Genomic DNA, 115343 nt, shown 5'->3' on the forward strand with positions numbered 1-115343 from the left:
CGCAGCCGCTCCTGCGGGTACAGCGGAGTGAGCTTGTAGAACTCCGGCCGGCGCTTCGCCTCATCCGGCTCCATCCCGTTGATGGTGTCCAGCCGGACCAGCGGGTTGTACTTGTCGCGCCGCTGCTCGCCGTCCCGCGCGGCCCGCACGGCGCCGGTGATGGCGTCACCGCGGCGCAGGCCGTACTTCTTGATCTGGGACATCGAGACGTACACGTCGTTCGGGCCGGCCAGGTAGCCGGTGGTCCGGACGAAGGCGTAGTTGTCGAGCACGTCGATGATGCCGGCGACCGGGACGAGCACGTCGTCCTCGCCGACCTGCGGCTCGCGGCCGCCGCCCTCGCCGCCCTCGGCCCGCTCACCGCGGCCCCGCCGGCGGTCACGGAACCGGCTGCGCCGGCCGCGCCGGCCGCCCTCGCCGTCCTCGTCGCCGTCGTTGTCGCGCTCGGCGCGCTGGCCACGGTCGTTGCGCTCGCCACGCTCGGCCCGCTCGCCACGCTCGGCCCGCTCGCCACGCTCGGCCCGCTCGCCACGCTCGGCCCGCTCGCCACGCTCAGGGCGCTCGGCCCGCTCGCCACGCTCAGGGCGCTCGGCCCGCTCGCCACGCTCAGGGCGCTCGGCCCGCTCGGCGCGCTCGCCACGCTCGGCGCGCTCGCCACGCTCAGGGCGCTCGGCCCGCTCGGCGCCACGCTCCCGGCCGCGGCCCTCGCCGCGCTCGGCGCGCTCACCGGTCTCGGCCGGGGCCTCCTCGGCACGCGGCTCGGCCGGACGCGCCTCGGCGGTCGCGGCGGCCCGGCCACGCCGGGTCCGGGTACGACCCTCGGTCACCTCGGCGGCCGGCGCCTGCTCGGCCGGGCGGCGCTCGGTCTCGGCCCGCTCCTCACGGACCTCGGCGTGCACCTCTTCCCGGGCCGGAGCGGCTGCGGCCGCGACCTCGGCCCGCGGTCGAGGGGTGCCGGCGGCGGCGCCGCCCTGCCGCTCGGTGATCGCGCTGATCAGCTCGCCCTTGCGCATGCGAGCCGTACCGGAGATGCCGAGCGACGCGGCCAGGCTCTGAAGCTCAGGCAGCAGCATCGCCGACAGGCCGGTTCCGCTGCGCCGACGGCGAGTGGGAGCGGCGGCGGTGGCATCGCCAGCGACGTTGGAAACATCCGACGTCACGTCGGTGGTGTCGCTCAATGGATTCCTTCCCTCGATAGGCCGGGGCTGCCCGGAGTCGAAACCAGGTGGCCGGGCGGCCTCGGTGCACCCGCCTCGCATGGACGCGTCGCGGGAGTCTGTGACACAGCAGCCGGTCGGTTTCCCGACTCACCAGCGTCGGTGAGCAGGTCTCGCCGTCTGCGGCGACCTGTGGAAACTGCGGTGCGGCGTAGGCCTTTGGCAGGGGTGACGGGCTGACCGCCGAGAGCTTCGGGGGTGCGCCGCCCCGCAGGAGATCGCGTGCTTCGCGGCTGTGCTGAGTCTAGAGCGTAATCAACTCTTCCGACCTGCGGCAACAGGGTCCCGCTCGGCGTGTCCAAGTCTACCCCGGGTGACCCGGGCACCGCTGACATCTATCGGCAACTCCCAGCGCTGCCAATCTGTTCCCGCGTCGAACCCCGCCGGCACCTCGGTCAACGCCAGGACGGTCGGGCCCGCCCCACTGACCACAGCTGCCACATCCGCCTCACGCAGGGCGGCGACCAGGGCTGCCGTCCCCGGCATCCCCTCGGCGCGGTAGTCCTGGTGCAGCCGGTCGACCGTGGCCGGCAGCAGCAGCGCCGGATCGGTGGTCAGCGCGTGCACCAGCAGGGCCGCGCGTCCGGCGGTCAGGGCCGCGTCGGCGTGCGGCACGGTGGCCGGCAGCGCGGCCCGGGCGACGGCGGTCAGGCCGCGCTCGCCGGGCACGAAGACGGTCGGGCGGACGCCCTCCGCCACGGGCAGCGACACCGCCCGGGCACCGGCCGGCTCGGTCCAGGCGACGGTGAAGCCACCGAGCAGGCAGGGCGCGACGTTGTCGGGGTGGCCCTCGATCTCGGCGGCCAGCCGGAGCGCGGCGACGTCGTCCAGCAGCGCCGCGCCGTCATCGGCCAGCGCCCGGGCCAGCAGCACCCCGGCGACGATGGCCGCCGAGGACGAACCGAGGCCCCGGGCCTGCGGGATCCGGTTGACGCACTCCAGGGCCAGCCCCGGCGGCTGCGTGCCCAGCACGTCGCAGGTGGCCCGCATGGCCACCACCACCAGGTGCTGGTCGCCGTCCGGCAGCTCGCCGGCACCCTCTCCGGTCACCGCCACCCGGACCCCACCGGCGGTCACCTCGGCCGCCACGTCGTCGTACAGCCCCAGGGCCAGCCCGAGCGAGTCGAAGCCCGGCCCCAGGTTCGCGCTGGTCGCGGGCACCCGGACCCGCACGGGACCGGAGGCGAGAGTCATCGGCACCGGCTCATGCTAGGACCCGACACCGACAGCCCGCCGATTCGCCCGGACCGTGGGATGCGTCCCACGCTCGGCGAAGCCGGCGTCGGTCGTGGGCGGCTAGCAGCCCGGATGGCGCGTGGGCGACGCCGCCGCGCGCACGGTGCGGGCCGGCGCGGGTCAGGACGCGCGGCTGGCACAGGGCTCCTCCGCCGGATCGGTGAGCGAGAGCCGCCGGGTGGCCAGCCGCCAGCCCAGCGCGTAGACCACGGTGACCAGACCGCAGCCGGCCAGCACGGTCCGCTCGCTCACCGTGTCGACCACCAGGGCGACGGCCAGCTGGCTGACCGAGATGGCCAGCGTCGCCAGCATCATGTCGGTGGCGAAGACCCGCCCCCGCAGGTGGTCCGGCACCTCACCCTGGAGGGCGTAGTTGGACAGCACCCAGTTGCTGCCGCCGCCGAGGTGGGCCAGGAAGACCAGCACCAGCACCAGCGGGAACCAGGCGACCACCGACACCCCGAGGTAGGCCAGGCCGTAGAGGGACATGGACAGCGCCAGGCCGGTGAGCAGCCAGGCCCGGTTGGCGAGCACCCGGCGCATCAGGATCGGGCCGACCAGGGCCCCGGCGCCCCGGGCGGCGAAGAGCAGTCCGGTGCCGACCGCCCCGACCCCGTACACCCCGGCGAGCAGCGGGAAGACGGTCAGCACGCCGTTGCCCAGGCCGACCGCCGACTTGACGGTGACCAGGCCGAGCACGCGCGGCCGGTGCGCGATGTAGCGCAGCGCCTCGCGGATCGCCGCCCAGGTGCGGGTGGGTGCCAGCGCCGGGTCGCGGGGGGTCTGCAACGGCCGGCGGATCAGCGCGGCCAGGCCCGCCGCCACCACCAGGCTCCCCGCCGCCACCCAGAAGCTGACGTACGCGCCGGCGGCCGCGCTGAGCATGCCGCCGAGCGAGGCGCCGACGACCGTCATGGTGCCCCAGGCGGAGCCGGCCACGGCGTTGCCGGCGGCCAGATCCGCCGGGTCGAGCACGTTGGGCAGGGCGGCCTGGGCGGCCGGCGAGTAGAACGCCTTCGCCACCGCCACGGCCGCGATCGCCACCAGGGCCAGCCAGGCCGTCCGGGGGCTGCGGACGCCGAGCAGCAGCAGGACGCCGGCCAGCGCGGCGAGGTTAGCCGCGATCATGGTCTTCCGCCGGTCGAACCGGTCGGCGATGGTGCCGGTGTACGGCAGCAGCAGCGCCAGCGTGCCGGTGTCCACGGCGAGCACCAGCGCCCCCCACACTCCGCTGCCGGTCAGCTTCGGCAGAAGCACCAGCAGCGGCACCATGACGAACCAGTCGGCGCCGAACACCACCAGCTCGGCGAGGAAGAGGTTGCGGAAGTCGCGATTGCGGACCAGGACCGAGACGGTGGGTGACACGCCGGCACACTACCGGGCCGGTCAGACCACGGCGGCGTGGCGGAGCAGCTGGGAGACGGTCACGAAGGTGTAGCCGCGGGCCCGCAGCCCGGTGATCATGTCGGGCAGGCCGCGCAGCGCGACCAGCCGCCGCTCCGTGCCCACGTCATGGCCGAGCAGGATGGTGCCGGGCTGCACGTCGGCGACGATTCGCCGGGCGTGCCCGGCCGGGTCGTCGGGAAACTCCCCCTCGACCATCTGCAACGTCCACAGCACCAGCCGGTAGTCCAGCCGGGCGGCGGCGTGCAGCACCGCCCCACCCAGGTGCCCCCAGGGCGGGCGGATCAGGCGGGGCGCGACCCCGGTGGCCTCGGTGATGGCCTCGTGGCTGCGCCGGAGGTCGTCGTACGCGGCGTGGGCGTCCATCCGGGCCAGGTCGTGGTGGGCCCAGCTGTGATTGCCCACCTCGTGCCGCCCCAGCCGGCCCCGGACCAGGGCGGCGTGCTCCCGGGCCCGGACACCGACCAGGAAGAAGGTGGCCGGGACGGCGTACTTCTCCAGGGTGTCCAGCACCATCGGCGTCCACTGTGGCAGCGGCCCGTCGTCGAAGGTGAGGGCGAGCAGGCGCTCGGTGGTGCGTACGCCCCAGGCGACCTCGACCGTGCCCGAGCCGACCTCCTGGTGGCGGCTGCCCACGGTGGCGCTGGCCGGCCCGCCGGCGATCGGGAGCCGGCGGTCGGCGATCCAGGTGGTCTGCGAGGTCGCGGCGGCGCCCAGCGCGGCGCCCCCGGCCAGCAGCGCGGTGCGACGCAGCACCGCCCGCCTGTCCCACCGGCCCACGCCGTCCGCCATGGCCCCGCCCTCGCTCCGGCCGGCCATCCGCGACAGCGAGCCGACGACGCGCAGTAGGTGTCAACTCACCCACGGTACAACCTGGCGTCGCCGCCCACGGTGCCCTCGCGCCGCCGTCCGCCACGAAGCGCCCGCTTCCCCGAAAAGAGTGGTCCCTCCTCCCTTCGCGGGGGCGTTGGAGGGGCCCTTTCGCGGAAAGAGTGGCCAGCCGAGGCGGAAAGGCCACTCTTTCCGGGAATTTGCCCGCAACCCGCCGGGGCGGGGGTGGCGGGTGGGGTCAGTCGGCGGGTGGGAGGGGGGAACGCCGGCTCTTCGGGAGCCGGAGCACCTCGAACTGGTCCGTACCGTCGAGCAGCGCGGCCGACGGGGCCGGCCGGGCCGGCGCCGGTGCGGCGGGCTCGGCCGGCGGCTCGCCACCGCCGACGGTCGCCAGGACCGGCGCCCGCACCGGCTCCGGTGCGCCCCGGCGGCGGGCCCGAAGTGCACGCAGCGACTCCTTGGCGCGTTCCACCATGGTGTAGAGGGCCGGCACCAGGATCAGCGTCAGCAGCGTCGAGCTGATCAGGCCGCCGATCACCACGACCGCCAGCGGCCGGGAGATGAAGCCACCCTCGCCGGTGAGACCGAAGGCCATCGGGAGCAGCGCGAACACCGTGGCGACCGCGGTCATCAGGATCGGGCGCAGCCGTCGGCGGCCGCCCTCGACCACCGCCTCGGTCACGCCCATCCCCCGGGCCCGGTACTGGTTGATCAGGTCGAGCAGCACGATCGCGTTGGTCACCACGATGCCGACCAGCATGAGCACGCCGATCAGCGCCGGTACGCCCAGCGGCGTCCCGGTGGCCAGCAGCAGCGCGATCGCCCCGGTGGCCGCGAACGGGACGGAGACCAGCAGGATCAGCGCCTGGGTCAGGCTGCGGAACGTACCGACCATGATCAGGAAGACGATCGCGATCGCGGCCAGGACGGCCAGCCCCAGGTCGGCGAAGGCGTCCTTCTGGTCGGCGCTCACCCCGCCGATGGCGAACGTCGCCCCCGGCACGTCCAGCGCGTCCAGCCGCTTCTGCAACTCCTGGGTGGTGGCGCCGAGGTCGGAGCCGGTTGCCGTGCCGGTGACCGAGACGCTCCGCTCGCCGTCGATCCGGGTCACCTGCTGCGGGCCCTCGACCTGGTTGACGTCGGCGATGTCGTCCAGCTTGACCGGGCCCACCGGCAGCGCCCGCAGGTCGGCCACGCTCAGCGGCGGCCGGGCCCCGGTGCTGAGCACCACGTTCAGCGGCCGGCCGTCCAGCGTGACCTGGCCCAGCGGGGCACCCCGGTACGCCTGTGCGACGAGCTGCCCGACGGCCGCCTCGGTGAGCCCGGCCCGCGCCGCGGCGACCCGGTCCACGGTCACCTCGACCCGGGTCACCCGGGCGGCGAGGCCGGTGGCGACGTCGTCGACACCCGGCGTACCGGCCATCGAGTCCCGGACGGCCTCGGCGGCCCGGGTCAGGGCCTCCTGATCGGCGGCCTGCACGACCACCTCGAGCTGGCTGGCGGAGGCGCCGCTCTGTCCGGCGCCGAAGCTCAGCTCACCCACCTCCGGGCCGAGGGCGTCGAACTCCTCGCGGAGGGTGCGCCGGACCTTCGCGGCGTCGGTGTCCTCGGTGAGCGCCACCGAGTAGGAGGCGGTGTTGTTGCCACCGCCACCCGCCCACGGACTGTCCGTGCCGCCCGCGCTGACCTGGTACGTCTTCACCCCCGGCGTACCCCGGAGCACCTCCTCGACCCGCGCGGCGGCCTGGTCGGTGCCGGTCAGCCCGGTGCCCGCCGGCAGCTCCTGCCGGATGGCCAGGGTGTCCTGGCCGGAATCGTCCAGGAAGTTGGTCTCCAGCTTCTGGGCCAGGCCGAACGTGCCGAGCAGCACCAGCAGGCCCAGCCCCACGGTGGCCCAGCGGGTGCCCCAGGAGCGGGTGGCAAACCCGATGGCCGGCAGGTACGCCCGCTGCAGCGGGCTGCGCAGCTCCTTCTCCTCGGCCGCCCGCCGGGCTGCGGCGTCGTCCGCCCCGCCGCGGCCCGGCTTCAGGAACCAGTACGCCAGCACCGGGATCACGGTCAGCGAGACCAGCAGCGAGGCGAGCAGGGCCACCGTCACGGTGATCGCGAACGGTGCGAAGAGCTGCCCGACGAAGCCGCCCACCAGCGCGATCGGCGCGAAGACGGCGACCGTGGTGAGCGTCGAGGCGGTCACCGCGCCGGCCACCTCGCGGACCGCGCCGAGGATGGCGTCCCGCTTCGGCTCGCCGTACTCCAGGTGCCGCTTGATGTTCTCGAGCACCACGATGGAGTCGTCGACGACCCGACCGACGGCGATGGTCAGCGCGCCGAGGGTGAGCAGGTTGAGCGAGTGGTCGCCGGCCCAGAGCACGATCAGCGCGACCAGCACCGACAGCGGGATGGAGACCGCGGTGACCGCGGTGGAGCGGATCGAGAGCAGGAAGACCAGGATCACCACCACCGCCATCAGCAGCCCGAGCAGGCCCTCGGTGGTGAGGCTCTCGATGGACCGCTCGACGAACGGGGCCTGGTCGAAGACCACGGTGAGCGCGGCGCCGGAGGCGGCCGAGAGCGCGTCGAGCCGGTCCCGGATCTCGTGCGAGATCCGGACCGCGTTGCCGTCCGGGGTGGCGGTGACGGCGATGCCGAGGCTGGGCTTGCCGTTGGTCCGGGTGAACCCGGTGGCCGGGGCGAGCTGCTGCTCCACCCGGGCCACGTCGCCGAGGCGTACCGGGGCGGCGGGGGCGGTGGTGAGCACGATGCCACGCAGGTCGTCCACGGTCCGGATCGGGGTGCCGACCTGGACCGGCAGCGATCGGCTGCCGTCGGCCACCGCGCCGGCCGGCACCGCGACGCCGTTGGTCTTGAGCGCCTGGCCGATCGCGGTGGGGGCCAGCCGCGCCGCGGCCAGCTTCACCGGGTCGGGGGTGACCAGCACGACCGGGTCGCGGGTGCCGGTCACCGCGACCGTCCGGACCCCGTCCAGTCCCTCCAGCTCGGGTACGACGGTGCGGCGCAGCTGCTCCGCCAGCGCCTGCTCGTCGTCGCCGCCGGTCGCGGCCACCACCACGGCGGGCAGATCGTCGGTGCTGCCGGCGATGACCTGCGGATCCACCCCCTGGGGCAGCTGCCCGTCGATGCGGTTCAACGCGGTCTGCATCTTGTTGACCACGTCGTCCAGATCGGTGCCGAACGCGTACTGCACCTGGACGGTGGTGGAGCCCTCGCGGGAGGTCGAGGTGACCTTCTCCAGCCCCGGGATGCCCTGCAGGCTGTTCTCGATCGGCTCGGTGACCTGGGACTCGACGATCTCCGGCGCGGCGCCCGGGTACGCCGCCACGATGAACGCGGCGGGGAACTCCAGCGACGGCAGGAGCTGCTGCTTCAGCGATGGTACGGCGAACGCCCCGAACGCCGCGGTCACCAGCGCGATGAGGGCGATCAGCCCTCGGTTGGCGAGGCTGAATCTGGCGAGCAGCGACATCGGCGTGGCTCACTCCTGGAATGGGGTCTGCGGGTGCCCAAAGTCTGCCCCACCCCCTCCGTCCACTCCGCACCCACCCACCCCGTCCGACACCCTGTTGATCAAGAAGTTTTGGCCAGGAACCGGGGCGATCCTGACGCAAACCTCTTGGTCAACGCCGGCGGCCGCGCGCACGGCGCACGGCGGAGGGGGGTGGTGGGGCGGGGTGGGTCAGGCCAGGTCTAGGGAACGGGCGGCGGCCAGGGGGTCGTTGGCGATGGTCACCGGGGCGGGGGCGGTGGAGATGGCCCACTCCGGGTCCTTGAGGCCGTGGCCGGTGACCGTGCAGACCACGGTGGACCCGGCCGGCACCCGGCCCGCGGCGCCCTGCTGGAGCAGACCGGCCACGCTGGCCGCGCTGCCCAGCTCGACGAACACGCCCACCTCGCGGGCCAGCAGCCGGTACGCCGACAGGATCTCCCGGTCGGTGACCGCCGAGATCAGGCCGCCGGAGGCGTCCCGGGCGTCGACCGCCTTGGTCCAGCTCGCCGGGTTGCCGATCCGGATGGCGGTGGCGATGGTCGACGGCTCCGGCACCACCTGCCCGGTGACGATGGGGGCCGCACCGGCCGCCTGGAAGCCGTACATCTTCGGCGCCTTCGTGGCGTTGCCGGCCGCCACGTCCTCCGAGTAGCCCATCCAGTAGGCGGAGATGTTGCCGGCGTTGCCGACCGGCAGGCAGTGGATGTCCGGCGCGTCGCCCAGCGCCTCGACGATCTCGAACGCGGCGGTCTTCTGCCCATGCAGCCGGTCGATGTTGACCGAGTTGACCAGGGCGACCGGGTAGTCCTGGGCGAGCTTGCCGGCCAGCGCCAGGCAGTCGTCGAAGTTGCCCTGCACCTGGAGCAGCCTGGTGCCGTGCACCAGCGCCTGGGCCAGCTTGCCCAGCGCGATCTTGCCCTGTGGCACCAGCACCGCGCAGGTGATCCCCGCGCGGGCCGCGTACGCCGCGGCGGAGGCGCTGGTGTTGCCGGTGGAGGCGCAGATGATCGCCTTGTCACCGGCCTCGACGGCCTTGGAGACGGCGACCGTCATGCCCCGGTCCTTGAAGGAGCCGGTGGGGTTGGCCCCCTCCACCTTCAGCCAGACGTCGGCGCCGATCCGAGCGGAGAGCACCGGCGCCGGCAGCAGCGGGGTGTTCCCCTCGTGCAGGGTGACGACCGGGGTGGCGTCGGTGACCGGCAGCCGGTCCCGGTACGTCTCGATCAGACCCCGCCACATGTCGCTCTCCTCGCCTCGACCGCCCCGCCACATCAGGGCTTCTACCAGCGTGAACCAGCCTTTCGGACCGGCCGCCGGCACACCTGGGGTTAACCATCAGGCGGGACGGGAGCTACGCCCCGCCCTCGACCCGCAGCACGCTGGTCACCGAGCGGACGATCGCCAGCCCACGCAACTCCCGGACAGTGGCCGCGAGCGCGGCGTCCGGCGCGACGTGGGTGACGATGACCAGTTCGGCGTCCGCGCCTCCGCCGGCCGCGCCGCCACCCGCCGGGCCCTGCCGGACGGTGGCGATGGAGACCTCGTGCCGGGCGAACACCCCGGCCACGGCCGCCAGCACACCCGGCCGGTCGGTCACGTCGAGGCTGATGTGGTAGCGGGTGAGCGCCTCCCCCATCGGCCGCACCGACAGGTCCGCGTACGCCGACTCGCTGGGCGCGTGCACCCCGGCGAGGCGGTTGCGGGCCACCGCCACCAGGTCGCCGAGCACCGCGCTGGCGGTCGGCGCGCCGCCGGCGCCCCGGCCGTAGAACATCAGCTGCCCGGCCGCCTCCGCCTCGACGAAGACCGCGTTGAACGCGTCGCCGACGCTGGCCAGGGGGTGGGTCAGCGGGATCATCGCCGGGTGCACCCGGACGCTGACCGTCTCGCGACCCTGCGCGTCGGAGCCCCGGGCGGCGATGCAGAGCAGCTTGATGGTGCAGCCCATCGCCTTGGCGCTGGCCACGTCGGCGGCGGTCACCTCGGTGATGCCTTCCCGGTGCACGTCGGCCGCGGTGACCCGGGTGTGGAACGCCAGGGAGGCGAGGATGGCGGCCTTGGCGGCGGCGTCGAAGCCCTCCACGTCGGCCGTCGGGTCCGCCTCCGCGTACCCCAGCTCGGTGGCCTCCTCCAGCGCCTCGGCGAAACCGGCGCCGGTGGCGTCCATGGCGGAGAGGATGAAGTTGGTGGTGCCGTTGACGATGCCGGTGACCCGGTTGATCCGGTCCCCGTGCAGCGACTCGCGCAGCGGGCGCAGCAGCGGGATGGCCCCGGCGACGCTCGCCTCGTAGTAGAGGTCGGCGCCGCCCTCGGCGGCGGCGTCGTGCAGCGCGGCGCCGTCCTCGGCGAGCAGCGCCTTGTTGGCCGTGACCACGCTCTTGCCCGCGCGCAGTGCCTCGACGAGCCAGCTCCGGGCCGGCTCGATGCCGCCGACGACCTCCACCACGACATCCACGTCGTCCCGCTTGATCAGCCCGAGCGGGTCCGTGGTGAACAGGGCGGGGTCGACCGGCAGGTCGCCGCGGTCCCGGCCGAGCCGGCGTACGGCGATGCCGGCGATCTCCAGCGGGGCACCGATCCGGGCGGCGAGGTCGGCCGACTGCTCGTGCAGCAGCCGCACCACGTCGCTGCCGACCGTGCCGCAGCCGAGCAGCGCCAAGCGAACGGGTGAGGTCATCCGACATCCAATGCGAGCAGGTCCGCTTCGGTCTCCCGGCGGACGATCAGCCGGGCCCGACCGCCGCGGACGGCGACGACCGGGGGCCGCGGGACATGGTTGTAGTTGCTGGCCATGCTCCGGCAGTACGCCCCGGTGCCGGGCACCGCGACAAGATCTCCGGGCTGCACGTCAGCGGGCAGGAATTCATCCTTCACCACGATGTCCCCGGACTCACAATGCTTTCCCACCACGCGGGCGAGCAGCGGTTCCGCCGCCGAGGCCCGGTTCGCCACCGTCGCCGAGTAGGACGCGTCGTAGAGCGCGGTGCGGATGTTGTCGCTCATCCCGCCGTCCACGCTCACGTAGGCACGATGACCGTCGCCGCCAGTGCCCAGCGGCACGGACTTGACCGTGCCGACCTCGTAGAGGGTGAACACGGCGGGACCGACGATGGCCCGGCCCGGCTCGATGGACAGGTGCGGCACCCGCAGCTTCTCGGCGAAGCACTCGGCGTCGACGATCTTGCGCAGCCGCTTGGCCAGGTCGCTCGGCGCGGCCGGGTCGTCCTGCGTGGTGTACGCGATGCCGAACCCGCCGCCCAGGTCCAGCTCGGGCAGCTCCACCCCGCGGGCGTCGCGGATCTGCGCCTGCAGGCCGAGCACCCGACGGGCGGATACCTCGAAGCCGCTGGCGTCGAAGATCTGCGACCCGATGTGCGAGTGCAGCCCGCGCAGCTCCAGCACGCCCTCGTCGAGGATCTTGAAGGCGGCCGCCGCAGCCGCCCCGCCGGCGAGCGAGAAGCCGAACTTCTGGTCCTCGTGCGCGGTGGCGATGAACTCGTGGGTGTGCGCCTCCACGCCGACGGTGACCCGGACCAGCACCTTGGGGCGTACCCCACGCTCGCGGGCGAGCGCGGTGAGCCGGTCGATCTCGGCGAACGAGTCGACGATGATCCGGCCCACCCCGGCGTCCACCGCCCGGGTCAGCTCGGCCACCGACTTGTTGTTGCCGTGGAAGCCGATCCGCTCCGCCGGCATCCCCGCCGACAGCGCGGTGGCCAGCTCGCCGCCGGTGCAGACGTCGAGGAAGAGGCCCTCCTCGGCGATCATGCGGACCACCGCGCGGCAGAGGAAGGCCTTGCCGGCGTAGTAGACGTCGGCGTCCGGGAAGGCGTCCCGGAACTCGCGGCAGCGGGAGCGCAGGTCGTCCTCGTCCAGCACGTACACCGCGGTGCCGAACTCGGCGGCCAGGTCGCGGACGTCCAGGCCGGCGACCTCCAGCGCGCCGCCCGCCCCGCGCGCCACGTGGCGCGGCCACAGCTGCGGCACCAGGGCGTTGACGTCGACCGGGGTACGCAGCCAGGCCGGCCCGCGGTTGCCGATGTCGCCGTGCAGGGCACCGGCCTCGTGCGCGCGCATGGGGCTACATCCTTTCCGGGGCGGAGACGCCGAGCAGCTGCAGGCCGTTGGCGATGACCACGCGGGTGGCGTCGTTGAGCCAGAGCCGGGCCCGGTGGGTGTCGGTGATCTCCTCGTCGCCCTGCGGGGTGACCCGGCACTGGTCGTAGAACCGGTGGAACGCCGGGGCCACCTCGCGCTCCAGGTAGTGCGCGAGCCGGTGCGGCTGGCGCAGTTCCGCGGCGGTGGCCACCACGGCCGGGAACCCGGCGAGGGCCTTGAGCAGCTCGTGCTCCTTCTCGTGGCTGAGCAGTTCGGGGCGGAAGTCCGCCGCCGCGCCCCGGGTCAGCCCCGCCTCGGCGGCCTGCCGGGAGATGCCGGCGGTCCGCGCGCCCACGTACTGCACGTAGTAGACCGGGTTGTCGTTCTTGGCCCGGGTCCACAGCTCCACGTCGATGTCGATGGGCGAGTCGGCCGAGTAGCGGGCCAGCGCGTACCGGGCGGCGTCCACGCCGATCGCGTCGACCAGGTCCTCCAGGGTGACAACCGTGCCGGCCCGCTTGCTCATCCGCACCGGCTGCCCGTCGCGGACCAGGTTGACCAGCTGGCCGATGAGGATCTCCAGGTTGCGGTCCGGGTCGTCGCCGAAACAGGCGGCCATGGCCTTCATCCGGCCGATGTAACCGTGGTGGTCGGCGCCCAGCATGATCACGACGCGCTCGAAGCCGCGCTCACGCTTGTCCAGGTAGTAGGCGCAGTCGGCGGCGAAGTAGGTCCACTCGCCGTTGGACTTGCGCAGCACCCGGTCCTTGTCGTCGCCGAAGTCGGTGGTGCGCAGCCAGGTGGCGCCCTCGGCCTCGTAGACGTGCCCCTGCTCGCGCAGCCGGGCCAGTGCCTTGTCCAGCTCGCCCCGGTCGTGCAGGTCCTTCTCGTTGAAGTAGGTGTCGAACTCGACGCCGAAGTCGCGCAGCGACGCCTTGATCTCCTCGAACATCAGCTGGACGCCCTCGACCCGGAACACCTCCTGGGCGGCGGCGTCGTCCAGCTCCCGGGCCTCCGGCCGACGCCGGCACACCTCGTCCGCGATCTCGGCGAGGTACGCGCCGCCGTAGCCGTCCTCCGGCGTCGGCTCGCCCTTGGCGGCGGCGAGCAGCGAGCGGGCGAACCGGTCGATTTGGGAGCCGGCGTCGTTGAAGTAGTACTCGGTGCCGACGTCGGCACCGGTGGCGCGGAGCAGCCGGCTCAACGCGTCGCCGACGGCCGCCCAGCGGACCCCGCCGATGTGCACCGGGCCGGTCGGGTTCGCCGAGACGAACTCCAGGTTGATCTTCTGGCCGGCGAGGGTCTCACTGCGGCCGTACTCGGGGCCGGCCTCGACGATGGCCTTGGCCAGCTGGCCGGCGGCGGCCGAGTCGAGCCGGATGTTCAGGAAGCCCGGGCCGGCGATCTCCACCGACTTGATCCCCGGCGCCCGACCGAGCTGCTCGGCCAGGGCGGCGGCCAGCTCCCGTGGGGGTACGCCGACCTTCTTGCTGAGCTGCAGCGCCAGCGTCGAGGCGTAGTCGCCGTGCTCGGGGTTTCGGGGTCGCTCGACGGTGGTCTGCGCGAGCAGCGCGGAGCCGTCCAGGCCCCGGTCCTCGAAGACGGCGCGGGCTGCGGCAAGGACTACGTCGGCGAGTTCTGCGGGAGTCACCGAACCATGTTATCGGGGGTAGACTCGGGCACCGCGGCGGCGACCAGCATGTGAACCGACCCGCCGGCTCCCCTGACCGACCGACCTGACGAGGCACGATGAGCATCAGCACCCCGGGCGGCCCGGAACGCCGTCCGACCGTGGTCAGCACCGGCAAGAAGCCGGCCGCCGGCCGGCCGGCCGCTGCCGACAAGCCCGCCGGCGGCAAGGCCGGGTCCGGCAAGGGCAACCCGCGGCCGACCGGCGGCGGCAAGGGTCGCAAGCCGGTGACCCCGGTGAAGGTCAGTCAGGGTCGGTCCTGGGGCCCGATCGCGCTCTTCGTCGCGGTCGGCGTGCTCGCCGCCGGCATCATCGGGGTGGGTGCCTGGGCGGTTTACCACGGCTCCCAGCCGTGGCAGAAGCGGGCCGACGCCATCAAGGGCGTCGTCGACTACCGCAAGAAGGACCCGGACCTGGTCAAGGGTGGCAACCACCAGCCGGGCCCGATCAAGTACGACGTCCTTCCGCCGGTCGCCGGCCCGCACAACCAGGCCTGGCAGAACTGCATGGGCGACGTCTACGACGCCCCGATCGCCAACGAGCACGCGGTGCACAGCCTGGAGCACGGCACGGTCTGGATCACCTACCGCCCGGACCTGCCGGCCGACCAGGTGGCCAAGCTCAAGGCCAAGGTCGAGGGCAAGGAGAAGCTGATGCTCAGCCCGTTCGAGGGGCTGGACAAGCCGATCTCGCTGCAGGCCTGGGGCTTCCAGCTCAAGGTCGACAACGCCGACGACAGCCGGATCGACGAGTTCATCAAGACGCTGAAGGTCAACGCCTCCATCGAGGGGCCGACCGCGCTCTGCGACCAGGGCGTCACCGCCACCGGCACCACGCCCCGGGACAACCTGAACAACCAGATGCCCGAGCAGCCGACCCAGTGAGGACGCCGCGATGACCGCCGCCATGACGACGGACGCCGACCTCGACGAGGCCCCGGTCACCGATGACGGTGCCCGGGGGGCCGCGCGTCGCTTCGGCGTGCTGGCGCTGGCCGCCGCCGTCGTGGTCGGTCTCCTGCTCGGGTACGCGGGCGGCCTGCTCACCCCGACCTTCACCCGTCCGGGTGACAACTCCGCCGAGGCGGGCTTCGCCCGGGACATGACCACCCACCACGCGCAGGCGGTGGCGATGGGGCTGCTGGCCTTCCAGCAGGGCCAGGACCCGGAGGTACGGCAGCTCGGCGTCGACATCGCCACCGGCCAGCAGGGCGAGATCGGCACCATGCAGACCTGGCTGCGCTCGTGGCACCTGGACCCGACCGGCGGCCAGCCGCCGATGGCCTGGATGCCGGACGGCGCCGGTCTGGTCAAGAACGGCCTGATGCCGGGCATGGCCACGCCGGAGGAGATGGCGAAGCTGCGGGCCGCCAAGGGCCGCGAGTTCGACCTGCTCTTCCTCACCATGATGCGGCAGCACCACCTGGGCGGGATCCACATGATCCAGGGGATCCTCGACCAGGGGCACGACGAGGACGTGCTGGCGGTCGCGCAGACCATGAAGAACACCCAGCAGACGGATCTGACCAACATCCAGGCCGCGCTCAAGCGGCTCGGTGGCTGAGCCACCGGCACGCCTGCTCCGGAAGGGCCCGCGCGTTCGCGACGCGGGCCCTTCCGCGTACCCGCCTCCCTACCAGCCCGTTATGCCCGTTTATAACTTTTTGATGGAGTTCAACCCATAGTGCTCCTTGGAGACTTTTCTCCCCACATATCGTGACCAGTTGCGATTCGGGCTCGTTGCGCAAGACGTGGGGGTTGCACTCAGAGACGCAGGCAGGTCGGTGACCAGTTGGTGCCGACGCCACACCATCGGCGGTGACGGGGCGGTGGCAGCCGTCCGTCGCGGACAGCGGCCGGGCGAGTCGGGAACGCTCAGCCGCGAACAGGAACTCGAACTGATCGACGTGCTGCGGGGCGTCCACCCCGACGGGTTCGGCCTGGACGAGGAGCTCTGGACGCGACAGAGCCTGACCACCCTCATCCAGCGCCGGTTCGACCTGGCGATGGACCCCGGCACGGTCGGGGCGTACCTGCGGGCCTGGGGGTTGGGTCCGCGGGAGCCCCGGGAGCGGGCCTGCGGGCTCTGCGTGGGCGCGGTCGAGCGCTGGGTGCGCAGCGAGTACCCGGCGATCACCGGGGCCGCCCAGGAGCACGCCGCGGAGGTCTACTGGATCGGCCGGATACGCCTGCGCGGCACCATGCCGGCGGCCGACGTGATCTCCGCGGTCTCCTCCCGGGGCCGGGTCCGCTTCATGATCACCACACCATCGGTCGACCCGCCGCTCCCGCGCGACTTCGTGCTGCGGCTCAGCGGCGCCGAGGAGCGCACCGTGCATCTGATCGTCGACGGCTCGTGGCCCCGCAACGAGTGGCCGCGCCGCCTGCCGCGCCGCATCGTCCTGCACCCGCTCCCCAGCTGCGGCCGCCCCCTGGCCGCCGCCTAACCCTGGCCGCCTCTCCGGTGATCATGAGGTGGCCGGCGACAATGATCTCCACGGCTGCCGCCAACCTCATGATCAGGGCAATTGCGGAGACGGGCGGCGCGCGGGGATACCGATTGGGTGATCCGGAGGCGGGTTTGCTACGCTTCTCGGGTCGCTGAGCCCCCGTAGCTCAGGGGATAGAGCACCGCCCTCCGGAGGCGGGGGCGCAGGTTCGAATCCTGCCGGGGGCACCAGAGTTGACCAGCACGAAAAGGCCCCTGACCAGGCAAAACCCGGTCAGGGGCCTTCATCATGTGTCCGGCCTTGTCCGGCCGTCAGCGGTCCGTGGCGGGCGTCTGTGCCACATGCGTGCGGCAAGTTTCGGGCGGGTCAGCCGTGGCCTAGTGCTCGCTCAATGCGCTGCCTGAGAGCTGCGTCACCCAGGTCGACACGGCCGCGTGCCGCAGGTCGTACGGGGTCCGCGCCAGGGGTGAGGCTTGCACCTCGGGCGTGAACACGTCGGCCCGCGCCCACCGCCACACGCGGGTGATCGTGCCCTTGGGTAGCAGCTGCGCATCAGAATGCACGTTCGTCACGGCATGTTTTGAAGGAAATCGCCGTAGAACAAGCCCAGGCCGATTGCGACACTCACCGCCGCAACAATCCAGAAACGCACAACGACGTTAACTTCACTCCAGCCGCTAAGTTCGAAGTGATAGTGAATTGGCGACATCCGGAAAACTCGTTTGCCGGTCGTGCGGAAGGAGATGACCTGGATGACCACCGACATCAAGCTGATCACGAACAAGAACGCGATGATTGGCAGCAACAGGGTGGTACGGGTGGCCATGGCCAAGGTGGCTATCAGCCCGCCGAGGCCCAGCGCGCCAGCATCTCCCATAAAGATCCGTGCCGGTGAGGCGTTCGACCACAGAAAACCCAGGCATGCCGCGGCGACGGCGGCGGCTATCATTGCCACTTCGAGCGGATCGCGGACAGAGTAGCAGTATGCGTTCGGGTTGGCCGCGTAGCCGGTGGTGTCAGCACACCAGTGCTGGTACTGCCAGTAGCCGATGATCGCGTACGCGCCGACGACCAATACCGACGCGCCGGTGGCCAAACCGTCCATCCCGTCGGCCAGGTTGACCGCATTACTCATGAACATCACCATCAATACGAACAGAATGACCGCACCGATCTTGGTGATGTCCAGCCATGAAATGTCTTTGACGAACGATACCTTGGTGGAGCCGACCGTCTCGCCGTTGGACGACGGATAGTGCGTCGCAATCACACCGAAGACGGTGCCTACCAGCAGTTGGCCGAGCAGCTTGCCCTTTGCGCTCAGCCCTGCACTGCTTTTTCCGACCACCTTCATGTAGTCGTCGACAAAACCGATCGCGCCGCAAAAGACGAACACGCCCAGCAGGACCAGGCCAGTGACGGTCGGGCTTACCTGACCCATTTGCCCCTGCGGTAGTCCGCGTAGCGCGATGTGCCCTGCCACGTATGCGATGACCGTGGCCAGGATGAACGCCAATCCACCCATCGTCGGCGTACCGCGCTTGCCCTCATTGGACTTGAGGGCCAACTCGTCTCTGATGGGCTGGCCAGCCTTTAGCCGGTTCAGAACCTTAATGAGTAGCGGTGTGCCAAGCAACGACAATACGAAAGCCACCGCCGCCGCGACGATCACGGCTCTCACTGATGCACACCACCATGCGCGGCGACTGAGCCAGGACGCCGGGGTGGGCCGGCGGCCTGCCGTGCCCGGTATCGCGAGCCCTTCACCAGCGCCACCCCATCCGCATGCAGCCCGAGTCCTCAAATCCGCCGAGCGGGCAGAATAGCCCAGGTACTTACGGGCATCAAAACAGCGGGGACTGCACCCGGTTTGGTTGACCCCTGATGCGGGGTTATGAGAGGAGAGCCCAACGGTGACGGATGCCCTGCGGCAGTTGACCGCTCTCGCCTGCCTCAACTGGCGTTCGCCCAGCTCAACGGCAGGATGCGACCGGCCGCTGACTAGGGCAAACTCGGTCAGCGGCCGTTGTCGTGTGTCCGGCTGTGCGTCCACGATTCGCGGGTGGTCGCGCGCTCTGCTCACACCCGCTGAATCGTGCATCATGTCCAGATGCTCACACCCACCCCTCTGATGCGCCTGGTGACCGGTTTCTGGAGTTTCAAGACGCTCGCCGTCGCTGTTGATCTGGAGCTGTTCACCCGGCTGGCTGGCGGACGAGTCGTCACGGTGAAAGAGGCCGCTGCCGAGTTCGGCCTCGCGGAACGACCGGCCGATATGCTGCTCGCGGCTTGCGCGTCGCTCGGCCTGCTCGAAAAGGCCGGGGACGGCTACCGCAACTCAGCCCTGGCTGAGGAGTTCTTGGTCGTAGGACAGCGGTACTACTTCGGCGGCCAGGTGCGCTACTGCGACGAGCGGACCTATCTGCCCTGGCATCGCATCGGCGACGCGCTGCGCACCGACAGGCCATTGACCTGGGACCCCGACACCGAGCGTTCCCTCTTCGAAACCGGCGATCCGCAGATGCTGATCCATTTCTGGGAGGCCATGTACTCCACCTCCATCTTCACCGCGCGGGCCCTCGCGGAAGCGTATAACTTCGGCGCGCACGCTCGCCTGTTGGACGTCGGCGGCGGATCCGGGGCCTTTCCGATCGAGTTGTGCCGGCGCTACCCGCAGCTACGGGCCACTGTCTACGACCTGGCACATGTGTGCCCGATCGCCGACGGCAAGATCCGCGCAGCTGGCCTGGACGACCGGATCAGTACCGCCGTAGGCGACTTCCTGACCGAGCCGGCGCTGCCAACCGGATTCGACGTGATCCTGCTCAGCATGATCCTGCACGACTGGGACGAGACGACGAACCGGGCTCTACTTGGCAAGTGCTACGCGGCCTTGCCTTCCGGCGGGGCGATCGTGGTGTCCGAGTTGTTGCTCAACAGCGACCGTACGGGCCCGCCGGAGGCGGCGCTGATGGGAATGAACATGATTGTCGAGACGGTCGGCGGCCGGAACTACTCCGGCAGCGAGTACGCCACCTGGCTGGCCGACACCGGGTTTACCGACGTGCGGGTCATCGCCTTTGATGCACCAGGGGCTAACGGCGCGGTGGTCGCACGTAAGCCATAACCAACTGACCGGGTGCCGGGGCCTACACCGCCCGGCACCCACCGGGGTGGCCCGGGCCACCCCGATCGGTCAACCGGCCTCGCGGCGGGCCTTCGCACGGCGCTTGCCCTCGTGCATGGCCTGCACCCGGGCCACCGGGATGGTCCGCCCCTCGGCGACCAGGTCGGCCGGGAGCCGCTGCGGGGCCGGCAGCGCCGCCGCCCACGGGTCCCGCTCGGCGACCAGCGCCGGCACGGTCCGCACGGTGAAGTCGGCGGGCGTCGCCGACTCCAGGTCGTCCCAGCCGACCGGGTACGACACCGGCGTGCCCGGCCGCACCCGGGGGCTGTACGCCGCCACCACCGTCGCCCCGTACGCCCGGGTCGAGTCGACGAACACCCGGCCGCCCCGGTCCTCGACGATGAACGCGGTGGTGGCCAGTGCCGGGTCGAGGCGTTCGGCGCGGGCGGCGACGGCCCGGGTCGCGGCGGCCGCCTCCTCGGCCGTGGTCTCGGCGGTCACCGGCACGATCACGTGCACGCCCTTGGCGCCGCTGGTCTTCACCGCGCCGGCCAGCCCGACGTCGGTCAGCGCCTGCCGGACCAGCAGCGCCGCCCGGACGGCCATGCCGAACGAGTCGCCCGGGGGCGGGTCGAGGTCGAGCACCAGCTGGGTGGGGTGCTCCGGCCGGCCCGCCAGGCCCAGTGTCGGGTGGTACTCCACCGCCCGCTGGTTGGCGAACCAGAGCAGCGTCCGCCGGTCGTCGCAGAGGGCGTACGAGATCCGCCGGCGGGACGCCTCCGCCCAGACCGAGGTGCGGCGCACCCAGTCGGGGGTGTACTTCGGCAGGTTCTTCTGCATGAACGGCTCCTGCCCGGGCCGCACCCGGACCACCGAGAGCGGTCGGTCGCGCAACTCCGGCAGGATCCGCTCGTGGACGGCGTCCAGGTAGTCGACCAGATCGCGCTTGGTCGCCCCGGCCCCGTCGAACAGCGGCTGGTCCAGATTGGTCAGCGACACCCCGTCCCGGGTCTCGTCAGCGGCACCCATCCGCTCACCTTCCCGGGCCGGGGCCGTGCCGGCAACCCCGACACGGCCGCCGAGGGACTCAGACCCAGAACGTGTCGTGCCGCAGGAAGAACTCCGTCCGCTCCTCCTCGGTCCGGCCGGCCAGGTCCAGCAGGCCCTCGAAGTAGCCCTCCCGGGGCGCGCCGGGGGCGAAGTGCAGCAGCATCGAGGCGGGCTCGCCGGACTCGTTGCGGAACGCGTGGACGCCACCCTCCGGGACGTGCACGAAGTCGCCGGGCACGGTGTCGATCCACCGCCGACCGTCGTAGATGCGGACCGTCCCGGACAGGATGTAGAACGACTCCGAGATGGATCGGTGGAAGTGCGGATCCGGGCCGCTCGGCTGCGGGCCCATCTCCCACCGGTAGAGCCCGAACTGCCCGTTGGTCGACGCGCCGGTGGCCAGGTAGTGCGCCGTGCCGCCGCTGGGGTAGACCAGTTCGGGCGGCTGGTCGGCCGGGCGGTAGGTGGCGGTCGGCTCGCCCAAGTCTCCTGAGTAACGCGGCGGTGGGTAGGTCACCGTGCCTCCTCTCCGGTCGGGAACACCTCGTCGCCCGCCCGGATCGCGGCGAGCATCTCGACGGTACGGGCGCGGGCGGCCGCGTACAGCCCCTCACCGAAGGTGACCCGGGCCACGCCGAGCCCGGCCAGCTCGGCCACGGCCGGGGCGCCGGGGCGGGCCAGCACGTTGACCGGGGCGTCCACCTCGGCCACCAGGGTCCGGATGTCGGCCGGGTCGGCGAGGACGATCGGGTAGACGCAGTCCACCCCGGCGGCCCGGTAGCGGCGGGCCCGGCGGACCGCCTCGGCGAGCCGCCCCTCCGCCGGCCCGTACGCCCGCAGGTGGACGTCCACTCGGGCGTTGAGCACCAGGTCCACCCCGGCCTCCCGGGCCGCCGCGCGGACCCCGGCGAGCAGGTCGGCCTGCTCCGCTACGTCGCGCAGCTCCCGGGTACGCGGGTCGGAGTCCCTGCCGGGGCCGTCGGGAGGGATTCTTGGCGACGGGGCCGCCGGGCGGTGCGGAGGGCGACCAGCAGGGCGGCGGCGACCAGCGCGGCGGCCACGGCGAAGGCGTACCGGTAGCCGGCGGCGAGGGCGGCCACCTGGTCCGCGCCGGCGGCACGCGCCGCGTCGGTGCGGGCCGCGGCCAGGGTGGCGAGGGTGGCCAGTCCGAGCGCCCCGCCCACCTGCTGGGTGGTGTTGGCCAGCCCGGAGGCGAGCCCGGCGTCGTCGGGCGCGGCACCGGCCATGGCGAGGGTGGTGACCGCCGGCAGGGTCAGCCCGCCCGCGACGCCGAAGACCAGCATGGCCGGGAGCAGGTCCCGCGCGTAGCCGGCGTCCACCGGGAGGCGGGCCAGCAGCAGGAAGCCCACCACGGCGAGCGCCAGCCCGCCGACCAGCACCGTGCGGGCGCCGTACCGGGCCAGCAGCCGGCCGGCCAGGCCCAGCGAGACCGCCGCGATCACCAGCGGGGTGGGCAGGAAGGCGAAGCCGGTGGCCGCCGGGTCCAGCCCGAGGACGAGTTGCAGGTGCAGCGCGAGCAGGAACTGGAAGCCGAAGTACGCGGCCACCATGAGGAACTGCACAGCGTTGGCGGCGACCAAGCCGGGCGCCCGCAGCACCCGGGGTGGCAGCAGCGGGGTCGGGGCGATCCGCTGCCGGGCCGCGAAGCCGGCCAGGAGCGCGATGGCCAGCCCGGCGGCGGTGAGGGTGCGCGCCGAGGTCCAGCCGTGTTCGCCGGCACTGACGATGGCCAGCACGGCGACCATCAGGCCGGCGGTGGCCAGCACCGCGCCGAGCAGGTCCAGACCGGCCCGCAGGCCGACGCCGGGGTCCGGCGCGATCAGCCGTACGGCGGCGGCCAGGATCAGCGCGCCGATCGGCAGGTTGATCAGGAAGATCGACCGCCAGCCCGCCAGGTCGGTGAGCACTCCCCCGACCAGCAGGCCGATCGAGGCGCCGGCCGCGCCGGTGAAGCTGAACACGGCGATCGCCCGGGCCCGCTCGGCCGGCTCGGGGAAGAGCCGGACGATCATGCCGAGGCTGACCGCGGTGGTGAGCGCGCCCCCGACGCCCTGCGCGAAGCGGGCGGCGACCAGGATCGCCGGGCCGGCGGCCACGGCGCAGAGCAGCGAGGCGAGGGTGAACAGGGCCACCCCGGCCAGGAAGACCTGGCGCCGGCCGAGCAGGTCGCCGAGCCGCCCGGCCAGCAGGAGCAGGCCGCCGAACGCGACCAGGTAGGCGTTCACCACCCAGGCCAGCCCGGCGCCGTGGAAGCCCAGGTCGGCCTGGATGGCCGGGAGCGCCACGGCGACGATGCTGCCGTCCAGGATGATGATCAGGCTGCCGGCGCAGAGCACGAGCAGCGCCGGCCAGCGGTTGGTCCCCGTCATCGGGTACGACCTCCTTGGTGCATGGTTTGTTACCGAGGCCATCGTCTGTGACCATCAGACCGAACGGAAGGAGGCACTTTCGTGTCCCAGGGGAACAGCTGTGTGTCCGTGACCGCCCAGCAGGCACGGGCCTGCACCGTCCGGGAGGCGCTGGATCGGGTCGGCGGCAAGTGGAGCATCGGCATCCTGATCGCCGCGTCACAGGGGCCGATCCGGTTCACCGAGTTGGAGCGGCAGGTCGAAGGCATCAGCCGGCGGATGCTCACGCTGACCCTGCGCAACCTGGAGCGGGACGGCCTGCTGCACCGGCACGTCTTCCCGACCGTCCCGCCGAAGGTGGAGTACACCGCCACCCCGATGGCCCTGGAGCTCTACGAATCACTGGTCGCGTTGACCGCGTGGGCGGAGCGGCACCGGACCGCGATCACGACGGCCCGGGCGGCGTACGACCAGGAGCACGGCGCTCCGATCGGCTGAGGCTGTGGCGAAGACCACGCAATCCGTCTGACCGATCGGTCAGGTGCTGACCGATCGGTCAGGCATCCTGGAGGACATGGCACGGGCGGTACCGGAGACCCACGACGAGATCCTCGCCGCGGCGGCGCGACGCTTCGCCGTCACCGGCTACAAGGGCACCTCGCTGCAGGACATCGCCCGCGAGGTGGGCTGTTCCAAGGCCACCGTGCTCTACCACTTCGCCAACAAGGAAGCCCTGCTCAGCGAGCTGATGGCACCCGCCATCGCGGTGCTGGAGGCGCTCGACGCGCGGATCGCCGCACACACCGGCGCGGACGCCCAGCGGGTCGCCGGCGAGGGCTTCGTCGACCTCGCGGTCCGCTTCCGGCGGGAGATCGCGCTGCTCCGCGGTGAGTTTCCCGACCTGCTCCAGCAGCCCGCCTTCGCGCACGTCCAGCAGATCTCCGAACGGCTGATCGACGCGTTCGCCGGCCGGTCCGACCGCCCGTCCGCGCGGATCGCCGCGCTGGTCGTGCTCGCCGGGATCGCGGAGACGTGCGCCGAGTTCATCGCCATCCCCGACGAGGAACTGCGGCCCGCGCTGCTGGCCGTCGTCCGGCGGGCCCTCGAGCCCGCCACCTGATCCCAGTTCACGACCCCGAGGACAAGGAAACCTCATGGCGACCCTGCTCTACCGGCTCGGCCGGGCATCCTTGCGCCGCCGGCGACTCGTCGCCGTCGTCTGGCTCGTCGTGCTCGTCGGCCTCGGTGCCGCCGCGCTGACCCTCAAGGGCTCGACGGCGAGCAACTTCAGCATGCCGGGCACCGAGTCGCAGCGCGCGATCGACCTGCTCGCCGAGCGGTTCCCGGCAGCCAGCGGGGCCACCGGCACCATCGCCGTCAAGGCACCCCAGGCCGGCCAACTCGGCACGCCCGACGGGCAGGCCGTGGTCAAGCAGGTCACCGAGGAGGCGGCCGCCCTGCCCGGCGTGGTCGGCGCGGTCGACCCGTACCAGGTGCAGGCGCTGAGCCCGGACGGCCGGTACGCGCTGATCCAGGTGCAGTTCAAGGGCCGGGCGGACGAGGTGACCGACGGCCAGCGCACCGCGTACGAGCAGGTCGGCGCGCAGGCCGAGGCGCAAGGGTGGCAGATCGCCCCGGGCGGTGAGGTGCTCAACGCCGAGCCGGAGGTCGGCTCGACCGAGGCACTCGGTGTGCTGGTAGCGGCAATCGTCCTGATCGTCACCTTCGGCTCGCTGGTGGCGGCCGGCATGACCATGCTGAACGCGCTGATCGGCGTCGGCGTCGGCATGGCCGGCCTGTACGCGCTCAGCGGCGCGGTCGAGCTGACCAGCACCGCGCCGATCCTGGCGCTGATGCTCGGCCTCGCGGTCGGCATCGACTACTCACTGTTCATCACCTCCCGACACCGGCAGAACCTGCTCGACGGGCTCTCCCCCGAGGAGGCGGTCGGTCGGGCCGTCGGCACCGCCGGCTCCGCCGTGGTCTTCGCGGGCGCCACCGTCGTCATCGCGCTCGCCGGCCTGGCGGTGGTGAACATCCCGTTCCTCACCGTGATGGGTCTGGCCGCCGCCGGCACGGTCACGGTGGCCGTCCTGGTCGCGATCACCCTGGCCCCGGCGCTGCTCGGCTTCGCCGGCCGCAAGGTGCTGCCGCGCAAGCTGCGCAACCGCGAGGTGGTCGCCTCAAGTGCCGGCGAGAACCGCTCGGGCTTCGGGTTCCGCTGGGCGCGCTGGGTGACGAAGCTGCGGATCCCGGTCATCCTGGTCGGCCTGATCGGCCTCGGCCTGCTCGCGCTCCCCGCCCAGCACATGCGCCTGTCCCTGCCGGACGCCGCCACCGCGGCCGAGGGCACCCCGGCCCGGGTCAACAACGACCTGATCCAGGAGGGCTTCGGCCCCGGCTTCACCGGGCGCCTCGCGGTGGTGGTCACCGGCGACTCGCCGCAGGCCACCCAGGCCGCCGTGCCGCAGGTCACCGCGCTGGTCCAGAAGACGCGCGGCGTCGTGGCCGTGACCCCGCCGCAGCTCGACCCGACCGGCCGGACCGCGTTGCTCGGCGTCATCCCGAAGACCGGCCCGACCGACGAGGCCACTGAGACCCTGGTGCACGACATCCGCGACCAGGTCAGCGGCATCCGGAACGCGGACGTGCTGCTGACCGGCGCGACCGCGATCGGCATCGACGTGTCCGAGAAGCTCTCCGCCGCGCTCCCGATCTATCTGCTGCTGGTCGTCGGGCTGTCGGTGCTGCTGCTGATGCTGGTGTTCCGCTCGGTCCTGGTGCCGGTGAAGGCGGCGCTCGGCTTCCTGCTCACCGTGGCGGCCACCTTCGGCATCACGGTCGCGGTGTTCCAGCAGGGCCACCTGGCCGGCCTGCTCGGGCTGGACAACCCCGGTCCGCTGGTCAGCTTCCTGCCGATCCTGCTCATCGGCATCCTGTTCGGCCTGGCCATGGACTACGAGGTCTTCCTGGTCTCCCGGATGCGGGAGGACTTCGTGCACGGCGACAGCGCCCGGCAGGCGACCATCAACGGGATGGGCCACGGCGCGCGGGTGGTCACCGCCGCCGCGCTGATCATGATCTCGGTGTTCGGCGGCTTCGTCTTCCTCGACGACCCGGTGATCAAGTCGATGGGCTTCGCGCTCGCGATCGGGGTCGCGATCGACGCGTTCGTGGTCCGGATGGCCGTCGTCCCGGCGGTGATGTCGCTGCTCGACACCGCCGCCTGGTGGATCCCCCGCTGGCTGGACCGGATCCTGCCGAACGTGGACGTCGAGGGCGAGGGCCTGCGCGCCCACCTCGCCGAGCGCGAGCCCGCCGGCGTGTGAGGAACGGGCCGTTGTCGCCCCGGCGACAACGAGGGGCCCTCCTACCTACCCGGCCGGTCAGACCCCGGCCGGGTAGGTCTCCATCTCGCCCGGTGCGCTCAGCGCCGGCAGCGGGTGCACGGCGGTGGCCTCGTCGCACCAGACGAACGCGTCGTAACGCTCGCCGAGCCGGGTGGGCACGTAGTTGCCCCAGGACTCGAAGCTCGGGTCGTAGACCACCCCGATGGCCCGGTGGTCCGCCGTCTCGGTCACCCATTCCGGCTGGTCGGGGCCGCCGAAGACCAGCACCGCCCGCTCCGGCATCAGCTCGTGCAGCCGCCGCTCCACCGAACCCTCCCGGGCCGGCGGCACCACCATCGCCTCCGCCGGTGAACCCCAGCGCGGCGCGGCGATCACCGTGCCCCGGTAGCTGCCGAAGCCGACCAGCGTCACCGCGTCACCGCCGTGCCGCTCGCGGGCGAGTTGGCCGATGTTGACCATCCCGTCCGTCGCCATGTCGGTGGCCCGGGCGTCGCCGATGTGGGTGTTGTGCGCCCAGACGATGCCCCGGGAGCCCGGGCCGTAGTGGTCGAGCAGCCGGTCGAGGGTGTCGGCCATGTGGATGTCGCGGACGTTCCACGACTCCGGGCCGCCGCCGACCATCGCCCGGTAGTAACGCTCCGCGCCGGCCACCACCTCCGCGTTCTGCCAGGCCGAGAAGCGGTCCGCGCCGTCCGCGGCGGCGTGTTCCCGGGTACGCGCCAGCAGCCGGACGACCTCCTCCTCGCAGCGGGCGGAGACGAACCGGCTGGCCGTGCCGTACTCCTCGACCCGCTTGCCGTACGGCTCGAAGCAGCGGTACGCCTCCTGCGCCGCCTCCAGCGAGGTCGGTTCCTCCTCGCCCAGGTAGTCGAAGATCGCCTGCATCGACTCCCACAGGCTGTAGACGTCCAGCCCGTGGAAGCCGGCCCGGTCCCCCTCGGCGCGCTCCAGGTTCCAGGCCCGCAGCCAGCGGCAGAAGCGGGCCACCTCGGCATTGACCCACATCCAGGTGGGCCAGCGTTCGAAGCGCTCCAGCGCGGTCTGCGGATCGGCCAGCCCGCCCGGGGCGGCCACCACCGAGCGGTGCACCCGGTCGCAGTCGGGCCAGTCCCCCTCCACCGCGACGAAGTCGAAGCCCTGCTCGGCGATGAGCCGCCGGGTCAGTTGCTCACGCAGCCGGTAGTAGTCGTAGCTGCCGTGCGTCGCCTCCCCGATCATGACGATCCGGGCGTCCCGGACGCTGTCCAGCAGCGGGTCGAAGTCGCTCGGCGCGCCGAGTCGCTGTACCAGCATGCCCGCGGCTACCCGGGGACCCGGTCGGGCAAACCGGAATGCCTGCCGGCGGAGCGGGTAGCCGCGGGCATGACCGCGACCGGGGTGCAGTTGCAGGAGTTCCTGGCCGGGCTCGACTACCCGGTTTCCCGGGAGGACCTGGTCCGCTGGTGCCAGGAGAACGGCGCCAGCACCGAGACGTTGCAGCTGATCAAGGCCCTGCCGGCGGAGGAGTTCGACTCCCCCGCCGAGCTGGCCGACGCGCTGAAAACGCTCACCTGAGCCGGGTCAGACCCGCAGCAGCCGGAACAGGGTGAGCCACTGCTCCGGCCAGACCGCCCCGACCAGCGTCTCGGGCGGCAGCCGGAGGGCACGCAGCGCGCCGTCCACCCGGGTCCGGGGGTGGTGCCGGCGCAGCGAGGCGGCCAGCGAGCCGCCCACCCCGCCAAAACCGACCTCCACCAGCCGCCGATAGGCCGGCAGTTCGGCGGGGGACAGCAGCGGCTCCGGTCGCCGCTCGATCCGCAGGATGCCGGCGTCGACCCGCGGCACCGGGCGGAACGCCGTCCGGGGCACCGTGCCGACCGACCGCCAGGCGTACTCGGGCCAGGTCAGGATGGTCAGCCGGGTCCACCGGCCGCCGTGGCCGGTGCGCCGGCGGGCGTACTCCCGCTGGGTGAGCAGGGTGGCCGCGCGGAGCCGGTCGGCGGCCAGACACCAGCGGACCACCGCGGCGGTCAGCGACCACGGGATGTTGCCGACCAGGTCGAAGGGCTCGGCGGGCGGCGCGGCGGCGAGGAAGTCGGCCCGGCGCAGCGTCACCCCGGGCAGGCCGGCGCAGGCCGCCGCCAGGTCCGCGGCGGCCACCGGGTCGATCTCGTACGCGACCAGCCGCCCGCACCGGGCGGCCAGCGGCACGGTCAGCCGGCCCCGGCCGGCGCCCACCTCGACGAGGAGGACGTCCGGGTCGGGCCGGGCCGCCCGGACGATCCGCGCGACGGCGGCCGGGTCGGCGAGGAAGTTCTGGGAGAGCACGCGACGGGACCGGTCGCGTTCGGTGGGTCGGGGCGCCATGGCGTCGTCGTCCTGTCTGTCGCCGATCGGCGACGGGACGGACAGGCGGCCGGCGGGCAGCCGGCGATCGGGCCTGTCCGAGCGGATGGGGACTCGGAGGGCCCACGGCACGGGCGGTACGCGGTCAGCACCCACCTCCCGACCGGCGGTTCCCGGCGCCGGGCACGGCGCGGGGCGGATCGGTAGGGCGGGTGAGGTCATCGCCGGGCGGCCCTCGAAGGGGTCGCCGGCGAGCGGTCAGCAGCGGATCGCGTTCCGGCCGGCCGGGGCCGGACGCCGGATCCGCGGGCGGGCCACCAGCATCGGGGCCCACGCGGCCGGCGTGCCGGCCACGTCGATCAGGGCGTGCGCCATGCGGGCGAGGGTAGCCAGGGCGAGGGCGCCCGTCGACCGATTTCGCCCGACGGCCGGGACGGTGGCGGCGGTCAGACGGGCAGGTCGACGGTGCGCCCCTCGGTGCGGGCCCGCTCGGCGGCCGCCAGCACCGCCACCACCTCGCGGCCGAACCGGACGTCACAGCGGTGGTCCCGGGTGCCCGCGTCGACCTCCTCCAGCAGCTGGTCGATCGCCGTGCCGTACGCCTGCAGCGCGCTCCCGTCGCCGGGCGGGACGGTCTCGGTGCCGTTCTCGCCGAAGAAGACGAAATCCCGGGTCACCGCCTCGGCCGGCGCCTCCAGGGTGAGCGAGAGTGAGCTGGTGGCGCCGCCGTCGTGGGTGAGCAGCAGGTGCACCAGGCCGCTCGGGCCGTCCATCGCGGCGACCCGGGTGACCCGGCCGAGCACCGGCAGGATCAGCGACAAAGCGTGCGGCCCGATGTCCCACAGCGCGCCCCGGTCCCGCCGCCACTGCGAGTTCCCGTACGGGTTCCCCGGCTGGTAGATGGACGCGAACATGGTGGCCCGGGCGTGCTGCCAGCCGCCGGCCGCCGCGGTGGCGGCGAGGAAGCCGGTGACGTTCGGGTGGAACCGCTGGGTGAAGAAGACCACCGAGGCCACTCCGGACGCCTGCGCGGCGGCGACCACCCGGTCTGCCTCCGCGAGGCTCAGCGCCAGCGGCTTGTCCAGCAGCAGGTGCCGCCCGACGGTGGCGGCCCGGACGGCGATCTCGGCCTGGACGTCCGGCGGCAGCGCGACGGCGATCGCGTCGCAGGCGCCGAGCAGCGCGTCCACGTCGTCGAAGGCCGGTACGCCGTGCCGATCGGCCAGCGCCGCGACCTTCGCCGGGTCCCGGCCCCAGATCCCGGCCAGCTCGGCCCGCGGGTGCGCGTCGATGGCCGCGGCGTGCGTCTCCGCCGCCCAGTGACCGGTGCCGAACAAGCCGAACCGCACCACGGGTCCCCCTGCCCTCGTCGTCCGCCACGGCGTACCCCCGTGGCCGTGATCCACGCTAGTCGTCCGGCGGAGTCGGCGGGCCCCCGACCGGATGGGAGAGCCGGGCGACGGTGGTTACTACGACGCTTAGTAGTCTGTGCCGGTGACTCGGACTGCGCCGGGAGGGCGCCGATGACCAGCGCCGCGGCGGCCGGCTCGCCGGTGGACGGGATCCTCGCGACGGCCGCGATCGTGCTGTCGCTCGTTGTCGCGGCCTGGGCGCTGGTGGCCGCGCTGCGCCACCGGGCGCCGGACCGGCTCCAGTTCGTCGGCCTGGCCGTGCTGGAGGTGGCGCTGCTCGCGCTCGCCGTGCTGGCGCTGGTGGCGCTCGGCGGCGGTGAGCGGCCGGGCGAGCCGGGCGCGTTCTTCGGCTACCTGGTGACGCTGGTCTGCCTGCCGCCGCTGGCCTGGGTGCTGGCCCGGATGGAGCCGACCCGCTGGGGCTCGGCGATCGTCTGCGCGGTCTGCCTGGTCACCCCGGTGGTCGTGGTCCGGTTGCAGCAGACCTGGGAGGTCGTCGGTGGCTGAGACCCAGGTGCCCGAGCGCACCACCAACCGGGGGCCGGGGCGGCTGCTGATCGCCGTCTACATCCTCTTCGCCATCGCCGCGACCTCGCGGGCGGGCCTGCAGATCGCCACCAAGTTCGACCAGGCGCCGGTGGCGTACCTGCTCTCCGCGGTGGCCGCGCTGATCTACATCGTGGCCGCGGTCGGGCTGGCCCGGGCCGGGCACGCCGGCCGCCGGGTCGCGCTGGCCTGCTGCTCGGTGGAGCTGGTCGGGGTGGTCGCGGTCGGCGTCCTCAGCCTGGCCGACCGGGCACTCTTCCCGGACGAGACGGTCTGGTCGGGGTTCGGCAGCGGCTACGGCTACATCCCGCTGGTCCTGCCGATCCTCGGCCTGTACTGGCTCTGGCGCACCCGCCCCGACGCGTCCCGCCCCTGATCGGGCGGGACGCCTCGGAGGGTCAGTCCTTGGGACCGCCGGCGACGTAGATGACCTGGCCGGAGACGAACGACGCGCCCTCGCTGACCAGGAACGAGATGGTGTGCGCGACGTCCTCCGGCCGGCCGGTGCGGCGGACCGGGATCTCGGCGGCGGCATGCTGCTGCAGCGCCGCGAAGTCGACCCTCATCCGGGCCGCGGTGGCCGCGGTCATGTCGGTGACGATGAAACCGGGCGCGACCGCGTTGACGGTCACCCCGAACGGGCCCAGCTCGATGGCGAGGGTCTTGGTGAAGCCCTGCAGGCCCGCCTTGGCCGCGGCGTAGTTCGCCTGGCCCCGGTTGCCCAGGGCCGAGGTGCTGGAGAGGTTGACGATCCGGCCCCACTTCCGCTCGACCATGTGCTTCTGGGCCGCCTGACTGAACAGGAACGCCCCCCGCAGGTGCACGCCCAGCACCGTGTCCCAGTCGGCGTCGGTCATCTTGAACAGCAGGTTGTCCCGAAGCACCCCGGCGTTGTTGACCAGTACGGTCGGCGCCCCCAGCTCGGCGGCGACCCGCTCGACGGCGGCCTCCACCTGGGCCCGGTCGGAGACGTCGGCGCCCACCCCCAGCGCCCGGCCGCCGGCGGCGACGATGGCGTCCACCGTCTCCTTGGTCGCCGACTCCTCGATGTCGACCACGGCGACGGTCATGCCGTCGGCGGCCAGCCGACGGGCGGTGGCCGCGCCGATGCCGCGCGCGGCTCCGGTCACGATGGCGACGCGGGGCTCCTCCGACATGATTACCTCCCGGTAACTTGGGCTCGATCGAAGGAGCCTAACCCAGGGGTACGCGGCGCGGTCCGGCCGTCACAGGCCCCTGCCGCGGCAGATCCGGATCCACCGGTAGCCGTAGCCGGCGAGCTTGAGCCGGTCCAGCTTGCCGACCTCCTCGTAGTTGCGGTCGGCGAGCACGTCGATCGGCAGGTCCGCCTCGGGGGCGAGCATGCTCAGGTCGACCTCGACGTCCTCGGTGCCGAGGTTGTGCAGGAACACCATGGTCCCGGTCGAACCGTCGGCGCGGTGCGCGAGCACCCCGGGTGGCATCGGCACGTCGATGTGCGTGGTGCTGCCCGAGCCGATCTCGGGAGCCTCCCGGAGGGTGCGGATCATCCGCTCGAACCAGCCCAGCAGCGACCTCGGATCCCTGCGCTGGGCGGTCACGTTGACCTTCTGGTAGCCGTACTCGCCCTTGTCGACCACCGGGCGGACCAGCTTCTCCGGGTCGGCCGTGGAGAAGCCGGCGTTCTCCTTGTACGACCACTGCATCGGGGTACGGATCGCCTCCCGGCCGGGCAGCGACAGGTCCTCGCCCATGCCGATCTCCTCGCCGTAGCGCAGCACCGGCGTGCCGCGCAGCGAGAACTGGAGCGCGTACGCCAACTCGATGCGCCGCCGGTCGTTGCCGAGCATCGGGGCGAGGCGGCGGCGGATGCCTCGGCCGTAGAGGCGCATGTCCTCGTCGGGGCCGAACTGCTCGTACACCTGGTTGCGCTGCTCGGCGGTGAGTCGGGACAGGTCGATCTCGTCGTGGTTGCGCAGGAAGGTCGCCCACTGCCCGCCCTCGGGCAGCGCCGGGGTGTCCCGCAGCGCCTCGATAACCGGCTCCGGGTCCTGCCGGGCCAGGGCGAGCATCAGCCGACCGTTGAGCATGAAGTCGAAGAGCATGTGGATCCGGTTGGCCGAGCCGCCGCTGTCCCCGAAGTACGTCGGCAGCTGGTCGGGCTCGACGTTCGCCTCGGCCAGCAGGATCGCGTCGCCCCGCCGCCACTGCACGTGCTGGCGCAGCTCGGTGAGGAAGTCCATGTCCTTGGGCGAGTCCGGGTTGCCCGGCTCGGTCAGCTCGATGATGAACGGGACGGCGTCCATCCGGAACCCGGAGACGCCGAGCTGGAGCCAGAACGACACGATCTTCTTGATCTCGGCGCGGACCTCCGGGTTGGCGATGTTGAGGTCCGGCTGGAACTTGTAGAACCGGTGGTAGTACCAGGCCTTGGCGGTCCGGTCGTAGCTCCACGTCTCGTTCTGCTCACCCGGGAAGACCATGCCCTGGTAGCGGTCCGGCGGCTCCTTGTCGGACCAGACGTACCAGTCCCGGTACGGCGAGTCGGGCGACGAGCGCGCGGACTGGAACCAGGGATGTTCGTCCGAGGTGTGGTTGACCACCAGGTCGATGATCACCTGGATGCCCCGGTTCTGCGCCTGGTGCAGCAGTTCGGCGAAGTCGCCCAGGGTGCCCAGGCCCGGGTCCACGTTGTAGAAGTCGGTGACGTCGTAGCCGCCGTCCCGGCGCGGGGACGGGTGGATCGGGTGCAGCCAGAGGCAGGTCACGCCGAGCCGGGCCAGGTAGTCCAGGCGGCCGAGGAGGCCCCGGATGTCGCCCACCCCGTCGCCGTTGGAGTCCGCGAACGTGTCGATGTCGAGGCAGTAGACGACCGCCTCCTGATACCACCTGTCGCCCATGCCCGGCTTACTTCTCCGCTCCGCCGGTCCGGCAAACCCGGGTCCCGCCGGGCTCGCCCCGCCGGTACGGTGCCGGCATGAGCGCCGACACCCACCCCGTCGACTGGTCCGCCGGCACCTGGCTGAATCCGCCCGTCCGGACCGCGGAGTCGGCCGACGGGCTGCTGGTCGAGCCACGCGCGGGCAGCGACTTCTGGCGGCGGACCAGCTACGGATTCGTGCACGACGACGGCCCGGCGCTGCTCGCACCGTTCCCGGTGGACAGTGCGGTGGAGGTGAGCTTCCGGCTCGACTACGCCGCGCAGTTCGACCAGGCGGGGGTGCTGGTCCGGGTGGACGAGCGGCGGTGGACCAAGGCGGGAGTGGAGGTCAGCGACGGCCAGCCGCAGGTCGGCGCGGTGGTCACCGACGAGCGGTCGGACTGGTCCGTCGCCCCGGTGCCGGAGTGGTCGGGGCGGGAGGTGACGGTCCGGGTCAGCCGGGCCGGGGACGCGCTGACCGTACGGGCCCGGGTCGCGCGGGAGCCGTGGCGGCTGGTCCGGGTGGCCCCGCTGGACCCGGTGGCCGAGGCATCGGCCGGGCCGTACTGCTGCTCGCCGAGCCGGGGCGGCCTGGTGGTCCGCTTCACCGGATGGCGGCGGGGCCCGGCGGACGTCGCCCTACACCCGGCGGGCTGAGCCCGGCCGCCGGTGGGGCGGGTCACCGGCAGGTGTGACGGGCGGCCGCCGGGGTACCAACCTCGGATCCCCCGGCACCCGGCGAAAGGACGGCGATGGCTCTCGCCCGGAACGTCGACCCGAACCAGTTCACCGGGCTGACCGGGTGGGTGGCGGGCGTGCTCGACGCGATGGGCGCGCTGGGGGTGGCGCTGCTGGTCGCCCTGGAGAACGTCGTCCCGCCGATCCCGAGCGAGATCGTGCTGGCGATGGCCGGTTACCTCTGCGCCGAGGGCCGGTTCAACGTGGTGCTGATCGTGCTCGCCGCGACCGCCGGTTCGCTGCTCGGCGCGGTGCTGCTGTACTGGCTCGGCGCGGCGCTCGGCGAGGAACGGCTGAAGCGCTGGTTGGACCACGTCCCGCTGGTGGACCGGGCCGACCTGGAGAAGGCCGACCGCTGGTTCGAGCGGTACGGCAGGTGGGCGGTGCTGGTCGGCCGGCTGGTGCCGGTGGTGCGCAGCCTGGTGTCCGTGCCGGCCGGGGCCAACCGGCTGCCGCTGGGCGAGTTCCTGCTGCTCACCACGCTGGGCAGCGGGGTCTGGAACGCCTTGATCGTCGGGCTCGGCTTCGCCCTCGGCTCCCGCTGGGAGCAGGTCGACCGGTACAGCGGCTGGTTCAACTACGCGATCTCCGCGATCTTCTGCATCATGATCGCGAGCTGGGCGACGAAGCGGATCCGTCGTCGCCGCCGCCGCGCGCGGCGCGGCCGGCAGTCGGTGACCGCCGGCCGCTGACCGCGGCTCAGTACCTCGCGGTGATCGAGGTGAACTCCCAGGTGTTCTGGGCGATGCCGGAGCAGTTGGAGACCACGCCGCCGCCCGGGCAGGCCCGGTCGCGGTTCACCGACCAGAAGGTGAACCGGGACAGCCCGCGGGCCTTGGCCCAGTCCCGGATCTGCGTCCAGGTGGCCGGGGAGGTCAGCTCCTGCTGGTCGGAGAGGCCGTTCATGCCGGAGATGCCCATGTGGGCGTACGCGGTGGCGTCGGACCAGCCGAACGCCGTCTTCAGCGTGTTCTTCAGCCCCTCGGCCGCGTTGACCGTGTTCTGGTACATGTTCGCCCCGCCGCCGAAGTCGAACGGCATGATCGTGAAGGTGTCGATGTTGGCACCGAGCGCGGCGGCCTGGTTGATCAGGCGGGTGCCCCACCAGGACGGCCCGGAGGTGGTGGTGCCGAAGGTGACGATCGTCTTGATGCCGGGGTTGTTCTGCTTGACGATCTTCAGGGCGCCGAGGATCCGGTCCTGCACCACCTCGTTCTCGAACTCGTCGCTGTTCTCGATGTCGATGTCGATCGCCTTCAGCCCGTACGCGTTGATCACCTGCTGGTACGCGCCGGCCAGCGCGCTGGCCGAGGAGCAGTTCGGGCCGAGCTTGTTGCCGCTCCACCCGCCGAAGGACGGGATGACGTCACCGCCGGCCGCCCGGATCGCGGCGATGGTGCTGGCGTGCGTGCCGCCGGTGAGCGGGCCGTTGCCGTCCCAGGCCGGTGTGCAGCCGCCCCCGGAGAGCACGAACGCGATGGTGAACCACTTGATCCCGGTCGCGCCCATCACCGTCGATGGGGCGGGCGGGTCACCCCAGCCCGGGTAGAGGTAGGGCGCGGCGGCCATCGCGCCGCCCCCGCCGGTGCATCCGGTGGTGCTGGCCGACACGGCCGCCGACTTCGCCGACTCCCCGTTGGCGTTGTAGGCGGTCACCGTGTAGCTGTGCGCCGAGCAGGCGGCCAGGCCGGAGACGGTGGCCGAGGTGCCGGTGACGGTGGCCTTCACGCTGGTGCCCTCGTACACCCGGTAGCCGGTGACCGTGCCGGAGACAGCGTTCCAGGCCAGCGAGACCGACGTGTTGGTGGTGCCGGTGACCCGCAGGCCGCCCGGTGTGGCCGGGGCTCCCGGGTTGCCGCCGCCACCGGTGCACGGACCGCCGTTGACGGTGCAGTTGGTCGGGTCGCCGTTGCCGTTGACGTTGAAGCCGAAGGTGGTGCTGGCCCCCGGGGCGAGGGTGCCGTTCCAGGACTGGTTGACGGCGGTGACGTGCTGGCCGGAGGTGGTCAGCAGGGCGTCCCAGAACGCGCCGACGGTGCTGCCGGCGGGCAGGTCGAACTGGACGTTCCACGAGGAGATGCTGGCCGAACTGTCGTTCTTGACGGTGAACTTCGCCTCGTACCCGCTGCCCCAGCTGGTGACGCGGACGAAGGCGGCGGTGGCGGCGGAGGCGGGTGGCGCGGCCACGATGGTGGCCGCTACCAGAGCGGCGGCGAGCGCGGCGGCGAACGTCGCCGCCCGGGCGGAACGGAGTCTCACGGCGTCCTCCAGGGACCGTTGTGGTGGAGGGTGGCCGGCCTGCGCGGACCGGCGTGGAGGGTATCCATGACCGTCGACGTCTGCGCTCATTATTAAGACTGTTAACTGTTTCTGTCCAGAGGAAATCCAGGGCGTCCGGAGGGGCCCCGTCCGATGCGTGCGGCGCGCGGACGGGGCCCCCGCTTCCGATCAGCGGCGGAAGGTGAACCAGTTGACGTTGACGAAGTCGGCGGGCTGGCCGCTGCTGAACGTCAGGTAGACGGTGTGCCGGCCGGTCACCGCGCCGACGTTGCCCGGCACCGAGCGCCAGCTCTGCCAGCCGCCGGTGTTGGCGACCGCGAAGCTGCCGATCGGCGCGCTGGTCGGGCTGTCCACCCGGACCTCGACGAGTCCGCTGACCCCGGCCGGCGCGCCGGAGGCGACCCGGGCCACGAAGTCCCGCGGCGGCGTGGCGCCGAAGTCCACGTTGTCGTAGCGAGCCCAGTCACCGTTGCTCAGCCAGCCGATGTCCTGACCGCCCTCGGCGCACGCCTCCACCTGCACCCCGTTCTGGGCGTTGAACGCCTCGGCCTGGATGGTCGAGTACGCGTCCACCGTGCCGCCCGGCGGCGGGGTGGTCGGTGGCGGGTTGCCACCGCCCCGGGTGTAGACGGCCACGTAGTCGACCAGCATCGGCCGGCCGGAGACGGTGGCCGAGGTGGGCGTGGCGTAGCCCGCCACCCCGTTCGGGAAGCCGCCCCCCATCGCCACGTTGAGCAGCAGGAAGTAGCCGCCGTGGTTGGTCATCTGCCCCCAGTACGGTTCGCCGACCTGGGCCTGGGTGACGGTGTGGAAGAGTTGGCCGTCGACGTACCAGCGGAGCTGCTGGGGGCTGGCCGAGGCGTCCCACTCGAAGCGGTACGTGTGGAACGCCGACTGGCAGGTGCTGCCCGGGCAGGCCCGGGAGCCGCCGATGCCGTTGAACTCGTTGCACGGCCCGCCGGGGGCGACGCCGCAGTGCAGCACCCCCCAGACCGAGTTGATCCCGTTGACGTTCTCCATCACGTCGAACTCGCCGACACCCGGCCAGTTCTGGTAGTTGCCCCGGTAGGGCGAGCCGAGGGCCCAGAACGCGGGCCAGTAGCCGGCCGCCTCCGCGCCGGTGACGTTCGGCATCTGGATCCGCCCCTCCAGGGCGAGGACTCCCCCGGCCGGCGGCTTGAAGTTGGTCCGGACCGTCTCGATCCGGGCCGAGGTCCACCGGCCGGCGCCGTCCCTGAGCGGGGTGATCCGCAGGTTGCCGGCGCCGTCCTGGCTGAGGTTGGCGGTGTTCGAGGTGTAGGTCTGGATCTCGCCGGTGCCCCAGTTGGCCGGACCGCCGGGGTAGCTGGTGCCGGTGTCGATGATCCAGTTGGCGGAGGAGGGCAGGGTGCCGGCCGCACCGGTGAAGTCGTCGCTCCACACCAGGCTCCAGCCGGACGGGGGCGGCGGGACGGCGGCCTGGGCGGTCAGCGAGACGGTGGCCAGCGCGGTGGTGGTGGTGAGCACGGCCGCCGCCAGGGCGAGCCGTCGGCGCGACGGGCGCACGGCGGAGGGGGCGGCGGACGCCGCCGGGACTGGGTTCATCGGGGTGCCTCTCTGCGGGGACGGGTGCCAGAGAGCGCTCTCTGAGTGCGATTTCTACGCGCCCGTCCCCGCATTTGTCAATGCATGTCGATGCCTACCGGCTAATGCACGTCGATGCCTGCCGGCTGCGGCCGGCGCAGCACGGCCTGCTCCAGGGCGGTCCAGCCGGTGGTGGTGACCAGGTAGAGCACCGCAGCCAGTGGCACCACCAGCGCCACCAGCACCGTCGTGTAGGGCAGCAACGGCAGCAACCGACCCAGCACGGCGGCACCGGGCCCCTCGGTGGGCGTACCGGCGACCGTGGCCGCCCGCCGGGCCCGCCGCGAGGACCACCAGGCCAGCGCGAGCAGCGCCGCCAGCAGCACCCCGAAGACCGCCACCACCGGAGCGGAGAGCCCGTCCCCGAGGTGCCAGCCCAGGGGTACGCCGGCCAGTCGCTCGTGGAGCAACGTGGTGCTGCCGTCGCCGGTGGCGAAGAGGCGGTACATCACCAGGAAGAACGGCGCCTGCAACAGCGCCGGGAGGCAGCCCGCGACCGGGCTGGCCCCGGCCTGCCGGTAGAGCGCGAAGAGTTCGCTCTGCAGGCGGGCGGGGTCGTCGGCGTACCGCCGCTGGAGGTCACGGACCTCGGGGGCGAGCGCCGCGCGGCGCCGCTCCCCGCGGACCTGCGCCACGGTGAGCGGCGAGATCAACAGCCGGACCCCGATGGTGAACAGGACGATCGCGGCGGCCGTGGCGGCCCCGCCGGTCAGCGGGACCAGCGTGTCGGCGAGCCAGGTGACGACGGTGGCGGCGGCGGACGCCGCGGTGTGCAGTGGTGCGAAGGCGAGCATGGGGAACCCCTCGGTCCGATTCCGGATGCCCCGACGGGACGACGCGTCCCGGCGGGACGGATGACGACGGAACCGGCCGCGTGGCGGATTTCGTGGCCCGCGCCGGTGTCCCGACGCGGTGACGCGCTACGCGGCCGAGGGGCGCAGGCCGGGCGCGCGGGGTCGGGGCCGCCCGGGAGCGTCCGGGTCGACCTGGCGGGGCACCCGGCGGTGCCGGGCGCGGGCCCGCAGGGCGGTGGCGTGCCGTCCGCCGAGCCGGTCGGGCAGCACCCCGACCCGCGCGGCGAGCAGAACGGCCAGCAGCAGCGCGGCGGCCACCGCCGCACCGGCGAGCAACGCCGCCGGCCGGTCCGCGAGCACGGTGAGCTGGGCGAGCGCGTACGCCCACGCCCCCGTCACCGCCACCAGAATCCCCCGCACGCCGACCACCCTAGAACCCGGTGTCACGCCCCCCGGCCGAGCCGCCGGCCACCCGGCGCGACCCACGCCCCGGCAGGTCGGCGAAATGGCGGCATCCCACCGGCCCGACCCCACCATGTCGGCGAAGTGGTGGAGCGGTCCCGGCATGCCCCGGCGGGTCAGGAGGATTCGCGGACCAGGGGGAAGGGGAGGGTCTCCCGGATGGAGCGGCCGGTCAGCAGCATGACCAGCCGGTCCACGCCGAGGCCGAGCCCGCCGGTGGGCGGCATGGCGTACTCCAGCGCGGTGAGGAAGTCCTCGTCCAGCTCCATCGCCTCCGGGTCGCCGCCCGCCGCCTTCAGCGACTGCTCGGTGAGCCGGCGGCGCTGCTCGGTCGGGTCCACCAGCTCGGTGTACGCCGTACCCAGCTCCAGCCCGAACGCCACCAGATCCCACCGCTCGGCCAGCCGCGGGTCGTGCCGGTGCTGCCGGGTCAGCGGGGACACCTCGGTCGGGAAGTCCAGGTAGAACGTGGGCCGCTCGGTGCGCGCCTCGACCAGCCGCTCGTAGAGCTCCAGCAGCACCGCGCCGCGCCCCCAGCGCGGGTCGTACGACACCCCGGCGGAGTCGCAGAGCTTGCGCAGGCCGGCCAGGTCGGTGTCGGCGGTGACCTCCTCGCCCAGCGCGGCGGAGATCGCCTCGTTGACCGTCCGCACCGGCCACTCGCCGCCGATGTCCACCGGTTCGCCGCTGCCGGGCGGGCGGACCACCGGCGTGCCGTGCACCGCCACCGCCGCCGCCACGATCAACTCCCGGGCCAGCTCCCGCATCACGTGGTAGTCGGCGTACGCCTGATACGCCTCCAGCACGGTGAACTCCGGGTTGTGGCTGTGGTCGACGCCCTCGTTGCGGAACGCCCGACCCAGCTCGTACACCCGCTCGACGCCGCCCACGGCCAGCCGCTTCAGGTACAGCTCGGGCGCGATCCGCAGGCTCAGCCGCAGGTCGTACGCGTTGCTGTGAGTGACGAACGGGCGGGCGTTGGCCCCGCCGTGCACCCGCTGGAGGATCGGCGTCTCCACCTCCAGGAAGCCCCGCCCGGCCAGTGTGGAACGCAGGGCGTGCAGGGTGGTGCCGCGGGCCCGCAGCAGGCCCCTCGCCTCGGGGTTGATGGCGAGGTCGAGGTAGCGCTGCCGGACCCGGGCCTCCGGGTCGGCCAGCCCGTGGTGCTTGTCCGGCAGCGGCCGCAGGCACTTGGCGGTGAGCCGCCAGTCGGCGACCCGCACCGACACCTCGCCGTGCCGGGTGGCGTACACCTCGCCGGTGGCCCCGACGTGGTCGCCGATGTCGACGGTGTCCCGCCACCGGTCCAGGTCGTGCTCGAGCATGAGCTGGAGGTCGCCGCTGCCGTCCCGGACCGTGGCGAAGAGCACCCCGCCGTGGTCGCGGACCAGCATCACCCGGCCGGCCACCGCCACCGTCTCCCCGGTCCCGGTGTCCGGCGCCAGCCCGGCGTGCCGCTCCCGCACCGCCGCGCAGCTCACTGTGCGGGGATAGCCCACCGGGTACGGGTCGATCCCCTCGGCACGCAGCCGGTCGAGCTTGGCCACGCGTACCCGGACCTGCTCCGGCTGCTGCACCGGGGTCGGCTCCGGCGGGACGGCCCGGACCGTCGCGGCGGCCGGCGGCACGAAGCGGACGGCGCCACCGGCCGCCGGCACCCCGTACAGCGGGGTGGGCCGGCCGCCGGGCAGGGCGAGGAAGCCCTCGGCGGCCACCGCGGCGAGACCCACCCGGGCCAGTTCCCGGCGCTCCCCGAAGCAGAGGTAGCGGGGCGTCCAGTGCGGCTGGTACTTGGCGTTCGACAGGTAGAGCGACTCCAGCTGCCACCAGCGGGAGAAGAAGAGCAACGTACGCCGCCAGAGCTGGATGACCGGGCCGGCGCCGATCCGCGCGCCCTGCTCGAACGCCGACCGGAACGCCGCGAAGTTCAGCGACACCCGCTCGACGCCGAGGCGCGGGCCCGCCTCCAGCAGCGCGGCCACCATGAACTCGATGACCCCGTTCTCGGCGGTGCGGTCCCGGCGCATCAGGTCCAGCGACAGCCCGTGCGCGCCCCACGGGCTCAGCGACAGCAGCGCTCGCACCCGGCCGCTGCCGTCCCGGGCCTCGGCCAGCACGGAGTCGCCGTCCGCCGGGTCGCCGAGCCGGCCCAGCGCCATCGAGAAGCCCCGCTCGTGCTCGGTGTGCCGCCAGGTGGTGGCCAGGCGCGCCAGCCGGGCCAGCTCCTCCGGAGGGATCTCCGCGTGCCGGCGTACCTGGGCGGTGTAGCCGGCCCGCTCCACCCGGTGCACCGCCTGGCGGACCGGGCGCATGTCGCGCCCGTTGAGGTCGAACTCGCGGGTCAGCAGGATCGCCTCGTCGCCCAGCTGCAGCACCTTGAGGCCGTGCCGCTGGTACGCCCGCGCCCCGGCCTCGCTGGCGCCGATCACCGCCGGGGTCCAGGCGTACTCACGGGCCTGGCCGAGCCACGCCTCGATGACCGGGCCCCACGCCTCCGGATCGCCGACCGGGTCCGCGCTGGCCAGGCTGACCCCGTTGACCACCCGGTAGGTGATCGCCGCCTTGCCGCTGGGCGAGAAGAGCGCCGCCTTGTCCCGCCGGGTGGCGAAGTAGCCGAGCGAGTCCCGCTCGCCGTACCGGGCGAGCAGCTCGCGGATCCGCTCCTCCTCGTCGGGGTGCAGCACCGCGTTCGCCCGCTGGGAGCGGACCAGGGTGAACAGGCCGGCGACGAAGGAGATCGCGCCGAACCCGCCGAGCAGCAGGTTGACCCAGCCGGGGGCCTGGCCCTTCCGGGTCACGTCGACCATGACCGCGCCACCGAAGACCTTCTCGACCGCGTACCCGAGCCGGTCCGACCAGGTGTGCAGGCTGCCCGGCTCGAGCAGGAGCAGCAGGTAGCCGAGCCCGACGGAGACCGCCGCCAGGCCGAGGAGGACGCCGAGGGCCCGCCAGACGCTGCCGCTGCGCACCTTGGCGTAGAACTCCCGCCGGGCGGCGAGCAGCAGGGCGAGCGCGCTGGCGGCGAAGGCCAGGCCGACCCACACCCCGAACGTCTCCAGGGCGCCGAAGATCCGCTCACCCGCGTCGTTGGTGAGGTCGTTGCTGCCCACGGTCAGCAGCAGCCTCCCGGCCACCAGGCTGAACGTCAGGGTGAGGCTGAAGTACGCGACCAGCACCCAGTACGCGAGCCGCTTGCGGCGCAGCACCGCGGAGGCCAGGGTGCCGAGGAAGACGGCGTACGCCAGGTTGGCCGGCGCGGGCACCAGCAGGGCGTCGATCGCGGTGCGGACCGGCTGGATGCCGGTGCGGAAGGCACTGCTCACCGCGGCGAGCGCGCAGACCACCGCGACCACCCAGAGCAAGGTGGCGAAGCCCCGCGGCACCTGGCCGCGCCAGTCCCGGCCGGCGTGCCGGGCGTCGGTCACCGTCCGCGACGTGCTGCTCGGGGTCAACGTGGCCTCCCTCGCTGCCGGCGATGGGCGTCGAGCGGCCTCATCGTAGGCCCCCGAACCCGTTCTCCCGCGCCGCCCACGGCGGCCAGCCAGGCCGGGGATGCGCGCAGATTCCCGAAAACAGCGCCCATTCCGCCGGTCAAGGCCACGCTTCCGGGGAGAGCGGCCGCACCCGCCGACGCGCACCCCGCGACACGCCGGAGGGTGCGTTTCCGGCCGCCGACACGCTGGGTAACAGGGCGTCGACGGCGCGGCGCCAGGCCGCGGCCGGACGGATGGGCGGTGGTGGCGATGGGTGGGTCGGTGGCGGAACGGGAACGGAGCACCGCCCCGGGCGGGACCGACCTGCTGACGGTCGGCGTCGAGGAGGAATTCCTGCTCGTCGACCCGCACACCGGCGCTGCCGTGCCCGCCGTCGACCTGGTCATGGAGCAGGTGCCGCCGGAGCTGCGCGGCCAGGTGGAACGGGAGTTCCAGACCAGCCAGATCGAGATCGGCAGCCCGCCCGGGCTGGAGCTGTCCTCCGTCCGGCACTCCCTCGGAGTGCTCCGCGCAGAACTGGCCGACGCCGCCGAGCGGGCCGGCGTACGGCTGCTCGCCATCGGCACCGGGCCGGTGGACGGGCCGGTGCCGCCGGTGGTGGACAAGCCCCGCTTCGACCGGATGGTCGAGCGGTTCCAGCTGCTGGTGCCCGGCCCCGGCAACAACGGCATGCACGTGCACGTCGGCATCCCCGACCCGGAGGCCGGGGTGCAGGTGCTCAACCACGTCCGCCCCTGGCTGCCGATCCTGCACGCGGTGACCGCCAACTCCCCGTTCGCCAGGGGCGCGGACACCGGGTACGCGAGCTGGCGCTCGGTCGAGTGGGAACGCTGGCCGTCGGTGGCGCCCACCCCGTACCTGGACTCGCACGAGCACTACGAGCGGCTGATCCGGCAGCTCATCGCCAGTGGCGTGATGCTGGACGAGGGGATGCTCTACTGGTACGCCCGGCTGTCCGCGAAGTATCCGACGGTGGAGCTGCGGATCGGCGACGTCTGCCCGTCGGTGGACGACGCGGTGCTGGTCGCCGCCCTGGTGCGGGCCCTGGTGGCGACCGCGCTGGCGGCGGTCGCCGAAGGACGGCCGGCCATCCGCACCGACCACCACCTGCTGGTCGCCGCGCACTGGCGGGCTGCCCACGACGGGCTGGAGGGCGACGGCGTCGACCTGACCGACGGCGAGCTGCGCCCGGCCTGGGAACTGCTGGACCGGCTCGTCGACCGGGTCCGCCCGGAGCTGGCGCGGCACGGGGACCTCGACCAGGTGACCGAACTGCTGGGCGGGCTGCGCCGGCGCGGCAGCGGCGCGGCGCGGCAGCGGGCGGTGTTCGCGCGTACCGGTCAGTTGGTCGACGTGGTGGCGGACGTGGCCCGGCAGACCCGGGGCTGACCGGCCCCGCCTCGGATCTTCGCGTGACAGGATTGGCCCGTGGCGGAACGGCTGATCGTCGTCGGCGGGGACGCGGCCGGGATGGCGGCCGCCTCCCAGGCCCGACGCCGTCGCGACGGGGCCGACCTGGAGATCGTCGCCTTCGAGCGCGGCCACTTCACCTCATACTCCGCCTGCGGCATCCCGTACTGGATCAGCGGGCTGGTGCCGGACCGGGACGCGCTCATCGCCCGCGATGCGGTCACCTTCCGCGAGCAGTTCGACATCGACGTGCGGCTACGGCACGAGGTCACCGCCATCGACCTGGACCGCCGCGAGGTGGTCGCCCGCGACCTGGACGGCGGCGGCGAGGTCCGCGCGGGTTTCGACAGCCTGGTGTACGCCACCGGCGCAGTTCCGGTGCAGCCCGAATGGGCGCGCGGCGGCATCGCCGGGGTCTTCGGCGTGCAGACCCTCGACGACAGCGCGGCCCTGCTGGACTGGCTGGACCGCGAGCCGCGGCCCCGGCGCGCGGTGGTGGTCGGCGGCGGCTACATCGGCGTGGAGATGGCCGAGGCGCTGCTCCAGCACGGGCTCTCGGTCGACCTGGTCGAGCAGGGCGCCCAGCCGATGTCCACGGTGGACCCCGACATGGGCGAGCTGGTCGTCGCCGCCCTGCGCAAGGTGGGCATCGGCATCCGTAGCGGCCTGACGGTCACCGGCCTGCAGGAGCGGGACGGGCGGATCGCCGCGGTGGTCACCGCCGAGGGGCCGATCCCGGCCGACGTCGTCGTGCTGGGTCTCGGCGTACGCCCGAACACGGCCCTCGCCGCAGCGGCCGGCCTGCCGCTCGGCCCGACCGGCGGGATCCGCACCGACCTGCGGATGCGGGTGCCCGGGGTGCCGGGCGTCTGGGCCGCCGGCGACTGCGTGGAGACCCTGCACCGGGTCAGCGGCCTGCCGGTGCACATCCCGCTGGGCACCCACGCCAACAAGCAGGGCCGGGTCGCCGGGATCAACATCGGCGGCGGGTACGCGACCTTCCCCGGCGTGGTCGGCACGGCGGTGACCAAGGTCTGCGACCTGGAGGTGGGGCGGACCGGCCTGCGGGAGCCGGACGCCGCCGCGGCCGGGTTCGAGTTCGTCACGGTACGGGCCGAGTCGACCAACCGGGCCGGCTACTATCCCGGCGCCCGCCCCATGACGGTGAAGCTGATCGCCGAGCGGCCCGGCGGCCGGCTGCTCGGGGCGCAGATCGTCGGCTGGTCCGAGGCGGCCAAGCGGATCGACGCGCTGGCCGTGGCGTTGTGGAACGGCATGACGGTGGACGAGATGACCGCGCTGGACCTCGGCTACGCCCCGCCGTTCGCGCCGGTCTGGGATCCGGTCCTGATCGCCGCCCGCCGGGCCGTCGACGCCCTCTCCCGCGCCGAACGGTAGGGCGGCTGTCGGTTTCGGGTGCAGTTGTTGTCGTCCCAGCGACAACAACTGCACCCAAAGTCGGCTCTGATCGTCAGATGCGGCTGCCGAGGGACGACGCGTCGGGGTTGGAGTGGCTGCTGTTCGAGCAGTCGGGGATCGTCACCTGGGCGCAGGCGACGGCGGAGCTGACCCCGGCCACCGTGCGACACCTGCTGGCCAGCGGGCGCTGGCAACGGGTGTGTCGCGGCCTGCTCCGCGCGGCGCCCGGCGGCCCGTTCAGCCAGGACGAACAGTGGTGGGTCGCGGTGCTGGCCGCGGGCGAGGGGGCGGTACTCGCCGGGCTGGCCGCCGCCCGGGCCGGCGGCCTGCGCGGGACCTGGCGGTACGAGGTGGTGGACGTCCTGGTGCCCCATCAGCGGCGCGCCACCGACCTGCTGCGCCGGCTCCCGCCGGGCCTGCCAGCCGTACGGGCGCGCCGGGTCCGCCAACTCCCGGACGCCGACCGGCAGCGGGGTCGGCCGGACCGGACCAGCATGGCCAGGTCCCTGGTGGACGCGGCGCAGTGGGCGCGTACCGACGACGAGGCGCAGGAGATCCTCGCGGCCGGCTGCCAGCAGCGGCGGGTCACCCCGGCGGAGGTCGGCGCGGTGGTGGACCGGCTGCCGCGCGCCCGGCGCCGGAGCCTGATCCGGGAGACGTTGCGCGACGTGGCCGGCGGTGCGGAGGCGCTCTCGGAGATCGATCTGGTGCGGCTCTGCCGCCGGCACGGCCTGCCGATGCCGGACGGGCAGGAGCGCCGGCGGGACGCCGAAGGCCGGATCCGCTACCTGGACGCGTACTGGCGGCGCTGGCGGCCGCACGTCGAGGTGGACGGCGCGCACCACATGGACGCCCGGCACTGGGCGGCGGACCTGCGCCGGCAGAACCGGGTCTGGATCGAGGGCGACCGGATTCTCCGCTTCACCGCGTTCGACGTCCGCCGCCGCCCGGAGGAGGTCGCCGCACAGCTGCGCGCCGCGCTGTCCGCCGCGGGCTGGCGTCCGTGATCCGCTTCGGGTGCAGTTGTTGTCGTCCCAGCGACAACAACTGCACCCAGTTTCTTGTCGGGGGGCGCGGTTAGCGTGTGCGCGCTGTCGCAGTGCCGGGTCCGGCGCCTTTTCCCCTCGGAGGCATCCCATGTCGCAGGAGACGACCTACCTCGAACTGTCCGAAGTGGACGGAGGAGCGCACAAGTTCTACGAGGTCGTGGTGGCGGACACCGCGATGACCGTGCGCTACGGCCGGATCGGCGACCAGGGCCAGGTGAAGACGACCACCTTCCCGGACAACGCCCGGGCCCGGGCCGCCGCCGCGAAGAAGATCGGCGAGAAGGTCCGCAAGGGGTACGCCCCGGCGGTGCCGGGCGTACGCCAGAAGCGGGCGGTCTCCCGCCGGCAGATCGTGAGCACCCGCTCCACCGCCCGCACCGCCCCGGTCCTCTGGCGGTACGACTCGGGCGCGCCCGCGTTCGGCATCTTCATCGACGGGCAGAGCTGCATGGTGGGCAACGAGCGCGGGGTGATCACCACCCTGGGTCACGACGCCCGGGTGCTGAACCAGGTCCGGCTCCCCGACGGGGTGAAGTGCATCGTCGCCGACGACGCCTGGATCTACGCGGGTTGCGACGACGGCAACGTCTACGACCTCTCCGGCAAGGTGCCCCGGGTGGCGTACGCGATCGCCCCGGACATCGACATCTACTGGCTGGACATCCACGACGGCGTGCTGGGCGTCTCCGACCGCGAGGGCGGCATCGCCGCGATCGACCACGAGGACGAGTTCCTCTGGCGCCGGCCGGGGCGGGGCCGGTCCGCCTGGATGGTGCGCTGTGACACCGACGCGCTCTATCACGGCCACTCGCAGGGGGTTACCGGCTACGACTGGCGTACCGGACGGGAGCTGTGGCACACCCGGACCGGGGCGGTGCTCTTCGGCTGGCAGGAGCGGGACAGCGTGTTCGCCGGCACCGGCACCCGCGAGGTGGTGCGGCTGCGCAAGGACGGGCGCGCCGAGCGGACGTACCGGTGCGACGCCGCGGTCTTCTCCTGCGCCACCGCCGAAGGTGGCCGGTACGTCTTCGCCGGCGACAGCGCGTCCTCGATCTACTGCTTCGACGCGGCCGGCAACCGGCTGTGGAAGCTCGGCACCGGCTGCGGCTCGGCGTACTCGATGCAGTACCACGAGGAGCGGCTCTACGTGGTCACCACCAGCGGCTACCTGGCCTGCATCGACGCCAGCGAGCCTGCGATCCGGGCCGCCGAGGCGGGCAGCGTGCCCGAGGTGGTCGACGTGAAGGCCCCGACCCGGCTGCCCGAGCCGGCCGCCTGGACCACGGTGGAGGTCACCACCGACGACCGGGCCGGCGTGGTCGTGGAGTGCGTCGAGGCAAGTGGCCGGCTGCGCATCTACGTGCTGTCGGACGGCTACCGCCGGGACTGGTCGGTGCAGTTCCCCAAGGGCATCCGGGAGCCGGGCGCCCGCTACCTGGTCACCGACGTGCGGGAGGCCGGTCGGGGCGGGTTCTACCGGGCGTACGGCGACATCCGCCGCCTCCGCTGAGGACTCCGGTCCGGGGGCGGGGCGGGACCGCTCCCGGACCGGTCAGCGGCAGGTCCAACGCACCGCCCGCCTCCGCCCTGCCAGCCCGTCCCGGAATCGGTTGTACGCGACCCGCCGACGTGGTCCAGGATGGCCGGATGGCCGGGCACCTGGAGATCCCCGAGGGCCTGGGCTGGGTCCGGCGGCTGCCGGCGGGCCGGGCCTGGCTGGCCGAGCTGCCGGACCTGCTGGCCGAGTGCGTACGGCGGTGGGAGCTGCGGGTCGGGCCGCCCTACCCGTACGCGTTCGCCTCGCTGGCGATGCCGGCGGAGCTGCCCGACGGCACCGCGGCGGTGCTGAAGCTCCAGTACCCGGACGCGGACAGTGCGCACGAGGCGACCGCGCTGGCCCGCTGGGCCGGTGCCGGCGCGATCCGGCTGCTCGCCCACGACCCGCCACGGCGGGCGCTGCTGGTGGAGCGCTGCGTGCCCGGCACCCCGCTGCACGAGCTGCCCCTCGATGCGGCGCTGGACGTGGTGGTCGAACTGCTCCCCCGGCTCGGCGGGCCGGCCGGCCCGCCGTTCACCCCGCTCGCCGAGGAGGCGGCCGGCTGGGCGGAGCAGCTACCGGCGAACTGGGAGCGGGCCAACCGCCCGTACGAGCGGCGGCTGCTGGACGCGGCGCTCGGGCTGCTCGCCGACCTGGTGCCCAGTCAGGGCGAGCAGGTGCTGGTCAACCAGGACCTGCACGCCGGCAACGTGCTCCGGGCGACCCGGGAACCGTGGTTGGTCATCGACCCGAAGCCGCTGGCCGGCGAGCGGGAGTTCGCACCGGTGCCGATGGTGCGCGGCGCGGAGCTGGGGCACTCGCCCGAGGCGGTCCGCTATCGGCTGGACCGGCTCAGCGCCGAGCTGGGCCTCGACCGGGAGCGGGTCCGGGGCTGGACGATCGTGCACACCACGGCCTGGAGCATCGGCGGGGATCAGGTCTTCCCGAATCAGGTCGAGGTGGTCCGCTGGCTGCTCGGCGAGGGGTGACCGACCCCGGGGAGGGGTCGGTCACACCGCGAGGCCCGGCGCTCAGGCCGGGTACGGCGCCGCCTCCCGTGCCGTCCGCAGCGCCCCGGCCCACCAGGCGAGCTGGTCCAGCAGGGTCTTGGCGTATCCGGAAGCCTGGGGATCCAGCGGCCGGCCGTCCGCCCATCCCGTGAAGTAGTTCGGGAAGGCCAGGCCGTCGCGGATCGTCACCGCGTGCAGTTCGGTGAGGACGTTCTCCAGGTGCAGCACGGCGTGCCGGCCGCCGGCGGCCCCGCCGTAGCTGACGAAGGCGACCGGCTTGGCCGTCCACTGGGTGAAGTGCCAGTCGATGGCCGCCTTCAGGGCGGCGGGGTAGCTGTGGTTGTACTCAGAGGTGACCAGGATGACGGCGTCCGCGTCCGCGAGCCGGGTGGTCAGGGGCGCCATCCCCGCCGGGCGCGGGTACGCGTCGCCGGCGAACTTCGGTGACATCGCCGGCAACGACAGCGGGATCTCGATCTCCGCGAGGTCGACGACATCCACGTCGAACCCGCCGTGCTCGCGCGCCCGCTCGGCGACCCAGGACGCGACGACCGGCCCGAACCGGCCCTCGCGGACGCTTCCCACGACAATGACCAACTTGTGCTTCTCGCTCATGCGATCCACGGTCCGCCGTCGCGGCGACGGTAACCAGACCGGGCGCAGGCTGGCCCCCGTAGGGCCACGCTACGACGGCCGCGGCTGCCGGGAGCCGCCCTAGACTCTCGATCCATGAGTACGCCGTTGGGCGACTTCGTGCGGGCGAAGCGCGACAGCATCCAGCCGGAGTCCTTCGGTCTGCCCGATCATGGCCGGCGCCGCTCCCCCGGCCTGCGTCGCTCGGACCTGGCCACCCGTGCCGGGATCAGCGTGGAGTACCTCACCCGGATCGAACAGGGACGGGACCGCAACCCGTCCCCCGCCGTGGTGAACGCGCTCGCGGACGCCCTGAGCCTGGATGCCGGGGAGCGCCACCACCTGCGCTACCTCGCGAAGATCACCGGCGGAGCCTGCTCCGCGCACCGGCGACCGTCGCCACCCAACCGCGAGATCCGGCCCACCGTGCGGGAGACCCTCCGACTGCTCGAACCCGGCGCCGCGTTCGTCACCAACCGCCTTGGCGACGTGCTCGCGTACACGAGCGGGTTCGAGCTGGTCATGCGCGAGAGCGGGCTGCTCGACACCGAGTCGCCGAACCTGACGCGCTACGTGTTCACCGACCCACGCGCCCGGGCGTTCTTCCCCGACTGGGACCAGGTGGCCGACGAGCAGGCCTTCGACCTGTGGCTCGGGCCGTCCGCCGAGACATCCGAGTGGTTCAAGGCCGAGCTCGCCCCCGTCGCCGGGCAGGAGTTCACCCGACGACTCAACCACCACCTGCCCCCGCCGCAGGTCCCGCTGCGGCTCGACCATCCCACCGCGCGCGAGCTGCGCTGGCACCGGGAGCGGCTGGAGCTGCCCAGCATCGACGCGCAGCAGTTGGTCGTCCTCCTCCCCGCCGACGGGACGACGGCGGAGGCCGTCGAGCGGCTCCGGCACCAGACCCGCGTCCTTCGCGCGGTCGGTTGACGCAGCCGGCGGGCGGGGGACGCGGCCGGGAATCGTCGGGCGGCAGCACCCGGGGCGGCCTGGACACCGGACCCGGCGTCAGCCGGCCTGGCAGGTGGGGCACCAGTAGAGGTTGCGGCCGGCCAGCTCGCCCCGGCTGATCCCGGCACCGCAGACGTGGCAGGGCGCGCCGGGGCGGCGGTAGACGTACACCTCCCCGCCGTGCCGGTCGACGCGGGGCGCACGGCCCATCGCCTCCGGCAGGTGCTCGTCCCGCACGGTGTCGATCCGGCCCCGCTCGACGGCGAGGGTCATCAGCGCCCCCAGGTCGGCCCAGAGCTCCGCCGAGCCGGCCGGGGTGAGGTCCCGCCCGGGCAGGGTGGGCGGCAGCCCGGCGCGGAACAGCGCCTCGGTCACGAAGATCAGCCCGGTGCCGGCCACCACCGACTGGTCCAGCAGCAGCGCGGCGAGCGGGGTGGGGCTGCGCCGGATCCGCGCGTACGCCCGGTCGGGGTCGGCGTCGGCGCGCAGCGGGTCCGGGCCGAGCCGGTCGCGCAGGGCCGCCACCTCGGTCGGGGTGAGCAGCTCGCAGGCGGTCGGGCCGCGCAGGTCCAGCCAGTGCCGGTGGTCCTCGCCGGCTGGCGGGACGCCGATGTCGGCCAGGTCGAGGCCCACCTCGGCGCGTCTGCCGCCACGCCGCGAGCTGGCGCCGTCGTTGCTGAGTCGCAGCCGCACCTGCCCGACCGGGGGTGGCGGCTCGCCGGGCCCGTCGGCGAACTTGCCGTAGAGGCCGAGGTGCACGTGCAGGGTCAGCTCGCCGGCGTAGTGGTGCAGCAGGTGCTTGCCGTACGCCTCGGTGCCCTCGAGGACGGTGCCGGTGAGCCGGGCCGCGCCCTCGGCGAAGCGGCCCTGCGGGCTGGCGGCGTGCACCCGGTCGCCCGCGAAGAGCTCGGCGTGTCGGGCCGCCAGGCGGTGGATGGTGTGTCCCTCTGGCACGACGGCAACGGTAGCCCGGGGCGTGGGCGGCGCCGCTGGGGAGTCCGGCCACCCGTCGACGGGTGTCGAATTCCCGGCTGCCGGGTACGTCCTGCGTGTCACGCGTGGTCGCCACTGCGCATCACCCGGCCTCCACGCAGCAGATCAGGAGGTGTCGAAAATGAAGATTTTGTCCCACCGCAACGCGCCGGCGCGAGATGAGGACGTCAACGGCGACGGCGTCGTCGACGGCCGCCACACGGCCGCCACCGGCCGTCCGGTCGCTACCGAGGGACGGCGCACCGGGATCGACCCGGATCCGACCCTGGAGCGCACCGTCGACCTGGACCGGGACGGCCAGCCGGACCGGCCGTCGGCCCGCCCCGACGCCGAACCCCGGACGGCTCCCGTGGCCCTCGGGCCGAAGCCCCGGGCCAGCCTGCTGGCCACCCTCGGCCTGATCGCCTCCGTGGTCGGCGCGCTGTTCGTGCTGAGCGGCAGCCTCGCCGGATACGGCATCGGGCTCGGCGCGGTCGGCGCGGTGCTCGCCGTGCTCGGCCTGGTCGCCACCCGCCGGCGGCACGTGGCCGGTACGACCGACGCGCTGATCGGTGTGGTGGTCGGCCTCGCCGCCGTGGTGCTCGGCCTCGTCGCGCTGACCGGCCAGTTCGACTGGCCGACGACCGACGGCGAGTGGGTCGGCCGGTTCCGGGAGTGGCTTGATTCACAGTTTGCCGCGATGTTCTGACGGGCACTGATCGGCTCGCCTGGCGGTGCGCCGGCACGCCCGACCAGTCTGGTGGTTCGCCAGCCGGGCACATCCTCTTCGGGGGCGGCGATGGCCGCCCCCGAAGCGTGTCCGGGATGGCCGGGGAGGTCGACCACGGCGACGCCGGCCCGGGCGGGGCGTCGCGCCAGGCGGGCGGACCTGGCGATGGCCCGGCTGGACGAGGTCGAGACGTCCCGGCACCCGCAGGCCCACCTCGGGTGGAGCGGGACTGAGCGTCGACGCAACGATCCGACGCCGCCGGAGCACCAGACGCAATGATCCGACGCCGAACGCAACTTCTCGCGGTGGATGTCGCCGGCCTGCGGCGCCTAACGTTGAACCACGGCGCCAGCCCGTGGGCCGACGGTGGCCGGGCGCGCCCGACCCCTGGGAGCACGACATGACGATGGACGCCACCCGCCAGCGCTTTCTGATGTGCCGGCCGACGTACTTCGCGGTCGACTACGCGATCAACCCGTGGATGGATCCGACCGCGCCGGTCGACGCCGACCTGGCGATCCGGCAGTGGGAGCAGCTCCGCCAGACCTACGTCGACCTGGGCCACGAGGTCGAGCTGATCGACCCCGTCGCCGGCCTGCCGGACATGGTCTTCGCCGCCAACGGCGGCACCGTGATCGACGGCAAGGCCATGGCGGTGCAGTTCCGTGACCCGCAGCGCGCCGACGAGGCCCCCGCCTACCGGGCCTGGTTCGAGGCCGCCGGCTTCGAGATGTACGACCCGAAGCACGTCAACGAGGGCGAGGGCGACATCCTGCTGATCGGCGAGCACCTGCTCGCCGGCACCGGGTTCCGCACCGCGCACGCCTCGCACGCCCAGCTCCAGGAGGTCTTCGGCTACCCGGTGATCACCATGCAGCTGGTGGACCCGCGCTTCTACCACCTGGACACCGCGCTCACCGTGCTCGACGAGCGGACCGTCGCGTACCTGCCGGAGGCGTTCTCGCCGGGCAGCCGGGCGGTGCTGCGCCGGCTCTTCCCGGACGCCATCCACGCCACCATGGCCGACGCCGAGGTGCTCGGGCTGAACGCGGTCAGCGACGGCCGGCACGTGGTGCTGCCCGCCCAGGCCATCGACCTCGCCGCCAAGCTGCGCGACCGGGGCTACCAGACCATCGGGATCGACCTGTCCGAGCTGCGCAAGGCCGGCGGCGGACCGAAGTGCTGCACGTTGCGACTCCGTCAGGGAAAGGCAGACAAGTGATCATCGACGACATGCTGCGGACGCCGTCCGCCGTACGGGACGCGGAGCGCCACACGGCGCACAACTACCACCCGCTGCCCGTGGTGATCTCGTCGGCCGAGGGCGCCTGGCTGACCGACGTGGACGGGCGCCGCTACCTGGACTGCCTGGCCGGCTACTCGGCGCTGAACTTCGGCCACCGGCACCCGAAGCTGATCGAGGCCGCGCACGCGCAGCTCGACCGGCTCACGCTGACCAGCCGGGCGTTCATCCACGACCAGTTCGCCGACTTCTGCCGGGAGCTGGCCGAGCTGTGCGGCAAGGACCTGGTCCTGCCGATGAACACTGGCGCGGAGGCGGTGGAGACCGGCATCAAGGTCGCCCGCAAGTGGGGCTACCAGGTCAAGGGCGTGACCCCGGGCCAGGCGAACATCGTGGTCGCCGAGGGGAACTTCCACGGCCGGACCACCACGATCGTCAGCTTCTCCACGGACGAGGACGCGCGCGCCGACTTCGGGCCGTACACCCCGGGCTTCACGGTCGTCCCCTACGGCGACCTGGACGCGCTGACCGCCGCGATCGACGAGAACACGGTCGCCGTGCTGCTCGAGCCGATCCAGGGCGAGCAGGGTGTCGTGGTGCCGCCGGAGGGCTACCTGCTGGGCGTCCGCCGGGTCTGCACCGAGCGGAACGTCCTGTTCATCGCCGACGAGATCCAGTCGGGTCTGGGGCGTACCGGCGCGACGTTCGCCTGCGACCACGAGGGTGTCGTCCCGGACATGTACCTGCTGGGCAAGGCGCTCGGCGGCGGCATCGTGCCGGTCTCCGCGGTGGCCGCGAACACCGACGTGCTCGGCGTGCTCAAGCCGGGCCAGCACGGCTCGACGTTCGGCGGCAACCCGCTGGCCTGCGCCGTCGCCACCGAGGTGGTCCGGCTGCTCGCCACCGGCGAGTTCCAGCGGCGCTCGGCCGAGCTGGGCGAACGGCTGCACGCCGGCCTGCGCGGCCTGATCGGCAAGGGCCTGGTCGCCGTCCGGGGCCGGGGCCTCTGGGCCGGCCTGGACATCGACCCGACGCTGATGACCGGCCGGCAGGCCTGCGAGCGGCTGATGGAGCGGGGCGTCCTGGCCAAGGACACCCACGGCTCGACCATCCGGCTCGCCCCGCCGCTGGTGATCACCGAGGAGGAGATCGACCACGCGGTGGCCCAGCTCGCCGCCGTGCTGGCGGGCTGACCCCCGTACGCGAAAGGGCGCCGGGACCGCGATGGTCCCGGCGCCCTTCGTCGTCGGCCTCAGGGGCGCGGCAGGCGCATCGCCATGGTGGGGGCCTCTGCCATCACCGAGGTGGGGCTGAACTTCGCGTCGCTGGGCAGCTCGTCGGCGCGGCCGACCTGCACGCCCGGGTAGAGCTCGACGATGTCGCCCTCACCCAGCGCCCGGGACTGCTGCGGGGCCAGCGCGATCCGGTCCGACTCGGCCATCGAACCGCCCGGCCGTACGCCCGAGCCGTTGGTGCTGGTGTCGGTGACGATCAGCTCGCCTCGACCAGCCCGCAGCTCGAACCGGACGTGGCTGCGGCTGATCCAGCGCCGCGCCTCGTCGTTGAGCCACTGGCCGAGCACGATCCCGCCGGACGAGTCCGGTGCCCGCCCGACCAGCACCGGCTGGGACTCGGTGAGCACGAACCGCCGCCGGACCAGCCCGCCGATGCGTACCGCCAGCAGCTCCGTCCGCGGCCGCGGCCCGGCATCGCCGAGCCGGACGCCGTGCCGGGGGCAGGTCGGCACCCCGTTGCGCAGCGTGGGCGGGGGCTGGCCGGCCGGGGCGCGGTCCACCCGGGCCAGGTCGGCGAAGGCCCCGCCGCCCCCACCGCCGCCGAAGAGCGCGCACCCGGGCTCGGGGCAGCGCCACTGCCGGGCCAGCAACTTCGCGCCCACTGGTGAGCGGCTGCCGGAAGCCGGGCTCTGCCCGCCGCCGACGTGCGCGATGAACACCGGGCCACCGGCGCCGGGCACCGGCGCGAGCACCCTTCCGGCCTGCCCGAGCCACGGGTAGCGGCCGCTCAGGCCGTCGAAGCGGCCCCGGCTGAGCACGGGCAGCCCGAGCAGGTCGGCCACCTCCAGCACCCGGTCGCCGGGGTGGTCCAGCACCTCCACCAGACCGTCGTCCGCCCAGCGCCGGACCACCATCCGCTCGTTGGAGGTCAGGTCCGCGTCGGAGAGCAGGGCCCGGTGCACGATGGCGTAGACCGGGACGCTGTCCTCCCCCAACTGCTGGGCCAGGGCGTCGATCACCATGCCGAGCCGCAGCAGGCTGGCCGGCCGGCCGCCGTCCAGGTTCTGCCAGCGGATCACCTCGGCCAGGTCCACCACGGCCCGGGCCAGTGCGGGGTCGGTGCAGACCCGCCCCTCGATGGCGTCGAGCACCTTGCTGATCTCAAATCTCATGCCGCGCTCCGGGCCATGTCGTCGATCCGCCGGGTCGGGGCCAGCAGCCCCGCCTCGGCTGCCACCGCCTCGGCGGTGAGCACGTCTGCCATGCGACGACCCTACCGGCAGCGCTGATCGGGGCCGGTCGACGCACGCCAGAAATCGAACTTCGCCAGTCGGTGGCGGCGGCTAGGCTGACCGCCGGGCCGGCGCGCGCCGGGCCGGCCAACCTTCGTTGAGGAGAAGACCACGATGAAGATACGTCGGCTGGCGACCACGGCCGACACCGAGGAAGCCCCGGCGGAGCTGGCCCGGGCCTTCACCGGCGGCTCCTGAGGGGTACCGGGCGGGGGCCGTCGCCTCCGCCCGGCGCGGTCCCGCTCAGCCGGCCCGCAGCGGGCGGCCGACCTCGTGCAGGTGGCCCAGGGCCTGCCGGTACGACTCGATCAGCCCGGTCTCGACATACGGGATGCCCTGCTCGGCGCAGTACGCCCGGACGATCGGCTGGGCCCGCCGCAGGTTGGCCCGGGGCATGTTCGGGAAGAGGTGGTGCTCGATCTGGTAGTTGAGCGCCCCCAGCGCCACGTCAACGAACCGGCCGCCCCGCACGTTGCGCGCGGTGAGCACCTGCTTACGCAGGAAGTCGAGGTCGTCGTCGGCGGTGGGCATCGGCATGCCCTTGTGGTTCGGGGCGAACGCGCAGCCCATGTAGAGCCCCCAGAGCCCCTGGTGAACGGCGACGAAGAGCAGCGCCTTACCCGGCGACATCACCGCGAACAGCAGGCCGAGGTAGCCGACGGCGTGGGCGACGAGCAGCAGGCCCTCGACCGCGCGGTGCCGCACCGGGGTGCGCCACCGGCCGTCCGGCTCCCGGCCGACCAGCGCCTGGACGCTCGCCACGTGCAGCGCCAGCCCTTCGAGCAGGAGCAGCGGGAAGAACAGCCACGCCTGCCGCCGGGCCAGCCACCGGCCCAGCCCCCGGGTCGCCGCCGCCTGCTCGTACGTCCAGACCAGCGCGCCCGCCCCGACGTCCGGGTCCTCGTCCTCGTGGTTCGGGTTGGCGTGGTGGCGGTTGTGCTTGTCCACCCACCAGCCGTAGCTCAGCCCGACCGCGAGGTTGCCGGCGATCAGGCCGACGAACTCGCTCGGGCCGCGCCGGCGGAACATCTGCCGGTGGCCGGCGTCGTGCCCGAGGAACGCCACCTGGGTGGTGGCCACCGCCATCCCGGCCGCCAGCAGCAATTGCACCCAGGAGTCACCGACCGCGCCCACCACGACCCAACCGGCCACGAAGGCACCCAGGGTGAGCCCGATCCGGGCCGCGTACCAGGCCGGTCGGCGATCGAACAGCCCCGCCTCGGCGACCCGGCGGGACAGCCGCGCGTATTCGCTGCCGCGCCGGGCCGGTGGTGCCGTCAATGCTGAGGTCATGCCGATCCCCGCTCCTCGGTCGGTACGTCACACCGGGCGGCGCGACCCTCCGTAACCAAGCATGCCTTGATCGACTGCGCTGGGTAATCCAGCCAGCCCCCCAGCCGTGGGTGGTGCTACCCCTACCCCATCCGGCCCACCGCGGCCCGCAGCCGGGCCAGGTCGCGCCGGCGGCGCTCGTACGTCGCGGCGAGGGCGATCAGCGCCAGACCGCCCAGGCCCAGGTAGATCCACCGGGGCAGCAGGTCCCAGCCCCGGGCCAGCTCGTGCAGCGCCAGCGGGACCAGGGTGACCGCACCGAGCACGACAGGCGCCTGCCAGCGCCGTTCCGCCCCGCCGAGCACCACGCCGAGCGCGACGACCCCGAGCGCCAGCCGGCGCCACGGCCGCGGGTCCGGCGCGGCCAGCACCGACACCAGGCTGGGCAGCAGCGCCGCCGCCAGCCCCGGGCCGAGCGCCAGCCAACTGTTCAGCCCCGGCCGGGTGCGCAGCGCCACCAGGCCCGCCCCGAGGGCCAGCGCCGCCGCCGGCACGGTGTACCCCTCCAGCACCGCCACCCCGCCCGCGGCGAGCAGCAGCCAGCCGCCGAGCAGTTCGCTGCCGCCCGCGACACCGGCGAGGATCCACCGCCGGCCGGCCGGCTCGTCCCGCCGGAGCACCCGTACCGCCACGGCCGCGCCCCACAGCGCGCAGACCGCCGCCGCGTGCCGCAACGCACCGCTGGTGAGCAGCAGCGCCAGCAGGGCCACCGCGTGCGCCGCCGCCGCCACCGCCAGCGCGGCCCGTGGGGTTGCCGTCGCGGGGCGGAGCAGCGGGCCGGCGTGCAGGGCCGCCGCCGCCACGGCCAGGACCGCGAAGGCGGCGGTACGCAGCGGCAGCCCGCCGGCCAGCGACGCGGTCACCGCGAACCCGGTGGCCGCCGCCAGGGCCGACAGCCGGCCGGCGAGCCGGATCCCGTCCTCCCGGCCGACCGCGCCCACGACCGCCGCCGCGACGACCAGCGCGCCCAGCCCGGCGAGCGTCCCGGCCCGGGTGGCGAGCAGCCCGCCCAGCCCGGGCACGGTGAGTGCCAGCCCGAGCGGCACGGTGACCGGCAGCAGCGCCCAGCGCGGCGCGGCGAGCGCGGCCACCAGCAGCGCGGCCAGCCCCGCCCCGAACGTCAGCGCGGGGACCACCGGCCAGGGCGCGCCGGTCGCCGCCAGCAGCACCGGCAGGGCGACCGCGCCGAACGGGAGCGCGGCCAGCGTGGGCAGCCGCCGCCCGCCACTCGGACTCCAGCTCGGCGCGTCCGGGACGGCGCTGCGATCTGGAGCCGTCGCGACGCGGGCGTACGCGGCGGCGGCCGTACCGAGCAGCAGCAGCGCCAGGCCGGCGGGCACCGCGCCGGGCACCGGCCCCCCGGCGGGCACTCCGGACCAGGGCCGGACCGGCAACTCCAGGAGCACCCGCAGGACCGCCGGAGCGGCCGCGAGCAGCGCCAGGCCGGCCAGTCCGGCGCCGACCACCCGTGGGGCGGCCGCCGGCCGGGCCGCCCCACCGGCGGCCACCGCCAGCAGCACGCCCGCCGCGGCGTAGAGCGACACCCGCTCGGCGCCCGGTACGACCAGCGGCGCGACCCCGACCGAGCCGAGCGCGACGGCGAAGCCAGCCGAGGCGTACCCGTGCAGGTCGGGCCAGTGTCGGCGGACCGCGAGGACGGCGACCACCAGCAGCACGACGGCGCCGGACGCACCGCGCAGCCGCCACCAGGGCGCCGCGCCGAAGCCGAGCAGCGCGACCGCCACCGCCGCCGGCACGGCGAGCAGCGCTCCGCTCAGCGCCACCCCGGCGACGGTCGGCTGGGCCCCCTCGCCCCGGCGGCCCCGCGCCGCGACCGCCACGCCGACGATCGCCAGGACCGCGAAGACCGTTCCCGCGCCCGCCGGGTCGGCGCAGCCGACCAGCAGGGCGTGGCCGAGCAGGACGGCCGCCGCCAGGGCGGGGGCCAGCACCGTCGGGTACCGGCGGCGCGGCCGGTACACCGCGCCGAGCAGCAGCGCGGTGGCCGCCACCAGATCGAGGGCCACCACCAGCGGCCAGGGGGTGGCCACGGCGGCCGGCCCGGCGAGCACGGCCAGCGCGCCGCCGACGGCCCCCACCACCGGCCGCGCGGACGGGGGCACCAGCAGCGCCACCGCCCCGGCGGTGAGCAGCACGGCCACCGGCAGCTGCCAGCCCCACGACGGGGCCGGGACCGGCGCGGCGCCCTGCCAGGCCGGGAACGCGGCGAGCACGCCGGCCCCGGCGACGAGCCCGGTGAGGATCGTGGCGACCTGTCCCGCCCCGGCCGCCACCACCAACGCGCCCACCCGCGGCCCGGTACGCAGCCGCTGCGGCACCGCCCGCACGGCACCGGCCAAGCCGGCCGCCACCAGCCCGGCCGCCACCAGCAGCAGCCCCGGGTGCAGCGCGGCGACCGGCCGGATCAGTGCGGTGGCCAGCACCGGCACCAGCAGCCCGGCGGCGATCGCGCGGTACGTCCGGCCACCGGCCGCCAGCGCGCCGGTCAGCAGGGCGAGCGCCACCACCAGCAACGGACCACCGGCCAGCAGCGGAGTGCCGGCCACCCGCCCCAGCCCGAGCGGGACCAGCGCGCAGCCGGCCGCGACGGCCAGCGCGACCCCGTGCCCGATCCAGCCCAGCACCCAGCCGGCCGCCACCGCCGCCGAGCCACCGGCGGGCACCGGCACGGAACGCGGGCCCACCAGGGGACCGGCCGGCGCCGAGCCGGGCGGAACGGCTCCCGGCGCGACGACGCCGGTGGGCGCGGCGGCCGGCCCCCCGCCGGCCGCCGCCTCCCCGTGCGGGCCGAAGTGGACCGGCCCCCCGCCGGCCACCCCGCCCCGCCTCGGGTCACCGCCACTGGCCGATGTCGCGCCGTCCACCCCCGACGGCAGCGCGACGTGGGCCCGCGGGACCCGGTTCCGCAGGGCGATCACCACCACGAGATCGCCCAGCGCCACTCCGGTGAACACCAGCGCCCAGCCGGCGGCGGACGGCTCGGCGGCCATCGCGGCCAGCGGCAGCACGGGCTGCGCGGTCAGCAGCGCCGCGAACCATGGCACGGTGAGCCGGCTGAGCCGCGCGTACCCGGCCGCGACCGCCGCGCCGATCCCCCCGACCAGCGCCGGGTAGCGGCTTCCGGGCCAGCCCGCCACCCCGAACAGGTCCACCGACCAGGCGGCGTACCCGTCGAGGAGCACCAGCAGCAGCCCCACCGCGGCGAACGTCTCGGCGGTGCCGCGCAGCCCGCGCCACCGGGCCACCAGCGGGGCAGCGAGGGCGAGCGCGGTGCAGCCGAGGAGGATCACCGCCCGCCCGGCGACCCCGAACGCGGCCCAGGCGACCGCCGTGAACACCACCGCCGCGGTGCCGAGCAGCAGTCCACCGAGGACGAACAGCAGGCCCTGCACGGTCCGGGTGGAGGTCTCCGCCCCGCCGGGCCGTACCGGGACGGCCGGCGGCGCGGGCAGCGGTGGCACCGGCCCGACCGGGCGCGGTGGCGGGATCTCCCGACGAATCCGGGCGGCCAGCTCCGCCCGGTGCTGCCGGGCGGCGCCGAGCCGGGTCGCCAGCTCCTGGTACGCGACCCGGGCCCGCTCCACCTGCGGCGTCAGCGCGGCGATCTCCCGGTCCAGCCGCACCACCTGGGCGGCCGGCGGGTACGGCGGACGACCGCAGCCGGGGCAGCCGGAGGCGAGATCGGCGGGGGCGCCGCAGCCGGGGCAGGGGTAGCCGGTGTTCTCCACCCGGCCAGCATCGTGACCGGCGGGCCGGCCGGACAGAGTAGGCGTACTCAGGGACGGGTGTGTTGGTGCACCCAGGCCGTGTAGTCCGGGTTGCCGCTCTCCACCCGGGTCACCAGGATCTCCGGCACCTCGTACGGGTGGTTGGCGCGGAGCTGGTCGATCAGCGCGTCCACCCGGTCCGGCGCGGTCTTGAACTGCACCGACCACTCGGCGGTGGTCTGGATCGCGGACTGCCACCAGTAGGTGCTGTCCACCTGTCCGCTCACCTGGGCGCACGCCGCCAGGCGTCCGGCGACGGCCGCGGCCGCCAGGACGTCCGCGACCGCCCGCGCGTCCACCACCGTCGTCACCACGCAGATCTGCTCCACGAGCGCACCATACGTGGCCGCCCGCGTCACCGAGGGTCTGGTGCGCCCGCCACCTCGTCCCGGTTGGCCGCGATCCACCGGTCGATCCGCGACCACCAGTCGAAGAGCCAGTCGATGCGTTCCTGCCGCCCCACCGGGATGTCCTCCGGCGGCACCGACCAGAACCGCATCACGATCCGCTTGTCCATCGGCAGTTCCCGCCACACGTCGGTCACGGTGAGCATCCGGTCCAGCCCGGTGTGCGCGACGAAGACGACCCCGGCGTCCGGGGCGGCGCCCAGGGCGGCGAGCAGCCCGCCCGGCTGCGGGGCGAGCACGTGCTGCATCCGTTCGGCGCGCGACGCCATCCGGTCCAGTCCGAGCGCCCGCAGCCGGGAGATGGCCCGCAGCCGCCGGCTCGGGGTGAAGTTGCCGCCCTCCGGGAAGATCACGAACGCGTCGTCGTCGTCCAGGTCGGCGGCGAGGTGGCCGATCTGCTCGAGCATCGTCTCCCGGCCGTCCGGCCCGGGCGCGATGAACCGGTTGGGCAGCCGGTTGAGCAGGACGTCGATCGCCGGGTCCCACTGGAGGGTCGCCTTGAGCACGATCCGGGGCTCCCGGTGGAACCAGTTCACCAGCGCGTGGATCAGGATGAACGAGTCACCGGGCCCGGCGTGCCGGCAGAGCACCAGCTCGGGGCGGCCGGGCAGGGCGGTGTCCGGGTCGGCGCCGACCACGTCGATGCGCAGCCGCAGCGCCCAGCGGGCCTGCCAGAACAGCACCCGCAGGAAGTGGCCGGCGAGCAGGTAGTGCGCCCGCTGGAAGGCCGGCGAGCGCTTGCGCGCCCCGAAGCCGGCGGCCACCCAGAGCACGAACAGGGCGAGCAGCGCGGCTGCGTCCCAGACCAGGTAGACGGTGACGATCCAGAGCAGCCGCAGCGGTCGCAGCCGCCCCGGCACCAGCGGCGAGGCGGCCAGCGCCAGCAACGCCCAGGCCGGCAGCGTGGTCAGCACCGTGACCGCGAGCAGCACCACGCCGGGGGCCAGCAGCAACCGGCGTACCCACCGCGGGGGCAGCGGCATCAGCGCTCCAGTCGGGTGTCCAGGTAGCGACGGGAGGCGGTGTACGCGCGGCTGATCCGCCGCCCCACCGCCGCCATGTCCCGGTACGCCCACGGGGTGTCGTCGCGCGGCTCCAGCCCGCCGGTGGGCAGCACGTGCACCTCCACCCCTTCGGGCAGCGCCGCCATCTCCCTGGCGAACCGGTGCCGGCGGGCGATCTCGAAGGCCACCTGAGCGATCTCCCAGGGCCGGCGGGGCGGGCTGAGCGCCCGCTCGATCCGGCCCACCTGGAGCACGAAGATCTGCTTCGCGCCGAGGGCGACCGCCTCCCCGACCGGGATGGAGTTCACCACCCCGCCGTCGATGTAGTGCTGGCCGTCGATCTCCTTCGGCGGCAGCAGCCCGGGCACCGAGGCGGAGGCGAGCACCGCCGGCACCACCGGCCCGCTGTGGAACCAGTGCTCGGCGGCCCGCTCGATGTTCGCCGCGCAGCAGCGGAAGGGGACCTTGAGGTCGGCGAAGGTGGTGTCCTCGCCGAGTTCGCTCTCCAGCAGCCGGCGCAACGGCCGGGGTGAGTGCAGGTGTCTACGGGCGGCGAAGCGGCGCAGTTGCCGGGCGACGGAGTCCCCGTACACCTCGCTGGCCTCGGGCGAGGCCCAGAGCCGGACCAGCCGGTCGGTCACGGCCTCGCTCGGGTCGGCGGCGACCAGGGCGCCGTTGACCGCGCCGATCGAGGTGCCGAGCACCAGGTCGGGCCGGATCCGGGCACGGAACAGCGCGCGCAGCATGCCGACCTCGACCGCGCCGAGCACTCCGCCACCGCCGAGCACGAACGCCACCGGACCCCCTGCCATGGCGTTCATCCTGGCACGAGGCGGAAAGGTGGCCGGCCGGAGCCGCCCCGCGTGACCCGCGCGGTCACCCGGCGTGAAAGGGGCCGCGCGCCGCGCGACCAGGGACCGGACAGCCGTTGACACGCCGGACACATTCCCGCAACCTGATAGCGCTCCCAAGCCCAGGCAGGTGCGAGGTGAAGGCGTCACTGCACGCCGGCACGATGCTGGCCCGCAGGTATCGGCTCATCGACCAGATCGGGGCCGGTGGCATGTCGGTGATCTGGCGGGCCCGGGACGAGGTGCTCGACCGGATCGTCGCGGTGAAGGTGCTCGCCCCGGCGCTCGCCGCCGACGCCCGGTTCCGGGGCCTGGTCCGCGAGGAGGCCCGGTCCGCCGCCCAGCTCGTGCACCCGCACGTCACCGCCGTGCACGACTACGGCGAGACGGTGGCACCCGACGGCACCATCACCTCGTTCGTGGTGATGGAGCTGCTCGGCGGCGAGGGGCTGGAGCACCGGCTCACCGCGGGGCCGCTGCCCTGGGCGGAGGCGGTGGAGGTCGGCGCCCAGGTGGCCGAGGCGCTGGCGGCGGCGCACCGGCTCGGCATCGTCCACCGGGACATCACCCCGGCGAACGTGATGCTGACCCAGGTCGGCGCGAAGGTGCTCGACTTCGGCATCGCCACCCGGGTCGGCGCGCCGGACGAGGACGAGGACGGCGGCACCTTCGGCACCCCGGCGTACGTGGCACCGGAGCGGCTGGACGGCGCCCCGGCCCAACCGGCCACCGACGTCTACTCGCTGGGCGTGCTGCTCTTCGAGACGCTGAGCGGCCAGGTGCCGTACCCGGCGGACACCTGGGAGCAGCTCGGCGCGGCGCTGGCCGAGGACGGCCCGCCGGCGCTGGACGTACCCGGTCTGCCGTCCCCGGTCGCGGAGATCTGCCTGCGGTGCCTGGCCCGCGACCCGCGGCGGCGGCCCACCGCGCACCAGGTGGCGGCCGCGCTGCGGGACCAGCTCCGGCCCGCCGGCCCGCAGGCCGCCACCGTGCTGGCCCCGACCATGGCGCTCCCCACCCCGGCGCAGCCGCAGCCCGACCCGGCCCCCGCCGGCCGGCCGGACGCGAACGCCAGCGACCCGGCCGGGCCCCGCCGGGCGGACGACCGTCGCCGGTCGAGAAGGCTCCTGGCGGCTGGCGGGGTGGTGGTCGGCGGTGCCGCGCTGCTGGTGCCCGCCCTGGTCCCGGACCGGGAACCCACGCCCCGGGTACTGCCGAGCGCCGGGCCGGTGGTGCCCTCGGCGGCGCCGTCGACCCGCGGCACGGCGGAAACTCCAGCGCCCCCGAGCCCGACCCGGCCGGCCCCCGCGACCAGCACCGTGCCCGTGCTGCCACCGGTCGGCAGCCTGGTCGACGTCGCCAGCCGGGTGGACGGGCTGATCGAGGCCGGGCTGGTGGCCGGCCAGATCCGCGACGACGTCGGCGTCGACCTGCGCAACCTGCTGCGCAACGCCACCGCCGCCAGCGGCGAGGGCGCGTTGACCGCCGCGGTGGACCGGCTCCGCGCGAAGATCGGCGAGCGTCAGCGCGAGGGCAGCATCAGCCCGGGGTACGCCCGCCAGCTCGACGCCGCCGCGGCGGAGCTGGTCGCGGCCCGCACCTGATGGCGAGCCCGCCGGCCGGGGCGGGTGCGGCGGCCGGGGCGGGTGCGGCGGCCGGGGCGGGTGCGGCGGCCGCTCGCCGACCGACCGGTCATCCCGCGGCGACCCGAGCGGCCTCCGGCTGGCCGGTCCGCACGGCGGCGGCGATGAACCGGCGATACACCGACTCGTAGCCGAGCGCCATCCGCACCGCCGAGAAGTTCTCCGCGACGTGCGCCACGCAGTCGGTCGGGTCCAGCAGGATCGAGTCGCGCAGCGCCGCCGGCAGCTCGTCGGGGTGCTCACAGAGCAGCCCGGTCAGCCCGGGCCGGACCAGTTCCGGCACCGCGCCCCGGCGCAGCGCCACCACCGGCGTACCGGTCGCCATCGCCTCCAGCATGGCCATGCCGAACGGCTCCTCCCACTGGATCGGCATGATCAGGCAGCGGGCGTCCAGCAGCAGTTGCAGGATGGCCTCCCGGTCGGCGTTCAGCACCAGACTGACGTCGTCGTCCAGCAGCGGCTCCACCACCTGCTCGAAGTAGCGGCGTTCGGCCGGCTCGTTGCACTTGCCGGCCAGGGTGAGCGGCAGCCCGGCCGCGCGGCAGGCGCGAATCGCCACGTCGGGCCCCTTGTCCGGGCTGAACCGGGCCAGCCACAGCACCGGCCCCTCGCCCGGGGTCCGCTTGCGCGGGAAGTCCCGCAGCGGCATCGCGTTGTGCACCGTGCCCACCCAGGGCAGCCCCGGGTTCGCCCGGCGCTGCGCGTGCGAGATCGCCACCAGGCCCACCCCCTCGTCGACGATGCCGAGCATGGTGCCGAACTCCCCCACCGGGTTGCCGTGCACGGTGGCCACGGTGGGCACCGACCGCCGGCCGGCGACCAGCGGGCCGATCGTGGTGTGGTCGTGGACGACGTCGAAGTCGGCCGGGTCCACCAGGCGGTTGACCTGAGCGAGGTGGGCCAGTTCGGGCAGCGACTCGCCCAGCCGGTCGTACTGGAGGTCCTCGCAGGTGGAGACGAACTCGGCGGCGGTGCCGTGGTCCCGGCCGGCGCCGAAGACGGTGACCCGGTGCCCCTGGTCAACCAGGCCGTTCACCAGCCCGGTCACCACCTGCTCCACGCCGCCGTAGCCGGGCGGCGGCAGCGACAGCCACGGCGGCACCACCATCGCGATCCGCAACGGCTGCCCCCGGGCCAGGTCCGGCTGATGATTCACGGCCACGAGTCCTCCCGATGGTCCCTGGCATCCGTGATCGGCGTCGCTTTCCCACCCCGATCGGCGGCAAACGGGCTCAGGCGGCCACCACGATCCGGTCGTGCACCTCGCGTACGCCGGGCATGGTCCAGGCCGCGCGTTCCGCCTCCTCCCGCTGCCACCAGGAGCGGACCACCCCGTCGAGCACCACGGTGTCCCCGCTGACCCCGACCCTGATCCGTTCCGTGCCGGTCCGTCGGAGCAGCACCCGTTGCAGGTCCCGCCGGTTCTGCTCGTCGCTGGACGGGGCCGGCGGACGGACCTCGATCAAGTTGGTGACCCCGCGTACGCCGCGCAGCCGACGCAGTTCCCGCTCGGCGGTACGCCGCTGGAAGCCGTACTCCACCTCGCCGCGGAGCATGACCCAGCCGTTGGCGACGGTCACGTCCAGCCGGTCGGCGGGGACGAAGCTGTCCCACTCCAGCGCCCGGCTGGCCGCGATGGCAATGTCGGCGTCGGTACGCTCCTCCGCGGCGGGCAGCCGTACCTCGAGGTCGCTGGCGACCGCCCGGACCCCGCGTACCCGGTGCGCGCAGCGCTCCGCCGCCCAGCGCCGGGCGTAGCTGTCCACCTGACCGGTGAGCGTCACCACCCCGTCGGCGACGGTCACGCCGATCTCGGTCGGCTGGGTCTGCGGGTCCCAGTCCAGCTCCGCGAGCACGTCCCGCTGGATCTCCTGGTCGGTACGGATGGCGGTCGTGGTCGTCATGACGTCCCCTCCCGTGCGGTTCCCCGTTCGCCGAGGGTGCCGCCGAACGGGGTGAGCCCGGCTCACCCGGGGCGGGTGAGCGCAGGAAAATGGGCGGCGGGTGACGGAGCCAACCCCCTTGACTCCGACACCCGCCGCCTGCGGAGGAGGCAGGTCTGTTGGTTAGGACGACTCGGCGAGCGTCACGGTTGCGTTCTGCGTCGAACCGTTGCGCTTGAACTCCACCTGGACGCGGTCGCCGACCTTGCCCGCCTGGACGGCGCCGACCAGGTCGTTCGAGTCGTTGATCACCTTGTCGCCGAACTTGGTGATCACGTCACCCCGCTGGATCCCGGCCTTCTCGGCCGCGCTGCCCGGGGTGACCGAGGCGACCATGGCGCCACCGGCCTCGGCGGCGTTCACGCTGACGCCGAGCGACGGGTGGCTGACCTTCTCGCCGCGCTGGAGCTTCTCGGCGACGGCCTTGGCCTTGTTGCTCGGGATGGCGAAGCCGACACCGATGTTGCCGTTGCTGCCCTGCCCGGCGGTGGCGATGGCCGTGTTGATGCCGATCACCTCGCCCCGGGTGTTGACCAGCGCGCCGCCGGAGTTGCCCGGGTTGATCGGGGCGTCGGTCTGCAGCAGGCCGGAGATCGAGCTGGCGCCCTGCCGCGGATCCATCTGCTGGCCGCCCTCGCCGGCCTGGATGGTGCGGTCGCGGGCGCTCAGGATGCCGGCGGTCACCGAACCCTGGAGGCCCAGGGGGCTGCCCAGGGCGAGCACCTGGTCACCGACCTGCATGGCGTCGCTGTCACCGAACTTGGCCGCCTTCAGGTCACTGACCCCGCTGGCCTTGACCACCGCGAGGTCGGTCTTCGGGTCGGTGCCGACGATCTTCGCCTGCGCGTTCTTGCCGTCGGCGAAGACCACCTTCACCGTGTCGCCACTGGCGGAGGCGACCACGTGGTTGTTGGTCAGCACGTACCCGTCGGCGCTGAGGATCACCCCGGAGCCCTCACCGCTGCCCGTCATGATCGTGACGATGCTGTCCTGTACGGAGGCCGCGATCTTCGGCAGGTCGGCGCTGTTGATCACGGGCGCGGCCGAGTAGGTACGGGTGATGGTGTTCCCCTCGTTCAGGGCGAGCGCGAGCGCCCCACCGGCCACTCCGGAGCCGAGCATCAGCGCCAGGCCCAGGGCGGCGGCACCGATGAACTTCCCGGCCCGGCTCGGCCGCGGCGCCGGCTGGGGCGCGCCCCACGGCAGGCCCGGCTGACCGGCCTGGTGCGGCTGCGCACCCGGGTACGGCTGGTGCTGCTGGTACGGGGGAACCGGCCCGGTCACGTGCGGCGGGTAGGCCGGGCCGGCCTGGTGCGCCCCGGCGGGCCAGCCGACCTGCTGCTGCCCCCCGGCCCACGGGCTGGGCTGCTGCGGCTGCCCGGAGGTGGGGTACGACGGCGCATACGGGCTGGCGGGGGCGGCCGGCGCCTCGAAGCGACCGGCGTCGGCGGCCGGCGCGTCGGCCGGCGCGTCGGGGCGACCGGCGTCGGCGGCGGCCAGGGTTCCGGCGGCCGGGGAGTCGGCCGGAACCGGCGCGGCGGCCGGGGTGACGGTGGAGTCCGGGTGCCCGCTCTCGGCACGGGGCAGCTCGGCGGTGGGGTGCGACGGCTCGGCGTCGGCGGGAGCCGGCGACCGCTGCGGATCGGTCTCGTGGTCGGTCATGGATCCACCTTCCCCCCTGGCACTGCGACCAGCCTGGAACGTGCCTGAATGTTCTCTGAAAGTCACTCGCCGGACTCGGGTGACTGCGGCAGCAGCGGCAGCTTCACCCGGAAGGTGGCCCCGCCGCCCGGCGTCTCGGCCACCTCGACCGTGCCGTGGTGCGCCGCCACCAGCGCGGCGACGATGGCCAGCCCGAGCCCGGTGCTGATCGGCCCGCCGGCCCGGCGGGTCCGCGCCGCGTCCACCCGGTAGAACCGCTCGAACACCCGCTCGGCCTGCTCCGGGGTGAGCCCCGGGCCGGTGTCCGCCACCTCCACCACGGCCAGGTTGCCCGGCTCGACGCGCAGCCGCAGCGTTACCGAGGCGTCCGTCGGGGTGTGGGTGAGCGCGTTGGTCATCAGGTTGCCGATCACCTGCCGCAGCCGGGCGTCGTCGCCCAGCACCACGAGCGGACCGGCACCGGGCTCGATCTCCAGCTCGATCCGGCGCTCCGGGTCCACCGCCCGGGCCGCCTGCACCGCGTCGGAGGCCAGCACCGGCAACTCGACCGGGGCGAGGGCGATCGGCCGCTCGCGGTCCATCCGGGCGAGCAGCAGCAGGTCCTCCACCAGCAGCCCCATCCGGGCCGCCTCGTCCTCGATCCGACGCAGCAGGCCGGCCGTCTCCTCGGGCTGGCGGGCCGCGCCCTGCCGGTACAGCTCGGCGAAGCCCCGGATGGTGGTCAGCGGGGTACGCAACTCGTGCGAGGCGTCCGCGATGAACTGCCGCATCCGCTCCTCGGAGCGGCGGGCCCGCGCCTCGGACGCCTGCGCCGCCGCGGCGGCGTCCCGGGCGCTGACCTCGGCACTGCGCGCCGCCGCCTCGGACGCGGCCCGGGCCGTGAAGGCGGCCTCGATCTGGGCGAGCATCGCGTTCAGCGCCCGGGAGAGCCGGCCCAGCTCCGAGGTCGGCACGGCCCGGCCCTCCTCCGGGTCCGGCACCCGTCGGGTCAGGTCACCGCCGGCGATGGCCGCCGCGGTCCGCTCGATCTCCACGAGCGGCTTGAGACTGGTACGCACGATCCCCGCACCCACCGACGCCAGAATGATCAGCACCGATCCGCCGACCAGCAGGTCGATCCAGATCAGCTGCTTGACGGCCCGGTCGACGGCCGTGAGGTGCTGCCCGAAGGCAATGACCTGACCGTCGCCGACATCCGTGTAGAGCATCCGCCAGCGCGTCCGGCCATCGATCGAGCGGACGGTGAACGGGTCACCTACCTTGGCCTGAAAGCCGGCGTAGTCCGTGGGGAAGGACGGCAGCTCCTCCGGGCGAAGCCCGTCATAGCGCACGGGTTCGGCCAGAACTTCCCCGGGGATGGCCCTGGAAGCCACATAATCCGAGGGGATGCCGACCTTCACCGGGTTCCCGCCGGCCCGTTCCAGCGCCTGGGCCACGCCGGCCGCGCCGCCGCTGAGCTGGTCGTCCACCTGCCCGATGAGGTAGTCGCGGAGGAAGTAGGCGGTGAGCGAGCTGATCACGAGAAGCGCGGCGGCGACCAGGGCCAGGACCGCGGCGACCAGCTTGACCCGCAACGGGACGGCCCGAAGCTGGCCCTTCGCGTCGTGGACGAGGTTCACGCCGCCGGCTTACGCAGCACGTAGCCGACCCCGCGCAGGGTGTGGATGAGCCGGGGCTCGGTGTTGTCGACCTTGCGCCGCAGGTAGGAGATGTAGGACTCGACGATGTTGTCGTCGCCCCGGAAGTCGTAGTTCCAGACGTGGTCGAGGATCTGCGCCTTGGAGAGCACCCGGTTGGCGTTGAGCATCAGGTAGCGCAGCAGCTTGAACTCGGTCGGCGAGAGCTGCACCCGCTGGCCGGCCCGGTGCACCTCGTGGGTCTCCTCGTCCAACTCCAGGTCGGCGAAGGTGAGCCGGGACGGGGCGTGCTCGCCCGTGGCGGTACGCCGCAGCACGGCCCGGATCCGGGCGGTCAACTCCTCCAGGCTGAACGGCTTGGTGACGTAGTCGTCGCCGCCCAGGGTCAGCCCCCGGATCTTGTCGTCGGTCGCGTCCCGCGCGGTCAGAAAGACCACCGGGGTACGCGTGCCGCCCTCGCGGAGCATCCGGATCACCTCGAAGCCGTCCAGGTCGGGCAGCATCACGTCGAGCACGACCAGGTCGGGCCGGTGGTCCTTGGCGGCGTTCAGCGCAGCGCTGCCGCTGGTCGCGGTGGCGACGTCGAAGCCAGCGAAGCGCAGGCTCGCGGAGAGCAGTTCGAGGATGTTGGGATCATCCTCGACGACCAGCAGTCGGGCCTCGGTCTGGGTAGCCACCATGGCCCCCATCATCCGCGTTCTGCCTGCGGCGGTGCTGGGTGGATGCTGGAAACAACCTGTGAGCCGACCCGCCCCGGTGACAGCTCAGCGGAGCAGCCGGCGCAGCCCGTCCAGCGCGCCGTCGAGCAGCCGGATCGCCGTCCGCAGCTGGGTGTCGGTGAGCCGCCCGGCGCGGACCAGCGTGCCGACCTCGACGGTGAACTCGGCCAGCCGCTGGTCGAACTCGGCGAGCAGCGGCGACTCGCCGGGCGCGCGGAGGCCACCGTCGGCGGCGGGCCGGGTGGGCGGCGGCTCCCAGTGCGTGCGCCGGGTCTGCCGGGCCGCCTCGCGCAGCTCCCGCTTGAGGTCGCGCACGGAGCCACGCACCTCGGTGCGGATCTCGCCGGCCAGGGCGGAGAGGTCCTCGACGGAGGCGCTGATGTCCGATTCCAGAGCGGCCAGCTCGTCGGCGCGCTGCCGCAGCTCGGCGCGGCCCGCCTCGGTGATCTCGTACACCTTCCGGCCGCCCGCGGCGGTGTGGGTGACCAGCCCTTCGACCTCCAGCCGTTGCAGGCGGGGGTAGATGGTGCCGGCGCTGGGCGCGTAGAGGCCGAGGAAGCGATCCTCCAGCAGGCGGATCAGCTCGTAGCCGTGCTTCGGGCCGTCGTCGAGGAGCTTGAGCAGGTAGAGCCGGAGCCGCCCGTGACTGAACACGGCGGTCACGGCAGCTCCTCCAGGTCGTCGGCGTCCTCGACGGGCCGGGCGAGCAGGGCGATGCTGCCGGAGGTCGCGGACGCCCAGAGCTTACCGCCGCCCGTGCCCAGCACCCCGTGGCTGTCCTTCATCGCGCCGAGCCCGCCGCGGCCGCGCACCTGCGGGAAGCCACTGGTGATCCGGCCGGAGACGGTGTGCAGGTCGACGGTGAGGTCGCTGTCCTCCCGGACCCGGACGGTGATGCTGCCGGAGATGGCGCTGAGCCGGATCTCGCTGCCCCGGGGGTTGTCCAGGTCGCAGGTGATCGAGCCGGAGACGGTGTGCGCGTGGACCCGGCCGGGTGCGCTCTCAGCGAGGATCACCTCGCCGGAGACCGTCTCCAGGGAGAGGTCGCCGGCGACGCCGAGCGCCTCCACCGGCCCGGAGGTGAGCTTGGCGGTGGTCCGGCCACGCAGCCCCATCAGGGTGATCTGGCCGGAGGTGACGTCGACCTGGGTGTCCCGGCGCAGGCCGGAGGCGACCAGCGAGCCGTCCACCAGCCGCAGGTCGGCCAGCACGTCGGCCGGTACGGCGACGGAGACCTCGGCCCGGAACCGGCGGCCGAGCTGGCCGAGCCACCAGAGGAACCCGGGCCAACGCGGGTGTCGCTCGTGCCCGACGAACAGGCGACCGTCGCGGTGCTCCACGATGACCGGCCGGCGGCTGACCCGGGTGATGTCGATCCGGGCCGGGCCGTCGGTGGCGACCACGTTGAGCCGGCCGGTGACCAGCCGTACGTCGAGCCGGGTGACCGGCCCGTCCAGGGTGAGCCGCTGCGGGCTGTCGACCGTCCAGCTGGCCATGGTGTCCTCCCCTCGGTGACGTGCCGACCGACGGCACGTCGAGTGACAGGAGGAGCATAACGCGATACATCGCGACTGAACAAGATAGTGTCGCGACCGCGTCAGGCGGCCCGGTCCAGCGCCACCTCCCGGGCGTCGAGCCCCGCGCCGACCGCCGCCGCGGCCGTCCCGACCGGGGCGACGAGACCGGATCCGGCCGGCACCGCGAGACCGCGGCCGGACGGCAGCACCGCCGCTCCGACAGGCGCCGGCAGGAGGCCACCCAACGGGGCGGGCCGGCCGAGGGCCACCGGCCGGGCCGGCGTCAGGTGGACCACCGACTCGGCGGCGCGGGCCAGCAGCCGCCGGTCCGCGTCCTGGGCCGGGTGCAACGCGGCGGCCACCACCACCGACACGGTCAGGTCCCGGGCGGCGAGCACCCGGCGCACCGATGCCCAGAGCGTCTCCCCGCCGAGGAACGCGGCCAGGGTGGTCGGGTCCCCGGCGTACCGGTAGTCGATGCGGAGCGGGACGACCGGTGCGCCGGCGTCCACGGCGGCCTGGAACATGGCCGGCCGGAACCCGCCCCGCGGCCGGCAGTCGGCGGCCTCGCCGCACCAGGTCGTGCCCTCGGGGAAGACCGCCACCGGAGTCCCGGCGCGCAGCGCGGCGGCCACCCGGCCGACAGTGACGGGCAGGTCGCGCGGTCGCGACCGGTCCACGAAGACCGCGCCGGCCGCGGCGGCCAGCGGGCCCACCACCGGCCAGCCCCGGACCTCCCGCTTGGCGAGCATCCGGGCCGGGGCGACCGCGAGCACCGCGAGAATGTCCAGCCAGGAGACGTGGTTGGCGACCAGCAGAGCCGGTCGGCGCGGCGCCCGGCCGCGGACCACCAGCCGCACGCCGAGGGCGCGCAGCGTCCCCCGCGCCCAGCCGCGCAGCGCGGCCTGTCGGTCCGGGGCGGGCAGCACCGGCAGCAGCACGGCCAGCCCGGCCCCGGCCAGGAGCATGCCGACCACGCCGAACAGCCGGGCCACCCGGCGCGGGCGTGACACGGTGCACCCGGTGGCGGGGGGCAGGCACCACGAGCCGCAGCCCGAGGTCGGCCGCCACAGCTCCGCGGCGGTCACGAGGTCCCCTCGCCCAGGAAGTGGCGCAGGTAGCGGGGGTTCATCCGGTCCAGCGAGAGCAGTACGTAGAAGTCGGCGCAGTCGAAGTCCGGGTCGTACGCCGGCTCGCCGCAGATCCAGGCGCCGAGCCGCAGGTATCCGCGGAGCAGCGGCGGGACCAGCGCGTGGCGCTCGGCCGGCGACAACTCCAGCTCGGCGCGCCTGTCGCCGCGCTGCGACCTGGAGCCCTCGGCCGTCAGGGTGGCCGGGTCGACGGCGGCCGGCGCCTCGGCGAACCACGGACGGCGGGGCGCGACCCGCAGCGGCGGCGGGGCGAGGTGGCGGGCGGTGGCCTGGGCCCAGACCTCGGCGACCGCCGTACCGCCGTCGGCCACCGGCACCGAGGCGCAGCCGCCGAGCCAGCGCGACCCGCGCAGGTGCAGGTAGCGGGCGATGCCGGCCCACATCAGGTTGATCACGGCGCCGGAGCGGTGGTCCGGGTGCACGCAGGAGCGGCCCGCCTCGACCAGGTCGTCCCGGAGCGGGGCGAGCGCGGCCAGGTCGAACTCGCCCTCGGCGTACCGGCGGTCCGTGCGGCCGGGCGGCAACAGGCGGTACGTGCCGATCACCTCGTCGGTGCCCTCCCGCAGCACGACCAGGTGGTCGCAGTGGGCGTCGTACTCGTCGGTGTCGAGTCCGGCGGCCCCCGGCCGCAGGGTCGCGCCGAGTTCGGTGGCGAACACCTCGTGACGGAGGCGTTGGGCGGCCGCGACCAGCGCCGGGTCGTCGGCGATCAGCAGGGTGTATCCGCTGGTCGTGAGGGGTGCGCCAGCGGCGTGCAGAACAGCCATGGCTACCTGTGTAAGGGGCCCGGGTTGCCACCCCCGGGGACGAAGGGTGTCGATCCGGTGAACGCCAGCCCACCGCCTGCCACCAGCCGCACCGATCATGGCGTTGGCCGCACGTTTCGTCCGGTTTGTGACCGCCAACGCCATGATCGACGGGATGTGGCGGTGGCACGGGTGGGGCGGCGTGGGAGGCTGCCCGGGGCGGGGTTGGCGAGGGGCCCGCGGGCCGGGGCCGGGGCAGGGTTGGAGGAATTGCATGATCATCGAGTCCCGCTTCCACGGGCCGGCCGGTTCGGGCAACGGCGGCTGGAGTGCCGGGGTCTTCGCGGCGGCGGTCGACGACCGGGGGCCGGTGGAGGTCACCCTGCGTAAGCCACCTCCGCTGGAGACCCCGCTGACCGCGGTGGACGGCGAGGTACGCGCCCCGGACGGCCAGGTGATCGCGCAGGTACGCCGGGTCGAGGACTTCACCGCCGTGGTCCCGCCGGTGGACCGGCCCACCGCGGCGGCCGCGGCGAAGGCGTACCCGGGGTTGGTGGAGCACCCCTTCCCCGGCTGCTACGTCTGCGGCCCGGAGAACCCGGACGGGCTCCGGATCTTCCCCGGCCGGTTGCCGGACGGCCGGACCGCGGCGCCGTTCCGGGCCCCGGCCGAGGTCGTGCCCGCGACGGTCTGGGCGGCGCTGGACTGCCCCGGCGGCTGGGCGGTGATCGCGCCCGGCCGCCCGTACGTCCTGGGGCGGATCGCGGCGGTGGTCGCGGCGCTGCCGCGTCCCGGCGACGCATGCGTGGTGACCGGGGCGATGGTCGGCGGGGAGGGCCGCAAGGCCGAGGTTCACTCCAGCCTCTACGGCCCGGACGGCGCCCTGCTCGGGTACGCCCGCGCCACCTGGATCGCCCTGCCACCGGCCTGACTCATCCCTGGGGATGATCGCCTCCTGCCCCCGAGGGAGGAGGCCGTACGCATCGCGCCTGATTGACCGGCTTGCACGGGGTTGCCAGGCTGTGCCACGGCGCCCCCGCAACGGCGTCCCCACCGGCGCGCCCGCGCGCCGTGCCAGGAGAGGAGAACGATGTCCGACGGGCAGTGGAGCCCCAGCACCGGGACCGGCCAGATCGTGGTGTCCGGACTGACGAAGCAGTACAAGAACGTCCGGGCGGTCGACAATCTGTCCTTCACCGTCGAGCCGGGGCGGGTGACCGGCTTCCTCGGCCCGAACGGCGCCGGCAAGACGACCACCCTGCGCATGCTGCTCAACCTGGTCACGCCGACCGCCGGCGAGGCCACCATCGGCGGCCAGCGGTACGCCGGCCTGGCCGACCCGCTGCGCTCGGTGGGCGCGGTGCTGGAGGCGTCCAGCGCGCACAAGGGCCGCACCGGGATCAACCACCTGCGGGTGATCTGCGCCGCAGCCGGCCTGCCCCGGCACCGGGCCGACGAGGCGCTCGCGCTGGTCGGGCTCACCCCGGCGGCGAACCGCAAGTTCAAGGGCTACTCGCTGGGCATGAAGCAGCGGCTCGGGATCGCCGCCGCGATGCTCGGCAACCCACAGGTGCTGATCCTCGACGAGCCGGCCAACGGCCTCGACCCGGAGGGGATCCGCTGGATGCGCGGCTTCCTCAAGGGGCTGGCCACCGAGGGCCGGACCGTGCTGGTCTCCAGCCACCTGCTCTCCGAGATGCAACTGCTCGCCGACGACGTGGTGATCATCGCGGCCGGCCGGCTCATCCGGCAGGGACCGGTGGATCAGGTGATCGGCTCGATGACCCACGGCGCGCGGGTGCGGGTACGCACCCCGCAGGCCGAGGAACTGACCGCGGCGCTGCGCGAGCAGTCGGCCGCGGTGGACGCCGACGGCCAGGGCGGACTGCTGGTCACCGGGGTGGACGCGCCGACCGTGGGCCGGGTGGCCCTGGCCGCCAAGGTGGAGCTGCACGAGCTGACCACCGAGCGCCCCGACCTGGAGGGGGTCTTCCTCGAACTGACGGCCGGAAAGGCGGAGATCCGATGAACCTGGTCCGATCCGAGCTGCTCAAGATCCGTACGACCAGCACCTGGTGGTTGCTGGGAATCGGGGCGTTCCTCGCCACCGCGGTGGCCTTCGCGGTGAACGCCTGGCTCGCGCACACCACGCTGAGCGGCCGGGGCGAGGAGATCGGGGTCACCGGCGAACAGGCGACCGCAGCGGCGCAGGCGGCGAACGTCTACACCTCCGGCCAGTACCTCGGACTGCTCTTCGTGATGCTCATCGGCATCCTGATGGTCACCAACGAGTTCTTCCACCAGACGGCGACCACCACGTTCCTCACCACGCCACGCCGCACCTCGGTGATCCTCGCCAAGCTCGGCGCGGCGTCGCTGCTCGGCTTCGGCTTCTGGCTGGCCACCACGGTGCTCGACCTGCTCGCCGGGGCGGCCTTCCTGTCCCTGGACGGCCACGGCACGCAGCTCGGCGAGTGGGAGGTGCAGCGCGCTCTGCTGCTCAACCTGCTGGCGTACGCGATCTGGACCAGCCTCGGGGTGGGCATCGGGACGCTGATCCCCAACCAGCTCGGCGCGGTGATCACCGCAGCGGTGCTCTACCTGGTCGGCACCCAGATCGTGCAGCTGCTCTTCTTCCTGGTCTCCAACTGGCTCGACAACGAGGCCGTGATCAAGTGGCAGGTCGTCTGGCCGGCCGTCGCCTCCCAGGTGATGATCAGCGGGCAACCCAGCCAGTTCACTCCCGCGTGGTGGGTGGGTGCCCTGGTGCTGGTCGGCTACGCCCTGGTCAGCGGGGTCAGCGGCGTCCTGATCACCCGGCGGCGGGACATCGCCTGAGCCGGATCCGCCGAACGGCCCCGGTGGGTGACCAGGCGTCACCGACCGGGGTCGTTTCGTCGCGTAGCAGGAGTCGGTGGGATACGCAGCGTTTGCCGAACTTCTGGCATCTTCTGTGAAACGGAACACCAGCCGGAGGCGAGAATGCCTACGCCATTCGTACGGCGTAGCCTGGGAGCCGTCTTCCGTGCCCGGATTCGGGCCCGGGATGACACCGCGTGACCTTACGAACCCGCGTGAAAGAGGCGATCAGCGGCCGTGTCGACCCAGCAGACTTCGCAGGAGAACCCACTGGCGGGTTTCGGCCCGAACGAGTGGATCGTCGAGGAGATGTACCAGCGCTACCTCTCCGACCCCTCGAGCGTGGACTCGGCCTGGCACGACTTCTTCGCCGACTACAAGCCGGCCCCCGGCGCCGCCACTGCGCGCCCCGACGGCCAGGCCAAGCCGGCCGCGACGCCGGAACCCGCCGAGCAGCAGGAGGCGGTGGCCACGGTGACCCAACGGCCGGCCGCCGAGCGGCCCGCCGCGAAGCCGGCCGCCGCGGCCAAGGCCGCCCCGGCCCCCGCCAAGCCTGCCGCCGCCAAGCCCGCCCCAGCCGCCAAGGCCGCCCCGGCAAAGCCGGCCGCCAAGGCCCCGACCGTGAGCGCCGCCGGCACCACCCCGCTGCGCGGGGTGGCCGCCAAGATCGTGCAGAACATGGACGCCTCGCTGGCCGTGCCGACCGCCACCAGCGTGCGCGCGGTCCCGGCGAAGCTGCTGGTCGACAACCGCATCGTGATCAACAACCACCTGGCCCGCGGCCGCGGCGGCAAGGTGAGCTTCACCCACCTGATCGGGTACGCGCTGGTCCGGGCGCTGATCGAGCACCCGGAGATGAACAACTCCTACGCCGAGGTCGACGGCAAGCCGGCGATGGTCCGCCCGGAGCACGTCAACCTCGGCATCGCCATCGACCTGGCCAAGCCGGACGGCTCTCGCAACCTGGTGGTGCCCTCCATCAAGGCCTGCGAGCAGATGGACTTCCGCCAGTTCTGGCAGGCGTACGAGGACGTGGTCCGGCGCGCCCGCCGCAACGAGCTGACCATGGAGGACTACGCCGGCACGACCATCTCGCTGACCAACCCGGGCGGCATCGGCACGGTCCACTCGATCCCGCGCCTGATGCAGGGGCAGAGCGCCATCGTCGGCGTCGGCGCCATGGAATACCCGGCGCCCTACCAGGGCATGAGCGAGGCGACCCTGGCCGAGCTGGCGGTCAGCAAGATCATCACGCTGACCAGCACCTACGACCACCGGATCATCCAGGGCGCCCAGTCCGGCGAGTTCCTCAAGGTGATGCACGAGCTGCTGCTCGGCGAGCGCGGCTTCTACGACGAGCTCTTCACCTCGCTGCGCATCCCGTACGAGCCGGTGCGCTGGATGCGGGACGTGGCCGTCGACAGCGAGGGCCAGATCAACAAGACCGCGCGGGTGCACGAGCTGATCCACGCGTACCGGGTGCGCGGCCACCTGATGGCCGACACCGACCCGCTGGAGTTCAAGATCCGCAAGCACCCGGATCTGGACGTCCTCCAGCACGGGCTGACCCTCTGGGACCTCGACCGGGTGTTCCCGGTCAACGGGTTCGCCGGCAAGCAGCGGATGAAGCTGCGCTCGATCCTCGGCGTGCTGCGCGACTCGTACTGCCGCCGGCTCGGCATCGAGTACATGCACATCCAGGATCCGGAGGAGCGGCGCTGGCTCCAGGAGCGGGTCGAGCGCAAGTACGAGAAGCCGACCCCGGACGAGCAGAAGCACGTGCTCAACCGGCTCAACGCGGCCGAGGCGTTCGAGACCTTCCTGCAGACCAAGTACGTCGGCCAGAAGCGCTTCTCGCTGGAGGGTGGCGAGTCGCTGATCCCGCTCCTCGGCGAGGTGCTGGAGTGCTCCGCCGAGGCCGGGCTGGACGAGGTCGTCATCGGCATGGCCCACCGCGGCCGGCTCAACGTGCTGGCCAACATCGTCGGCAAGCCGTACGAGAAGATCTTCTCCGAGTTCGAGGGGCACCTCGACCCGCGCTCCACCCAGGGCTCGGGCGACGTGAAGTACCACCTCGGCCAGAACGGCAAGTTCACCACCCCGGACGGCGGGCACGCGGTCAAGGTCTCGGTGGTGGCGAACCCGTCGCACCTGGAGGCGGTGGACCCGGTGCTGGAGGGCATCGTCCGGGCCAAGCAGGACCGGATAGACCTCAAGCTGGAGGGCTACACCGTGCTGCCGCTGGCGGTGCACGGTGACGCCGCGTTCGCCGGTCAGGGCGTGGTCGCCGAGACGCTGAACCTGTCCCAGCTGCGCGGCTACCGCACCGGCGGCACCGTGCACGTGGTGGTGAACAACCAGGTCGGTTTCACCACCGCCCCGGAATACAGCCGGTCCAGCCTCTACAGCACCGACGTGGCCCGGATGATCCAGGCGCCGATCTTCCACGTCAACGGCGACGACCCCGAGGCCGTCGTCCGAGTGGCCCGGCTCGCCTTCGAATACCGCCAGGCGTTCAACAAGGACGTCGTGATCGACATGGTCTGCTACCGCCGGCGCGGGCACAACGAGGGCGACGACCCGTCGATGTCCAACCCGCAGATGTACCAGATCATCGACTCGAAGCGGTCGGTCCGGAAGCTCTACACCGAGGAGCTCATCGGGCGGGGTGACATCACCGTGGAGGACGCGGAGGAGCTGCTGCGCGACTACCAGGCGCAGCTGGAGCGGGTCTTCAAGGCCACCCGCGACGCCGCCACCACGCCGCGCCAGCTCAGCCGACCGCCCCGGCTGGTAGAGCCGGAGCCGCAGGTCGAGACCGCGACCGACGCGGCCGTGGTCAAGGCGATCGGCGAGGCGCACGTCAACCTGCCGGAGGGCTTCACCCCGCACAAGCGGATCCAGCAGCTGCTGGACCGGCGGGCCCGGATGGCGGTCGAGGGCGGCATCGACTGGGGCTTCGGCGAGATCATCGCGTTCGGCTCGCTGCTGCACGACGGGGTCACCGTCCGACTCGCCGGGCAGGACTCGCGCCGCGGCACCTTCGTCCAGCGGCACGCCTCGATCGTCGACTCGAGGACCGGCGACGACTACCTGCCGCTGAAGTCGCTCACCGGCGACGGCGAGCGGTCCCGGTTCTTCGTGCACGACTCGCTGCTGTCCGAGTACGCCGCGATGGGCTTCGAGTACGGCTACTCGGTGGAGAACGTCAACGCGCTGGTCTGCTGGGAGGCCCAGTTCGGTGACTTCGTCAACGGCGCCCAGTCGGTGATCGACGAGTTCGTCTCCTCCGGCGAGGTGAAGTGGGGCCAGCGCTCCGCGGTGACCCTGCTGCTGCCGCACGGCCACGAGGGCCAGGGCCCGGACCACACCTCCGGCCGCCCGGAGCGGTTCCTCCAGCTGTGCGCCGAGGACAACATGCGGGTGGCCATCCCGAGCACCCCGGCGAGCTACTTCCACCTGCTGCGCCGCCAGGCCCTCTCGCCGAAGCGGAAGCCGCTCGTGGTGTTCACGCCGAAGTCGCTGCTGCGGCACAAGCTCTGCGTGTCGCCGGTGGAGGACTTCACCACGGGCACCTTCCAGCCGGTCCTGCGGGACACCGCCGCCCCGGCGCCGGAGCAGGTGAAGCGGGTGCTGCTCTGCTCGGGCAAGGTCTACTACGACCTGTTCCAGGCCCGGCAGGAGCGGGGCGTCACGGACACCGCGATCATCCGGATGGAGCAGCTCTACCCGCTGCCGGTCGAGGAGATCCGGGCCGCGCTGGCGCAGTACCCGAACGCCGAGGACTTCGCCTGGGTCCAGGAGGAGCCGGCCAACCAGGGCGCCTGGTCGTTCGTCGCGCTCAACCTGCTGGAGCACCTGGACGGCGTCCGGCTGCGCCGCATCTCCCGCCCGGCCGCCGCCGCCCCGGCGGTCGGCTCGGCGAAGATGCACGAGGTGGAGCAGGGCGCGCTGATCGAGGCGGCCCTCCCCCGCCCGTGACCTGACCGCACCGCCAGCACCGGGGCAGCGACCGTACGACGGCCGCTGCCCCGCCTCGCGTGGCGGCCCTTTCTTCTGAGAGGACGGATCATGTACTTCACCGACCGCGGCATCGAAGAACTGGTCGAGCGCCGGGGCGACGAGCAGGTCAGCATGGAGTGGCTGGGCGAACGGCTGCGCGACTTCGTCGACCTGAACCCGGAGTTCGAGACCCCGATCGAGCGCTTCGCCACCTGGCTGGCCCGGCTGGACGACGAGGACGAGGACTGACCGTGACGCATTGACGGCGGGCCGTTCCCTGGCGTCCACTGGAGAGCAGCGCGCAGGGTCCACCGAGGACCCACGTCCCGCCCGACGCCAGGGAGGCGGAGATGGATCCCGAACTCCGCAAGCCGCCGCAGGACGCGGTGACCGTACGCCACCTGCGTCTCGGCATCGGATCCGTCGGCATCGCACTGCCGGTCGTGCTGGTGGTCGGTCACCTGGTCGTGGCCCGCCGGCTCACCCTGCTCGACTCGCTCAGCGCCTACTACCACACCGAGATGCGCGACGTCTTCGTCGGCTCGTTGTGCGCCGTCGGGGTGTTCCTGATCGCCTACCGGTACCGCCGGCCGGACGACGCGCTGGGCAGCGTCGCCGGGGTCCTGGCGATCGCGGTGGCGCTCTTTCCCACCACCGTGGGCGCGCCGGCCGGCACCACCAGCCACAGCGATCGAACCGTCGGCGTGGTGCACCAGATCGCCGCCGCCGGGCTCTTTCTGCTCCTCGCGGTCTTCTGTCTCTTCCTGTTCACCCGCCCGGACCGGGTCGGGGTGCCGCCGTCCCGGTCGGCCGTCCGGTTCTACCGCGTCTGCGGCGGGCTCATCCTGCTGGCGATCACGTTCGCGCTGGCGAGCACCCGACTGCCCGCGGACCTGCGGCACACGCTCAAGCCGGTGCTGTGGTGCGAGACGGTCGCCGTGTTCGCCTTCGGGGCCGCCTGGGTGGCGAAGAGCGACGCGCTGTTCCGGGCCGCGGAGTCCATCGACGAGAGCGACGTGCGCCAGGACCCCCGGCCGGCGGCGCCAACCTCGTCCTGACCGGGAAGGGGCCGTCGGCCTCGGGCACAAGGACCCGGGCGGGGGACACCACGATCTTGTAGCGTGAGGTCGTGGCACGCAGCGTGTACCTGACCAGCGTGGGCTCGGGCGGGGGCAAGTCGACCGTCGCGCTCGGGCTGGCGGAGCTGCTGTCCCGGCAGGTCGAGCGGATCGGCGCGTTCCGGCCGCTGGTCGCGGGCCAGGGCCCCGACCAGATCCTGGCCCTGCTCACCGAGCGCTACCGGGTGGAGCTGCCGATCGACGCGCTGCACGGCTCGACGTACGCCGAGGCCACCGCGCTGGTCGCGGACGGCCGGCGGGAGGAGCTGATCTCCCGGATCGTCGCCCGCTACCGTGAGGTGGAGCGGCGCTGCCCCGCGGTCGTCGTGGTGGGCAGCGACTTCGCCGACGGGGACGGCGCCGGCCCGCGCGAGCTGGCGTTCAACGCCCGGCTGGCCATCGAGTTCGGCAGCGTCGTGGTGCCTGTGGTCGATGGGTTCGGCCAGCCGCCCGAGGCGGTCGCGGCGGCGGTACGCGGGGCGTACCACGACCTGGTGGACCTGGGGGCGACCGTGCTGGCGGTGGTCGCCAACCGGGTGCCCGGACCGATGACCCTGCCCGACCTGCCCGTCCCCGCGTACGCGATCCCGGAGGTGCCGGCCGTGTCGGCGCCGACGGTGGCCGAGGTGGCGGCGGCGCTCGGCGCCACCCTGCTCGCCGGGGACGACGCCGCGCTGGACCGCGACGTGCTCGACTACGTGGTGGGCGCGGCGCACGTGCCCATCCTGCTGGACCACCTGACCGACGGCGCGCTGGTGATCACGCCCGGCGACCGGGCCGACCTGCTGGTGGCGGCGGGCGCCGCGCACGTGGCCGGGCAGGTCTCGTTGGCCGGGCTGGTGCTCACCCTCGGCGAGCAGCCCGACCCGCGGGCGATGCGGCTGGTCGAGCGGCTGAACACCGGGCTGGCCGTGCTGTCGGTGCCCAGCGACAGCTACGCCACGGTCGAGGCGTCCAGCCGGATCGAGGGCCGGCCCAGCGTGGCCAACCCCCGCAAGGTGGAGGCGGCGCTCGGCGCCTTCGAACGCTGCGTGGACACGGTCGACCTGGCCCGACGGCTCCGGGTCAGCCGCTCCACGCGGGTCACCCCGCTGATGTTCGAGAACGACCTGATCGACCGAGCTCGGGGGCAACGCCGGCGGCTGGTGCTGCCGGAGGGCACCGAGGAGCGCATCCTGCGCGCGGCGGAGATCCTGCTGCACCGGGGCGTCGCCGACCTGACCCTGCTCGGCCGGCCGGCGGAGGTCGCCCGGCGCACCCGCGAGCTGGGCGTCGACATCGGCGGTGCGCAGGTGGTCGACCCGGTCGCCAGCGAGTGGCGGGACGAGTTCGCCGCCGAGTACGCGCGGCTCCGCACGCACCGGGGCGTCACGCCTGAACTGGCCCAGGACATCGTGGCGCAACCCAACTACTTCGGCACGATGATGGTGCACTCCGGGCGTGCCGACGGCATGGTCTCCGGCGCCACCCACACCACCGCGGCGACCATCCGACCGGTCTTCGAGATCATCCGGACCGTGCCGGGCGTCTCCGTCGCCTCCAGCGTCTTCTTCATGCTGCTGGCCGACCGGGTGCTGGTGTACGGCGACTGTGCGGTCAACCCGGATCCGGACGCCACCCAGCTCGCCGACATCGCCATCTCCTCGGCCGACACGGCGGCCCGGTTCGGCATCGAGCCCCGGGTGGCGATGCTGTCGTACTCGACCGGCGACTCCGGCTTCGGGGCGGACGTGGAGAAGGTCGCGGCGGCCACCAAGCTGGTCCGGGAGCGCCGGCCGGAGCTGCTGGTGGCGGGCCCGATCCAGTACGACGCGGCCATCGACCCGCAGGTCGCGGCCACCAAGCTGCCGGACAGCCCGGTGGCGGGCCGGGCGACCGTGTTCGTCTTCCCGGACCTGAACACCGGCAACAACACGTACAAGGCGGTGCAGCGCTCGGCCGGAGCGGTGGCGGTCGGCCCGGTCATGCAGGGCCTGCGGCGGCCGGTGAACGACCTGTCCCGGGGTGCCACCGTGCCGGACATCGTCAACACCGTGGCCATCACCGCCATCCAGGCCGCCGCGTCGTCGGAGGGGGTCGCGTGACCGATCGGGTGCTGGTGCTCAACTGCGGGTCCTCTTCGGTCAAGTACCGGCTGTACGACGGCGAGGAGGTCCGGGACAAGGGCAAGATCGAGCGGGTGGGTGAGCCGGGCGGCGGGCCGCCCGACCACGCGAGCGCGGTACGGGAGATCATCGACCGGCTCGACCTCGACGGGCTGGCCGCGGTCGGGCACCGGGTGGTGCACGGCGGCCGGCGGTTCAGCGAGCCGACGCTGATCGACGACCGGGTCCTCGCCGCCATCGAGGACCTGGTGCCGCTCGCCCCGCTGCACAACCCGGTCAACCTGGCCGGCATCCGGGTGGCCCGGGAGGTGCTGCCGGACACCCCGCAGGTCGCCGTCTTCGACACCGCGTTCCACCACACGCTGCCCGAGGCCGCCGCCACCTACGCGATCGACCGGGACACCGCCGAGCGGTACGGCGTCCGCCGGTACGGCTTCCACGGCACCTCGCACTCGTACGTCTCCCGGCGCACCGCCGAACTGTTGTACCGGCCGTACGCGGAGCTGAACACGATCACCCTGCACCTGGGCAACGGGGCGAGCGCCTGCGCGGTCCGGGGCGGGCGGAGCGTGGCCACCTCGATGGGCCTGTCACCGCTGGAGGGCCTGGTCATGGGTACCCGCAGCGGGGACCTCGACCCGACGGTCATCTTCCACCTGCGCCGCGAAGCGGGGATGGGTGTGGACGAGATCGACGACCTGCTCAACCACCGCAGCGGCCTGCTCGGCCTGGCCGGGGCCAACGACATCCGCGAGGTGCTGGCCCGCCGGGACGCCGGGGATCCCGCCGCCGCCCTCGCCTTCGACGTCTACTGCCGCCGGATCACCGGGTACGTCGGCGCGTACTACGCGCTGCTCGGACGGGTGGACGCGGTCACCTTCACCGCGGGCGTCGGCGAGCACGCCGCGCCGGTCCGCGCCGCCGCGCTGGCCGGGCTGGACCGGTTGGGGATCGCTGTCGAGCCGGCCCGCAACGACGGCACCGGCGACCGGGTGATCTCCCCCGACGGGGCCGAGGTCACCGTCTGCGTGATCCGGACCGACGAGGAGCGGGAGATCGCCCGGGAGACCCGGGACGTGCTCGGCTCGCGCGGCTGAGGCGGCCGGCTGGCTGCCCGTCTTTTCGCTGGCCAGGGCGCGATCGATGCGGGGATCCCGGCCGTCTCGTCGGGGTCGGCACATGGGTGTCTGCTTGCTGTGGAGCTGATGTCGCAGACGACTCACCGACCCGACCGGGTGCCCGGCAGCGGCCGAGGCCTGAGTCGTTCACGTCATCAGGTCCACAGCGTCCCGCACCCGGTGTGCGGGCTGCCCGGGACAGGTGCTGCTCCCGACCGCCCGGTGACCGGTCCGGGCAGGTGACCCTCGCGACCACCTGCGGCGGAGTGTCGGACGGCTGCTGCCACGGTCGCCGGCGGGGGCTCAGCTCAGCGCCAGCCAGGCCACCACGGCGACCACCACCACGGCGACGCCGATGCCGGCGATCAGCGGCAGCCGGGACGGCGCCTCCGCCGCCGCTGCCGTGTCGGGCGACTCGACGAAGGCACGGAACTGCGCGGTGTTGCCGCTCGGGTCGGTGTAGTTCTCAGCCATGCGCGTGACCCTAGCGAAGCTCGTCCAGCCGGAGGCTGTTCCGCCGGGCCGGCGACCACAACACGGTCCGGCCGGTGGAGGCACGTCGGCCAGGTGGTGACGGTGCTCGGTCCGGACGTCCGGGCCGCACCGGCCACCCGGCCGCCTACCGTGAGGTGGTGAGGGTGCAGCGACTGGTCGCCGCGCTGGTGACGGCGCTGCTCGCGGGATGTGGTCCGGCCACCGCGACGACCCGCGGTGCGGCCGCACCCGCCATTCCAGCCGCTCCCGAACCGACCTACCCGGTCGGGGTGCGGCAGTTCGTCGTCGACGCGGGCGGTCCCCGGCCCCTGCCGGTCACCGTCTGGTACCCGGCGGCCTCCCCGGCATCCACCGGCCCGCCGTCGACCCCCACCGCCCTGCCGTCGACCTCAACCATCCCGCCGAGCGGCCCGCCGTCGACCCGCACCGCCGCGCCTGGCGCCCCGGGGGCGGAGACCGGGCCGAGCGTACGGGCCGGGGCGCCGGTGGCCGCCGGGCGGTTCCCGGTGGTGATCTACAGCCACGGGCTGCGCAGCCTTCCCGAGCTGCACGCCCCGCTGACCACCCGCTGGGCCGCCGCCGGCTTCGTGGTCGCGGCGCCGACCTTCCCGCGTACCAACCTGCGGGCGCGGGACTTCACCCGGGCGGACGTCCGCAACCAGCCCGCCGATGGCTGGCGGCTGATCCGCCACCTGGTACGCCTCGACGCCCGCCGCGGCGACCCGCTCGCCGGGCACCTCGCCGTCAACCGGATCGCCGCGGCCGGACACTCGGCGGGCGGCTTCACCACGGCCGGCATGTTCACCTCGGGGCACCCGGCCCGGCTGCGCTCCGGGATCGTGCTCGCCGGCGGCGGGCTGGCCGGCAGCTTCGCCGGTCCGGTGGCGCCGCTGCTGTTCGTGCACGGGTCCGCCGACCCGATCGTGCCCGAGTCGGTCGGCCGGGCCGCGTACGCCCGCGCGGTCGGGCCGGCCGCCTTCCTGAGCCTGCGCGGTCAGGGCCACGGCGAGTACCTGATCCCGGGAAACCTCGGCTTCCCCCAGGTCCTCGCCACCACCATCGACTTCCTCCGGTGGACCCTCTACGACGACCGGGCCGCCCTGCGCCGCCTCCCCACCGATGCCCGCCTCCCTGGCGTCACCACGCTGACCAGCCGCCTCCCCAACTGACCCGGCCGCTCGCCGGGGTGGGTCGGCCCTCGGCCCGCGCCGGCTCGGCGACATCGTGGCGTCGACCGGCCGCGGCCCCCGCCACATCGCCGACCTGGCGTCGAGCATGACCGGTCCGAGCGGGCGCGGTCCGAGCGGGCGCGGTCCGCCGCTGGGCGGTAGCGTCACCGCGTGGACGGGGACGGGCTGGCGGGGCGGCAACTCGACGCGATCCGCGAGGTGACCGGGTTGGCGGAGCGGGCCGGCATCGCGGTGTGGCTACGCGGGGGCTGGGCGATGGACTTCCACCTCGGCGCGGTCAGCCGGCCGCACGTGGACGTCGACTGGTACTGCTGGCGGCACGACGCCGACGCACTGTCGGCCCTGCTCGCCGGGAAGGGCTGGCGACCCGACCCGCGGATGCCGGCCACCACACAGCTCGACGTGCTCCGGGACGACGTCGAGCTGAGCTTCGCGTACCTGGACCGGGACGCCGAGGGCCGGGTGGTGGTCGGCGCCGGGCCGTGGGCCGGTACCCCGCTGCCCGAGGGGATGCTGGACGCCCGGCCAGGCCGCATCGGCCCGCTGGCCGCGCCGATCATCAGTGCCGCCGCGCAGATCGAGTTCAAGGAGATGTTCCCGGTCTGGATGCCGGCCCGGCCCCGCCGCGCCAAGGACGCCGCCGACCTGGCCCGCCTCCGGAGCAGCCGATCCGACGGCGGCGGGTGACGGCCGGCCCGACCGGATGCCGGCCGGTCGGCCCGGATCGCGAGGCAGAATCGTCTTCATGCTCCATCGCCGTGCCGCCCTGGTCGCCGCCGCCGTGCTCAGCGCGGGTCTGGCCGGCTGCTCCGGCGGGACCGTCCTGCCCGAGCGGGCCGCACCGACCCCGCCGCCCAAGGCGACCACGCCGGCGCCGCGGGCACCCACCGGGCACGCCCCCACCGAGAGCTTCGCCGTCGGCGTACGCCAGCTCAAGCTGAACCGCGACGGCGACCGCGCCCTGCCGGTGACCGTCTGGTACCCGGCCCGGGGCGCGGCCGGCGGCGCGCCCGAGCGCTCGGCCGCGGCGGCGGCCGGGCGGTTTCCGGTGGTGATGTTCAGCCACGGGCTGGGCGCCCGGCCGGAGGACTACCAGCTGCTGCTCGGCCGCTGGGCGGCGGCCGGGTTCGTGGTGGCCGCGCCGCGGTTCCCGCACACCGGGGCGGGCGGCGACGGCAACGTGCTCGACGTGCTCAACCAGCCGGCCGACGTGTCGTACGCGCTGACCCAGGTGCTCGCCCTCGACGCGAAGGCGGACGACCCGCTGCACGGCCGGCTGGACACCGAACGGGTGGCCGCGGCGGGGCACAGCGCGGGCGGGGTGACCACGATCGGGCTGTTCACGGCGGGCCGGGACGACCGGCTCGACGCGGGCATCGTCTTCGCCGGTACGGCGCTCGGCGTCGGCACCGCCTTCGCCGGTGCGGCCGCCCCGCAGCTGTTCGTGCACGGCGAGGCCGACGAGGTGGTGAGCTACGCCTCCGGCAAGGCCGCCTACGACGCGGTGCCCTGGCCGAAGGCGCTGCTCAGCCTGCCGAAGGGCGACCACGGCCGGGCCCTGCTCACCGACGGCGCGGCGCTGCGGGTGGTCGCCAACACCACCGTCGAGTTCCTGCGCTGGACGCTCTACGGCGACGCCGCGGCGAAGCAGCGCCTCCCCGCCGACGCCACCCGCGGCGGCCTGGCCACCCTCGACGACCACCTCTGACGCATCCGCGCCGCGCCCCGTCAGGCGGTGTGGTCGATGACGACCTTGCCGAAGACGTCGCCGGAGGCGAGACGGGCGAAGCCGTCCTCGATCCGGCTGAACGGCACCACGCTGTCGACCACCGGTCGCACCTCGTGCTCGGCGCAGAACGACAGCAGTTCGGTGAGCTCGTCCGGGGTGCCCATCGAGGTGCCGAGGATCTCCAGCTGCATGGCGAAGACCCGGCGCAGGTTGACCTTGGGCTCGTGCCCGGCGGTGGCGCCGGAGACCACGATCCGGGCCATCGGCGCGGCGGACTTCAGCGAGTGGTCGAAGGTGGCCGCGCCGACCGTCTCGATCACCACGTCGACCCGCTCGGGCAGCCGGGCGCCGGGCTCCAGCGCGGTCGCCCCCAGCTCGGTGATCCGTTTCCGCTTGGCGGCGTCGCGGCTGGTCGCGTACACCCGCTTGCCGAGCGCGACGCCGAGTGCGACGGCCGCGGTGGCCACCCCGCCGCCGGCCCCCTGGACCAGCACCGACTCGCCCTCGTCGACCCGCCCCTTGGTGGTGAGCATCCGCCACGCGGTGAGCCAGGCCGTGGGCAGGCAGGCCGCGTCGGTCGCCGACAGGCCCTCCGGCAGCGCCAGCAGGTTCATTCTGGGCACGGCCACCCGCTCGGCGAAGGTGCCGGGGAAGTGCTCGGAGAGGATGGAGACCCCGCGTGGGTCACCCGGGGTGGGCACCACCGGGTAGATGACCACCTCGTTGCCGTCCGGGTCGGTGCCGACCGCGTCGCAGCCCAGGATCATCGGGAGCTGGTCACCGCTGAGGCCCACCCCGCGCAGCGACCAGAGGTCGTGGTGGTTGAGCGAGCTGGCCCGTACCCGCACGGTGACCCAGTCCGGCTCAGGTCGGGTCGGCTCGGGACGGTCGCCGACGGTGAGCGCGGCGAGCGGGTTGTCGGCGTCGAAGGCCGAGGCATAGGCGGCACGCATGATCGGCACGGTAACAAGCTGAGCGCCCGTTAAGAAGGGGCCCTTCCTGTGCAAAATGCAATAAGAAGGGCCCTTCCGTCGACTCAGCGGCGGGCCACCCCGTCCCGGCGGGCCGCCTCGGCGACGGCCTCGGCGACCGCCTCGGCGACCCGCGGGTCCAGCGGGGACGGCACGATCGCCTCCGGGGTCAGCGACTCGGCGACCACCCCGGCGATGGCGTCGGCGGCGGCCACCTTCATCCCGTCGGTGATCCGGGTGGCCCCGGCGTCCAACGCGCCCCGGAACACCCCCGGGAAGGCGAGCACGTTGTTGATCTGGTTGGGGTAGTCGCTGCGCCCCGTGGCGACCACCGCGACGTGCCGGGCCGCCACCTCGGGGTGCACCTCGGGCGTGGGGTTGGCCAGCGCGAAGACGATGCCGCCCGGCGCCATCCCGGCCACCGCCGCCTCGGGGATCTGCCCGCCCGAGACGCCGATCAGCACGTCCGCGTCGCGCAGCGCCTCGGTGATGTCGCCCTGCCGGCCGTCCGCGTTGGTGGTCTCGGCCAGCTCGGCCTTGGTCCCGGTCAGCTCACGATGCCGACCGAGGATGCCCTTGGAGTCGCAGACCACCACCTGGTCCGGGTTCACTCCGCCGGCGATCAGCATCCTGGTCACCGCGACGCCGGCCGCACCGGCCCCGCTGACCGCCACCCGCAGGTCGCCGAGCTTGCGGTTGAGCAGGGTGGCCGCGTTGCGCAGCGCGGCCAGCACCACGATCGCGGTGCCGTGCTGGTCGTCGTGGAAGACCGGGATCGGTAGCGCCTCGTCCAGCCGGCGTTCCACCTCGAAGCAGCGCGGGGCGCTGATGTCCTCCAGGTTGATCCCGCCGAACGACGGGGCGAGCGCCCGGACCGTCGCCACGATCTCGTCGACGTCCTGGGTGTCCAGGCAGATCGGCACCGCGTCCACGCCCCCGAACTGCTTGAACAGCACCGCCTTGCCCTCCATCACCGGTAGCGCCGCGCGCGGGCCGATGTTGCCCAGACCCAGCACGGCGGAGCCGTCGGTGACCACGGCGACGGTGTGCGACACCCAGGTGTAGTCGTCGACCAGATCGGGATCGGCGGCGATCGCCTCGCACACCCGGGCCACCCCCGGGGTGTACGCGAGGGAGAGATCCTCCCGGCTGGTGAGCGGGACGGTCGAGGTGACGGCCATCTTGCCGCCGGCGTGCAGCCGGAAGACGGGATCGGCGGGGTCCGGAGGGGCGGAAGACATGGTGACTCCTGGATCTGTCGAGCAGACGGACCGGCCGGCTCGGCGCGCGGTGGTCAGCGGCCAGCGGGGCGGCGGTGCGGGGGGTCACCCGGGCACTTTCCGAGCATAGTGGCGCACCCGTCACCGGGGTGTGAGCGGGGTCATATCCATTCTTGCCGACCTTTGACCAGCCCGGGATGCGGCCAGTAACGGACCACCACCCGGCCCCGGATGTCCGCCACCCCGTATGCCCGGGAGTCGTCGGTGACCAGGTCGTTGTCGCCGCGTAGCCACCATCCGCCGTCCTGCGGACGGACCGCGCGCTTGACCACGAGCAGGTCGGGGCGGCTCCGGAAGACCGCGACCACCACGTCGCCGGGGCGGACCGGCCGGCCGCCGGTACGCACCAGCACCGCGTCGCCGTGCCGCAGGGTCGGGGCCATGGACGGGCCGGTGACCAGCACCGCCGCCAGTGGGCCACGCAGCACGGTCGGGTGGGATCCGTTCACCGCTCGCACCGGGTTTCACCTCCCGCCCGCCGGGGAGCATGTCCAGGAGTAATGTCGTCTCGGATCATCGCAAACATCCCATGGAGGACCCTGATGCGCCTTCCCCGCATCCTCACGCCCCGTGTGACCGCCAGCGCCCACTGCGACCTGCCCTGCGGCGTTTACGACCCGGCGCAGGCCCGGATCGAGGCCGAGTCGGTCAAAATGATCTGCGAGAAGTACCAGGCGAACACCGACCCGGAGTTCCGCACCCGGGCAATCATCATCAAGGAGCAGCGGGCCGAGCTGGTCAAGCACCACCTGTGGGTGCTCTGGACCGACTACTTCAAGCCGGCGCACTTCGAGAAGTACCCGCACCTGCACCAGCTCTTCAACGAGGCCACCAAGATGGCGGGCGCCGCCGGCGCCAAGGGCGCCACCGACCCGGCCAAGGCCGACGAGCTGCTGTCGAAGATCGACGAGATCTCGAAGATCTTCTGGGAGACCAAGCAGGCGTGACCCCGCCGCCTCCGGCACCGACGATCCGGCCGGCGCGTCCCGAGGACGTGCCGGCCGTCGTCGCGATGGTGCACGAACTCGCCGACTACGAGCGGGCGCCCGAGCAGTGCCACCTCACCGAAAATCAGCTCACCGCCGCTCTTTTCACCCCCGCGCCCGCGCTCTTCGGCCACGTCGCGGTGGACCGGGCCGACCAGCCCATCGGCTTCGCCCTCTGGTTCCTCAACTTCTCCACCTGGGAGGGCGTGCACGGCATCTACCTGGAGGACCTGTACGTCCGGCCGGCCGCCCGGGGCACCGGCGCGGGCCGCCAACTGCTCGCCACCCTGGCCGCGATCTGTGTCGAGCGCGGCTACCGGCGGCTGGAGTGGTGGATGATCAACTGGAACCCGGCGGCCCGGTTCTACTCGTCCATCGGGGCGAGCCCGATGGACGAGTGGGTCCCCTACCGCCTCGCCGGCACGGCGTTGCACGAACTCGCCGCGCAGGCGACGGCCGTCACATCCCCCGACGCCTGACCGGGTAGAGTCCCGCACCAGGGGGATGAGGGTGACTCAACTGACCGGCCAGCCGACGAGCGACGACGTCGTGCACCTCACCGTGCCCGCCGACGGCGGGTATCTCGGCGTGCTCCGCACCGCCACGGCCGGGCTCGCGGCCCGGCTCCAGTTCGCCCTCGACGAGATCGAGGACCTGCGCATCGCGGTCGACGAGGCCTGCGCCATGCTGCTCGCCATCGCCACCCGCAACGCCGAGCTGGAGTGCCGGTTCGCGGTGACCGAGGACGCGCTCACCGTCGAGGTGACCGTGCCGACGGTCCGGGGCGCGACGCTGCCGGCCGAGTCGTCCTTCGCCTGGAAGGTGCTCACCGCGCTGACCACCGCGGCGTCCGCCGAGGCCGGCGACGGCCGGGCCACCATCTCCCTGCTCACCCGCCGCGCCTCCGGCTACTGACCGCGCCGCTCGCGCGGGACTGCGCTCAGGGGGCGGACCCCGCCGTCAGCCGACGCCGAGGGCCCGGTTGGTCGGCGAGCTGACCAGCAGCCCGGTGACCCCGACACCCAGCGCCATCAGCGGCAGCCCCAGCCAGCCCAGCCCGCCCTGGATCATGTACCAGCCGACCGGGAGCAGCATGAGCTGGAGCACGATGGCGGGTGCCCGGGCACCGGCCTTCCGGCGTACCAGCGCGCCGCCGAGGGCCCAGAGCGCCGCGGCTCCACCGATCGCGAACACCGTCACCAGCAGCGCCGAGGTCAGGTCGGTGGTGGCCGCGGTCAGGTCGGACCAGACCAGCCAGGCGGCGACCAGGCCGAGCGCCACCGCCTCGGCCCGTAGCAGGTGTACCGCCCAGCGGAGCGGGGCGGGGACCGGGTCGGAGTCGATCGTCACGGCGCCACGATACCCGTGGGTAGGCGCGGTACAGTGCCGCCCATGCAGGCCGTCCTGGTGGTCAATCCGAAGGCCACCACCACCAGCGAACGCAGCCGTGACGTCCTGGTCCGGGCGCTGCGCAGCGAAGTCGACCTGTCGGTGCGGTACACCCGCCGGCGGGGGCACGCCGTGGACCTGGCCCGGGAGGCCGCCGAGGAGGGCGTCGACCTGGTGGTCACGCTGGGTGGCGACGGCACGGTCAACGAGGTGGTCAACGGCCTGATGGGCGCCGAGCCGCCGACCTTCCGTACCGGGGACACGTCGGCGGAGCGACTGCCGGCGCTGGCCACCGTGCCCGGCGGTTCGACCAACGTCTTCGCCCGCGCGCTCGGCCTGCCCCGGGAGTGGCCCGAGGGGACCAGCATGATCCTGGAGGGGCTGCGCCTGGGCCGGTCCCGGACGATCGGCCTGGGCCGGGCGGACGACCGCTACTTCACCTTCTGCGCCGGCTTCGGCATCGACGCGGCGGTGATCCACCGGGTGGAGCGGGCCCGCCGGCAGGGCCGGGTCTCCACGCCGGCGCTCTACCTCCGGTCGACGGTCAGCCAGTACTTCCTGGCGTCCGACCGGCGCCACCCCAGCATCACCCTGGAGCGGCCGGGCGAGACCGCGGAGGCCGAGCTGGCCACCGTCATCGTGCAGAACACCGCGCCCTGGACGTATCTGGGCGAGCGGGAGATCAACCCGAACCCGGGGGCGTCCTTCGACCTCGGGCTGGACGTGCTGGCGATGCGGCAGCTGCGAGTCGCCAGCACGGCACGTACCGTGGCGCAGTTCTTCACCCAGCCGCCCGACCCGCACGGCCGGCAGGCGCTCCGGCTGCACGACGTGCCGGAGTTCACCCTGCTCTCGGCCCGTCCGCTGGCCTTCCAGCTCGACGGGGACTACCTGGGCGAGCGGGAGAAAGTTAGATTCGCATCCATTCCGGCCGCACTGAGAGTAATCTGCTAGGCCTCGGGTACTCCCGTCCGTTGACACGGTGACCCACCGCTCCCCCGCGGTGGGCGACGGCTTCAGGTCGCGGCGCGGCGTCAGACGCGCCGAAGCCGAACTGGAGTTGTCGGAGCCACGCCGACGAAAGGGTGCCGGAAATGTCAGCAATGTCACGCAGACTGTACTATATTGATCCTCGACTGTGGCACACCGGGTAACCAGAGCGCTCTGAAACCCGGACAAAAGGGTGGTGAGCCCGCTCACTGTTCGGAGTTTTTCCGAGCGGCACCCTTGACATCGCAGCAGTTCGTGAAAGTATTCACAAGCGAAGTCGTGTTACCGGGACATTGCCTGGATATGCTCGGCAGGTTGAGCTGTTCCAGCAGGTCCCGGGCCTGCAGCTTGCTCACGCAGCGCCGAATTGATGGATGCTGACCGTCACCAATCGGCAATGCGGATGCATATAGGAAAAGCAACGAAGCGTTATCTGGCCCCCACTTAAGAATGAGGAGTGTTGCCGCCATGGACTGGCGCCACGATGCCGTCTGCCGCGACGAGGACCCGGAGCTGTTCTTCCCGATCGGGACGTCCGGTCCGGCCCTCCTGCAGGTGGAGCAGGCCAAGGCCGTCTGCCGGCGCTGCCCGGTGACCGACCAGTGCCTGCAGTGGGCGCTGGAGTCCGGTCAGGACGCCGGCGTCTGGGGCGGGATGAGCGAGGAGGAGCGTCGCGCGGTGAAGCGCCGCGGCGGTCTCCGGGTGCTGCGCGCTCACTCCGCCTGATCGCACCGCACAGCACGCCCCGGCCGGGTCCACCCGCCGGGGCGTCTTGCTGTCCAGCCCCCGGCCGGCTCCGTCCCGGCGATCATGAGGTTGACCGCGACCTGGACCGCGCCGAGCGCCGCCAACCTCATGATCACCTGAGCTGGGCGCGGCAAGCCGGGGCGGCGTCAGCCGAGCTGGGCGGCGGCACGGCGGAGGACCAGGTCGGCCAGGTCGGGGACATCGGTGAGCGGCGCGGCGACCGCCGCCGCGCCGGCGTCCCGGGCGGCACCGCGCACGGCGTCGTGGAACAGGCCCGGCGCCAGGAAGTAGGCCGCCACCGCGACCCGGCGGGCCCCGCCCGCCCGCAGCTTCGCCACCGCAGCGTCAGCCGCCGGGGGCGCCGCCGAGGCGTACGACACGCGACACGGGACACCCAGCTCGGCACCGAGCGCCGCGGCGACCCGGCCCACCGAGCCGCGTGCCCGGGGATCCCGGGTGCCAGCCGCGGCCAGCACCAAGGCGTCGTACCCGCCCGGTTCCGCCTCGGCCAGCCGGCGGCACAGCCCGGCCAGCAGCCCGGCGTCCACCCGCCCGTCGGCCGGCCCCAGCACGTCGGCGACCCGTACCTCGATCGGTGGCCCGTCCGCGCGCGCGGCGGCGACGGCCGCCGGAATGTCGACCTTCCGGTGGTACGCGGCGGTCAGCAGCAGCGGCACCAGCACCGCGCGGGAGTGACCGGCGGCGGCGAGCTCCCGGAGCACGCCGGCCGGCCCGGGCTCGGTGTGGTCCAGCCAGCTCGGCAGCACCGTGACGCCGGGGCGGACGGCCGCCACGGCCCGGGCCAGCGCCCGGGTCGCCTCGGCCGCCCGCGGGTCACGACTGCCGTGCGCGACCAGCACCACCGGCGGGTCGGGCGTCAGGTGTGCAGGCCGCACTCGGTCTTCTCGAACATGGCCCACCGGCCCGCCCGCGGATCCTCCCCCGCCGTCGTCCGGCGGGTGCAGGGCCAGCAGCCGATCGAGCCGTAGCCGCGACCGAACAGCTCGTTGACCGGGATGTCGTACCGGGCGATGTAGGCGTCCACGTCGCGCTGCGTCCAGGCGGCGATCGGGTTCACCTTGACCTTGCCGCGCCGGGCGTCGAAGGCCACCACCGGGGTGTTGGCCCGGGTCGGCGACTCGTCCCGGCGCAGCCCGGCGGCCCAGGCGTCGTACCCGGTCAGCGCCCGCTCCAGGGGCTCGACCTTGCGGAGCTGGCAGCAGTCGTCCGGGGACCGGTTGAACAGCCGTGGCCCGTACTGGCCGTCCTGCTGCCCGACGGTCATCCGGGGCCGGATCGACCGGACGTTCACCGGCAGCCGCCGGGCCACCTCGTCGCGGACCCGGAGCGTCTCCGGGAAGTGCAGACCGGTGTCCAGGAAGACCACGTCGACGCCGGGGGCGACCCGGGACACCAGGTGGGCCAGCACCCCGTCGGCCATCGAGCTGGTCACGCAGAACCGGTCGCCGAACGTCTCGGCGGCCCAGCGGGCGATCTCCAGCGCGGGGGCGTCCGCCAGCTCCCGGCCGGCCGCCTCGGCCAGCGCGCGCAGCTCCTCGGGGTCGCGTCCGAGCGGATCGACCGGGACCGGCCCGCCGATCCCGACCAGGCCCATGCCGGCGGCGGAGCGCAGGCCGCTCACCGGGTCACCGCCCGAGTGAGCAGGCCGGTGAACTTCACGGTGAAGACCCGCGCACACGCGTGGCACTCCCAGGCGCCGTGCCCGGCCTCGCTCGGCCGCAGATCCTCCTCCCCGCAGTACGGGCAGTAGAGAGGCGCAGATCGAGCATCGCTCATCGCGCCACCTCGCTTCGCTCGGCACCACGATGAGGTGCACTGAGGTGCTTGATTCGCTCGCTACGCTCGCTCATCGGAGTTCCTCCTCGTCGACCCTGATCACCCAGTTGGCGAAGGTCTCGCCCTCCGCCCGGCCGGCCAGGTAGCGGCGGGCCAGCCGTTCCACGTACCCCGGAAGCTCCTCGGCGGTGGTCTTCAGGCCGCGCAGCTTGCGGCCGAAGCCGGCGGTCTGCCCCTGCGCCATGCCGAGGCCGCCGCCGAGGTGCACCTGGAAGCCCTCCACCTGCCGGCCGTCCGGGCCGACCACCAACTGGCCCTTGAGCCCGATGTCGGCGACCTGCGTGCGGGCGCAGGCGTTCGGGCAGCCGTTGAGGTGGATCGAGATGTCGGCGTCGAAGTCGCGCAGCCGCTCCTCCAGCCGGGTCACCAGCTCCTCGCCGCGCCGCTTCGTCTCGACGATGGCGAGCTTGCAGAACTCGATGCCGGTACAGGCCATGGTGCCGCGCCGCCAGGCGGACGGCCGGGGCTCCAGGCCGATCCGGCGCAGCTCCGCCACCAGCGAGTCGGTCCGCTCCGGCGCCACGTCCAGCACCAGCAGCTTCTGGTACGGGGTGAGCCGCACCCGGTCGCTGCCGTGTGCCTCGACCAGGTCGGCGAGCCGGGCCAGCTGGGGCCCGGAGACGCGACCCACCATCGGGGCCGCGCCGACGTAGTGGCGACCGTCGCGCTGCTGGTACACACCGATGTGGTCGATCGGCTTGTCCGGCAGCTCCGCGGCCGGGCCGTCGAGCAGCGTCCGGCCCAGGTACTCCTTCTCCAGCACCTCGCGGAACTTCTCCACACCCCAGTCGGCGACCAGGAACTTCAGCCGGGCCCGGTTACGCAGCCGGCGGTAGCCGTAGTCGCGGAAGATGCCGACCACGCCGGCCCAGACGTCCGGCACCTCGGCCAGCGGCACCCAGACGCCGAGGCGCTTGGCCAGCATCGGGTTGGTGGAGAGGCCACCGCCGACCCAGAGGTCGAAGCCGGGACCATGCTCCGGGTGCTGCACGCCCAGGAAGGCGATGTCGTTCGCCTCGTACGGCGTGTCGACCAACCAGGAGATCGAAGTCTTGAACTTGCGGGGCAGGTTGGAGAACTGCTTGTCGCCGACGTACCGGCGGACGATCTCGTCGAGCGCCGGCGTCGGGTCGACCACCTCGTCCCGGGCCACCCCGGCGACCGGGCTGCCCAGCACGACGCGGGGGCAGTCGCCGCACGCCTCGGTGGTCTGCAGGCCCACCTCCTCCAGGCGGCGCCAGATCTCCGGCACGTCCTCCACCCGGATCCAGTGGAACTGGATGTTCTGCCGGTCGGTGATGTCGGCGGTGTCCCGGGCGAACTCCCGGGAGATGTCGGCGATGACCCGCAGCTGCGCCAGGTTAAGCTCGCCGCCGTCCACCCGGACCCGGAGCATGAAGAACTCGTCCTCCAGCTCGTGCGGCTCCAGCACCGCCGTACGCCCGCCGTCGATGCCCGCCTTGCGCTGGGTGTAGAGCCCCCACCAGCGGAACCGGCCGCGCAGGTCCTGCGGGTCGATGGAGGCGAAGCCCCGGTGGGCGTAGATGTTCTCGATCCGGGCCCGCACGTTCAGCGGGTCGTCGTCCTTCTTGATCCGCTCGTTCGCGTTGAGCGGCTCGCGGTGCCCGAGCGCCCACTGCCCCTCGCCACGGGCGCGGCGGGGCGGACGCGCGGCGGGCGGGTTGTCGGCGCGGGTGGGGGTGCTGCTGACCGCCATCGCGGCGTCCTCCGTTGTCTGCTGTGCCTGGGTACGCAAACGCGGCGGCCGGCCCTGCCAAGGGCCGTGGACGGCGATGTCGATGACGGCCGGCGCGGTAGCGCGCCCGAGACGGATGGGTCGGGCGTCGTCAGTGGGCCGGACAGATCGCGCTGCGCACGCGGCCGTAATCGACGTGGCGGCGGGCCACGAAGCGGCGGACGACAGCGGCGGTCATGCGCCATATGCTCCCACAACCCACGGTGGCCGGCCAACGGCCGAGTGTGTGATCCCACATCACGGGCATTGACGATGATCCACTACCACGAGGTACGGCTGGCGGGGGTGGCCGGATCGCTCTCGGAGCAGCCGCACCAGTCATGGGGTGGCCGCACCGCTCACGTTGTGCCCGCGCCGATCACGAGGTGGCCGGCACCGCTCACGGGGTGGCCGGCACCGCTCACGGAGTGTGGCCGCGCCGCTCACGGGGTGGCCGGCACCGCTCACGGGGTGTGGCCGCGCCGCTCACGGGGTGGCCGGCGCCGCGAATCGGCCGACCCGCGCGGCGGACCTGTGTGACGCTGCGACAGGTGAGCACTCCTGCGTCGCCCACACCGGCCGGGGCGACGGACGACCGCCCGGGGTGGTGGGTCGCGGCGGCGCCGGCGCTGCTCACGCTGGTGGTCACCCTCGCCGGGATCGGGCACGCGCAGCCGTGGCGGGACGAACTGGCCACCTGGAGCGCCGCCACCCGCCCGGTGGGCGACCTGATCCGGCTGGCCGGCACCATCGACGCCGCGACCGGGCCGTACTACCTGGCCATGCATGGCTGGACGACGCTGGCCGGGACCTCGCCGACCGCGCTGCGGCTGCCGTCCGCGCTCGCCATGGCCGGGGCCTCCGCGCTCACCGCCCGGCTCGGCGAACGGCTGGTCACCGCCCGGGTCGGGTTGATCGCCGGGCTGCTCTTCGCCGCCCTTCCGAGCACCTCCCGGTACGGCCAGGAGGCCCGCCCGTACGCCCTCGCCACCTTCCTCGCCGTGCTCGCCACGCTGCTGCTGGTCGGCGCGCTGCGCCGGCCGACGGGGCGACGCTGGACCTGGTACGCCCTGGCCGTCGCCGCCCTCGGCCTGACCCACCTGATCGCCCTCACCCTGCTCGCCGCGCACGGGCTCCTGGTGCTGCTCGCCGCCTGGCGCGGCCCGGCGGCAGCCGGCCTCGACGCGCCGACCTCCGATGCGGCCGGCAGCGGCGGGACCCGCGACCGGGCAGGCAACCGCGGAGCCAGCAACCGGGCGAGCAACCGCAGGGCCGGCGACCGGGGGAGCGACCGCGCGACCGGCGACCGGGCGGGCGATCGCGGGGCCGCCCGGGGCACGACCGGCAACCGCGCCGGCGGCGGCGATCCCAGTCAGGACCAGCGCTGCGGTGAGGGCGGCCGGGCGAACGGGGAGCGGGCGGCGGGCGAACAGCCGGTCAGCGACGGACCGGCGGGCAGGTGGCGTGCGCCGCTGGGGTGGTGGGTGGTCGCGTTGCTGCCGACCGCACTGCTGGTCACCCCGCTGGTGCTGATCGCCGGCGGGCAGCGGTCCCGACAGCTCGACTGGGTGCACCTGGCCTGCCCCGCCGACCTGACGGCGCTGCCCGGCGGGTTGGCGCAGAGCGGGGTGGTAGGCGGGCTGCTGGTCGGCCTCGCCGCGCTCGGCGCGGGGCGGCTCGGCCGCCGGGCGCTGCTCCCCGGCGCCGCCGTCCTGCTGCCCGTACTGCTGCTCTTCGCCGCCGGGACGCTCGTGCCACTCTGGGTCACCCGCTACCTGGTCTTCACCGTGCCGTTCGCCTGCCTGTTGGCCGGGGCGGCGCTGGCCGGCGTACGGCTGGCGCCGGCGCTCGCCGTGGTGGCCCTGGCCGGGGTACTCGGCCTGCCCGACCAGGCGGCGCTGCGCCGTACGCACGAGTGGCCGCGCACCGCACCCGTCGACTACCGGGGCGCGGCCCGGATCATCGCCGAGCACCAGCAGCCGGGCGACGCGATCGTCTACTCGCCCCGGGAGAGTTGGCTCTTCCTCGACCTGGGCATGGCGTACCACCTGGGGGCACGGCGGCCCCGCGACGTGCTGGTGGTCCGCGACCAGCGGCAGCGCGCGGACCTCTGGGCCAGCGAGTGTGACCGGCCGGCGGAGTGCCTGGCCGGGGTGGAGCGGCTCTGGCTGGTGGTGTCCGGGCGGCGGGCCGACCCGTTGGCCGCCGTTCCCGGCGAGAAGGGCAGCGCCCTGCGGGACGATTTCGCCGTCCAACAGATCTGGCCGCGCCCCGGCATCACCGTGGCCCTCCTCACCCGCTGACGCCGTGCCGCCGATGAAGGTGTGCAAACCCGTGCCGGTGCTCACGCCGCGACTGTCGAGAGGCGTTCGGCTGGCGGGACAGGATGTCAAACACCTGCCCTTCGAACGACGTCGCTCACCGGGATGACGGGGATTCCCCGTGCGGCGACAGCGTCCATGATCTGGTTGAAGTCGGTTTGCGTGATCTCAGCCGGGGTGGTGGGCGCACCGGTCACGATCTGGTGGAAGACCAGGTTGAGCCAGCCGCCGTTGCTTGCCACCTTGTCGAGCATTCCCCCCGTCCCGATCAATTTGGTGGGCTTGTTCGGGCCCTTTGACAGGGAGCTAACCGAGGACAGGCCGCGCATCCGGTATGGCATTGCCGCCGGAATCGCGTCGATCGCCGCGTGCGTCGACACCCCTACTTCGGACAGGATCGTCCGCGCTGACCCGAAGTAGCGGGCCACCAGTTGGTCGACCGGCACCCCGTCGACGGTGTTCTCGTAGCGGCCGCCCGGGTACGCGAAGCTGTCACCGCGGAAGCCGTTGCTGACCAGCCACGCCTTCAGGTTGCGGGCGTCGTCGTCCACCTGCTGCGCCGTCAGGTTCGGGTAGCGGGTGGCGTGCGCCGACGACGCATACGAGTGCCCCGCGACCTCCCAGCCGGACATGGCCTGCAATGACCGCAGCTCGGCGAGAGTGAGCTTGCCCGGCGTTCCGATCGCGTCTGCGATCGTGTACTGCGTCCCCCGGAAGCCCAGCGTGTCCATCTTCTGCAGGGCCAGCCGAGCGGAGTCGTTGGAATCGTCGAAGGTGATGGAGACGATGCCACTCGGCCAGGCCGACACCGCCGAGTCGATGACCTCGACCGCCTGCAGCCACAGCGTCACGGGGCCCGTGCCCTTGTCGGACACCTGGATCTGCAGGTCCGTGAACCCCCTGGTGGTACTCGGCGCACCCGTCGGCGACAGGGTGTAGGCGCCCGCAACGGTGTTGATCTCCGACCATTGGAGGGACACCGCAACCCAGTCACCGGCCATGCCGATTTGCGACGAACTGGTGTTGGCGTTGAAACGCCATTTGAAGCTGTTCACCAGGCCAGATGTGCCGACGAGGAAGTTGAGGGCGTTCACCTGGGTGTAGTTGTCCATCCGCAGCAGCAGCCGCAACGCCTTGCCGGTCAGGTCGATCGGCGGCAGGCCAGTCCGGCGCAGGGTCGCCGTAGCGCCCGCCCCGTTAGTCGTGATCGACGCCGACTGGCTGCCAAGGACGAAGACCGCGCTGTCGTTGAGGTCGAAGCCGCCGACCGTGCCGCTGGCTGTCCACCCATGCCCGGCCTGCATCGACGTGACGATGCTGGAGGCGTCCCGCCACGCCCACGGGAAAGTTGGGGCGATCATCGGTTCTCGTTCGCTGTCCGTCGACGATCGCGCGCCCGACGCGAGCTTGGCGATAGCGGTCGCGGTCGCGGTCGCCCCGAGAACACCGACGGTGAGCAGGCCCCGCCGGGAAACCTTCACATGCCTCATGGCCCTATAGTTCGCGAACGCCGGCCCGCTAAAGGCGGAACGCCTCGTCGGTGCGCGTGACTCCCCTCGTATCGAAGAAGCGCTTCGCCTTCACAGCAAGAAGGTCAGCGTCGTACTCACGATGGTTCTGGACCAGGATCACGAGGTCAGCCGAGGCGACGGCGTCATCCAGATCGTCAACCCGCATGACACCGACGCCCGGCTGCCACTCCGCAACGAACGGATCGTGGTAGCTGATCTTCGCACCGAGATTGCTCAGGTCACGAGCGAGCGGGACGGCCGGGGACTCGCGCTCATCTGCGATGTTCGCCTTGTACGTGACACCCAGTAGCAGGATGTTCGCGCCGGTCGTCGCCAGTCCGGCTTCGTTGAGGAGGTTCTGGGCCCGCCTTGCCACATAGGCCGGCATCGTGGCGTTGATTTCCTGCGCGAGTTCGACAAACCGGAACGGATAGCCGAGTCGTACGCGCACGTTGTGGCTCAGGTAGTTCGGGTCGATCGGGATGCAGTGACCGCCCACGCCCGGCCCCGGGTAGAAGGCCTGGAACCCGAACGGCTTACTCGACGCGGCGCGGATGACATCCCACAGGTCGATCCCGAGCCGGTGGCAGAACTTGGCCATCTCGTTGACGAGCGCGATGTTGACGTGCCGGTAGGTGTTCTCGAGCAACTTAGCCGTCTCGGCCTCCCTGGTGCCCTTGGTACGCACCACGGTGTCGACGAAACGCCCGTACAGGGCCGCTGCGGCTTCCGTGCACGTGGGCGTGTGGCCGCCGACGACCTTGGGCGTGTTGCGGGGACCGAACTCCTTGTTGCCTGGGTCGATGCGCTCGGGCGAGAACGCAAGGTGGAAGTCCTTACCGGCGATGAGGCCGCTGGCCTCCAGGATGGGACGCACCAGTTCGTCGGTGGTGCCGGGATACGTCGTCGATTCGAGGACGACGAGCATCCCGGGCTGGAGATTGCGCGCAACGGCCTCCGTGGCCGACTGGACGGCCCCGAGATCGGGACCACCCTCTTCGAAAAGCGGCGTCGGTACGCAGATGACGGCCGCCGCGGCCGCGGCGATCTCGGACTCGTCCGACGTGGCGCGGAAACCACTCTCGATCATCTGGACGATGTCGCCGTCGGAAAGATCATCGACGTGGGACCGGCCGGCGTTGAGAGCCGCCACCAATTCCTTATTCACGTCGAAACCGATCACGGACATGCCCGCCAACGTCGCCTCGCGAGCCAGTGGGAGCCCTACGTATCCGAGCCCAAGTATGACTACGTCGACAGCCACGGTTGCTCCTTTTGCTGGGTGACTGGGCCCCGTGTGCCCAGCCGGGTCGAACCAGTTCAGGCAGGTATGCCCGAACCGAACTTTCTTGCCAGATTCCAACTGCTGCGGCAGACGCTCCACGCACCGCCGCGACGCGAACCGACCTAACCGCTGCGAAGACAGGCCAGGTACGGAACAACCGACTTCTTAAAGGTCTTCAGGTTGCGGGGGGTGTCATCGAAACGCCAGTCCGCACTGGAATGCGGCGGCGGCGCCTGGGTCCAGATCAGTCCGATGACGTGCGGATGGGCGCGCATCCAGGGTCCCAAACTCGTCATCCATTGGGACTTGTTGATCCCAGCCACACCGGTCTCAGCAAGGACGACCGGTTTGGAGTATCGATCCAGAAGCTTCATGGTGGCATCGAACGTCTGGCCCGCCACGGACTCGAACCCGAAGGCGGAACTACCAACCCCGTAGCCGGTGAAGCCGACCAGATCGACCCAGCTGTCGCCCGGCCAGAACTGGTCGATGCCGCGCACGGTCGCACCACGAACGATGTTCGGAGCCCAGAGCCACAGGACGTTGGTCGCCCCCGCCTCTCGGAACAGCGTCACCACGTGCCGCCAAGCCTTGACGTACTGGGCCGGGGTATTTCCATTGACACCAGCCGCCCACGGCGACCAGTTCCCATTCATCTCCGGCGCATACCGGATCACCACTAGGTCGCCATATTCCACGACGGTGTCCGCAACGGCACGGAACTGGGAATCGTGCTTGCCCGAGACGATCGACGCGAGCGACCAGGACTTCTGCTTGACGACCGAGCCCAGGTCCTTCGGCTGCACCGTCAGGAAGGGAATACCTGCGGCATCGGTCAGCCTGGACAACTCGAACGGAGCACCGATGGACGCGTAGACGCCTCGCCACACCGGCCGGCATCCAGTCTCTTTCGCGATCTGGTCAGACTCTTCTTTGGCGTTTTTGTCCGACGTGATGCCAAAGACGGGCTTGTCCGCCCGGAGCATGGAGACGGTGGCATGAACCGCGCTAGCGCGTAAAGCCGGATCGGTCGCGCTCACCGCGGACTGACGGCCCTGGAAAGAAGATGACGGTTTCATCGCGCATCCAGCCAGTAGCAGCAGCGGCAGCACCAGCAAGTACCTCTTCATGATCACCTCCGATCGCCACCTCGATCTGCTGACGGGTGCCCCACTTGAAGCGCATGCAGGAGGCGATGGCCCAGAGCCGCCACACTCGCAACACCGACCACTGCCACAGGGTCGCGATCGGCGCAAGGAACAGGAACCAACCCAGTTGCGCCGGCCTCGTCTGATCGGACCGTCGCACCGTGAAGATCCGCAACAGTTGGACGTACCCGAACACGATCAGCATCCCGAGCGTCAGCAGGAGCATTTTCGCGTCCGCTACCAACGCGTCGGTTCCCGCACCGCGCAACCAGGCGACGGCATCGGCCACCGGCTTCACCACGACGAGCGAGAACACAACGATGGTCGAGGCGATGGCCTGCACCCACTTCAGCGCGTGCAGCCAGTACGCGATCCGGTACATGGGCAGGTACTTGAAACGCCAGAAGGATCGGATGAACGATCCGCGCAACCAACGCAGGAACTGCCGCCGGTGGTTCGAGAGGCGTTCCGGCATGACGCAAAACGCGAAGGCGTTCGCCTGCTGGACGGTCTTACCCCGGAGTAACGCCTGCAGCGTCAGGTAGGAGTCGTCGGAGAATTCGACGCGACGTCCGAAGAACTCCTCATTCGCGTAACCATGGCGGCATTCGTCGATCACCCGCGCGCGGTACAGCGAGATCCCGCCCGAGTTGACGAGCACCGACCCCAGCGCCGACGTCGCGGATCGGTCGGTCAACTGCGACGCCGTGCAGATCAGATCCACAGCCCGGGCGATCGGTCCCTTCAGATTGTAGGTGAGGAACACTCCCGCGACCGACATGACCTTGGGATCGGCGAGCGGCTTGATCAAGTTCTCGAGCGCGTCCGGCGCGAGCACCGAGTCGGAATCGATCGTGAGGTAGGCGTCGGCCCAGCCGGCGAAGCGCAGGGACGCGGCGACGTGAGTGGCCCGCTTGCCCCGATTCCGATCGCGCACCCAGACGAGCGGGATGCCCACCTCGTTCGCGGCCTCGATCGCCCACAACTCGGTGGGCAGGTAGTCCACCTTGTTCGAGCCGTCATCGCGGACGAAGATCGCGTCCGGAAGGCGGGTCTGCCCGAGCAGGCCGCGGATGGTCGCGATTACCGCGTCGACGTCCTCGTTGTAGAGCGGGACGACCGCCACCACCTTCAGCTTCGCCAACGCGGCAGCCCGCCTGGGCTTGACCCGTCTGGGGCGATCGAAGGTCGCGAGAAGGACCTGCAGGAAGAACATGAGGTAGGCGAACGCGTAAACCACCTCGAACGCGGACACGCCAGTGCCAAAGTTCTCGAACCGGGTCGCGTGGTGGAAGAGCCACAGCGACGAGGCAGCGAGCATCAGGATCACCGCAGGCAGCGCTCGGCCGGGAGTCCACCGTGCGGTCTTGGCGGCCTTCGTCACGGCTTCATCCCGCGTCTCCAGAAGAGGCGCACGGCCAACGCGAAGATCACCACGACGCCGACCGCAGCAAGAAGTATTTCGAACAACCCAAGGTGGGAAGGCACGTGAACCCAGCTTTCGATCGGGGGATTGCCGCCCCTGCTCAGCCGGAACATGCTATATGAAGACGGCGGCCCGCAATGCCCCTACTCAGCGGCAGTGCGAGAACTCTCAGGGCGGCTGAGATATTCGCTGGCTTCGTCCCTTTTGTAGGTGCCCGCTGGTGACAGTCGGATCGGTGACATCCCTAGCGAGCTCCGCCCCGCACTCTTCCGCTAGCCTGTGCGCCATGACCTACGACTACAGCGAGGGCGCGCCCCCACGTGGTCGGGGTCAGTTCTGGGATCAGCGGAGCGATTCCGCTGACGTTGATGTTTCCCGGAGGCACAGCGACGTCGGGCCGCAGCGGCCCGCGTACGAGCCGCATCCGCAACGGGCCGGCGAGGGCCCGCATGGCAACCGCCCGTACGCCGCGGGTCATGGCGAGCCGTGGCCGCCGCAGCAGTACCCGGCAGAGCCGCCAGCCGGCTTCAGAACGCCGGGCCAGCACCCGGCGGTGCGCGGTGACGCCGCTCAGCGGACCGGGCCGTATCGGGACGGCGAGCACGCCGCCCCCACCCAGCACGGCAACTCCGATCCGTACCGCATGCCCGGCGACTACGGCGCGCCGCAGTACGGCGGCAATCCGCGCCAGAGCGGCGCCGCTGCGGCCTTCGGCGGCCAGTCCGGCGACCACGGCGTCGGTCCGAGACGTGGGCCGGAGCAGTATGGAGCGACCCGCCACCAGCCCCAAGCGACCTTCCACGAGCCCGAGGGGGCCGACGCGGGACCGAAAGCCGGGCGCCGGTCCCGCAAGCCGCTCGTCTTCGCGATCATCTTCGTGCTGCTGATGATCAGTGGCGGTGCCGGCTGGTACTACCTGCGGGGCTCGGCCGATCAGCCCCCCACCGAACAGGACCGTAGGGTCGCGGACCGGCAGGTCGACCCCGTGCCGCTGACCGCGACCGAGGTTTTCGGCTCCGAGACGGTTCCCGGCGCCGAAGGCGGAGGGTCGTACAAGGTCCTCAAGACGCAGGCGTCCACCGATTGCAAGACGGCTGCCGGTGGTGCCATCGCGGACGCCCTGACGACGGCCGGCTGCACCCAGGTGGTACGGGCGACGCTGACGTCGTCCGATGGTGCCCTGGTCATCACGGCCGGCCTTTTCAACCTCGAAACCCAGAAGAAGGCCGAGCAGGCGGCGGCCGCGATCAAGACTGCCGTCGATACGCAGAACGGCCGGTTCAGCGGCCTGGTCGCGGGTGGCTCGTCGAACCTCATCAATCGAGCCGCCGCGAACTTGGTCTGGGAGGTGCGCGGTCACTACCTGGTGTACTGCCTCGTCGCCCACGCGGAAGGCAGCGCGATCGCGGTGGACGACCCCCGTACCCAATCGGTCCGGACGGACCTTGTCGTGAGGCACCTCGGCGACGCCGTGATCCACAAGCGCGAGACCGGCGTCGGCCCGACGGCGGTTCCCTCGACGCAGCCGTCCTGACCGCATATCTGCGACATCCCGCTCGTCCTTTCCGCCCGAAAGTCGCAGACGGGAATCAACCGTTGGTCGGACGAGAGCTTCCACCTGGTGATACGCCGCGTGAGATACTTTCGACCGTGCCCCTCAGCAAGACTCAACTGATCGCTGTACTCGGTAACGAGTTGTGGTGCTCCACCCTTGTCCCCAACGCGCCGTGGTTGACCGCGGAGCTACGCGAGCGGATGAAGCGGCCGCGCGTCGGTGACCTGGTCGTCGAGTTCTCTGCGGGGCAGCGCGGCGACCCGGACGGCGTCGGATGGCTACGCGGCATCGAATTCGCGGACGGCCGCGGGGGTGACAGTGTGAACATCGACGGCAGACGCATTGTCGACGCATGGGTGATTGAGCCGATCGACAAGGCCGGACAGACGATCCGATGGAGCAACGCGACGTTCTTCGCGATTCCGCTACAGAGCGCTCGACAGTGGCTCGCTCACTAGCCTGGAGACCTATGAGCAGGGGCAACGTTCTCCGCGACGCCCTCACCGGCAGCCCCTAGCTCCTCGCCCCACCTGAATATTCACCGTGAACCTGTGCGGATCTTGAGCCCGTGCGCAAGGGCGAGGGTCAGGTGGTGAGGCGGTCGGTGGTGCCGCGGGCGAGCGGAACGACCAGCACGGCCTCGGTGCCGCCGGTGGCGCCGTTGCGCAGTTCGATGGTGCCGCGCAACTCGCCGGTGACCAGGGCCCGGACGATCTGCAGGCCGAGGTTGCCGCCGTGCTCGGCGTCGAACTGCTCGGGCAGGCCGCGCCCGTTGTCGGTGACGGAGACGTGCAGCTGCTTACGGAACCGGTGCGCGGAGACCACCACCGCGGGCTCCGCCCCGTCCCGCGGGCCGGCGGCCCCCTCCTCGCCGGCCGGGAAACCGTGCTCGACGGCGTTGAGCAGCAGCTCGTTGAGGATCATCACCAGCGAGGTGGCGATCTCGGCCGGCAGTACGCCGAAGCTGCCCTGCCGGCGCATGCCGACGGTCACCTCGGTGGCGGCGACCTCGGTGGCCGCGCTGGCCACCCGGTCCACGATCCCGTCGAACTCGACCGCCTCGTCGCTGGACATGGAGAGGGTCTCGTGGACCAGGGCGATCGAGGCGACCCGGCGTACCGACTCCTCCAGGGCGACCCGGGCCTCGGGCATGGCGACCCGGCGGGCCTGGAGGCGGAGCAGCGCGGCGACGGTCTGCAGGTTGTTCTTCACCCGGTGGTGGATCTCCCGGATGGTGGCGTCCTTGGTGATCAGGGCGCGGTCCCGGCGGCGTACCTCGGTGATGTCGCGGACCAGCACCAGCGCGCCGATCGGCACGCCCGCCGGCATCAGGGGCAGGGCGCGGGTGAGCATGGTGGCGCCGCGGGCGTCGATCTCCCGCCGGGGCGGGGCCTCGCCGCGCAGCGCGGCCAGCACCGCGTTGCCCGCGTCGGTGCCTTCGAGGGGGTCGCCGGCCAGCCGGCGGTGCAGCTTGGCCAGGTCCTCCCCCACCAGATGGGAGGCGTAGCCCAGCCGGCGGTACGCGGACTGCGCGTTCGGGCTGGCGTAGGTGACCTTGCCGTTGGCGTCGAGCCGGACCAGCCCGTCGCCGACCCGGGGCGCCGAGGTGGTCTCGCCCGGGTGCCGGGGCGGCGGGAAGGTGCCGTCGGCGATCATCTGGGCCAGGTCGTCGGCCGTGGTCAGGTAGTTCAGTTCGAGCTGGCTGGGCGTACGCGCGGTGGACAGGTTGGTGTCCCGGCCGACCACGGCGATGACCTCGCCGGCCTCCCCGTCGGCGGTCCGCAGCCGCACCGGGATCGCCTCGTGCCGGGCAGGCACGTCGCCATACCAGACGGGGTCTCCCTCTCGCCAGATCCGGCCCTGCCCGTGGGCCACGTCCAGGTGCGCCACCTCCGGCCCGCCGACGATCCGCCCGACCTGGTCGTCGAGGTACGCGGTCGGCGCGGTCGTGGGCCGGACCTGGGCCACGCAGAGGAACGTGCCGTCGCCGTCCACCGGCACCCAGAGCAGCAGGTCGGCGAAGGACAGGTCGGACAGCAGCTGCCAGTCGCCGGCGATCCGGTGCAGGTGGTCGATGTCGCTCGGCCGGAGCTGGGTGTGCTCCTCGGCAAGGTCGCGCAGGGTGGACACGCTGACCAGCGTGCCACGCCGGGCGTCACATCGTCGCGGTGACCTTTTTCAACCCGCGCGGAGCGTCCGGGTCCTCGCCCCGGGCCAGGGCCAGCGCCAGCGCCAGCCGCTGCAGCGGCAGGATGTCCAGCAGCGGGGCGTACCGCTCGTCGACCTCGGGCACGGCCATCCGGGCGGTCACCTCGACGTCGGCGGAGCCGACCACCACCACGTCGGCGCGGCGCTCGCCGAGCCGGGGCAGCACCTCGCGCATCGACTCACCGCCGGGGCCGGAACCGACCACGGCGAGCACCGGCACGTCCGGGTCGGTCATGGCGAGCGGGCCGTGCAGCAGGTCCGCGCCGGAGAAGGCGAGCGCCGGCAGGTACGACGTCTCCATCAGCTTGAGCGCCGCCTCCCGGGCCGTCGGGTACGCGTACCCCCGGCCGGTGGTGACGAGCTGGGCGGCGAACCGGTAGCGCGGGGCGAGCTGGGCCGGGGTGGCGTCGGACAGGGTGCGTTCGGCCAGCTCGGGCAGGCGGGCGAGGGCGGCCCGCTCCTCGGCGGGGAGCACCCCGTCGCCGGCGCGTACCCCCTCGATCAGCATGAGCAGCGCGAGCAGCTCGGCCGTGTACGTCTTGGTCGCCGCGACCGCCCGCTCGTGCCCGGCGACGATGTCCACGCTCAGCTCGGCGGTGCCGGCCAGCGGCGAGTCGGGGCTGTTGGTGACGGCGAGGGTGAGCGCGCCCGAGGCGCGGGCCACCCGCAGCACCTCGGCCAGGTCCGGCGAGCCGCCGCTCTGGCTCACGCCGACCACGAGGGCGTCGGACAGGTCCGGCCGGGCGCCGAAGACGGTGATCGCGCTCGGCGAGGCGAGACCGGCGGGCAGACCGAGCCGGATCTCGCTCAGGTACGCGGCGTACAGCGCCGCGTGGTCGGAGGTGCCCCGGGCGGTGAAGACCACGTGGCGGGGCCGGCGCTCGGCGATCACCGCCGCGACCCGGGCGATCGCCTCGGCGTGCTCGGCGGAGAGCAGGCGGTCGTAGCCGGCCGGCTGCTCCTCGATGTCGGCGGCCATGCCGGCCCCTGGACGCGTCACGGAAGGCCCCCTTCTGCGCGATTGCCGCGCGATCCGTGCTCAGTCTTGCACCTTTCGGCCGTGACGAGCAATGGAACGCGCAGTAGTGCGCAGTAGATCACCACCCGGACCGGTGATCGCCTAGGCTTGCCCGGCTGGCGGACCGACCACCGAGAGGACGACGTGCCCGAGGACGACCCCGCGCTCGCCGCGCAGGAGGAGCTGACGCTGGCCCGGCTGGCGCTGGCCGACGGAAACCTCCCGCACGCCGCGGACCACGTCGCCGCCGCTCTCGTCCGGGCCCCGACACTGCCCGAGGTGCACGAGACACTCACCCGGGTGGCTGCGGCCAGCGGCGGTGACCTGGAGCTCTTCTCGCTCGGGCACCACGCCTTCGTCGGCGCGGTGGTGGCCCGCGCCCACCTGCTCGCCGCCGCCGGGCACCCCGCCGAGGGGCTCGACCTGCTGGCCGCCGCGACCGGCTACGCGCCCGGTGCCGACTGGGCCGGGGTGCCCTGGGTGACCGCCCCCGACCTGCCCGAACGGCTCGACCCCGAACGCACCGCCCGGATCCTCATGCAGATCTGCGCGGCGGTGCCCGACCCGGCCCCCCGCCGTCTCCGCGACCCGCTGCGGCCGTACCTCGTGCTGGCCCGCAACGCGGTCACCGTGCACCCCGGGCACGCGCTGCTGCTGGGCGCGGCGTCCGCGCTGGCCCGGCGCCTCGGCGAGGTCGCCCTCGCCGTCACCTGGGCGGCCCGCGGGGTACGCGCACAGCCGACCAAGCTCGGCGAGGTGTGGCTCGGGTACGCGTACCGCAGCGCCGGCCGGACTCGGGACGCGCTCGCCGCGCTCGGCCGGGCGGTCGCACTCGACCCCGACGACCTCGCGGTGTACGCCGACATCGCCGGCACCCTGGCGGACAACGGCCGGCTCGACGAGGCGCTGGACTGGATCGACCGGGCACTCGCCAAGGACCCCACGTTCGACTGCGCGGTGCACACCGCGCACCGGCTGCGCTTCCAGCGCGACGGGGACGTCGCCCACCTGGTCGCCCTCGCCGACTTCGTCCGCGACCACCCCGACGACACCCACGAGCACGGCGACCTGGCCGAGTGCTGCCGCAGCCGCCCCTGGCTCGGGCAGGTGACCCCGGCCGGCGGGCCGGTGCTGGACGCGCTGCGGCAGGCCCTTGCCGCCGAGGGCGCCGCCCGGGTCGCCGTACGCCTCGACGCGCTGGAACCGCCGAGCGCCATGCGTACCGCAACGGCGGCCGTGCCGGGGCTGGACGTGGAGGTGCTCGCCGTCGCCGACCCGGACCCGCGGGAACCCCGCCGGGCCACCACCTGCCAGCTGTGGCGGTACGAGGGCACGATCGCCGCGCCCACCCTGCCCAGCCCGTCGCCCGAGGCGGCGGAGCGGATCCGGCAGCTCGCCCACCCGGCCTGGCCCCACCCGCCGGCCGCGTACGACGGCGCGGTCGGGCTGGCCACCCTGGATCTGGCCGACCTGCTCGGCCTGCTGGTGCATCCACCCGAGCCGCCGGTCACCGCGCTGGGCCGGGTGCTCGCCGGTCAGGACCCGTCGCTCTGGGTGCGCTGTGTGCAGGTCTGGACCTGCCTCGGGCTGCTGCACCACCGCACCGACGAACCGTGGGCGGAGTCGACCCGCCGCCGGGTGCTGATGGAACTGGTCTGGGGGGTGGAGGACTGGATCACCGAGGCGGCGCTGTTCGCCCTGGTCACCGCCGCCTGGGTCGACCCCGCCGTACGCTCCGACGTGGCCGCGGTGGTGGCCGAGCGGATCGCCGACGTGGCGGCCGTGGCCCGCGAACGCCGGGTGCCGATCGCCACCTCGCTGGCCCACCTGGCGCTGGCCACCCCGGACCTCGACCCGGCGACCCGCGACCTGGCCCGCGAGCTGATCCGCGGTCCCGTCGAGGCCCCATCCCGGCCAGGTCCGTTCACGCGCCTCCGCGGCCTCCTCGCCGCCCTCTTCGGCCGCGCCTGACCCGCCGCCCGGCCCGGCCCGGCCCGTCGACTCGCCCGCCCGGCCGCTCGCCCGCCGGCAAGATCCACTCCAGCTCGCCGACCCGGCGCGATCAACCCGCCCGCGACACCGCCACCTCGGCGACCCGGAGTCGATCAGGAAGGACGGGAGCCACCTCGCCGACCCGGCGCGATCAACCCGCCCGCAACGCCGCCGCATCGCCGACCCGGAGTCGATCAAGGGGCCGGTACGCGGCGCGGCCACGCCGTACCCCGGGAAGGGGCCGGCGTGGCCGCGGCGCGTGCGTCAGGCGACGGGGGCCTTGCCGAGGGCGGCCTCGGCCTGGTCCTCGGGGGTGCCGTCCGCCGGCCGGACGTCGTTCGCCGAGCGGAGCGGGACCTCCTTGATGAACCAGGCGAGCACCGGCACCGCGACGGTGAAGAACACCGCCCAGACGAAGACGTGCGAGATGGCGCCGGAGAGCGCGCCGAGGACGACCTCGCGCATCGGCCCGGTGAGCTGCTTGAGCTTCTCCAGGTCCATGGCGCCACCCTCGCCACCCTGTCCGCCGGCGAACGCGGGACCGGCGGCCGAGTCGGCGAGCCGGTTCGCGAAGATCGCGCCGAACAGCGCGACACCGAACGAGCCGCCGATCGAGCGGAAGAAGGTCGCCGCACCGCTCGCCGCACCCAGGTCCTTCTGCTCCACGCTGTTCTGCGCGATCAGCATCGTCGTCTGCATGAGGAAGCCCATGCCGACGCCGAGCACGATCATGTAGAGCGAGGACTCGACCTTGCTGGTGCCGAGGTCCAGCAGGGTCAGCAGGCCCATGCCGGCGGCCATCACCACGCCACCGATGATCGGGAAGGCGCGGTAGCGACCGGTCTTGGTGATGGTCCGGCCGACCACCAGCGAGACCACCAGCATGCCGAACATGAGCGGGAGCAGCAGCAGGCCGCTGTTGGTGGCCGAGGCGCCCTGCACGGTCTGCTGGTACAGCGGCAGGAAGTTCATCGAGCCGAACATCGCGAAGCCGAGCAGGAAGCCGATCACCGAGATGAGGGCGAAGTTCCGGTTGGCGAAGAGCCCCAGCGGCAGGATCGGCTCGGGCGCCCGCCGCTCGACGACGCCGAAGAGCGCCAGGGTCACCGCGGCCAGGGCGGCGAGGCCGAGGATCTGCGGGGAGGTCCAGTCGTACTCGTTGCCGCCCCAGGTGGTGACGAGGACGATCGCGGTGATGCCGACGGAGAGCAGCGCGGCACCCAGCCAGTCGATCTTGTGCTCGGTGCGGTACTTCGGCAGGTGCATCGTGGTGGCGAGCACCAGCAGCGCCACGCCGCCGAGCGGCAGGTTGACGTAGAACGCCCAGCGCCAGGAGAGGTGGTCGGTGATGAAGCCGCCGACCAGCGGGCCGGCCACCATGGCGATGGCCATGATGCCGGCGATCATGCCCTGGTAGCGGCCCCGCTCCCGGGGCGGCACCAGGTCACCGATGATCGCCATCACGCCGACCATCAGGCCACCGGCGCCGAGACCCTGGACGGCCCGGAACGCGATCAGCTCGATC

Annotated in this window: 99 protein-coding genes, 1 tRNA gene and 1 pseudogene (1 of these 101 running past the window's edge); 43 read left to right on the top strand and 58 right to left on the bottom strand. The window is 73.2% G+C overall.

Going from position 1 to position 115343, the window contains the following annotated elements:
- The 9 genes from ACFYM6_RS23425 to argS form a co-directional block, all read right to left on the bottom strand.
- On the bottom strand, window positions 1–1178 hold a 1178-nt coding region (locus tag ACFYM6_RS23425), incomplete at its 3' end, for a Rho termination factor N-terminal domain-containing protein (RefSeq protein WP_387278681.1).
- Window positions 1179–1472: 294 nt separating this feature from the next.
- Window positions 1473–2411: a homoserine kinase gene (gene thrB, locus ACFYM6_RS23430; RefSeq protein WP_387278947.1), complete on the bottom strand. Its 939-nt coding sequence runs from the start codon at window positions 2409–2411 to the stop codon at window positions 1473–1475.
- Window positions 2412–2573: 162 nt separating this feature from the next.
- Window positions 2574–3818, bottom strand: coding sequence for an MFS transporter (locus tag ACFYM6_RS23435; RefSeq protein ID WP_387278683.1), 1245 nt, complete (start codon window positions 3816–3818; stop codon window positions 2574–2576).
- A 21-nt stretch (window positions 3819–3839) separates the two neighbouring features.
- Window positions 3840–4649 (bottom strand): polysaccharide deacetylase family protein, encoded by an 810-nt coding sequence (locus ACFYM6_RS23440; RefSeq protein ID WP_387278685.1) that lies wholly within the window; start codon window positions 4647–4649, stop codon window positions 3840–3842.
- A 277-nt stretch (window positions 4650–4926) separates the two neighbouring features.
- Window positions 4927–8172 (bottom strand): efflux RND transporter permease subunit, encoded by a 3246-nt coding sequence (locus tag ACFYM6_RS23445; protein WP_387278687.1) that lies wholly within the window; start codon window positions 8170–8172, stop codon window positions 4927–4929.
- Window positions 8173–8382: 210 nt separating this feature from the next.
- Window positions 8383–9432 carry a threonine synthase gene (thrC, locus tag ACFYM6_RS23450; RefSeq protein WP_387278689.1) on the bottom strand — a complete coding sequence of 350 codons (1050 nt, stop codon included), beginning with the start codon at window positions 9430–9432 and terminating at the stop codon, window positions 8383–8385.
- A gap of 112 nt (window positions 9433–9544) precedes the next feature.
- The gene (locus ACFYM6_RS23455; protein ID WP_387278691.1) at window positions 9545–10870 is read right to left on the bottom strand and encodes a homoserine dehydrogenase; all 1326 of its coding nucleotides are present in this window, start codon (window positions 10868–10870) and stop codon (window positions 9545–9547) included.
- Entirely contained in the window at window positions 10867–12270 is a 1404-nt protein-coding gene (lysA, locus tag ACFYM6_RS23460; RefSeq protein WP_387278693.1) for a diaminopimelate decarboxylase, read from the bottom strand. Before lysA ends, ACFYM6_RS23455 begins: the two co-directional genes overlap by 4 nt.
- Window positions 12271–12274: 4 nt before the next feature.
- On the bottom strand, window positions 12275–13942 hold the full coding sequence (gene argS, locus ACFYM6_RS23465) for an arginine--tRNA ligase (protein ID WP_387278695.1): 1668 nt from the start codon (window positions 13940–13942) through the stop codon (window positions 12275–12277).
- Window positions 13943–14040: 98 nt separating this feature from the next.
- On the opposite strand from argS, the gene ACFYM6_RS23470 reads away from it, so the two are divergent.
- The 4 genes from ACFYM6_RS23470 (at window position 14041) to ACFYM6_RS23485 (ending at window position 16660) form a co-directional block, all read left to right on the top strand.
- Window positions 14041–14865: a DUF3105 domain-containing protein gene (locus tag ACFYM6_RS23470; protein ID WP_387278697.1), complete on the top strand. Its 825-nt coding sequence runs from the start codon at window positions 14041–14043 to the stop codon at window positions 14863–14865.
- Between the two features lie 10 nt (window positions 14866–14875).
- The gene (locus ACFYM6_RS23475; RefSeq protein WP_387278699.1) at window positions 14876–15544 is read left to right on the top strand and encodes a DUF305 domain-containing protein; all 669 of its coding nucleotides are present in this window, start codon (window positions 14876–14878) and stop codon (window positions 15542–15544) included.
- 187 nt (window positions 15545–15731) lie between these two features.
- Complete coding sequence (locus tag ACFYM6_RS23480; protein WP_387278949.1) at window positions 15732–16427, top strand: winged helix-turn-helix domain-containing protein; 696 nt, start codon at window positions 15732–15734, stop codon at window positions 16425–16427.
- 158 nt (window positions 16428–16585) lie between these two features.
- A tRNA-Arg gene (locus ACFYM6_RS23485) sits at window positions 16586–16660 on the top strand.
- A gap of 147 nt (window positions 16661–16807) precedes the next feature.
- Here the strand turns inward: ACFYM6_RS23485 and ACFYM6_RS23490 are convergent.
- Together ACFYM6_RS23490 and mraY are read right to left on the bottom strand one after the other, a co-directional pair.
- A complete protein-coding gene (locus ACFYM6_RS23490) occupies window positions 16808–16993 on the bottom strand; it encodes a hypothetical protein (protein WP_387278701.1) in 186 nt (61 codons plus the stop codon).
- Window positions 16994–16998: 5 nt separating this feature from the next.
- Entirely contained in the window at window positions 16999–18111 is a 1113-nt protein-coding gene (gene mraY / locus ACFYM6_RS23495) for a phospho-N-acetylmuramoyl-pentapeptide-transferase (RefSeq protein WP_387278703.1), read from the bottom strand.
- 429 nt (window positions 18112–18540) lie between these two features.
- Here mraY and ACFYM6_RS23500 point away from each other — a divergent pair, with 429 nt between their 5' ends.
- A complete protein-coding gene (locus tag ACFYM6_RS23500; protein WP_387278705.1) occupies window positions 18541–19557 on the top strand; it encodes a methyltransferase in 1017 nt (338 codons plus the stop codon).
- Between the two features lie 69 nt (window positions 19558–19626).
- Here the strand turns inward: ACFYM6_RS23500 and ligD are convergent, their stop codons facing one another.
- Genes ligD through ACFYM6_RS23520 form a run of 4 tightly spaced genes read right to left on the bottom strand, consistent with a single transcriptional unit; the run spans window position 19627 to window position 22997 of the window.
- On the bottom strand, window positions 19627–20586 hold the full coding sequence (gene ligD, locus ACFYM6_RS23505) for a non-homologous end-joining DNA ligase (protein ID WP_387278707.1): 960 nt from the start codon (window positions 20584–20586) through the stop codon (window positions 19627–19629).
- A gap of 58 nt (window positions 20587–20644) precedes the next feature.
- Window positions 20645–21124, bottom strand: a complete 480-nt coding sequence (locus tag ACFYM6_RS23510) for a cupin domain-containing protein (RefSeq protein WP_387278709.1) — start codon at window positions 21122–21124, stop codon at window positions 20645–20647.
- The gene (locus ACFYM6_RS23515; RefSeq protein ID WP_387278951.1) at window positions 21121–21597 is read right to left on the bottom strand and encodes an isocitrate lyase/phosphoenolpyruvate mutase family protein; all 477 of its coding nucleotides are present in this window, start codon (window positions 21595–21597) and stop codon (window positions 21121–21123) included. The genes ACFYM6_RS23510 and ACFYM6_RS23515 overlap by 4 nt, the downstream gene beginning before the upstream one ends.
- On the bottom strand, window positions 21537–22997 hold the full coding sequence (locus ACFYM6_RS23520) for an MFS transporter (protein WP_387278711.1): 1461 nt from the start codon (window positions 22995–22997) through the stop codon (window positions 21537–21539). The genes ACFYM6_RS23515 and ACFYM6_RS23520 overlap by 61 nt, the downstream gene beginning before the upstream one ends.
- 81 nt (window positions 22998–23078) lie before the next feature.
- Here ACFYM6_RS23520 and ACFYM6_RS23525 point away from each other — a divergent pair, with 81 nt between their 5' ends.
- The 3 genes from ACFYM6_RS23525 (at window position 23079) to ACFYM6_RS23535 (ending at window position 26305) form a co-directional block, all read left to right on the top strand.
- Window positions 23079–23474 (top strand): winged helix-turn-helix transcriptional regulator, encoded by a 396-nt coding sequence (locus tag ACFYM6_RS23525; protein WP_387278713.1) that lies wholly within the window; start codon window positions 23079–23081, stop codon window positions 23472–23474.
- Window positions 23475–23550: 76 nt separating this feature from the next.
- Complete coding sequence (locus tag ACFYM6_RS23530; RefSeq protein ID WP_387278715.1) at window positions 23551–24096, top strand: TetR/AcrR family transcriptional regulator; 546 nt, start codon at window positions 23551–23553, stop codon at window positions 24094–24096.
- A gap of 34 nt (window positions 24097–24130) precedes the next feature.
- Entirely contained in the window at window positions 24131–26305 is a 2175-nt protein-coding gene (locus ACFYM6_RS23535) for an MMPL family transporter (RefSeq protein ID WP_387278717.1), read from the top strand.
- 57 nt (window positions 26306–26362) lie between these two features.
- Here the strand turns inward: ACFYM6_RS23535 and ACFYM6_RS23540 are convergent, their stop codons facing one another.
- The gene (locus ACFYM6_RS23540; RefSeq protein ID WP_387278719.1) at window positions 26363–27619 is read right to left on the bottom strand and encodes an erythromycin esterase family protein; all 1257 of its coding nucleotides are present in this window, start codon (window positions 27617–27619) and stop codon (window positions 26363–26365) included.
- Window positions 27620–27688: 69 nt separating this feature from the next.
- Between ACFYM6_RS23540 and ACFYM6_RS23545 the strand changes: the two genes are divergently transcribed.
- Window positions 27689–27880, top strand: coding sequence for a DUF2795 domain-containing protein (locus ACFYM6_RS23545; protein ID WP_387278721.1), 192 nt, complete (start codon window positions 27689–27691; stop codon window positions 27878–27880).
- Between the two features lie 6 nt (window positions 27881–27886).
- Here the strand turns inward: ACFYM6_RS23545 and erm are convergent, their stop codons facing one another.
- A complete protein-coding gene (gene erm / locus ACFYM6_RS23550; RefSeq protein WP_387278723.1) occupies window positions 27887–28672 on the bottom strand; it encodes an ErmE/ErmH/ErmO/ErmR family 23S rRNA (adenine(2058)-N(6))-methyltransferase in 786 nt (261 codons plus the stop codon).
- Between the two features lie 425 nt (window positions 28673–29097).
- Window positions 29098–30003: a Gfo/Idh/MocA family protein gene (locus ACFYM6_RS23555; protein ID WP_387278725.1), complete on the bottom strand. Its 906-nt coding sequence runs from the start codon at window positions 30001–30003 to the stop codon at window positions 29098–29100.
- 171 nt (window positions 30004–30174) lie between these two features.
- Between ACFYM6_RS23555 and ACFYM6_RS23560 the strand changes: the two genes are divergently transcribed.
- Complete coding sequence (locus ACFYM6_RS23560) at window positions 30175–30570, top strand: hypothetical protein (RefSeq protein WP_357440058.1); 396 nt, start codon at window positions 30175–30177, stop codon at window positions 30568–30570.
- A pseudogene (locus ACFYM6_RS23565) lies at window positions 30563–31035 on the top strand (hypothetical protein). Before ACFYM6_RS23560 ends, ACFYM6_RS23565 begins: the two are co-directional and overlap by 8 nt.
- Here ACFYM6_RS23565 and fabG read toward each other — a convergent pair.
- Both fabG and ACFYM6_RS23575 read right to left on the bottom strand, forming a co-directional pair.
- Window positions 31008–31766 carry a 3-oxoacyl-ACP reductase FabG gene (gene fabG / locus ACFYM6_RS23570; RefSeq protein ID WP_387278727.1) on the bottom strand — a complete coding sequence of 253 codons (759 nt, stop codon included), beginning with the start codon at window positions 31764–31766 and terminating at the stop codon, window positions 31008–31010. The pseudogene ACFYM6_RS23565 and the gene fabG overlap by 28 nt on opposite strands.
- A 69-nt stretch (window positions 31767–31835) precedes the next feature.
- Complete coding sequence (locus ACFYM6_RS23575; RefSeq protein ID WP_357440050.1) at window positions 31836–33488, bottom strand: alpha-amylase family protein; 1653 nt, start codon at window positions 33486–33488, stop codon at window positions 31836–31838.
- Between the two features lie 77 nt (window positions 33489–33565).
- On the opposite strand from ACFYM6_RS23575, the gene ACFYM6_RS23580 reads away from it, so the two are divergent.
- Both ACFYM6_RS23580 and ACFYM6_RS23585 read left to right on the top strand, forming a co-directional pair.
- Window positions 33566–34165, top strand: coding sequence for a DUF1349 domain-containing protein (locus ACFYM6_RS23580; RefSeq protein WP_387278729.1), 600 nt, complete (start codon window positions 33566–33568; stop codon window positions 34163–34165).
- A 95-nt stretch (window positions 34166–34260) separates the two neighbouring features.
- Entirely contained in the window at window positions 34261–34938 is a 678-nt protein-coding gene (locus ACFYM6_RS23585) for a DedA family protein (RefSeq protein ID WP_387278731.1), read from the top strand.
- A 7-nt stretch (window positions 34939–34945) separates the two neighbouring features.
- Here the strand turns inward: ACFYM6_RS23585 and ACFYM6_RS23590 are convergent, their stop codons facing one another.
- The 5 genes from ACFYM6_RS23590 to lysX all read right to left on the bottom strand — a co-directional run bounded on the left by ACFYM6_RS23590 (window position 34946) and on the right by lysX (window position 42857).
- Window positions 34946–36505, bottom strand: coding sequence for a cellulose binding domain-containing protein (locus ACFYM6_RS23590; protein ID WP_387278733.1), 1560 nt, complete (start codon window positions 36503–36505; stop codon window positions 34946–34948).
- A gap of 189 nt (window positions 36506–36694) precedes the next feature.
- Window positions 36695–38110 (bottom strand): carbohydrate-binding protein, encoded by a 1416-nt coding sequence (locus tag ACFYM6_RS23595; protein ID WP_387278735.1) that lies wholly within the window; start codon window positions 38108–38110, stop codon window positions 36695–36697.
- 101 nt (window positions 38111–38211) lie between these two features.
- Window positions 38212–38943 carry a YidC/Oxa1 family membrane protein insertase gene (locus ACFYM6_RS23600; RefSeq protein ID WP_387278737.1) on the bottom strand — a complete coding sequence of 244 codons (732 nt, stop codon included), beginning with the start codon at window positions 38941–38943 and terminating at the stop codon, window positions 38212–38214.
- 126 nt (window positions 38944–39069) lie between these two features.
- The gene (locus ACFYM6_RS23605; protein WP_387278739.1) at window positions 39070–39363 is read right to left on the bottom strand and encodes a DUF6412 domain-containing protein; all 294 of its coding nucleotides are present in this window, start codon (window positions 39361–39363) and stop codon (window positions 39070–39072) included.
- Between the two features lie 158 nt (window positions 39364–39521).
- On the bottom strand, window positions 39522–42857 hold the full coding sequence (gene lysX / locus ACFYM6_RS23610; RefSeq protein ID WP_387278741.1) for a bifunctional lysylphosphatidylglycerol synthetase/lysine--tRNA ligase LysX: 3336 nt from the start codon (window positions 42855–42857) through the stop codon (window positions 39522–39524).
- A 291-nt stretch (window positions 42858–43148) separates the two neighbouring features.
- On the opposite strand from lysX, the gene ACFYM6_RS23615 reads away from it, so the two are divergent.
- The 5 genes from ACFYM6_RS23615 to ACFYM6_RS23635 all read left to right on the top strand — a co-directional run bounded on the left by ACFYM6_RS23615 (window position 43149) and on the right by ACFYM6_RS23635 (window position 49303).
- A complete protein-coding gene (locus ACFYM6_RS23615; protein WP_387278743.1) occupies window positions 43149–44288 on the top strand; it encodes a glutamate--cysteine ligase in 1140 nt (379 codons plus the stop codon).
- 39 nt (window positions 44289–44327) lie between these two features.
- Window positions 44328–45707 carry an FAD-dependent oxidoreductase gene (locus tag ACFYM6_RS23620; RefSeq protein ID WP_387278745.1) on the top strand — a complete coding sequence of 460 codons (1380 nt, stop codon included), beginning with the start codon at window positions 44328–44330 and terminating at the stop codon, window positions 45705–45707.
- A 77-nt stretch (window positions 45708–45784) separates the two neighbouring features.
- On the top strand, window positions 45785–46735 hold the full coding sequence (locus tag ACFYM6_RS23625; RefSeq protein ID WP_387278747.1) for a hypothetical protein: 951 nt from the start codon (window positions 45785–45787) through the stop codon (window positions 46733–46735).
- Between the two features lie 130 nt (window positions 46736–46865).
- The gene (locus ACFYM6_RS23630) at window positions 46866–48287 is read left to right on the top strand and encodes a WGR domain-containing protein (RefSeq protein ID WP_387278749.1); all 1422 of its coding nucleotides are present in this window, start codon (window positions 46866–46868) and stop codon (window positions 48285–48287) included.
- A gap of 137 nt (window positions 48288–48424) precedes the next feature.
- A complete protein-coding gene (locus tag ACFYM6_RS23635) occupies window positions 48425–49303 on the top strand; it encodes an aminoglycoside phosphotransferase family protein (RefSeq protein ID WP_387278751.1) in 879 nt (292 codons plus the stop codon).
- A gap of 42 nt (window positions 49304–49345) precedes the next feature.
- On the opposite strand, the gene ACFYM6_RS23640 is transcribed toward ACFYM6_RS23635, so the two are convergent.
- The gene (locus tag ACFYM6_RS23640) at window positions 49346–49939 is read right to left on the bottom strand and encodes an NADPH-dependent FMN reductase (RefSeq protein WP_387278753.1); all 594 of its coding nucleotides are present in this window, start codon (window positions 49937–49939) and stop codon (window positions 49346–49348) included.
- A gap of 114 nt (window positions 49940–50053) precedes the next feature.
- Between ACFYM6_RS23640 and ACFYM6_RS23645 the strand changes: the two genes are divergently transcribed.
- Entirely contained in the window at window positions 50054–50890 is an 837-nt protein-coding gene (locus tag ACFYM6_RS23645) for a helix-turn-helix domain-containing protein (RefSeq protein WP_387278755.1), read from the top strand.
- Window positions 50891–50968: 78 nt separating this feature from the next.
- Here ACFYM6_RS23645 and ACFYM6_RS23650 read toward each other — a convergent pair whose 3' ends face one another.
- Window positions 50969–51865 (bottom strand): Fpg/Nei family DNA glycosylase, encoded by an 897-nt coding sequence (locus tag ACFYM6_RS23650; RefSeq protein ID WP_387278757.1) that lies wholly within the window; start codon window positions 51863–51865, stop codon window positions 50969–50971.
- Between the two features lie 160 nt (window positions 51866–52025).
- Between ACFYM6_RS23650 and ACFYM6_RS23655 the strand changes: the two genes are divergently transcribed.
- The 3 genes from ACFYM6_RS23655 to rocD all read left to right on the top strand — a co-directional run bounded on the left by ACFYM6_RS23655 (window position 52026) and on the right by rocD (window position 55049).
- Window positions 52026–52592: a hypothetical protein gene (locus tag ACFYM6_RS23655; protein WP_387278759.1), complete on the top strand. Its 567-nt coding sequence runs from the start codon at window positions 52026–52028 to the stop codon at window positions 52590–52592.
- A 427-nt stretch (window positions 52593–53019) separates the two neighbouring features.
- Window positions 53020–53835, top strand: a complete 816-nt coding sequence (gene ddaH / locus ACFYM6_RS23660; protein ID WP_387278953.1) for a dimethylargininase — start codon at window positions 53020–53022, stop codon at window positions 53833–53835.
- The gene (gene rocD / locus ACFYM6_RS23665) at window positions 53835–55049 is read left to right on the top strand and encodes an ornithine--oxo-acid transaminase (protein ID WP_387278955.1); all 1215 of its coding nucleotides are present in this window, start codon (window positions 53835–53837) and stop codon (window positions 55047–55049) included. Before ddaH ends, rocD begins: the two co-directional genes overlap by 1 nt.
- Before the next feature lie 59 nt (window positions 55050–55108).
- On the opposite strand, the gene ACFYM6_RS23670 is transcribed toward rocD, so the two are convergent.
- The 6 genes from ACFYM6_RS23670 to ACFYM6_RS23695 all read right to left on the bottom strand — a co-directional run bounded on the left by ACFYM6_RS23670 (window position 55109) and on the right by ACFYM6_RS23695 (window position 63726).
- Window positions 55109–56263, bottom strand: coding sequence for an FHA domain-containing protein (locus tag ACFYM6_RS23670; protein ID WP_387278760.1), 1155 nt, complete (start codon window positions 56261–56263; stop codon window positions 55109–55111).
- Window positions 56264–56626: 363 nt separating this feature from the next.
- Window positions 56627–57676 carry a fatty acid desaturase family protein gene (locus ACFYM6_RS23675; RefSeq protein WP_387278762.1) on the bottom strand — a complete coding sequence of 350 codons (1050 nt, stop codon included), beginning with the start codon at window positions 57674–57676 and terminating at the stop codon, window positions 56627–56629.
- 122 nt (window positions 57677–57798) lie between these two features.
- Window positions 57799–61464, bottom strand: coding sequence for an SCO7613 C-terminal domain-containing membrane protein (locus ACFYM6_RS23680; RefSeq protein WP_387278764.1), 3666 nt, complete (start codon window positions 61462–61464; stop codon window positions 57799–57801).
- Between the two features lie 47 nt (window positions 61465–61511).
- Entirely contained in the window at window positions 61512–61832 is a 321-nt protein-coding gene (cutA, locus tag ACFYM6_RS23685) for a divalent-cation tolerance protein CutA (RefSeq protein WP_073834690.1), read from the bottom strand.
- A gap of 26 nt (window positions 61833–61858) precedes the next feature.
- Window positions 61859–62893, bottom strand: coding sequence for a 1-acyl-sn-glycerol-3-phosphate acyltransferase (locus ACFYM6_RS23690; RefSeq protein ID WP_387278767.1), 1035 nt, complete (start codon window positions 62891–62893; stop codon window positions 61859–61861).
- The gene (locus ACFYM6_RS23695) at window positions 62893–63726 is read right to left on the bottom strand and encodes a patatin-like phospholipase family protein (protein ID WP_357439990.1); all 834 of its coding nucleotides are present in this window, start codon (window positions 63724–63726) and stop codon (window positions 62893–62895) included. Before ACFYM6_RS23695 ends, ACFYM6_RS23690 begins: the two co-directional genes overlap by 1 nt.
- Before the next feature lie 176 nt (window positions 63727–63902).
- Between ACFYM6_RS23695 and ACFYM6_RS23700 the strand changes: the two genes are divergently transcribed.
- The gene (locus ACFYM6_RS23700) at window positions 63903–65369 is read left to right on the top strand and encodes a protein kinase (RefSeq protein WP_387278769.1); all 1467 of its coding nucleotides are present in this window, start codon (window positions 63903–63905) and stop codon (window positions 65367–65369) included.
- Between the two features lie 88 nt (window positions 65370–65457).
- Here the strand turns inward: ACFYM6_RS23700 and ACFYM6_RS23705 are convergent, their stop codons facing one another.
- The 9 genes from ACFYM6_RS23705 to ACFYM6_RS23745 all read right to left on the bottom strand — a co-directional run bounded on the left by ACFYM6_RS23705 (window position 65458) and on the right by ACFYM6_RS23745 (window position 74804).
- Window positions 65458–66516, bottom strand: coding sequence for a glycosyltransferase family 4 protein (locus ACFYM6_RS23705; RefSeq protein ID WP_387278957.1), 1059 nt, complete (start codon window positions 66514–66516; stop codon window positions 65458–65460).
- A gap of 124 nt (window positions 66517–66640) precedes the next feature.
- A complete protein-coding gene (locus ACFYM6_RS23710) occupies window positions 66641–67312 on the bottom strand; it encodes a BON domain-containing protein (RefSeq protein ID WP_387278771.1) in 672 nt (223 codons plus the stop codon).
- A 162-nt stretch (window positions 67313–67474) separates the two neighbouring features.
- The gene (locus ACFYM6_RS23715; RefSeq protein WP_387278773.1) at window positions 67475–69013 is read right to left on the bottom strand and encodes a trypsin-like peptidase domain-containing protein; all 1539 of its coding nucleotides are present in this window, start codon (window positions 69011–69013) and stop codon (window positions 67475–67477) included.
- A 62-nt stretch (window positions 69014–69075) separates the two neighbouring features.
- Window positions 69076–70632, bottom strand: a complete 1557-nt coding sequence (locus ACFYM6_RS23720) for an ATP-binding protein (protein WP_387278775.1) — start codon at window positions 70630–70632, stop codon at window positions 69076–69078.
- Complete coding sequence (locus ACFYM6_RS23725; RefSeq protein ID WP_357439976.1) at window positions 70629–71330, bottom strand: response regulator transcription factor; 702 nt, start codon at window positions 71328–71330, stop codon at window positions 70629–70631. The genes ACFYM6_RS23720 and ACFYM6_RS23725 overlap by 4 nt, the downstream gene beginning before the upstream one ends.
- 84 nt (window positions 71331–71414) lie before the next feature.
- The gene (locus ACFYM6_RS23730) at window positions 71415–72032 is read right to left on the bottom strand and encodes a PadR family transcriptional regulator (RefSeq protein ID WP_387278777.1); all 618 of its coding nucleotides are present in this window, start codon (window positions 72030–72032) and stop codon (window positions 71415–71417) included.
- On the bottom strand, window positions 72029–72865 hold the full coding sequence (locus tag ACFYM6_RS23735) for a DUF4097 domain-containing protein (RefSeq protein WP_387278779.1): 837 nt from the start codon (window positions 72863–72865) through the stop codon (window positions 72029–72031). Before ACFYM6_RS23735 ends, ACFYM6_RS23730 begins: the two co-directional genes overlap by 4 nt.
- Window positions 72866–72966: 101 nt before the next feature.
- The gene (locus tag ACFYM6_RS23740; protein ID WP_387278781.1) at window positions 72967–73974 is read right to left on the bottom strand and encodes a lysophospholipid acyltransferase family protein; all 1008 of its coding nucleotides are present in this window, start codon (window positions 73972–73974) and stop codon (window positions 72967–72969) included.
- Window positions 73971–74804 carry a GNAT family N-acetyltransferase gene (locus tag ACFYM6_RS23745; protein ID WP_387278783.1) on the bottom strand — a complete coding sequence of 278 codons (834 nt, stop codon included), beginning with the start codon at window positions 74802–74804 and terminating at the stop codon, window positions 73971–73973. Before ACFYM6_RS23745 ends, ACFYM6_RS23740 begins: the two co-directional genes overlap by 4 nt.
- 253 nt (window positions 74805–75057) lie before the next feature.
- On the opposite strand from ACFYM6_RS23745, the gene ACFYM6_RS23750 reads away from it, so the two are divergent.
- The 8 genes from ACFYM6_RS23750 to ACFYM6_RS23785 all read left to right on the top strand — a co-directional run bounded on the left by ACFYM6_RS23750 (window position 75058) and on the right by ACFYM6_RS23785 (window position 85964).
- The gene (locus ACFYM6_RS23750) at window positions 75058–75714 is read left to right on the top strand and encodes a hypothetical protein (protein ID WP_387278786.1); all 657 of its coding nucleotides are present in this window, start codon (window positions 75058–75060) and stop codon (window positions 75712–75714) included.
- 159 nt (window positions 75715–75873) lie between these two features.
- Entirely contained in the window at window positions 75874–76812 is a 939-nt protein-coding gene (locus tag ACFYM6_RS23755) for an ABC transporter ATP-binding protein (protein ID WP_387278788.1), read from the top strand.
- Complete coding sequence (locus tag ACFYM6_RS23760) at window positions 76809–77621, top strand: ABC transporter permease (RefSeq protein ID WP_387278790.1); 813 nt, start codon at window positions 76809–76811, stop codon at window positions 77619–77621. The genes ACFYM6_RS23755 and ACFYM6_RS23760 overlap by 4 nt, the downstream gene beginning before the upstream one ends.
- Before the next feature lie 258 nt (window positions 77622–77879).
- A complete protein-coding gene (locus ACFYM6_RS23765) occupies window positions 77880–81623 on the top strand; it encodes a multifunctional oxoglutarate decarboxylase/oxoglutarate dehydrogenase thiamine pyrophosphate-binding subunit/dihydrolipoyllysine-residue succinyltransferase subunit (protein ID WP_387278792.1) in 3744 nt (1247 codons plus the stop codon).
- Window positions 81624–81713: 90 nt separating this feature from the next.
- A complete protein-coding gene (locus tag ACFYM6_RS23770; protein WP_357440187.1) occupies window positions 81714–81893 on the top strand; it encodes a DUF6104 family protein in 180 nt (59 codons plus the stop codon).
- A gap of 101 nt (window positions 81894–81994) precedes the next feature.
- The gene (locus tag ACFYM6_RS23775; protein WP_387278794.1) at window positions 81995–82702 is read left to right on the top strand and encodes a DUF998 domain-containing protein; all 708 of its coding nucleotides are present in this window, start codon (window positions 81995–81997) and stop codon (window positions 82700–82702) included.
- 71 nt (window positions 82703–82773) lie between these two features.
- The gene (pta, locus tag ACFYM6_RS23780; RefSeq protein ID WP_387278796.1) at window positions 82774–84846 is read left to right on the top strand and encodes a phosphate acetyltransferase; all 2073 of its coding nucleotides are present in this window, start codon (window positions 82774–82776) and stop codon (window positions 84844–84846) included.
- On the top strand, window positions 84843–85964 hold the full coding sequence (locus ACFYM6_RS23785; protein WP_387278798.1) for an acetate/propionate family kinase: 1122 nt from the start codon (window positions 84843–84845) through the stop codon (window positions 85962–85964). Before pta ends, ACFYM6_RS23785 begins: the two co-directional genes overlap by 4 nt.
- A gap of 324 nt (window positions 85965–86288) precedes the next feature.
- On the opposite strand, the gene ACFYM6_RS23790 is transcribed toward ACFYM6_RS23785, so the two are convergent.
- On the bottom strand, window positions 86289–86459 hold the full coding sequence (locus tag ACFYM6_RS23790; RefSeq protein WP_357439946.1) for a hypothetical protein: 171 nt from the start codon (window positions 86457–86459) through the stop codon (window positions 86289–86291).
- 158 nt (window positions 86460–86617) lie between these two features.
- Between ACFYM6_RS23790 and ACFYM6_RS23795 the strand changes: the two genes are divergently transcribed.
- The 3 genes from ACFYM6_RS23795 to ACFYM6_RS23805 all read left to right on the top strand — a co-directional run bounded on the left by ACFYM6_RS23795 (window position 86618) and on the right by ACFYM6_RS23805 (window position 89378).
- Entirely contained in the window at window positions 86618–87649 is a 1032-nt protein-coding gene (locus ACFYM6_RS23795) for an alpha/beta hydrolase (protein ID WP_387278800.1), read from the top strand.
- Window positions 87650–87820: 171 nt separating this feature from the next.
- Entirely contained in the window at window positions 87821–88357 is a 537-nt protein-coding gene (locus ACFYM6_RS23800) for a nucleotidyltransferase domain-containing protein (protein ID WP_387278802.1), read from the top strand.
- 58 nt (window positions 88358–88415) lie between these two features.
- Complete coding sequence (locus tag ACFYM6_RS23805; RefSeq protein ID WP_387278804.1) at window positions 88416–89378, top strand: alpha/beta hydrolase family protein; 963 nt, start codon at window positions 88416–88418, stop codon at window positions 89376–89378.
- Window positions 89379–89398: 20 nt separating this feature from the next.
- On the opposite strand, the gene ACFYM6_RS23810 is transcribed toward ACFYM6_RS23805, so the two are convergent.
- The 3 genes from ACFYM6_RS23810 to ACFYM6_RS23820 all read right to left on the bottom strand — a co-directional run bounded on the left by ACFYM6_RS23810 (window position 89399) and on the right by ACFYM6_RS23820 (window position 92108).
- On the bottom strand, window positions 89399–90361 hold the full coding sequence (locus tag ACFYM6_RS23810; protein WP_387278805.1) for a zinc-binding dehydrogenase: 963 nt from the start codon (window positions 90359–90361) through the stop codon (window positions 89399–89401).
- 74 nt (window positions 90362–90435) lie between these two features.
- Window positions 90436–91611: an NADP-dependent malic enzyme gene (locus ACFYM6_RS23815; RefSeq protein ID WP_387278807.1), complete on the bottom strand. Its 1176-nt coding sequence runs from the start codon at window positions 91609–91611 to the stop codon at window positions 90436–90438.
- 140 nt (window positions 91612–91751) lie between these two features.
- A complete protein-coding gene (locus ACFYM6_RS23820; RefSeq protein ID WP_387278810.1) occupies window positions 91752–92108 on the bottom strand; it encodes a S24/S26 family peptidase in 357 nt (118 codons plus the stop codon).
- Window positions 92109–92192: 84 nt separating this feature from the next.
- On the opposite strand from ACFYM6_RS23820, the gene sodN reads away from it, so the two are divergent.
- The 3 genes from sodN (at window position 92193) to ACFYM6_RS23835 (ending at window position 93551) form a co-directional block, all read left to right on the top strand.
- Window positions 92193–92597: a superoxide dismutase, Ni gene (gene sodN, locus ACFYM6_RS23825; protein ID WP_073834713.1), complete on the top strand. Its 405-nt coding sequence runs from the start codon at window positions 92193–92195 to the stop codon at window positions 92595–92597.
- Window positions 92598–92662: 65 nt separating this feature from the next.
- Window positions 92663–93115: a GNAT family N-acetyltransferase gene (locus ACFYM6_RS23830; RefSeq protein ID WP_387278959.1), complete on the top strand. Its 453-nt coding sequence runs from the start codon at window positions 92663–92665 to the stop codon at window positions 93113–93115.
- 31 nt (window positions 93116–93146) lie between these two features.
- Window positions 93147–93551 carry an ATP-binding protein gene (locus tag ACFYM6_RS23835; protein WP_387278812.1) on the top strand — a complete coding sequence of 135 codons (405 nt, stop codon included), beginning with the start codon at window positions 93147–93149 and terminating at the stop codon, window positions 93549–93551.
- 45 nt (window positions 93552–93596) lie between these two features.
- Here ACFYM6_RS23835 and ACFYM6_RS23840 read toward each other — a convergent pair whose 3' ends face one another.
- Complete coding sequence (locus ACFYM6_RS23840) at window positions 93597–93986, bottom strand: hypothetical protein (protein WP_387278814.1); 390 nt, start codon at window positions 93984–93986, stop codon at window positions 93597–93599.
- A 42-nt stretch (window positions 93987–94028) separates the two neighbouring features.
- On the opposite strand from ACFYM6_RS23840, the gene ACFYM6_RS23845 reads away from it, so the two are divergent.
- Entirely contained in the window at window positions 94029–94979 is a 951-nt protein-coding gene (locus ACFYM6_RS23845; protein ID WP_387278816.1) for a diacylglycerol/lipid kinase family protein, read from the top strand.
- A gap of 504 nt (window positions 94980–95483) precedes the next feature.
- Entirely contained in the window at window positions 95484–95741 is a 258-nt protein-coding gene (locus ACFYM6_RS23850; protein ID WP_073834718.1) for a WhiB family transcriptional regulator, read from the top strand.
- 167 nt (window positions 95742–95908) lie between these two features.
- On the opposite strand, the gene ACFYM6_RS23855 is transcribed toward ACFYM6_RS23850, so the two are convergent.
- The 4 genes from ACFYM6_RS23855 to ACFYM6_RS23870 form a co-directional block, all read right to left on the bottom strand.
- Window positions 95909–96658: a sirohydrochlorin chelatase gene (locus ACFYM6_RS23855; protein ID WP_387278818.1), complete on the bottom strand. Its 750-nt coding sequence runs from the start codon at window positions 96656–96658 to the stop codon at window positions 95909–95911.
- Complete coding sequence (locus tag ACFYM6_RS23860; RefSeq protein WP_387278820.1) at window positions 96640–97404, bottom strand: phosphoadenylyl-sulfate reductase; 765 nt, start codon at window positions 97402–97404, stop codon at window positions 96640–96642. Before ACFYM6_RS23860 ends, ACFYM6_RS23855 begins: the two co-directional genes overlap by 19 nt.
- A complete protein-coding gene (locus tag ACFYM6_RS23865; RefSeq protein WP_357439915.1) occupies window positions 97401–97559 on the bottom strand; it encodes a hypothetical protein in 159 nt (52 codons plus the stop codon). The genes ACFYM6_RS23860 and ACFYM6_RS23865 overlap by 4 nt, the downstream gene beginning before the upstream one ends.
- Window positions 97560–97629: 70 nt before the next feature.
- On the bottom strand, window positions 97630–99336 hold the full coding sequence (locus ACFYM6_RS23870) for a nitrite/sulfite reductase (protein WP_387278822.1): 1707 nt from the start codon (window positions 99334–99336) through the stop codon (window positions 97630–97632).
- A 659-nt stretch (window positions 99337–99995) separates the two neighbouring features.
- Here ACFYM6_RS23870 and ACFYM6_RS23875 point away from each other — a divergent pair.
- On the top strand, window positions 99996–101657 hold the full coding sequence (locus ACFYM6_RS23875; protein WP_387278961.1) for a glycosyltransferase family 39 protein: 1662 nt from the start codon (window positions 99996–99998) through the stop codon (window positions 101655–101657).
- A gap of 86 nt (window positions 101658–101743) precedes the next feature.
- On the opposite strand, the gene ACFYM6_RS23880 is transcribed toward ACFYM6_RS23875, so the two are convergent.
- The 4 genes from ACFYM6_RS23880 to ACFYM6_RS23895 form a co-directional block, all read right to left on the bottom strand.
- Window positions 101744–103165 carry a polysaccharide deacetylase family protein gene (locus tag ACFYM6_RS23880; protein ID WP_387278824.1) on the bottom strand — a complete coding sequence of 474 codons (1422 nt, stop codon included), beginning with the start codon at window positions 103163–103165 and terminating at the stop codon, window positions 101744–101746.
- A gap of 28 nt (window positions 103166–103193) precedes the next feature.
- The gene (locus ACFYM6_RS23885; RefSeq protein ID WP_387278826.1) at window positions 103194–104450 is read right to left on the bottom strand and encodes a nucleotide sugar dehydrogenase; all 1257 of its coding nucleotides are present in this window, start codon (window positions 104448–104450) and stop codon (window positions 103194–103196) included.
- 143 nt (window positions 104451–104593) lie between these two features.
- Window positions 104594–105550 (bottom strand): glycoside hydrolase family 26 protein, encoded by a 957-nt coding sequence (locus ACFYM6_RS23890; RefSeq protein WP_387278963.1) that lies wholly within the window; start codon window positions 105548–105550, stop codon window positions 104594–104596.
- Entirely contained in the window at window positions 105480–107003 is a 1524-nt protein-coding gene (locus tag ACFYM6_RS23895; protein WP_387278828.1) for a glycosyltransferase, read from the bottom strand. The genes ACFYM6_RS23890 and ACFYM6_RS23895 overlap by 71 nt, the downstream gene beginning before the upstream one ends.
- Before the next feature lie 328 nt (window positions 107004–107331).
- Between ACFYM6_RS23895 and ACFYM6_RS23900 the strand changes: the two genes are divergently transcribed.
- The gene (locus ACFYM6_RS23900) at window positions 107332–108579 is read left to right on the top strand and encodes a hypothetical protein (protein WP_387278830.1); all 1248 of its coding nucleotides are present in this window, start codon (window positions 107332–107334) and stop codon (window positions 108577–108579) included.
- A 116-nt stretch (window positions 108580–108695) separates the two neighbouring features.
- The gene (locus ACFYM6_RS23905; protein ID WP_387278832.1) at window positions 108696–109058 is read left to right on the top strand and encodes a hypothetical protein; all 363 of its coding nucleotides are present in this window, start codon (window positions 108696–108698) and stop codon (window positions 109056–109058) included.
- A gap of 127 nt (window positions 109059–109185) precedes the next feature.
- Here the strand turns inward: ACFYM6_RS23905 and ACFYM6_RS23910 are convergent, their stop codons facing one another.
- Both ACFYM6_RS23910 and ACFYM6_RS23915 read right to left on the bottom strand, forming a co-directional pair.
- On the bottom strand, window positions 109186–110730 hold the full coding sequence (locus ACFYM6_RS23910) for a sensor histidine kinase (protein WP_387278834.1): 1545 nt from the start codon (window positions 110728–110730) through the stop codon (window positions 109186–109188).
- 25 nt (window positions 110731–110755) lie between these two features.
- A complete protein-coding gene (locus tag ACFYM6_RS23915) occupies window positions 110756–111787 on the bottom strand; it encodes an SIS domain-containing protein (RefSeq protein WP_387278965.1) in 1032 nt (343 codons plus the stop codon).
- A 183-nt stretch (window positions 111788–111970) separates the two neighbouring features.
- Here ACFYM6_RS23915 and ACFYM6_RS23920 point away from each other — a divergent pair, with 183 nt between their 5' ends.
- Window positions 111971–113797, top strand: coding sequence for a tetratricopeptide repeat protein (locus tag ACFYM6_RS23920; protein WP_387278836.1), 1827 nt, complete (start codon window positions 111971–111973; stop codon window positions 113795–113797).
- Between the two features lie 285 nt (window positions 113798–114082).
- Here the strand turns inward: ACFYM6_RS23920 and ACFYM6_RS23925 are convergent, their stop codons facing one another.
- Window positions 114083–115343: the 3' portion of an MDR family MFS transporter gene (locus ACFYM6_RS23925; protein ID WP_387278837.1), read on the bottom strand. It continues 332 nt past the right edge of the window; the window shows 1261 of its 1593 coding nt (coding positions 333–1593); the start codon falls outside the window, past its right edge; its stop codon occupies window positions 114083–114085.

It is taken from the genome of Micromonospora sp. NPDC006431 (assembly GCF_042870725.1).
In the GTDB taxonomy this organism is placed as follows: Bacteria; Actinomycetota; Actinomycetes; order Mycobacteriales; family Micromonosporaceae; genus Micromonospora.

Coding starts and splice junctions, on each gene's coding strand:
- thrB (WP_387278947.1), bottom strand. CDS start 2,411: ATGACTCTCGCCTCCGGTCCCGTGCGGGTCCGGGTGCCCGCGACCAGC.
- ACFYM6_RS23440 (WP_387278685.1), bottom strand. CDS start 4,649: ATGGCGGACGGCGTGGGCCGGTGGGACAGGCGGGCGGTGCTGCGTCGC.
- ACFYM6_RS23445 (WP_387278687.1), bottom strand. CDS start 8,172: ATGTCGCTGCTCGCCAGATTCAGCCTCGCCAACCGAGGGCTGATCGCC.
- thrC (WP_387278689.1), bottom strand. CDS start 9,432: ATGTGGCGGGGTCTGATCGAGACGTACCGGGACCGGCTGCCGGTCACC.
- ACFYM6_RS23455 (WP_387278691.1), bottom strand. CDS start 10,870: ATGACCTCACCCGTTCGCTTGGCGCTGCTCGGCTGCGGCACGGTCGGC.
- lysA (WP_387278693.1), bottom strand. CDS start 12,270: ATGCGCGCGCACGAGGCCGGTGCCCTGCACGGCGACATCGGCAACCGC.
- ACFYM6_RS23470 (WP_387278697.1), top strand. CDS start 14,041: ATGAGCATCAGCACCCCGGGCGGCCCGGAACGCCGTCCGACCGTGGTC.
- ACFYM6_RS23475 (WP_387278699.1), top strand. CDS start 14,876: ATGACCGCCGCCATGACGACGGACGCCGACCTCGACGAGGCCCCGGTC.
- ACFYM6_RS23500 (WP_387278705.1), top strand. CDS start 18,541: ATGCTCACACCCACCCCTCTGATGCGCCTGGTGACCGGTTTCTGGAGT.
- ligD (WP_387278707.1), bottom strand. CDS start 20,586: ATGGGTGCCGCTGACGAGACCCGGGACGGGGTGTCGCTGACCAATCTG.
- ACFYM6_RS23520 (WP_387278711.1), bottom strand. CDS start 22,997: ATGACGGGGACCAACCGCTGGCCGGCGCTGCTCGTGCTCTGCGCCGGC.
- ACFYM6_RS23530 (WP_387278715.1), top strand. CDS start 23,551: ATGGCACGGGCGGTACCGGAGACCCACGACGAGATCCTCGCCGCGGCG.
- ACFYM6_RS23535 (WP_387278717.1), top strand. CDS start 24,131: ATGGCGACCCTGCTCTACCGGCTCGGCCGGGCATCCTTGCGCCGCCGG.
- ACFYM6_RS23540 (WP_387278719.1), bottom strand. CDS start 27,619: ATGCTGGTACAGCGACTCGGCGCGCCGAGCGACTTCGACCCGCTGCTG.
- ACFYM6_RS23545 (WP_387278721.1), top strand. CDS start 27,689: ATGACCGCGACCGGGGTGCAGTTGCAGGAGTTCCTGGCCGGGCTCGAC.
- erm (WP_387278723.1), bottom strand. CDS start 28,672: ATGGCGCCCCGACCCACCGAACGCGACCGGTCCCGTCGCGTGCTCTCC.
- ACFYM6_RS23560 (WP_357440058.1), top strand. CDS start 30,175: ATGACCAGCGCCGCGGCGGCCGGCTCGCCGGTGGACGGGATCCTCGCG.
- fabG (WP_387278727.1), bottom strand. CDS start 31,766: ATGTCGGAGGAGCCCCGCGTCGCCATCGTGACCGGAGCCGCGCGCGGC.
- ACFYM6_RS23575 (WP_357440050.1), bottom strand. CDS start 33,488: ATGGGCGACAGGTGGTATCAGGAGGCGGTCGTCTACTGCCTCGACATC.
- ACFYM6_RS23580 (WP_387278729.1), top strand. CDS start 33,566: ATGAGCGCCGACACCCACCCCGTCGACTGGTCCGCCGGCACCTGGCTG.
- ACFYM6_RS23585 (WP_387278731.1), top strand. CDS start 34,261: ATGGCTCTCGCCCGGAACGTCGACCCGAACCAGTTCACCGGGCTGACC.
- ACFYM6_RS23595 (WP_387278735.1), bottom strand. CDS start 38,110: ATGAACCCAGTCCCGGCGGCGTCCGCCGCCCCCTCCGCCGTGCGCCCG.
- ACFYM6_RS23600 (WP_387278737.1), bottom strand. CDS start 38,943: ATGCTCGCCTTCGCACCACTGCACACCGCGGCGTCCGCCGCCGCCACC.
- ACFYM6_RS23615 (WP_387278743.1), top strand. CDS start 43,149: ATGGGTGGGTCGGTGGCGGAACGGGAACGGAGCACCGCCCCGGGCGGG.
- ACFYM6_RS23625 (WP_387278747.1), top strand. CDS start 45,785: ATGCGGCTGCCGAGGGACGACGCGTCGGGGTTGGAGTGGCTGCTGTTC.
- ACFYM6_RS23630 (WP_387278749.1), top strand. CDS start 46,866: ATGTCGCAGGAGACGACCTACCTCGAACTGTCCGAAGTGGACGGAGGA.
- ACFYM6_RS23635 (WP_387278751.1), top strand. CDS start 48,425: ATGGCCGGGCACCTGGAGATCCCCGAGGGCCTGGGCTGGGTCCGGCGG.
- ACFYM6_RS23640 (WP_387278753.1), bottom strand. CDS start 49,939: ATGAGCGAGAAGCACAAGTTGGTCATTGTCGTGGGAAGCGTCCGCGAG.
- ACFYM6_RS23645 (WP_387278755.1), top strand. CDS start 50,054: ATGAGTACGCCGTTGGGCGACTTCGTGCGGGCGAAGCGCGACAGCATC.
- ACFYM6_RS23655 (WP_387278759.1), top strand. CDS start 52,026: ATGAAGATTTTGTCCCACCGCAACGCGCCGGCGCGAGATGAGGACGTC.
- ddaH (WP_387278953.1), top strand. CDS start 53,020: ATGGACGCCACCCGCCAGCGCTTTCTGATGTGCCGGCCGACGTACTTC.
- ACFYM6_RS23670 (WP_387278760.1), bottom strand. CDS start 56,263: ATGAGATTTGAGATCAGCAAGGTGCTCGACGCCATCGAGGGGCGGGTC.
- ACFYM6_RS23675 (WP_387278762.1), bottom strand. CDS start 57,676: ATGACCTCAGCATTGACGGCACCACCGGCCCGGCGCGGCAGCGAATAC.
- ACFYM6_RS23690 (WP_387278767.1), bottom strand. CDS start 62,893: ATGCCGCTGCCCCCGCGGTGGGTACGCCGGTTGCTGCTGGCCCCCGGC.
- ACFYM6_RS23695 (WP_357439990.1), bottom strand. CDS start 63,726: ATGGCAGGGGGTCCGGTGGCGTTCGTGCTCGGCGGTGGCGGAGTGCTC.
- ACFYM6_RS23705 (WP_387278957.1), bottom strand. CDS start 66,516: ATGGTGGTGCCGCCGTGGCTGTCGCTGCCGCCGCCCGGCTACGGCGGC.
- ACFYM6_RS23710 (WP_387278771.1), bottom strand. CDS start 67,312: ATGACGACCACGACCGCCATCCGTACCGACCAGGAGATCCAGCGGGAC.
- ACFYM6_RS23715 (WP_387278773.1), bottom strand. CDS start 69,013: ATGACCGACCACGAGACCGATCCGCAGCGGTCGCCGGCTCCCGCCGAC.
- ACFYM6_RS23725 (WP_357439976.1), bottom strand. CDS start 71,330: ATGGTGGCTACCCAGACCGAGGCCCGACTGCTGGTCGTCGAGGATGAT.
- ACFYM6_RS23735 (WP_387278779.1), bottom strand. CDS start 72,865: ATGGCCAGCTGGACGGTCGACAGCCCGCAGCGGCTCACCCTGGACGGG.
- ACFYM6_RS23745 (WP_387278783.1), bottom strand. CDS start 74,804: ATGGCTGTTCTGCACGCCGCTGGCGCACCCCTCACGACCAGCGGATAC.
- ACFYM6_RS23750 (WP_387278786.1), top strand. CDS start 75,058: ATGATCATCGAGTCCCGCTTCCACGGGCCGGCCGGTTCGGGCAACGGC.
- ACFYM6_RS23755 (WP_387278788.1), top strand. CDS start 75,874: ATGTCCGACGGGCAGTGGAGCCCCAGCACCGGGACCGGCCAGATCGTG.
- ACFYM6_RS23760 (WP_387278790.1), top strand. CDS start 76,809: ATGAACCTGGTCCGATCCGAGCTGCTCAAGATCCGTACGACCAGCACC.
- ACFYM6_RS23770 (WP_357440187.1), top strand. CDS start 81,714: ATGTACTTCACCGACCGCGGCATCGAAGAACTGGTCGAGCGCCGGGGC.
- ACFYM6_RS23775 (WP_387278794.1), top strand. CDS start 81,995: ATGGATCCCGAACTCCGCAAGCCGCCGCAGGACGCGGTGACCGTACGC.
- ACFYM6_RS23790 (WP_357439946.1), bottom strand. CDS start 86,459: ATGGCTGAGAACTACACCGACCCGAGCGGCAACACCGCGCAGTTCCGT.
- ACFYM6_RS23805 (WP_387278804.1), top strand. CDS start 88,416: ATGCTCCATCGCCGTGCCGCCCTGGTCGCCGCCGCCGTGCTCAGCGCG.
- ACFYM6_RS23815 (WP_387278807.1), bottom strand. CDS start 91,611: ATGTCTTCCGCCCCTCCGGACCCCGCCGATCCCGTCTTCCGGCTGCAC.
- sodN (WP_073834713.1), top strand. CDS start 92,193: ATGCGCCTTCCCCGCATCCTCACGCCCCGTGTGACCGCCAGCGCCCAC.
- ACFYM6_RS23830 (WP_387278959.1), top strand. CDS start 92,663: ATGGTGCACGAACTCGCCGACTACGAGCGGGCGCCCGAGCAGTGCCAC.
- ACFYM6_RS23845 (WP_387278816.1), top strand. CDS start 94,029: ATGCAGGCCGTCCTGGTGGTCAATCCGAAGGCCACCACCACCAGCGAA.
- ACFYM6_RS23850 (WP_073834718.1), top strand. CDS start 95,484: ATGGACTGGCGCCACGATGCCGTCTGCCGCGACGAGGACCCGGAGCTG.
- ACFYM6_RS23865 (WP_357439915.1), bottom strand. CDS start 97,559: ATGAGCGATGCTCGATCTGCGCCTCTCTACTGCCCGTACTGCGGGGAG.
- ACFYM6_RS23870 (WP_387278822.1), bottom strand. CDS start 99,336: ATGGCGGTCAGCAGCACCCCCACCCGCGCCGACAACCCGCCCGCCGCG.
- ACFYM6_RS23880 (WP_387278824.1), bottom strand. CDS start 103,165: ATGAGGCATGTGAAGGTTTCCCGGCGGGGCCTGCTCACCGTCGGTGTT.
- ACFYM6_RS23890 (WP_387278963.1), bottom strand. CDS start 105,550: ATGAAACCGTCATCTTCTTTCCAGGGCCGTCAGTCCGCGGTGAGCGCG.
- ACFYM6_RS23900 (WP_387278830.1), top strand. CDS start 107,332: ATGACCTACGACTACAGCGAGGGCGCGCCCCCACGTGGTCGGGGTCAG.
- ACFYM6_RS23915 (WP_387278965.1), bottom strand. CDS start 111,787: ATGGCCGCCGACATCGAGGAGCAGCCGGCCGGCTACGACCGCCTGCTC.